Here is a 113,267-nt window from a genome sequence, read left to right as displayed (position 1 = left end):
GCGGCGCGAGCGCGACTGCGTCGTGGTGTCGGCGCGGACCGGCCGCGGCATCCCCGAGCTGATGGCGGTCATCGAGCGGGAGCTGCCCCGGCTGGACCACGAGATCCAGCTGCTGGTGCCGTACAACAGGGGAGACCTGATCTCCCGGGCCCACAAGGAGGGCGAGGTGCTCTCCGTGGAGCACGTGGAGGACGGCACGATCCTGCACGCCCGGGTGCTGCCCAGCCTGTGGCAGGAGCTCGAGCGGGTCGGCAAGCCCGTGGAGCGGGTCTTCTAACCCTCCGGTCACCCCCCGGTTCCGTCGTTGCGGCCGGGCGACTCCCACGCAGGCGGTACGGTGGGGTCGCCCGGCCGAGCACGTCCGGGCGGGACTGCCGTGACAGTCGGCGAACGATGACACCGGTCGGGCGCGACGGCGGCGTGTGGCAGGCTGGAACGTCGGCGGCGAACGTTACGTTGTGGGGTGGCCCTCGCCGCAAAGCACGCATGGCTACCCAAAAGCGGCAGTGGTCCCCGAACCCTGGGATTGCTAGAATCGGCCAGACCCTTTACGCGGTCGGGTTTCTAGGGTTGGGTCTAGGTTTCGGATGATGACTCTTGTGATCAAAGTCGTCAACGGGGGCCTTGGGGACGAGGTGGGGCTGGGTGACGGTTGGGATCAGTGGTCTTTCTTCCGAATAACCCTGTACAGCAAGCCCAGCTGTGAAATAACGTAACTGAACTGAAATCGTCGGATCATGACTCTGGCGATACGGTCACCGCACAACTCGATGCGGATGAGAGCAGGAGACCCCCCATGTCGTCCGGACCCGGAGCGGACTCAGTGGGCGCGGCACAGCCCCTGAGCTGTGCGCTGCGCCCATGCCGGTGCGCGGGCGGGGGCTCACGCAGGGCGGTGATGCGGTGACCGTTCGACTGCTGACCAACATCGGCCGCCTGTGGACCGGCAACGAGGTCCTCAGCAACGCCGCCATCCTCGTGCACAACGACCGCATCGCGTGGGTCGGACGCGCGCCAGACCTCCCGCAGAGCGTCCCCGGAGTCGTCGACGACATCGTCGACGTCGACCACGTCGAAAACCTCGGCGGCGCTCTCGTCACGCCCGGTCTCATCGACGCCCACACCCACCCCGTCTACGCCGGCAACCGCTACGCCGAGCTGGCCATCCGCACCGGCGGCTCCAGCGCCGCCTCGATCACCGCGGCGGGCGGCGGCGTGGGCTCCACGGTCACCGTGACCCGCGGCACCGACCCGTGGACCCTGTGCAACGGCGTGCGCGAGCGGCTGCGGGGCTGGCTGCTCAGCGGCACCACCACGGTCGAGGCCAAGACCGGCTACCACCTCACCCGCGACGGCGAGCTGGCCGACGTGCGGCTCCTGCGCGAGCTGGAGAAGGAGCCGATGATGCCACGGGTGCACGTCACCTTCCTGGCGGCGCACGTGGTGCCACCCGAATACTTCGGCCGTCAGCGCGAATACGTCGAGGCCGTGGGCGCCTGGTGCGCCGACGCCGCCGCGGCGGGCGCCGACAGCGTCGACGTCTACTGCGACGAGGGCCACTTCACCACCGAGGAGTCCCGCTGGGTGCTGGCCTCGGGCCGCAACGTCGGGCTCCTGCCGCGCATCCACGCCGGCATCTTCAGCCGCCGCGGCGCCGTCCAGCTGGCCGCCGAGCTCGGCTGCGCCTCCGCCGACGGGCTGCACCACATGTCGGACGAGGACATCGCGATCATGTCCCGCTACGGCGTGCCCGCCGTCGTCTGCCCGGCCACGGCCCTGCAGCGCGGTCACCTCCCGCCGGTCCGCCAGATGATCAAGCACGGCGTCCAGATCGCCCTCGGCAGCGACCACAATCCCGGCTTCTGCGGCATCACCTCGATGTCCCTGGTCATCGCCATGGCGGTGTCGGCGTTCGGGATGAGCGTCAACGACGCCCTGCGCGCGGCCACCCTCGGCGGCGCCACCGTCCTGGGCGCTCCCGACCGCGGCGTCCTGGCGCCGGGCCGGCTGGCCGACATCGTGCAGTGGGACGCCGACCACGAGGGCGCCTTCGCCTGGTCCTTCGGTCTCAAGCCGCGCCGCGTGTGGCGGGGTGGGACGCCGGTCCAGTAGTTACGCTCGGGGTTATGCCGCCCTCGGTCGCCGTGGTCACCGACTCGACCGCCTACCTGCCTGCCGTCCCGGGTGTCACGGTCGTCCCCGTCCAGGTGATCGTCGGCGGGGTCTCGTACGACGAGCCGCTGTTCACCGGCGACCTCACCACCGCCACCACCTCCCGCCCCGCCCCGGAGAGCTTCGCCTCCTGCTACGCCTCCCTGGCGGCCGCGGGCGCGACCGGAATCATCTCGATCCACGTTTCCCGCGATATGTCCGGCATCGCCGATTCCGCCCAGGCGGCCGCGTCCGATGCGCCCGTCCCCGTGGAAGTGGTCGACAGCCGCTCGATCGCCATGGGCCTCGGCTACCCGGTCCTGGCCGCCGCCCGCGCCGCCGCTCGCGGAGCCGCCCTGGAGACGGTGACGGCGGCGGCCCGCCGCTGCATGGAGACCACCCGGACGTTCTTCTACGTGGACACCCTCGACGCCTTACGACGCAGCGGCCGCATCGGCACCGCCGCCTCCCTCGTCGGCTCGGCCCTCATGATCAAGCCACTGCTCCACATCGTGGACGGCCGCATCTCGCTCCTGGAGAAGGTCCGCACGTCCTCCCGCGCCATCGCCCGCCTGGAGGACCTCGCCGTCCACGCTGCGGGCGAGGGGCCCGTGGAGGTGGCCGTACAGCATCTGGGGGCGAGCGACCGCGCCGAGGCCCTGGCCGAACGCCTGCCGAAGCGGCTGGCCGGGCTGGTGGAGCTGCGGGTGGTGGAGGTGGGGGCGGTGATCGGCGTCCACGTGGGGCCCGGCATGCTGGGCCTCACGGTCACATCCGACACCCCCTGACCTATTGCCGAAGCCGCCCGCACACCACCTTGCCTGAGGGGACTGGTACCCCCCGTCGCCCAGCAGGCCCCTCACCCCTCGAAGCCCAGCAGAACCCTCAGTCCTGCGACATCCAGCAGAACCCCTCAGCCTGCATGCCCGAGCAGAGCCTGAGCCTTCAGAGGCCGCCCAACAGCACCCTCAGCCATCAGATGCCCGGCGGTTAACTCTCCGAGGCCCAGTAGGACCCTTTACTCCGGGGCCCTGCATGGCTCTTCGGCCCTGACACCCAGCATGGCTCTCAGCCCGCGACGCCGAGCATGGCTCTCAGCCCCCAGGAACGTCCGGCACCTTCAGCCCTGCGACGCCCGGCACAGCCGTTCGGCCCTGAGGCGGCCGAGCGTACGCCTCCTGCCCGGCGACGGGCAGTACTGCAGCTTCTCAGCCCGGCGATGCAGCGGCAGAGTGGTTCGGCCCTGAGGCGGCCGAGCGTGCCCCTCCAACTCGGCGACCCCCAGCACAACAGCCCCCAGCCCTGCGACGCTCAGCATGACCCTTCAGCCTCTTGCGCAGTCCTTCAGTCCCCCCATGCCCTGCCCGCATCCTCATGAGCGCGATCCTCAACTTGCTTACGTGCACGCTCACCTTGATCACGCCGACCTGGTTGTCCACAACCTCTTCGCTCATCTCCCGCCCCATCCCCAGAACGCGGTTCGGGACCTCCCCGAGAACCGCTGAGGATCTACGTTCTCAGCCGTGCGAACCCCCGACCCCACGGCGGAGCGGACCATAGCCGAGTCCCGGCTACGGTCGATCACCGCGCCTTCCCGCCGCTCCCGCCGCTCTCTCGGTCGGCTCACAGGAGCCATGACCGATCCGGCGGCCGGGGCCCAGGCACGGACCCACGCCTCAGCACACCAACCCGGCCAGCCCTCAACCGAACCCCGTGAGAAAGAAGCTTGGGACGATGCCGCCCTCACCACCCTGCGCCAGGGAACCCGCTGGGAGGACCCTGCACCCGCAGCATCAGGCGAGGGCGAGGAAAGCCGCTGGAACGACACTCCCTCAAGAACGCCTCCAGAGGGACATGACCATGATGATGCCGTCACCTCACGCGTACCCCACCAGATCCCCAACCAACGATCAAACGCATCACCACCACCCGACCGAAAGCGCGGACCCGCCCCCGTACCACCCACCTTCCAAGCATTCCGCGCAGCCCTCACCACTCAGGCCCCAGCCCTCGACCCAGGCAAGCCCGGCCTCCGAGTCCTGCTGGTCTTGGGAGCCCTCGCCGCAGCCGTAGCAGCGTTCTTCCTCTGGCGTTCCCAGCCTTCACCGGAGCCGTTGCCGCCCCCCACCCCGATCTCACACCCACCGAGGTCGCCGTCCCCCACCGCCGTCGCCAAGGTGACCGTCCACGTCATCGGCAAGATCCGTAAACCGGGCGTCTACCTACTCCCCGCAGGCGCCCGAGTCACAGACGCGGTGGCAGCAGCCGGAGGAGTGTCCCGCGGCGCCTCCACCGGCACACTCAACCTCGCCAGACGCCTGATCGACGGCGAACAGATAGTCGTAGGCACCCCCGCCGGCCAGGCAACCCAAGCCGCACCCATCGCAGACCCGGCCACCACCGTGCTCGACCTCAACTCCGCCACCACCGACCAACTCGAACAACTCCCAGGAGTGGGCGAAGTCCTGGCAGCCCGCATAGCCCAGTTCCGAGACACCCACGGCGGCTTCACCACCGTCGAACAACTACGCGAGGTGACCGGCATAGGCCCACGAAAGTACGACGAACTCAAGCCAAAGGTCCGCGTCTGACATGGCCACCCCGCGTATCGACGACACCCGCCCAACACCCCCAAACCGAAACAACACCAACTCTCCACTCGACGGCGCCCGGTCTTCCGACGGCGCCGACACGAACACCGGAGCCACTCACCCCGATCCCGACACTGCCCAGCGTGAACACACCTGGCCCCTCATCCTCCCCGCACTGGCCGCCTGGGCAAGTGCCTTGGTCCTAATCGGCTGCTCCGCCCGCACAGCCCTGATCGTCGCCCTATCCACAGCCCTGGCCGCCGCAGCCGTAGCCTGGCCCGCCCGACCCATGCTGCGGCGCACCCGCCTCCCATCCCAGCAAGCACCCACCATCCGGACCACCCAACACAGGGACCCAGCCACCCGGTGCGAGGATTTGGCCGCCCAGCGCCTTGCGAGCCGCATCTGGCCCTGGCCCACCCACTCACCGATCTTGCTGACGAGCCTGGCCGGCAAGCTCGCCAAGCTCACGGATCGGCATCCGTGGCCCACGGTTGGACGTTCACAGTCACCCGCCAACACCGACCACCCTGCATGGGATCCACCCTCCCCACTCCTGCGGACGTGGCGAGAACCCTGCCTCCCTTCCGACCAGGCCGACCAGCATCGGAGCCCGAACCCCCAACGAGATGCACGGCGACCACCTCACCCCATCCCCTGGCGCAACATCACCATTGCCACCCTCATCTGCGCGGCCGCTGCCTCAGCGTCGATAGCCCTCAGAGTCCACGCCCTGACCACCGGCCCAACAGCCGACTTCGCCAAGAAGAACACCTCGATCAAGGCCCAGATAGCCCTAACGGACGACCCCAAGCGCAGACAAAACAGAAGCGGTCACTTCAACCAAGAGAGCTACGTGACCCCGGCCACCCTGGAGATCATCCAAACAGCCGGCAACCGCCAGGCCGTCAAGGTCCCCATCACCGTCTTCGCCAACGGACACGACTGGAGCACCCTGCTCCCCAGCCAGCACGTAGAAGTGACCGGTCGCCTGGCCAAACCAACCCCAGGCGACCTCGTCGCAGCCATCCTCCTGGTGCAAGGTCCGCCACGAGTCCTGACACCCCCGTCCCTGCTCCAAACAGCAGCGGGCAGCCTCAGATCGGGCCTACGGGCGGCCGCCGCCACCCTCCCCGCCGACCAGCAAGGCCTCCTGCCGGGTTTGGTCGTTGGCGACGTCTCACGCATGGATCCGCAAGTGTCGTCCGACCTCAAGGAGGCCGGCCTGAGCCACTTGAACGCAGTAAGCGGAGCAAACCTCGCAATCGTGGCAGGCGCCGCCCTCGCCCTCTCCCGCCTCATCGGGCTCTCCCTCCCGGTGAGGGCTGTCTTCGCTGCCATCGCGATGCTCGCATTCGCCGTGGTCGCCCGCCCCTCGCCAAGCGTTCTACGCGCCCTCCTGATGGGCCTTGCCGCCGCCATTGCACTGGGCACAGGCCGAGCAAAGGACGGCCTCGCGGCCCTGTCGGCAACGGTCCTCCTCCTGGTGCTGTTCGCCCCAGAACTAGCCCGTTCGTACGGCTTCGCCCTCTCGGTAGCAGCCACGGCCGGAATCCTCATCCTCGCCCCACGCTGGCGCGACCGCCTGTCACCCCCAAAAGCCGAGGACGACACCGACAATCAGAGCAACACAAAACACAGTAAGCACCCTGACCGTGACCCACAGGATGAGCTAGGTCTGCGGCGACAACACGCCTCCCGCCCGGACCACAGCCTGCACCAGGACGGAAGTCTGCACCCGGACCGAATCGTGGACCCCGACCCCGTCCTGCATCGGGACCACAGCCTGTGCCCCGACCGAAGCCTGCGCCCTGACCTCGGCGTGCAGCCTGATCACAGCCTGCGCCCGAATCCTGATCTCGAGTCGGAGTGTGCTCTGCCGTCGACGATTGGGAGCGGCTCCAGGGTGCCGTATCGGTGGCCGCGCTGGATGGCTGAGGCCGTTGTCGTGCCGGTGGCCGCGCAGGTGGCGGTGACGCCCATTCTGGTGCTGATGTCGGGGCAGTTGACGCCTGTCGCCGTGATCGCCAACCTGCTCGTCGCCCCGGCGGTGGCCCCTGCGACGTTGCTCGGGTTCGGTGCCGCCCTGGTGGCGCCCGTCTGGCCCGGCGGCGCGGAGCTTCTCGTCGTCCCGGCCGGATATGCAGTCGGGTGGATCATCATCGTCGCCCGCTGGGCAGTGAACCTGCCGTTCGCCACCGTGCCGTGGCCAGGCGGGCTCCCGGGATTGGGGTTGCTGCTGCTCGCGGTGGCGATCGCCGTGCCGATCCTGCGGCGCAGGGCGTGGAGGGCCGTGGCGATGACCGTGGTCGGCGCGGTCTTGGTCGCCGTCCTGGTGATCCCGCCTATCGTCGGCTCCTGGCCGCCCAAAGGGTGGTTGATGGTGATGTGCGACGTTGGGCAGGGGGACGGGCTGGTCGTGGCGGCGGGACCGGGAAGAGGGATCGTGGTCGACACCGGGCCTGACCCGATCGTCATGGATCGGTGCCTGCGCAGGATCGGCGTCGACGATGTACCCCTCCTGATCCTCACCCACCCGCACGCCGACCATGTGAACGGCCTCCCCGGCGTGCTCCGCGACCGGCGCGTCGGCGCCGTGGTCGTCAGCCCGCAGCCCACGAACGCGAAAGCCATCGCGCATCTTTCGGCCACGCTGGCACGCCGTGGGATACCGGAATGGACGGCCTCACCCGGAACTCGGTGGCGCTTCGGCCCGTCAGAGCTGACCGTGCTCGGTCCCGACCCCGCCTTGGGTGAGATGAGTGGGCAAGGGGAGGGAAGCGCGATCAACAACTCCAGTGTCGTCGTCCACGTACGCTGGCGGTCCGGATCCGTTCTGCTCAGCGGTGATCTGGAGACGGAGGCGCAGGACGAGCTGTTGCGCCGGACGGCGATACAGGCCGACATCCTCAAGACCCCGCACCATGGGTCCAATCGGCAATCCCCAGCCTTCTTGTCGGCTGTCGGCGCACGGGCGGCCTTGATCAGCGTGGGCGCCGACAACGACTACGGCCATCCCGCCTTGTCCACGCTTGCCATCCTGCGTCGGCTGGGAGCCAGCGTCTACCGGACCGACCAGTCCGGCGACCTTGCCATCGTGGAGCGGGAAGGGCGGATGGCAGTGGTTCCCCGCGGCCCGTAGTCCCCATACGCGTGGCCCCTGTGGTCCGTGGTTCCCGTTGTCCCGTGGCCCGCAGTCCCCGTCGCCCGCAGTCCCCATGGCCCGTGGCCCTGCACCCCGTGGCTCCCCAGCCCGTGCTCCCCAGCCCGTGGCCCCCCACAGCCCGTGCTCCCCAGCCCGTGGCCCCCCACAGCTCGTTCCCTTCACAGCCCGTGGCCCGCCAACCCGTGCCCCCCCACAGCTCGTTGCCTTCACAGCCCGTCCCCGCCACGGTGCCCGGAGCGGGCGGTCTCGCCTTGGATCGCGAGCCCTCAGGTGAGCGCGTCCAGAGGCACCTGGTCCGTCTGGTGGGTGCAAGGGGGTGGCGCACCTGCAGCTGCGGTCTGGTGGGTGCAGGGGGCGGCGCACCCTCAGCTGCGCCGGTGGGTGTCCGGGTGCGTATGGCCGTGAGGGCTGGAGCTGCGCGTGGTCGTTTCCGTTGTGTTCGCGACAGTGCACGCTGCGGATCGGGCCTAAGGGCTGCGGATCGGGCCTGAGGGTTGCGGGCCGAGCCTGAGGGTTGCGGATCGGGCCTAAGGGCTGCGGGCCGAGCCTGAGGGTTGCGGTGCGGGCCGGAGCTGCGAAGGGCGTCAGGGCCCGGCGGCGTGTACGGGTGTGCTCCGAGTACCGGGTTGTCGGTGACGCATGGCATGCTGCCTGACATGGCGGGAACCGATCCAGCACCTGTGACCCTGGTCCTCGGTGATGAGGAGCTGCTGGCCGAGCGGGCGGTGAGCAGCGTCGTCGCGGCGGCGCGGGCCGGCGACTCGCAGGCCGAGGTGCAAGACCTCATGGGCGGGAAGGTCGCGGTCGGTGAGTTGACGCAGCTGACCTCTCCGTCGCTCTTCGGCGATCGTTCCGTGGTGGTGATCCGGTCGGCTCAGGATCTTTCCAAGGACGTCATCGCCGAGGTCGTCACCTATGCCAAGCAGCCCTCCGACGACACCGTGCTCGTCCTGTCGCATCCGGGCGGGGTGAAGGGGAAGGCGCTGGTCGACGGGGTGAAGAAGGCCGGGGCCATGGTGGTCACGGTCAACAAGGTCACCAAGGCGGGCGAGCGGCTGGACTTCATCAAGGGGGAGTTCAAGCGGGCCGGGCGGGGCATCTCCGGGGACGCGGCTCAGGCGTTGCTCGACGCCGTGGGCAACGACCTGCGGGAGCTGGCGGCGGCGTGCAGCCAGCTGGTGTTCGACACGGAGGACAAGACGATCAGCGCGGCCGCCGTGACCCGCTATCACAAGGGCCGGGCCGAGGTCACCGGGTTCAACGTGGCCGACTCCGCTGTCGAGGGCCGATTGGCCGACGTGCTGGAGCAACTGCGGTGGGCTCTCGGCACTGGGGTCGCCCCCGTGCTGCTGGTGAGTGCGCTGGCCGGGGGCTTGCGGTCGCTGGCCAAGGTCGGCAGCGCACCCCGCAACCTCCGAGGCGGGCAGCTGGCCGGCCATGTCGGCATGCCGCCGTGGAAGGTCGATCGGGTGAAGCGGCAGCTGAACGGGTGGGGGCCTGAAGGGCTGTCCAGGGCGATCCAGGCTGTGGCGAGTGCGGATGAGCAGGTCAAGGGCGGGGGAGCGGACCCGGCGTACGCGTTGGAGCACGCGGTGCAGGTGATCGTGGCCAGCCGCACGGGGCGGTAGCCGGCGGTCGATGCTCCATCCCGGGTCTCGGTAGGTGCCAGGCCGGGCAGGCCCATACGGACTGGCTGTACCGGGCCATCGAGGTCGGGCTTGGGCGTCGGCTCGGCGTATGGGGTGGAGCGGTGAACGGGCTGGTCGGGCGTGTGGTCGGCAGCGCGTGTACGGAGGCAGCTTAGGTCGTCGGCTGAGCGTGGGCTGGGGTGCGGGAGCGGACGTTCGCAGGGCACGTCGAACGGTAACCGGGCGGGTGACAAAAGAGTGGGCGAGTGTCAGGCGATGAGGGGTCGGCCCACGCGTCACGGAACCGCTTGGGGGGTGGTGAAGGCGGGCTGGGCCAGGCGGTAGCGGGCCGGGTGCAGGGTTCCGCGTCTCTGGGCTGGCGCGGGTGCAGGGCCCCGGCCCCGGCCCTGGGCCGCTGGGGGTGGTGAAGGCGAGCTGGGCCAGGCGATGGTGCTGGGTGCTGGGTGCTGGGTGCCGGGTGCCGGGCCGCTGGGCTGGCGAAGGTCAGGGTTCCGGCCCCGGTCCTGGGCCGCTGGGCTCGCGCGGCGAGTACCGGGTGCCGGGGCTGCCGGGCTCGCGGGGGTGGCTGGGGGCGAGGGCAGACGGCTGGGTGGCTGGGGGCGAGGGCAGGCGGCCGGGTGTTGGGGGCGAGGGCAGGCGGCCGGATGCCTAGGGGCGGCTGGGGCGGGCCGTGCTGCTTGGTCAGGGGTTGTCGGGACGCGGGTCCGGGGTCAATGGGGCATGGATCTCGCGGTGGTGAGGGGCACTGAGAGCGGTGGTGAGGGGCACTGAGAGCGGTGGTGAGGGGCACTGAGAGCGGTGGTGAGGGGCACTGAGAGCGGTGGTGAGGGGCACTGAGAAGGGAGTCCTCGGGCCAGGCTCATAACCTGGAGGTATGGCTGACAACAGAGAGATTCGCGCTCGGATCCGCGATTTCCTGGTGACTCGTCGCGCCCGCGTGAGTCCCGGCGACGTCGGCATCCCCGGGCGCGACCTGCGGCGCAGGGTGAAGGGGCTGCGCCGGGAGGAGGTCGCTCTGCTGGCGGGCATCAGCGTCGAGTACTACACGCGCCTGGAGCGTGGCGACGCGGCGGGCGCGTCGCCGTCGGTCATCAATGCCGTCGCGCGCGTGCTGCGTCTCGACGACGTCGAGCGTGAGCACCTTGGCCGGCTGTTTCTGGCTTCGAGCGAGGGCGGCGCACCTGTGCGGATCGTGCGGTACGTGCGGCCGCAGGTGCAGTACCTGCTGGACGCGCTCGGTGACGTGCCGGCGTTTGCGCTGAACAAGCGCCTGGACATCGTCGCCGCCAATCTGGTGGGCCGGGCCCTGTACGCGCCGATGTACGACGGTACACGCGACCCGGTGAACGCCGCCTGGTTCCACTTCCGGAACGAGGCGGCGGCCCGCGCGCTGTGGGTCGACTGGAGTTCTGTCGCTGACAACATCGCCGCGATCCTGCGCGCGGAGCTCGGCGTGCAGCCGCACGATCACGACCTCGCCGACCTCATCGAGGACCTGCTCGACAATGACGAGTTCGCCACCCGATGGGCGTCCCAGAACGTGCATCGCCACTCGAGTGGGATCAAGCCGGTCGACCACCCGGTCGTCGGCCGCATGGACCTGCCGTACGAGAGCCTCTATCTGGCTGCCGACCCGGACCTGTCGATCCTGGTCTTCAACCCCGAGCCCGGCACGGCCGCCTACGATTCGCTGAAACTGCTGGCGCTCTGGGCGCGCGACGACGCGAACGACCAGCACGCGCGGTGGCGTACGGCCCGCAGCGCGTAAGCGGGAGTTCTGGGACCGTGGAGGCCGGGTTCCTGGCCGCCACGGTCGGCGCGATAGGCGCGCATCGCGGGCCGTCATACGCCTACCGCTACCGCGAGATCGCTACCGGCAGCCCCGGCGCACGGTGACGGCCGCCTGACCTGAGTACAGCGATGACGTCTACCGGGACCGGTGGTCCGGCGCGGGAACGGCCGGTCTCAGGAGGACGAGGCCGCAGCCGCGATGATCCGCCACGCGTTCGGTCCTGCGCTGTTAGGTTCTGCGCTGTTCGGTTCTGCAGTTCGGTCCTGCGTCATGTGGCGCTGGGTCTTGCCGCTCGCCGGTGTGACGCGCTTGGGGGTCACTGACAGTGACTCCCACCGCCGCGAACCCGCCCCTAGCGTGGACAACGCGGAAACGACACGCATGACTATTAAAGGGGAAATATGCAGGCCGCAATCATTCACGGCGACCGAGACGTTCGTCTGGAGAACGTCCCCGACCCGGTCCTGGCGACCGACGGACCGGGCTGCGGGCTGGATGCGATCGTCCGCGTCGTCGCCTCCTGCGTCTGTGGCTCGGACCTGTGGCCCTACCGCGGTATCGACAAGGTCGAGGCGCCCCGGCGCATCGGACATGAGTTCGTCGGCGTCGTCGAGGAGGTCGGCGCGAACGTCGAGAATGTTCGGACCGGCGACTTCGTGATCGCGCCGTTCCACATCTGCGACAACACCTGCATCAACTGCCGTAACGGCTGGAGCGTCCACTGCCTCCACGGCGGGTTCTGGGGCAGCGACCCCCGGACCGGGGGCTCCGCGGACGCCGGCCAGGGCGAGCGCGTAAGCGTCCCGCTCGCCGACGGCACGCTCGTCGTCGTCCCCGGACGGCCCGACCTCTCGATCATCCCGGGCCTGCTGACGCTGTCCGACGTCATGCCCACCGGCCACCACGCCGCCGTCTCGGGCGGCGTGAGCGAGGGCTCAACCGTCGCCGTGGTCGGCGACGGCGCGGTCGGACTCTGCGCCGTCATCGCGGCCAAGCGCCTCGGGGCATCGCGCATCGTCGCCATGTCACGCCACACTGACCGGCAGGAACTCGCACGCCAATTCGGCGCGACCGACATCGTCCCCGAGCGTGGCGACGCGGGTATCGCCGAACTCAAGGAGATGTTCGACGGAATCGGTCCCGACGCCGTTCTCGAATGCGTCGGCACGAAGGAGTCGATGGACCAGGCGCTGCGCTCGGCTCGGCCCGGCGGTCAAGTCGGCTTCGTCGGCGTGCCCTACGGCGGCCCCCTGGAGGTCGGCACGATGTTCAGCTCCAACGTCGGCGTGCGCGGTGGCGTCGCGCCCGTTCGCAGCTACCTCGACGAGCTCCTGCCCGACGTCCTGGACGGCACCATCCAGCCGGGACGCGTGTTCGACGCGGAGATGCCCCTGTCCGACATCACCGCCGCTTACGCCGCGATGGACGAACGCCGCGCGATCAAGGTGCTTCTCCACCCGTAGAGCCGCGCTCGACCTGACTACTTCGCGGTTGGGCGGAGAGGGCGGAAGAACGTTGTGAGCTCCTCCTGCATCAGCGCGGGCTCCTCCAGGGCCAGGAAATGGCCACCGCGGCCGGGTTCGCTCCAGTGGCGGAGGTCCGTGCAGGCGCGTTCGGCGATCGAGCGGGGGATGCCGGACAGGACCGGTTCGTGGCTGAGGGTGATGGCTGTCGGCACCGTGATGGGCGGGCGGGGGGTGTTGTGGGCCCAGTCGTAGTACTGCCTGAACGACGTGCCGATCGAGCCTGTTGCCCAGTACAGCGTCAGGATCGTGAGCAGGGTGTCGCGGTCGAAGCGGGACTCCAGGTCGCCGTGGCAGTCGCTCCAATCCCGATATTTGTCGACTATCCAGGCGGCGAGTCCGGCGGGTGAGTCGATCAGGGCGGCTGCGATGGTGTCGGGCCGGGTTCCCATGATGGCGCTGTAGCCGCCGTCGAGCTCGTCGTACGCCTCCTCGGCCGCCACGAAAGCCTGCTCCTCCGCCGATATCGGCGGGTCGTCGAACGACGCGGGGAACGGGGGATGGATCAGGTGGATGCCGATCACCTTCTCCGGGTAGAGCGCGGCCAGCCATTGGGTGGCCCCTCCGCCGATGTCGCCGCCGAAGGCGGCGTACCGGTCGTACCCCAGGGTGTCGGTCATCAGCGTGTGCAGCATTCGCGCCATCGCGGCCCGGGTGAGCGGCTCCGGCGGCAGATCGGAGTAGAGGAAGCCCGGCATGGACGGGATGACGACGTCGAACGCGTCGGCCGGGTCGCCGCCGTGGCGGGCGGGATCGGCGAGGCGGGCCGCCAGAGGGAGCATCTCCAGGAAGCTGCTCGGCCATCCGTGGCAGAGGAGGATGGGCATGGGCGCGGGGCCGACTCCGGCGATCCGGACGAAATGCAGGCCCCGCTCGCGGTGGTGCGGCAGCGCGTTGAGCTCGGCCTCCCTGGCGCGGTAGTCGAAGTCCTCCGCCCAGTACGTCACCAGTTCCCGCAGGTACGTGGGGTCGGCTCCGGCCTGCCAGGCATTGGCGCCGGTGCGGTCCGTGAACCTGGTCGCGCGCAGTCGAGCTCGCAGGTCGTCCAGCACGTCGCCGGGTACCTCGATGCGGAACGGCGAAAGAGTCACGCATATCTCCGATCAGCTGAAACGTCCCACTGGCCTACCACCGCTCGGCGGTCCGGATCAACCGGATTAGCGGCTCAGTGGAGTGAGTCAGGTGAGGGCGGGTTCGTGGATGATGCCGTCGTTGATCTCCAGGACCCGGTCGGCCAGCGTGATCAAGCTGGGGTCGTGGGTGGCGACCAGAGCCGTGACCCCCTCACTCCGTACGACCGCCCGCAGCAGCTCCATGATCTGCCGCCCGGTCTGCGAGTCCAGCTGCCCCGTGGGCTCGTCGGCCACCAGCAGCCGGGGCCGGTTCGCCAGGGACCTGGCGATGGCCACCCGCTGCCGCTGCCCCCCGGACAGCTCGTACGGCCGCTGGTTGGCGTGCTGCTCCAGCCCCACCAGCGCGAGCAGAAGGCGTATGCGGGCCTCCCGCTCCTCCGTCGGCGTCCGGAGCAGCCGCATCGGCACCCCCACGTTCTCCGCCGCGGACAGCACCGGGATCAGCCCGAACGACTGGAACACGAATCCCACCACGTCGCGGCGCAGGGCCAGCAGGTCGTCCTCGGACATGGCGGTGACCTCGTGCCCGGCGACGACCACCCGTCCGGCGTCCGGTTTGTCCAGGCCGCCGATCTGGTTGAGCAGGGTCGTCTTCCCGGACCCCGACCGCCCGCGGACCGCGACGAGCTCGCCCGGGAACACCGAGAACGACACCTCCCGCAGCGCCACGACCTCCTTGGGCCCGGTCCGGTAGACCTTGCGCAGCCCTTCCACCACGACCAGGGGCGAGTCAGTCATCAGAGGGCTCCTCCCGGGCGGGCCACACGCCGATGTGGTCGGATTCGAGCTCGAGGCGCACCCGCCGCTCCATCTCGAGCGCGTTCATGAAGTCGCGCGGCAGCTGCAGCCGCCCGACCCGGTCCAGCACGGCGTACTCCTCGGCGACGATCTGCCCCTCGGCGCCCTCGCGCCGCAGCGTCTCGCTGCTGGTACGCCCGTCGCGAATGCCCACCGTGCGGTCCACCTGCTCCGACACCAGCGGGTCGTGCGTCACGACGACCACGGTCACCCCCAGCTCCCTGTTGGCCTTGCGCAGTGCGTCGAACACCTGCTCCGACGTCTCGCTGTCCAGCTCGCCGGTGGGTTCGTCGGCGAGGATGAGCTGCGGGGAGTTGGCGAGCGCGACGGCGATGGCGACCCGCTGCTGCTCGCCGCCCGACATTTCGGGAATCTTGCGGTCTGCGCAGTACCCGACCCCCAGCAGCTCCAGCAGCTCCAGCGCGCGGCCCCCGCGGCGACCGGCCAGCTTCATCGGCAGCTCGACGTTCTCCCTGGCGGAAAGGTACGGCAGCAGGTTCCGCGCGGTCTGCTGCCAGATGAAGCCCACCACGGACCGCCGGTACCGCAGCCGGTCGCGGGCGTTCATCGACAGCAGGTCCATCCCCGCCACCCTGGCCACCCCGGCCGTCGGCACGTCCAGCCCGGACAGCACATTGAGCAGGGTCGACTTGCCCGACCCCGAGGCGCCCACGATGGCCACCAGCTCGCCCTTGTCGATCACCAGGTCGAGCCCCTGCAGCGCGACGACCTCCACGCCCTCGGTCTTGTAGATGCGTACGAGGTTGTCGCACACGATGTGCGCGTCGCCGCCGAACGCGGCCTTCTCCCGCGTGGCCCTGGCTTCCAGCTCGGACAGGGTCGGGTTCATGAGAGATCCCCCACTCGAAGGACGGCGCCGAGGTTGCGGCGGCGGCTGATGGCGGTGTGCGCGTACGCGCCGAGCACGGCGACGGCGGTGAGCCCGCCCGCCAGCAGCACAGGCACGAACAGGTCGAGCGAGTAGTCGCCGACCGGCAGGTCCCCGGCGTACGACGACAGGTCCACGCCGGCCCCGAGCGCGTACGGCAGGCCGAGACCCAGGCCGAGCCCGACCAGGGCGGTGATGAGGATCATGGGCAGGATCTCCAGCACGGTCAGCCGCTGCGCCTGCCGGTCCGACAGTCCGAGCGTGCGCAGGAACGACACCGCGCTGGCGCGCTCGGCGGCGCCGATGACGAGCGCCAGCACGACGGCGACGAGCGCGTACGAGCCGAGCGCCACCGTCACCACGACCAGCGTCCAGCGCACGGTGCTGGTGAGCGGGTCGTCCTGGATGGCGCTCAGCGTCCCCTCCTGCGACTCCACGGTCGCGGACGGGACCAGCCGCGCCAGCACGTCAGGGGAGACGTCGCCCTTGATCAGCAGGGTGTTCGGGGCGGGCCGGGTCAGCACGCTCAGCGGCACCACCATGAACTTGCCCGAGGTGAAGAAACTGGGCACCGACTCGACCACGCCCCGCGTGGCGAGCTTCACCCGCGACTGCCACCCGATCTCGAACGTCCCCCGTCCCCGCAGCTCCGGGGAGACCAGCGCGCCGTCGGACAGCGGGGGAACGCTGATCGGGGCGCCGTCGAGGATCCGGCGCCACTGCGCCACGTCCACGGCGAGCGCCTCGGCCCGCTCCGCGCCGTACCCGACCTGCACCCGCCCGGTCTGCGCGATCAGCACCTGCTCGACCCCGGGCGTCGCCCGCACGCGGTCGATCGAGGCGGCGGGGATCTCGAAGTTCGACGTCACCTTGATCGGCGCGCCCACCTGCTGCCAGGACGCCAGCCGCTGCGTGTCCGCGATCCCGCCGGAGATCACCGCGGCGAACACCGACACGCCCAGCGCGGGCAGCAGGATCAGCACGGGCAGCACGCCGGCGGAGCGCGCCCTGGCCGCCCTGGTCAGCCCCAGGAACGGCACGGCCGCCCGCCCGCGCGCGGCCAGCCGTACGAACAGCCGCAAGGGGTACGGATAGCAGCGCAAGGTGATCAACGCCGCCGCCAGCGTCAGACCGACGGGCGCCAGGAGCAGGAACGGATCCTGCGAGGCGCCACGGGCCCGCAGCAGGTACGCGCCGACCAGGGCGAGCACCACGACCAGCACCTCCAGCGTGACCCGCCGGGCGGAGGGCCGGCCGGCGGACACGTCGTCGCGGCGCTCGTGCAGCGGCGTTCGATGGACCAGGGCCAGCCGCGCCCCGGCGAACCCGACGGCCGCCACGACCACGACCAAGGGCCCCAGGTGCACGATGGGCAGCGCGGGCCCGGGCACCAGGAACGACAGCCCGTACCCGGCCAGCGCGGCGGGCAGCACCGCGACGCCGGTCAGCAGCGCCCCGGTCCCGGCCACCTGCCGCAGCGACCCGCCGCGCGCCCGCGCCAGGGACAGCGTGTGATCGAGCCGGTTGCCCAGCAGCAGCACGACCAGCGCGATCACGCCGAGCGCCACCGCCAGCAGCCCGCCGAGCACCAGGTACATCACGGTCTGCGCGGTGGCCACCTCGGCGAGGAAGTCGCCGAGCAGCTTGGAGAGCCCGGTGTCCAGGTGGTACGGGCTGCCCGTCGACTGGAGCGCGGCCACCCGCCCGAACTCGGCGACCGCCGCCTGGAGGTCGGGCGCGGCCAGCGCGCTCGCGCCACGGGCGTCGATCGGCAGGACCCAGTGGTAGGACAGGTTGCGCCCCTCGCCGCTGAGCGCGGTCAGCCCCTCCTCGGGGATCAGCGTCGTGACGTGCTTCTCGAGCTCGTCGCTGCCCGGCGTCTGCGCCTTGATGACCTGCAGGAGGTCGACGTTGTGGGACCAGTAGCGGTCACGGGGGTCCTTGGCCTTGAAGGCGCCGACGATCTTCAGGGCGGCGTAGTCGTTCTCGCCGACCATCTTGGTCTGGCCCACCTTGTAGCCCAGCTCGGGCAGGGCGTCCGCGACGATCCCCACCTCGAAGACCGGGATCGTCGCGCCCTCGTACCGCATGGTCGAGGGCTTGCCGGGAGCCCGTCCCTGGACCCAGTCCACGCGCCGGTCCGCGTCGGAGAGCCAGCCCAGGTTCATGTGGGTATGGCCGCGGGTCCCGGTCACGGGCGTCGAGGTGGTCTTGGCGCTCATGTGGCCCGCGCCGGTCGCCAGCGGGCGCAGCGCCGGCGGCAGGATCTTGCGCCAGCGGCGGTCGCGGGCGTCGAACTGGCCGCGTTCGTGCAGGTCCTCCTCGGACGAACGCGACTCCACGGACACCGTCAGGTCGGCCTGCACCGCGGGGGCGGCGACCAGTGAGCGGCGCAGCGCCTCGTCGAACGACGCCTGCATCGCCCTGGGCAGCCCCGCGACCAGCAGGCAGGCGCTCAGCGCCAGCACGAAGAGCACGGCCATCGTGCCCAGGTGCACGCGGGCGAGCAGGGCGATTCTCACCGTTCCTCCACGAGTTGCCCGTGTTGCCCGCGCAGGCGGCGGGCCAGCCCGGCCACGATGGCGATCAGCACCGCGGCCACCAGCGCCAGCATCGCCGCGGTGGCCGCCCACGGGATGTCGAGCACGACGCCGGGGGTGACGGCCGAGGCCTGCCCGGTCAGGACGATGTGCGGCACGACCAGCATGCCGACGACCACGGCGAGCCCGGTGCCCGCGACGAGCGACAGCCCGATGACGAACGCCTGCTCGACCGCCAGCACCCCGAACACCTGCCGGGAGCTCACCCCGAGCGCCCGCAGGATCGCGAACTCGCCCATGCGCTCCCGGGCCGCGACGGTCGCGTTCACCAGGAACCCGAGCGTCGCGAAGACCAGCGCCGCCGCGAACCCGAGCATCAGCGCCCCCTGCAACCCGCTGGCCAGGGGGTCGTCCCGGAGCTCGGCCGCCAGCCTGCGCTGGTCGAGCGCGGTCACGTCCCACTCGGGCCGCGTCTGGAGCGCCTTCACCGCGGGCGCGGTGTCACCGGCCGCGAGCCACCATTCGGTGGCGGGCCTGGGCAGCTGCGCCGCGGCCAGCTCGTACGTCTGCAGCGTCCCCCAGTCGGCGAGCACGGCCTTCTGCCCCGCGGGGGTGGTCGGCATGCTGTCCACGACCCCCACCACCTTCACCTGGAGCACCCTGCGGTCGATGCTGGCCGGCCCGACCTGGCCGACGGCCAGCTTGAGCGAGGCGGCCAGGTCGGCGGTGAGCACCACCGGCAGCGGTCCGGGCTTCGGCAGCGGCACGAGGCCGGCGGCCGCGGGCCGCGTCACCTTCATGGACACCGGCGGCGTCGCCACCTCGCGGCCGTCGGCGCTGAGGCCGGTCAGGGTCAGGTTCGCGGGGCTCTGGGGGGTGCCCGTGACCAGGCCGCGCAGCGACAGCGGGTACGTGATCTTCCCGGTACGCCCGGCCAGCGCCCGGAGGTCGACGTCGATCCGGTTCTCACCCTTGCGCAGCACGCCGAGCGACACGTCGCGCCACACGCCGAGCGCGTCGGAGAGCACCAGCCGCAGCGGCAGCTCGCCGTCCGCCTCCGCCCGCAGCGTGAGCGCCGACGGCTGCCCGGGAAGGTCCAGCTTGCCCGCCCGGTCGCCCACCAGCGCCCGCGACATCTCCCCGACCGGCTGCGCGGACAGGTCGGCACGCAGGTGGAACAGCTCGCCGAGCTTGCCCGCGTCCAGGCCGAGCAGCAGCGCGCTCTCGCCGCTCACCTCGGTCTGCCCGCGAAATCCCGGCGAGTACGCCGTGACCCCGGGCAGCGCGGTGAACGCCGTCCCGCGCCCGAGCGCCCCCAGCTCCGGCCCGTCAGGGGGACCGGACAGCCGCAGGTCGGCCCCGGCCTGGTGGCGGGCCTGGTCGGCCTGCGAGGCCCGCCAGGTGGACGCGGTGGCCATGGACACGATGCCGATCGCGATGGCCATGGTCAGCAGCAGCGCCGGGCCCGCGTACTTGAGCGGCCGCCTGCTCACCTGCCAGGCCCCCAGCGCCGGGGCGAGCGCCGGCCGCCTGGACGTCACCCGCTCGGCCAGCTTCGAGACGCGCGGCACCAGCCGCAGCCCCAGCATGCCGCCCGTGAGCAGGGCCAGGGCGGGCCCGGAGATGATCAGCGGGTCGATGCCGAGCCCGCCCGCGGCCGTCGCGGTCACGGGCGCGCCGTAGCGCTGGAGCTGCCAGATCGCCAGCCCGGCCACGACCAGCAGCGCCAGGTCGGCGCCCGCCCGCTCGATCAGCCCGCGCCCGCCGCCGCGCCCGCGCGCCGCCTGCTCCTCCACGTACGTGCGCCGCGCGCCCGCCAGCGCCGGCAGCACCAGCAGGACGGCCGCGGCCAGGGCCACGCCGAACGACACGAGGAACGTGCCCAGGTCCGCCGAGGGCGCCAGCCGTACCCCTGAGGCCCTGATCCAGGGCAGCAGGTTGACCAGCGCGAGCAGCGGCGGGCCCAGGAACGGCGCGACCACCGCGCACGGCACCGCCACCAGCAGCGCCTCGCCGCCCGCCAGCGCGGCCAGCCGCACCGTGCCCGCGCCGCGCGAGCGCAGCAGCGCCACCTCCATGCGGCGGTGGTCGGCGAGCAGGCGGGCGGTGAGCATCAGCGCATACGCGGCCAGCAACAGCAGCTGCAGCACCGGGATCAGCATCGTGGAGCGCGCCACCAGGGACGCGGTGTCGAGCTGGGTCAGGATCTCGGGCAGGCGGCTCGCGGCCACGCAGCTGCCGCAGCCGTCCGCCTTCAGCCGCTCGCCCAGCCGGTCGATCGCTCCGGCCAGCGGGCGCAGCTGGGCGGGCGTGAGCGTGCGCAGGTCGGGTACGGCGGTCCAGGTCGCGTTCACGCTCGTGGCGAAGCGGGCGACGAACGTCTCGCGCGGCACCATCAGCGGCCCGTACGTGGTGAACTCGCCGCGCTCCACGCCCCGGCTGAGCAGCTGTTCACCTGCCCACCGCTCGCCGAACGGGTCGTTGAGCTGGAACACGCCCACGACGCGGACCGTGACCGGGCGCGGGTCGAGGCGGCCCTTCGTGGTGAACTCCTGCCCCGCCTTGAGCCCCGTCGCCGAGGCCGCCGACAGCGAGATCGCGGCCTCCACCCGGTCCCCGCCGGCGCGCGGCCAGGAGCCGGATACGAGCCTGGCGTGCTGGTCGAGCCCGTCGTAACTGCCGAACCTGAGCAGCTCGGGCCGCTCCTGGGAGTCCTGGCCCGGCATGACGTAGGAGTCGGAGCGGAAGCTGGTGGTGACGGCGGGCGGCCGTGCGTAGGCCTTGGCGAACTCGGCGCGTACCGACCGGTCGAACTTCGGGAACGTCTCGGCCGTCACGGGGGCGCTGACGGTGGCGGCGGTCTGGCGGTACGAGGCCGTCTCCATCGTCCTGCGGACACCGGCGTCCGCGATGGAGGAGGCGTACATCGTCAGCGCGACCAGCGTGGTCGTGGCCAGGAGGATCGAGCCGAAGGCGGCCAGGAGGAGCAGCGGCTCGCTGAGCGCACGTTTGACGACCAACGGCCCCCGCATGTGTCCCCCTTCGCCCGTTTTAGTGCACCTTCGGGCAGGTTCGGGCAGCGGGGCAAGGCGATCTTTGGAACGGTGACGTACCCGATACAGGCATGTGATATCGAAACTGTGACAAAAAGGTGCGAAAACGAGAACGCCGCACCCCCAGAGGGAGTGCGGCGTTTCCTGTGCCAGGCGTTCTACCTGGCGGCCGGCCTACTTGGCGGCGGCCAGCGCCGCGGCCTGCTTGGCGATCGCGGACTTGCGGTTGGCGGCCTGGTTCCTGTGGATGACGCCCTTGCTGACGGCCTTGTCGAGCTGGCGGGCGGCGGCCCGCTGCAGCACGGCGGCCTGCTCGGTGTCGCCCTGCTCGGCGGCCTCGCGGAACTTGCGGACGGCCGTCTTCAGAGAGGACTTGACCGCCTTGTTGCGCAGGCGAGCCTTCTCGTTCTGCTTGTTGCGCTTGATCTGGGACTTGATGTTCGCCACGAAGAAGCCTCGGTGAAAGTCTGAGTGATGGATGGGGCGCGCGGGCTCGAGAGAGGGCGCGCCACACGCAGTTGAACAGGATACCAATAACTCAGGTCGGCTCTCAAATCAACGCGTACTTGAGCATCGGCGTTTCGGATGCTCGGCGCTCGCTCGGCGCGGAACCCACGTTAGCCGATCATCCACCGTGTGGCGTACTCGTGCCAGTCCTCCTCCGTGGCGGCGAAGTCCACGTAGAGGGCCAGGCCGAAGCGCTCGCGGCGGCCGTGCTCCGACAGCGCGAGCCGGGCGCCCTCGGCGGCCATGGCGACGCTCTCGGCGTTGTCCAGCCAGGGCACGCCGTGGTCGTGGTAGGCCGGGGCGCCGATGTAGAGGGCCTTGTCGGCGGGCACCAGGTCCAGGGCCAGTCCGGTCTGGCGGGCCACGTAGCCGCCGTAGAGGGACTGCAGGGGGGTGAAGGAGTCGTACGTCATGACGGCGACCTGGTCCACGCGGTCCACGACCTGCTTGAAGTAGCCCTGGGACCAGTACTTGTCGTGCGACAGCAGGGCCCTGGCGGTCAGGCGCAGGCCCGGGTACGGCTCGATCTGCGGGGTGGAGGTGGACAGCAGGCCGGTGTGCCGGCGGGTGCGCTCCAGCAACTCCAGGAACTCGGTGTCGCCGTCGCCGATCGGCTCGAAGTTGTAGTGGATGCCGTCGTAGCCCTGTTTCATGATGGCGGCGACGCCGGACAGGACGTTCTCGCGGGACTTGGGGTCGTCGAGGTCGAGGCCGTTCTTGACGGACTGGCCGAGCCAGGCGGAGATGCGGACCGCGGGGAGGCGCTCGCGAAACCACTTCACGAAATTTCCGGCGTTGGGGTATTTGTCTGGGCTTAAGGTGCCGTCCCAGTTGAAAGGGCCGGAGTGGACGTACACGTCCTTGATCCCCGTGGCGCGCAGCCGTACCGCCAGCTGCTCGACGTCGCGCTCCGTGCGGCGGCCGTCCACCCACGCGTGGCCCAGCCAGAGCGCGTCGTTGCCCGTGCTCTTCGCCCAGGCCGCCGGTGCACCGGTAAACTGGAGGCGGAGCGCGGCGGCGAGGAGGCCGACCAGCGCGAGCACGATGGCCAAGGCAAGCGTGAGCAGGCGCAGGCCGCGGCGGATGACGGTTCGGGCATTCACCCGGGCATGTCACCATGAAAGACTGCTCGACCTCAACCCTGTCGAAACGGACTTCGGTGCGCACTCAGCCTGGCCAGACCGACCCCGCGTTGATCCGCAACTTCTGCATCATCGCGCACATCGACCATGGCAAGTCAACCCTTGCCGACCGGATGCTGCAGATCACCGGCGTGGTCGACGACCGCTCCATGCGTGCCCAGTACCTCGACAGGATGGACATCGAGCGCGAACGGGGCATCACGATCAAGTCGCAGGCCGTGCGGCTGCCGTGGGACGGTCACGTGCTCAACATGATCGACACGCCCGGCCACGTCGACTTCACCTATGAGGTGTCCAGGTCGCTGCAGGCGTGCGAGGGCGCGATCCTGCTGGTCGACGCGGCCCAGGGCATCGAGGCGCAGACACTGGCCAACCTCTACCTGGCCATGAACGCCGACCTGCACATCATCCCCGTCCTCAACAAGATCGACCTGCCGGCGGCGCAGCCGGAGAAGTTCGCCGAGGAGCTGGCGGGGCTGATCGGCTGCGACCCGTCCGACGTGCTCCGGGTGTCCGGCAAGACCGGCGAGGGCGTGCGCGAGCTGCTCGACCACGTGGTCCGGGAGATCCCCGCCCCCGTGGGCAACGCCGACGCGGCGGCCCGGGCGCTGATCTTCGACTCCGTCTACGACACCTACCGCGGCGTCGTCACGTACGTGCGGGTCGTGGACGGCCACCTGAGCAAGCGCGAGCGCATCCTCATGATGTCCACCGCCGCCACCCACGAGACGCTCGAGATCGGCGTCATCTCGCCCGAGCCCAAGGCCTCCGAGCGGGGGCTGGGCGTCGGCGAGGTGGGCTACCTGATCACGGGCGTCAAGGACGTGCGCCAGTCGCGCGTGGGTGACACGGTCACCTCGTCGGTCAAGCCGGCCCGGGAGATGCTGGCGGGTTACGAGCACCCCAAGCCGATGGTGTTCTCGGGGCTCTATCCGATCGACGGCGACGAATACCCCGAGCTGCGCGAGGCCCTCGACAAGCTGCAGCTCAACGACGCGGCGCTGGTCTACGAGCCGGAGACGTCGGCGGCGCTCGGGTTCGGGTTCCGGGTCGGGTTCCTGGGGCTGCTGCACATGGAGATCGTGCGGGAGCGGCTGGAGCGCGAGTTCGGCCTGTCGCTGATCTCCACGGCGCCCAACGTGGTCTACCGCGTGGTCATGGAGGACGGCAAGGAGCTCACCGTCACCAACCCGTCGGAGTTCCCCACGGGCGGGAAGATCGCGCAGGTCTTCGAGCCGGTCACCAAGTCGACGATCCTGGCGCCGTCCGAGTTCATCGGGGCGATCATGGAGATCTGCCAGGGGCGGCGCGGCCAGCTCCTCGGCATGGACTACCTGTCGGAGGACCGGGTCGAGATCCGCTACACGCTGCCGCTGGGCGAGATCATCTTCGACTTCTTCGACCAGCTCAAGTCGCGCACCCGTGGCTACGCCTCGCTCGACTACGAGCCCGCCGGCGAGCAGGAGGCCGAGCTGGTCAAGGTGGACATCCTGCTGCAGGGTGAGCCGGTCGACGCGTTCAGCGCCATCGTCCACAAGGACAAGGCCTACACGTACGGCGTCGACATGGCGAAGAAGCTGCGCGAGCTGATCCCCAGGCAGCAGTTCGAGGTGCCGATCCAGGCCGCCATCGGGGCCCGGGTCATCGCCCGCGAGAACATCCGCGCCATCCGCAAGGACGTCCTGGCCAAGTGCTACGGCGGTGACATCTCCCGTAAGCGGAAGCTGCTGGAGAAGCAGAAGGAAGGCAAGAAGCGGATGAAGATGGTCGGCCGCGTGGAGGTGCCCCAGGAGGCCTTCGTCGCCGCGCTGTCCACCGAGTCGTCCACCGACAAGAAGAAGTAGGGCTTTCGGGGTAGGCGACTACCCTGAAAGCATGGAAGTGGTGCAAACCGCGCGCATGATCCTTTCTCGGGTCACGCTCGACGATCTGACCGCTGTCCATGAGCTTCACTCCGACCCCCGTACCAACGTGTACAACCCCGGGGGCCCCAGCATCGACCTGGTGTCCAGCCGCGCCATGCTGGACCTGTGGCTCGCCGACTGGGCCGAGCGCGGCATCGGCTACTGGGCCGCGCGGGAGATCGGCGGGTCGGAGGTGCTCGGGTTCGGGGGGCTGCGCCGCGCGATCGTCGGCGGGGACGAGGTGCTGAACCTTTACTACCGGTTCCGGCCGTCCGCCTGGGGTCACGGGTACGCGGGGGAGCTCGTGGAGGCGGCGCTGCGGGTCGGCAAGGGGCTCGGGACCGTCGTCGCGGTCATCCGGCCCGACAACCTGGCGTCGCTGAAGGTGGCGGAGCGGGCGGGCATGCGCAGGGACCGGACGATCCCGTACGGGGGCGTCGAGAGCGTCGTGTACGTGGCCTGAGCGCCCTACCCGCGGTTACGAACCACGTACCCCACCAGCACCAGAGCGCCCGCGGCGGCCTGAGCCGCCAGGAAGCCGCCCAGCGGGCCCGGCGGGGACAGCAGCGCGGCAACGGCGGGCAGGCACCCGAGCACGGCCAGGTCCACCCCGGTGAGCGCCCAGCGCAGCGGCCCGGTCGGGATCGCGCCGCCCGGGGTGTCGATGATCGGCATGGAGTGGTCGACCGGACCCCTCCTGGCCATCCGCAGCGCGGCCGCGGCCAGCGCGGGGGCCGTCAGTAGCCCGAACAGCCACCACGCCCCCGGCAGCCCGCCGGTTGCGCTCAGGGCGGCCAGCCCCAGGGTCGCCCACGCGCCGCTCAGCAGCATGGGCAGCACCGCGCGGGCCGCGAGCGCCTGGCGGCGGTCCACGCCGAGCAGCCTGGACAGGGCCGGATTGTCGCTGTCCCTGCGCGCCCCCGACACGCTCACCGCCGCCACGGCCAGCGAACCCGCCAGCACGGCCGCCCCGAGCGTCACCGGAGCGCCGCCCGCCTGCGCCAGCACGGCGGGCAACGCGGACATCGCGAACATGGTCCCCAGGCGCCCCGGCCTGCGGCCCACCCGGCGCCAGTCGTGCCAGGCCAGCGCGAGGGGCGCGGGCAGCGCCGGCCACCGCCGCGAGCTGAGCTTCCTGGCCCGCCAGTGGTTGTCCTCCGCTATCCAGGTGAGCGCATCGGGGTCGAGGCCGACGGCCGCGTTCGCGACGTGGCCCGCCCGGGTCGAGGCGGTGACGAGGGTACGGGTGGGGATCCGGTCGAGTGACGCCCACGCGTGGCGTACCAGCAGGGCGGAGGACGCCGCCGCGACCGCCGCGGCGACGGCCACCGCCGACAAGGGAGCGCTCGCGGCGACGGCGAGCACCGTGCGCAGCTGCCCGGTGACGGTCACGACGGCGGCCACCAGCAGCGCGACCGTCGCGGACGTCACCCAGACCTGCCACGGCTGGGACGCCTGACCGAGCACCGCCAGGGCCATGCCGCCCGCGGTCGCCGAGACGCCCAGCACCATGGCGCCGAGCAGGCGCCACACGAGCTGGTCGGGGACGCCCAGCACGGCGATCAGCCCCAGCCCGAGCAGCAGCCCGGCCGCCACCGCCACCGTGAACAGCACCCGGGCGGTCCGTCCGAGCAGGTGCCGCCGGTTCAGCGGCGAGGGCAGCAGCCAGGAGGCGTCGGCGGCGGACAGCATCACCGGTCCCGCCGCGCGGGCCGCGGCCAGGAAACCGGCCAGCGCCAGCGCGAGCAGGGCCGCTCCCGCGCTCACGCGGGCGGGATCGGCGGCTCCGGCCAGCCCTTGGAGCACGGTGGTGAGCGGGTGGCCGAGCACGGCGGCGAGCATCGCCAGCCCGAACCCGGCGACGTACCGATCGAGCAGGCCACCGCGGGCCGGGCCGCGCGAGCGGAGATACGCCCGCACCACCCTCACACTGCGCGTGTCCACCCCAGGCGCTACGTCGGCTCCGCTCATGCGTCCACCCCTGACGGTGAGATCTGGCGGGCGCGCCCGGCCAGGTCGTGATCATGCGTGGCCATCACCACGGTGCCTCCCTCGCCCGCGTACTCCTCGAGCAGATCGGCCAGCCGGGCGCGGAAACCGGCGTCCAGGCCGCGTTCCGGCTCGTCGAGCAGCAGCAACGTGCTCGGCCTGAGCAGCGCGGAGGCCAGGGAGAGGCGTTGGCGCTGCCCGGTGGACAGGTTGAGCGGCGGCGCGTCCGCCCGCTCCACCAGCGCGAACACCTCCAGCGCCCCCTCCACCTCCATACGGGCCTCGGCGTGCACGGCTCCCATGAGCTCCAGGTGCTCGCGGGCGGTGAGCCCCGGATACCAGGCGGGCTCGTCGCCGAGCATCGCCACCCGGCGCCAGAAGGCGGCGTCGTCGGCCGGCGGCTCCCCGAACACCCTGACCTCACCGGAGGTCGCGGGCTGGAGACCGGCCAGGCAGCGCAGGAGGGTCGACTTGCCGCTCCCGTTCGGGCCGACGACCGCCACGATCTCGCCCGGTGACACGGTCAGCTCCATGTCTCGCAGCACGGGGTTGCCGCCGAGTTCGACCGTGAGGTCGTGAACACTGATGATCGAGTCGTACACGGATTCGAGCCTAGCCAGCCGATCGCACAGGCGATCGCGACGATTTTCTGTCGGTGCCATCGCCTACCTTCTATTCCGAACACCAGTGCGACTGGAGGGTGACGTGATTGCTTCTGAGCGATTCGAGCGTGCCGCCGTGTTGGGGGTGGCTGTGGCTGAGGAGGCTCGACGGCTGCTGAGGCTCCACCTGGTTTCGGGAGAGGAGGGAGGCGACGGCACCGTGCTCGTTGACGTGCCCTATCCCGACGCGGTCGTGGTGGCGGCGCTGCTCGACGTGGCGGCGGAGTGTTTCGGCGAACGGGGTGACTCGGTCGAGGAGACCAGGCAGGCGGCGTTGGAGACGTTGTTACAACTGGCCGGGTTCGACGGCGAGTCCCAGCTCAGGCGCGCCTGACCGGCCGGGCTCACTGCGGGCGCGCCACCCCGTGCCGGAAGGCGTAGGAGACCGCCTGGGCGCGGTCCCGCAGGCCCGCCTTGGCGAAGAGGTTGTTGATGTGGGTCTTGACGGTGGCCTCCGAGATGTAGAGGCGGCCGGCGATCTCGGTGTTCGAGAGGCCGTCGGCGATGAGGGCCAGCACCTCGCCCTCGCGCGGGGTCAGCCCATCGGGGAGCCCGTCACGGACGATTTCAGGAGGAGGGATGGTTCCGGTTGTGGCCGGGGTCTGCCTCGTGGGCGCCGACATGGTGTCCAGGAGGCGGCGCTGGACGGTGGGGTCGAGTTGGGCGTCGCCGCGCTTCACCGTGGCGACGGCCCTGGCGATGTCGTCGGCGTCCGCGTCCTTGGTGAGGAAGCCGCGCGCGCCCGCTCGCAGCGCCGCGAAGACGGACTCGTCGTCGGAGTACGTGGTGAGCACCACGACCTGGGTGTCCGGAAACCCGGCGCGGATGCGGCCGGTGGCCTCCACGCCGTCCATGCGGGGCATGCGCAGGTCCATGAGCACCACGTCGGGCCGTCGCTCCTCGACCAGCCGCAGCGCCGCCTCGCCGTCGCCGGCCGAGCCGACCACCTCGATGTCCGGCAGCAGCCCGAGCAGCAGCACCAGGCCCTCGCGCACCACGGCCTGGTCGTCCACCACGATGACCCTGGTCATCCGGGCACCCCCGGTCATGCCGGCACCTTCAGGCGGACCTGGAAACCGCCGTCGTGTTCGCCTGCCGACAGCGTCCCGCCGAGCAGCTCGGCCCGTTCGCGCATGCCCACGAGGCCGTAGCCGCCCCCGGGCGAGCCCTTCTCGGGGGAGGCCGGGTTGGTGATGCGCAGCTCGCACCAGAGCCGGTCGAAGTCGAGCTCGACCGTGGCCGGGCTGCCGGGGGCGTGGCGGCGTACGTTCGTGAGGGCTTCCTGGGCGGTGCGCACCAGGGCGAGCTCCGTCTCGGGCGGCAGGCGGTGCTCGGGGCCGGAGACGCGGAGCGTGCAGGCCTGGTGGGCGGCGCTCTCGAAGTCGTCCGCCAGCGTGCGCAGCGCCACGGGGAGCGCGGGCGGGTCCTCGCGCAGCGCCTGCACCGCGCGCCTGGCCTCATCGAGCCCCGACTTGGCCAGGTCGCGGGCCCGGGTGACCCGGTCGAGCGCTTCGACCGTGCGCTCCGCGCGCAGCAGCAACTTGGCGCCCTCCAGGTGGACGAGCTGGGCCGAGAGGGAGTGGGCGAGGATGTCGTGGATCTCCCTGGCGATCCTGGCCCGTTCCGCGAGCACGGCCTCTCGCGCCTCAGCGGCCCTGGTGGCCTTGCGCTGTCTGGCCGCGTACGAGATCAGGAAGATCAGGCAGGTGCTGAGGATGAGGGGGAGATCCCGGGCCGGGTTGTCGACGATCACACCCGCCACGACCAGACCCCCGACGGCCAGCAGGCCGATGGGCAGCGCCTGGCGCAGGGTGAAGCGGGTGACGGCCAGGCTGACGGAGATGAGCAGAGCCCCGATCGCGGCGCCGCCGTCGGTCAGGGTGCTGAGCGCGATGGAGAGGACCACGGCCAGGGCGAGGGCGATCAGCGCGACAGGCACCCCGAAAACCTGCAAGGCCCGCAAATCCCCCAACCCCAGCCCTGACCCCGCCCCCAACCCTGGCTCGGCCCCCGCCTCTGCTCCCGCTCCCGCCAGGCCGCCACCCGGCATTCGCAGCCTGCTCGACGCAGGCGGCCCCGAGGGCGTCGTGCCGCCGGCCCCCGGTGACCTTGAGGACGTCGGGCTGTCGGATGCCGCCGGCCCGGATGGTGCCGGGCTGCCGGGTGCCGGTGACCTCGACGGCATCGGGCCGTCGGGTGCTGTTGGCCTCGATGGTGGCGAGCTGTCGGGTGCTGCTGGCCCTGACGGTGTCGGACTGCTTGGCGCTGGGGGTTCTGGCTTCGGTCGGTTGCCCAACGCGGGTGATGATGACTGCGGTTGGTCGCGTGGCGCCGGGGCTTCCGGTTGTGGTCGGTTGCCCGGTGCCAGTGCTCCTGGGTAGGTCGGGCTGTCTGGCGCGGACGGCTGTGGCGGGGTGCCCGGCACCGGCACTGGTGCTGGTGCTTCTGGCTGCGATGGGCTGGCTGGCGCTGACGGCTGCGCCAGCCAGCCTCCTGCCCGCTGGACCTCCCGTTGGCCTTCAGACCGGACCTCCCGTTGGCCCTCAGGCCGCGCCTCCTGCCGGGCCTCCTGCCGGGCCGCCCGTGAGACCTCCCGAAGGGCCTCCCAGTGGGTCTCCAGCGGGACGTCCTGCCGGGCTTCCGTCAGGGTCGCCCATGAGTCTTCCCGTGGGGCCTTTCGCTGGGTCTCCGGGAGGACCTCCCACTGGGCCTCCGACGGGACTTCCTGCAAGACCTTCCGTTGGGTGTCCGTTGGGACCTCCTGTCGGAACCCCCGTGGGGCTTCTCGCTGGGTCTCCAGGGGGACCTCCCGCCGGGATCCTCGTGAGGCTTTCCGTGAGGTCTCTCGGTGGGTGGGGTGGGGGTGGGTGCGGCGGTCGCGTAGTGACAGGAACAGGGTGGTAAGCAGGGTGAGGCCGAGTCCGGCGGTCAGGAGGGTGACCGCCAGTCCGATGCCGGTCAGGCCCGGCGCGGGGGTCGCTCCCATCTGGGCCGCGATCAGCAGCGCGATCACCCCGAGCTGCAGCGCGAGGGCGATTCCGTACGGCGCACGCATCACCCCACGACGGTATCCGGTCGCCTGTCCATGCTCGAAAGCGCACGCCCCCTACGGGCGACGACGTACGACTGGGCGCCGATGGTGAGGCCGACGAACAGCAGGATCCCGCCGCTGGAGAGGTCGAGGCCGAGGGCGCCTCCGGCGAAGTACAGGCCGACGCGGATGGCGACCGAGGCCAGCCACACCAGCATGGTCCAGGCCGTGGCCTTCGACCAGGAGACGCCGGAGTCGTCCAGCCACACCCGTACGGTCGTCCCCCGCCACACGCCCAGGATGACGGCGACGACGGCCTCCACCAGGGCCAGGCCGAGGCTGAGCGCGAGGTGCCGGGGATCGATGACCCCGCCTGATGCGATGCCGACGATGACCATGAAGGCGGCGGTGTAGAGGATGCCCCGCTTGGCGGTGGGACGGGTCTGCATCTGGCGGTAGACCACGAACACCACGGCGAGGGGGACGAGGAGAGAGATCAGTATGGGTTCCACGGGTTTGACCGTAGGGATCGGCAAGGCGTACCGGATCGGCCCGAGGGTTGAGTGCGCGGATCTCCACCCTGGGGTGGAGATCGAGGTGAGAGGTAATCGGGTCGCTGGGGGAGCGGGCTCTCGGTTACCGTCCAAGCATGGGCGTTATCTCCGTAAATGTGGGCCAATCGATCGAGGCTGAGTGGGCGGGGAAGCTGGGGCGTACGGCGATCGACAAGCGGGCGGTCACGCACCGGGTGGCCGTACTGGACAACGGGCTCGCGGGTGACGAGCGGGCCGACAAGAAGCACCACGGCTCGCCCGGCCAAGCCGTCTACTCGTACGCAAGAGAGGACTACGACTGGTGGGAAGGGGAGCTCGGGCGGGAGCTGCGTAACGGGCAGTTCGGCGAGAACCTCACCACGTCCGGCCTCGAAGTCACGGGGGCTGTGATCGGCGAGCGGTGGCGGGTGGGCAGCGCCTTGCTGGAGGTGAGCGGGCCCCGGATCCCGTGCGTGGTGTTCCGCAACTGGATGGACGAGCCGGGGTGGGTCAAGCGATTCACGGCGGCGGGGCGGCCCGGGGCCTACCTGCGGGTGGTCTCACTTGGGGAGCTTGGCGTCGGGGACGAGGTGGAGGTCGTCTCGCGGCCGGAGGTCGGGGTGACGGTGGGGGACTGGTTCCGGGCTCGGCACGGGGATGAGGAGGCGCTGCGCCGCATCCTGGCCGTTCCCGGGCACGACGCCGAGTGGGACCGCATGGCCGAGCGCCTTTTCAGCGGCCAACGATCTTAGACCGCCCACCCACCCGCCCGTCCGGTCGCTCGTCCGGCTCGGTCGTCCGGTTCGGTCGTCCGGTTCGGTCGTCCGACTCGATCGTGCGGTTCGGTCCTGCGGCTCGCTCGTCCGTCCCACCCGCCCGACCATCGCCTATCCCGTCCGCCTGGCCGCTGTCCAACCAACCCGCCCGCCCACCGCTCGACCACTGCCCAACCCCGACCTGCCCACCGACGAACCCACCCGCTCGCCCATCGGGCCGCCCATCCGTCCGGGCCGCTCGCTCATCGAGGCACCCGCCCGTTGGGGCAACCGCCTATTCGGGTGTCCGGCCCGCCCGCCCGTCCGGCTCGCCCGCCCGGCCCGCTCCACCGGGCCACTCGTTCGGCCCACTCGGATGGTCCACTTGGATAGGCAGCCGTCCGCGGCTGCCTACCCGCCCGTTGGGGTGGGTCAGTGGAGGATTGAGTACAGGGCTGAGGTGAGGGAGGCGTGAGCGTCGTCTTGGTCGATGGACCACATCATCGAGCCGCCCAGCCCCTTGAGCCGGATGTACGCCGCCTTCTGCAGCAGCACCGCCGGATCGTCGTACGACCAGAACTCGTTCCCGTCATACAGCCACAGCGTCCCGGTCCGCAGATCCCGGTAGCGCTTGCCGGGCTTGGTGACCAGGTCCTTGTAGTCCTCGGTCCCGGGCCCCCACTTCCCGGCGGCGGGGCCGGTGGCCGGCTTGTAGAGGCCGTCGCCGCCGCCGGTGACCCCCGTCCAGCCCTGGCCGTACGCGGGTACGCCGACCACGATCTTGCGGCCGGGTGCCCCGCGGGACAGGTAGTCGCGTACGGTCTGGTCCACGCTGTACCGCACCGGGTTCGGATCCCGCCGATCGGTGAGGAGGTTGCCGTTGTGCCCGGTCTGCGCCTCCCACGTTCCGTGCAGGTCATACCCCTGGACGGTGGCGAAGTCGAGCGCCCTGAACACCCGCCGCACCTCGAACCCGGCGTCGATCTTGGCGGCCGCGGCCGGGAGGAAGGCCGTGAGCTGCGTGCTTGAGGAGAAGGCGGTGAGCTGCGCCCGCAGTTCCTCCGCGAACAGCGTGAAGTTCCGCCGGTCCTCCGGCCGCACGACGTTCCCCTCGGCGCCGGAGGAGCCCGGCCACTCCCAGTCCAGGTCGATCCCGTCGAACACTCCGGCGCCGGTGCCCGCGGGGAGGTCCGGCAGGTTGCCGCGCAGCCACAGGTCGATGCACGAGCGGGCCAGCGCGGCCCGGGACTCGGCGGTGAGGACCGCGTCGGAGAAGTACTTGGAACCGGTCCAGCCGCCCAGCGAGATCATCACCTTGAGCCCAGGGTGCTTGGCCTTGAGCTTGCGGAGCTGGTTGAGGTTGCCGTTCAGGGCCTGGCCGGGCGCGTCGGCCACGCCGTCCACGCTCTGCTCCGCGGGCACGGGCCGCTGCCAGTCCGCCCACGGGTCGGCCGAGTAGCAGGCGCCCTCGGCGTTCACGAACCCGAACGCGTAGTTCAGGTGCGTGAGCTTGGCCGCGGCGCCCGTGGTGTCCACGTCCTTGACGTGGTAGTTGCGCCCGTAGACGCCCCACTGGATGAAGTACGCGACCCGTTTGAAGCCGGTGCGGGCCTCGGCCGGCGCGGAGATCGCCGTACAGCCGAGTAAGAGCGAGAGTGCGAGGAGGATCGTCTTCTTCACGGGGCGACTCCCGAGGGGTGCACTTATAGGAAACTTTCCTAAAAGTAGGGCGACGGCCCGCCGCCGTCAACGATCCGCGCCACCTCCTCGGGGCTCGAGATCACCGCCCACGCGTACGCCGGGTTCGCGAACAGGCCGAGGACCAGGTCCGCCACGTCCTGCCTGCTCGTGGCCGCCAGCAGCAGGGTCACGACGTGCGCGGCCGGCGGCCGCAGGAAGGCGTTGGTCCAGTCGGTGACCGGCGCCGCCGCCTCCCACATCCGCTCCGCCGTGGCGCGGCCGAAGGCGGCGTCGTACGGGCCGCCCGCCGCGATGGCGTCGGCCGCGATCCAGGCGCAGGCCGAACCCAGGTTCGCGCCCTGGCCGGTCAGCGGGTCGTTGGTGATCCAGGCGTCGCCGACGGCCAGCGCGATCCGCCCGCCGGGCAGCTCGGCCACCGCCTCGCGAACGACCGGCGTGATCGCCCCCTGCAGCAGGTCGTCCTCACCCAGCAGCTCGAAGCCCCCGTCCACCCGCTCGGCCAGTCGCGGCGCGTGCTCGGAGAGCAGCCCGGCCAGCTCCCCGGCGACCTCGGCCGCGGGCATGCGCGAGAGCGGCTCCAGCGGCCCGCCGGGAACCGCCTCGACCAGCAGGCCGGAGACCACGCCGTGCCTGGTCATCATCGGCATGCGGAGGATCTCCCCGCACCCGGGCGAGACGTTGTAGCTGAACATGGGGCCGAGGCCGAGACCGCCGTACAACCCGGCCGTCAGGACGCGCTGCGGCCGGTCGAACGGCGAGCGCGCCGGGTCGCGCGGGAACAGCTCCGTCACTGAGCGCCGCCCGGCCGTCACCACCATCAGCTCGTGCTCCCGGGACCAGCGGTCCACCCGCGCCGCGTCCGGCGGCGCGCCGGTGACGACGACCTCGCCGCCCCGGCCGGTGAAGTCGTCCAGGTACGCGGGCAGCAGCAGCCGGAAGTCGACCGCGTGGAACGGCTCGGAGATCCTGGCCAGGAACTCCAGCGGCGGATCCCCCTTGATCGAGAGCCTGGCGGATCCCATCAGGCATGCGGGATCCCGGTAGTGCTCGCTGCCCAGCTCCCGTTCCCGCGCCAGGGTGTGCCCCATCCTGGCCACCGTGTTGGGCAGCCGCCCCGAGCGCAGGGAACCGGCGTCCCGCTCGCTGTAGAGCGTGGCCTCGACGCCGAGCTGCTGCAGGCGCAGGGCGAGGGTCAGCCCCGAGATTCCCGCGCCCACGATGCCGATGCCCGCCATGTGCAGCAGTGAACCTCTCAGGGGTTGCGGTTCGATAGCACCCTCGAACAACGGGCAAACTGAAGGGGTGCCATCCACCCTGCCTGACGGCGATCCCGCGCCCACCTCGGGCGAGCTGCCCGACAGCGCCCTGACGGGCCTCGGCGAGCGTCCGTTCGGCTTCTACGTGCACGTGCCGTTCTGCGTGACCCGCTGCGGCTACTGCGACTTCAACACCTACACCGCCGCCGAGCTGGGCCCCGGCGCCTCGCACCGGGACTACGCGGACACGGTCGTCGAGGAGATCCGCCTCGCCCGCCGCGTCCTGGGCCCGGCCGAGCTGCCGGTGGAGACGGTGTTCTTCGGCGGTGGCACGCCCACGCTGCTCCCCCCGGAAGACCTGGCCAGGATCCTGGCCGCGATCGACTCGGAGTTCGGGCTGAGCGCGGGGGCCGAGGTGACCACGGAGGCCAACCCCGAGTCCGTCGACCCGGCCTACCTCGACAAGCTTCGCCAGGGCGGCTTCAACCGGATCAGCTTCGGCATGCAGAGCGTGGCCGAGCACGTGCTCCAGGTGCTCGACCGCCGGCACACTCCCGGCAGGGCGGCGGCGGCCGTCAAGGAGGCTAGGCAGGCCGGGTTCGAGCACGTCAACCTCGACCTGATCTACAGCACGCCCGGCGAGTCCGACGACGACTGGCGGGCCTCGCTGGCCGCCGCGATCGAGGCCGGGCCCGACCACGTGTCGGCGTACTCGCTGATCGTCGAGGAGGGCACCAGGCTGGCGGCCAGGATCCGGCGCGGCGAGCTGCCCATGCCCGACGACGACGTGGCCGCCGACCGCTACCTGATCGCCGACGAGCTGCTGTCCCAGGCCGGGTTCGACTGGTACGAGGTGTCCAACTGGGCCACGTCCGACCGGGCCCGCTGCCGCCACAACCTGCTCTACTGGACCGGCGGCGACTGGTGGGCCGCCGGACCCGGCGCCCACAGCCACGTCGGCGGCACCCGCTGGTGGAACGTCAAGCACCCTGCTGCCTACGCCCAGCGGCTGGCCGCGGGCACATCGCCCGCCCACGCGCGCGAGGTGCTCGGCGACGACGACCGGGCGGCCGAGCGGCTGATGCTGGAGCTGCGGCTTTCGTCCGGCTACCCGCTGGCCGAGGTGTCCCCGGACGCGCGCCCGGCCGTGGCGAGCGCGCTGGCGCGCGGCCTGCTGGAGCCCGGGCCGTTCAGGTCGGGCCTCATGGTGCTCACGCTCCAGGGGCGGCTGCTGGCCGACGCGCTGATCAGGGATCTGCTGGTCTAGGTGATCAGGCGGACGGCGAACGGGTAGCGGTACCTCTCGCCCTTGCTGGTGGCCATGGCGGCCTGGATGTGGAAGATCAGGGACAGGATCCAGACGACCGGCAGCAGGAGCAGGCCGATGAAGATGATCGTCAGGATGCCCGAGATGACGTAGCCGATGAACATCGTGATCTGGAAGTTGAGCGCCTCCGCCGCCTGATCCCTGACGTAGGGGGACTCGTCCTTCTTCATCAGGTAGATGATCATCGGGCCGACCCAGGAGACCACCAGGCCGAGCAGGTGCGAGAGCATCGCCATGGTGGTGTCGTCGGTGCCCGGGCGGGGGCCGAACCTGCCGGGGACGTACGGCTCGCCGGGCGCGCCGTAGCCGTAGCCGTAGCCGGGCGGCTGCGGCGCGGAGCCGTAACCGGGCGGGGGAGGGCCGTAACCCGGGGACTGCTGGCCATAACCGGGCTGGCCGTAGCCCGGTTGTCCGTAGCCGGGCTGGCCGTGACCAGGCTGGCCGTAGCCGGGTTGCCCGTACGCCGGTTGGCCGTAGCCGGGCTGGGATCCTGGCTGCTGGCCGTACCCCGGCTGGCCGTAATGGGGCTCGGAGCCGGGCTGCTGTCCGTAAACGCCGGGCTGTGACCCGGGCTGCTGGGGGCCGGAGCCCTGGCTGGGCGGGATGCTCGACGGGGGGACGAAGCGGGTGGCGTCGTCGTCCGGCGGCGGTTGCGGCGGGTCCTGGCTCATGATGCCTCCGTAACGAAGTCGATCAGTTCCTCGACCCGGCCGAGCAGTTCCGGCTCCAGGTCTGTGTACGTGGAGACGGCCCCGAGGATCCGCCGCCACGCCTCCGCGGGCTCCATGCGCCAGCCCAGGGCCGCGATGACGCCCTCTTTCCACGGCACTCCGCGCGGCACCGCGGGCCAGGCGGGAATGCGCAGCACGGACGGCTTGACCGCCTGCCAGATGTCGATGTACGGATGCCCCACGACGAGCACGTCCGGCGAGGTGATCTCGGCCGCGATCCTGCTCTCCTTGGAGCCCGGCACGAGGTGGTCCACCAGCACCCCCAGCCGGCGCTCCGGCTCCGGGCCGAACTCCGCCACGATGGCCGGCAGATGGTCCACGCCCTCCAGGTATTCGACCACGACCCCCTCGACCCGCAGGTCATGGCCCCAGATCTTCTCCACCAGGGCGGCGTCGTGCACGCCCTCCACGTAGATGCGACTCTCCCGGGCGACCCTCGCCCGCAGCCCCTCCACGGCGATCGAGCCCGACGCGCTGCGCCTGGGTCCCGCAGGGGCCGCCGACGGGCGTACCAGCGTCACGGGCTTGCCCTCCAGCAGGAACGCGGCGGGCGCGAGCGGGAACAGCCGGCGCTTGCCGAACCGGTCTTCGAGCGTGACGGCCTCCTTGTCACAGGCCACCACCGCGCCGCAGAAGCCGCTGTCGGCGTCCTCCACGACGAGGTCCAGCTCGGCCGCCACTTTCGGGATCTTGCCCTTGCCCGGCCGCCGCCAATTCCCCGCCAGCACATCGCCCTCGTACACACGGGGACCGTAGCAAATCACCCGCCGACCGCAAGGCGCTTGCGCGCGCCGCTGCGGCGGACCAGCACGATGATGGTGCCGGCGATGGCGATGAGCAGTCCCGCCCCGGGGATCAGGATGAGCGCCATGACCCCGCCGGCGATGCCGCCCGCGGCCGCGGTCAGCTCGCGGCCCACGCCGTACCGCACGTCGGCCTGCTCCTGGGTGGTGCAGGACAGCTGGTAGTCGCCCCTGGTGGGCGCGTTGATCACGAGGATCTGCTCCCACTTGACGGACCCGGACGTGACCGTCTGCGTGCCGGTGGTCTTGGCGAGCCTGGCTCCGTTGGTGATCTGGCACTCGTAGTGGACGGCGGTGTCGCTGGATAGGTAGACGGCGGGTTTGTTCGCCGGGTCGATCGGCACCGTCACGGTTTCGCCGGACGCGAACGTCCTGGTGGGGGCTATGTTGCTGACGCTGCTGACGATGCCCGTGGCGAACAGGACGACGCCTGCGATGGTGCAGACCACGGCGATGCCCCAGACGAGCCCGATCCACCAAAGTCGCGGTTTGATGGCTTTCGAGTCGATTCGTGCGGGGAATTGGGGTTGTTGGCCGTACTGTCCGTACTGAGGAGGTGGGCCGTATTGGGGCAGCGGGCCGTACTGAGGCGGAGGCCCGTACTGCGGCGGCGGCCCGTACTGGGGCGGTGGCTGGCCGTAGCCGGGCTGAGACCCGGGCTGAGGGCCGTAGCCGGGCTGGGACCCGGGCTGGGGGCCGTAACCCGGCTGGGAGCCGGGCTGGGGCCCATACGGCGGAGGCGGGGAGTTGTCGCTCATGTCGGCAAGTGTGGTACTTGCCCCTTGTAAGAAGCTAGGAGCCTGGTTGCGACCTTGTGTTATCGCACCTTGTGGATGAGAGCCGTACACTTGGCACTCAGGAATGCAGAGTGCTAGATGGTTGCGTTCCCTGGATGTCAGAGGCAGGAGGTGAGCACGTGCTCGACGATCGGAAGCTGGCGGTGCTCCGCGCCATTGTCGAAGACTACGTGTCCACCAACGAACCGGTGGGCTCCAAGGCGCTCGCCGAGCGCCACAACCTGAAAGTCTCCCCGGCGACGGTCAGGAACGACATGGCCGCGCTGGAGGAGGAGGGCTACATCACCCAACCCCACACCAGCGCCGGCCGCGTGCCGACCGACAAGGGCTATCGGCTGTTCGTCGACCGGCTCTCGCAGGTCAAGCCCCTGTCCGGGGCCGAGCGCAGGGCCATCGAGACGTTCCTGGCCGGTGCGGTCGACCTCGACGACGTGGTCACCCGCACGGTCCGGCTGCTCGCGCAGCTGACCAGGCAGGTGGCGGTGGTGCAATACCCGACGCTGACGCGTTCGACGGTCAGGCACGTCGAGCTGGTGCCGCTGAACGACCGGCGGGTCATGCTCGTGCTGATCACCAACACCGGCCGCGTCGAGCAGCGCGTCATCGAGCTGCCCGAGGTGGTGGAGGACACCCGCATCGCCCACCTGCGCGCGGTCCTCAACGCCTGCCTCGACGGCTGCGGCCTGAGCAACGTGCCCGAGCTGGTCGCCGACCTGCCCGAGCGGCTCCCTCTCGAAGACCGCCCGGTGGTGGCGACGATCCTGTCGGTGCTGCTGGAGACGCTGGTCGAGCGGCACGACGAGAAGATCGTGTTCGCCGGCGCGGCCAACCTCGCGGGCGCCGACTTCTCGATCGGCCTGCGCGACGTGCTCGAGGCGCTGGAGGAGCAGGTCGTGCTCATGAGGCTGCTCGGCGAGACATCCGCAGACACACCGTCCGCGCTCACCGTGCGCATCGGCTCCGAAAACCCCTATCTGCGGGGGACATCCATAGTCGCGACCGGATACGGTTCAGGCGACAACCAACTGGCCCGGCTCGGGGTGTTGGGGCCCACGAGGATGGACTACCCAGTGACGATGGGAGCCGTGCGCGCGGTGGCACGCTACGTCAGCCAGATCCTGGCTGCATCATAAGAGGTCGATAAGTGGCAAACAGCGACTATTACGCCACCCTCGGGGTGCGCCGTGACGCCAGTCAGGACGAGATCAAGAAGGCTTATCGCCGACTTGCCCGCGAGCTGCATCCCGACGTGAACCCCGATCCTGAGACCCAGGAGCGGTTCAAGGAGATCACGCAGGCCTACGAGGTGCTGTCCGACCCGAACAAGCGCCAGATGTACGACCTGGGTGGCGACCCCTTCGGCGGCGCCGGAGCAGGCGCGGGCGCCGGCGGCTTCGGAGCGGGCTTCCCCTTCAGCGACATCATGGACGCGTTCTTCGGCACCGCGGCCGGCGCCAGGGGGCCGCGCTCGCGTGCCCGCAGGGGACGCAACGCCACCATCCGGGTCGAGCTCGACCTGCGCGAGACGGCGTTCGGCACCACGCGTGAGCTGGTCGTCGACACGGCCGTGCTCTGCGAGGTCTGCCACGGGGCCGGCACGGCGGCCGGCACCCACCCCGACACCTGCGACATGTGCAACGGGCGCGGCGAGATCTCCCAGGTCACCCGCTCGTTCCTGGGCCAGGTCATGACCTCGCGGCCGTGCCCGCAGTGCGGCGGTTTCGGCACCATCATCCGCCACCCCTGCCAGGAGTGCTCCGGCGACGGCCGGGTGCGCACCCGCCGTACGATCAAGGTCCGCATCCCCGCGGGCGTCGAGGACGGCACCCACATCCAGCTCGCCGGCGAGGGTGAGGTCGGCCCCGGCGGCGGCCCGCCCGGAGACCTGTTCCTCGAGATCGTCGAGCGTGCCCACGAGATCTTCGAGCGGCGCGGCGACGACCTCCACTGCACCGTGCAGATCCCGATGACGGCGGCCGCGCTCGGCACCATCCTGGCGGTCGAGACGCTCGACGGCTCGGAGGAGGTCGACGTCCGCCCCGGCACGCAGTCGGGCCAGGTCATCACCATGTTCGGGCGGGGCGTGCAGCGGCTCAACGAGTCCGGCCGCGGCGACCTGCTGATCCACGTCAACGTCGAGACCCCGACCCGCCTCGAGCCCGCGCAGGAGGAGCTGCTGCGCGAGCTGGCCAAGCAGCGGGGCGAGGAGCGGCCGCCGGGCAAGTTCGCGCCCGGTCAGCAGGGCTTCTTCTCGCGGCTGCGCGACGCCTTCAACGGCAGGTGACGTGACCGTCCCGGTGTTCCTGTCGCAGGAGCTGGACGGCCCCGAGCTGACGCTCGGCGGCCCGGAGGGGCGCCACGCGGCCTCCGTGCGGCGCCTGCGGGCCGGTGAGCGGATCGATCTGACGGACGGCGCCGGCGCGGTCGCCGAGTGCGTCGTACGCGAGGTCCTCAAGGACGCGCTGAGGCTCGACGTCCTGCGCCGCTACGAGGTCGAGCCGCCGCGGCCGCGGCTGGTCGTCGTCCAGGGGCTGCCCAAGGGCGACCGGGGCGAGCTGGCCGTCGAGATGATGACCGAGGCGGGCGTGGACGTCATCGTGCCCTGGGCCGCCTCGCGCAGCATCACCCAGTGGAAGGGCGACAAGGTCGCCAAGGGGCTGCACAAGTGGCGCTCGACGGCTCGTGAGGCGGGCAAGCAGGCCCGCAGGTTCCACCTTCCCGAGGTGACGGAGCCCGCCACCACCGCGCAGGTCGACAAACTGCTGGCTGGCGCGGCGCTGGGGCTGGTGCTGCACGAGGAGGCGGCCGAGCCGCTGTCCGGCGTGGCGCTGCCCGCGTCGGGCGACATCGTGGTGGTCGTGGGGCCCGAAGGGGGCGTCTCGGACGACGAACTGGCCGGGTTCCGGGCGGCAGGGGCGGTGTCCGTGCTGCTGGGGCCCACGGTGCTGCGTACGTCCACGGCAGGGGTGGCGGCGGCCTCGGTGCTGCTCACGCGTACCGGACGCTGGTAGGGCCTTTCAGGGCGTCGTGTGAGAGGCGTCCACCAACGGGCTGGTCACGTCGGTCGGACTGTCGGTGATGTCGTCGGGCGGGCACTCGTCGGCCGGGCACGTCGTGGGCTGCAGGGTCTCCTCCACCGATGACGACGGCGTCGGGGTCGGCGAGACCGTGGGGCAGTCGGACGGCGGCTCGGCCTGCTCGGCCAGGGGCGACGGGCACTCGGTCGTCGTGGGAGTGGGGGTCGGCGAGGGCCTGGTGGTCGATTCGGCCCTCTTCGTGGGCCGGGGCGTCGGGCTCTTGGAGGGGATCTCGGGGATCCCCACCGGGTGCTGGTCGTGGCTGGTCGGCTGCCTGGGCGGCGGCTCCTGGGAGCGGGTGGTGGAGGAGTTGGACGGCACCTTGGAGGTCGTCTCGCTGTCCACCCACTTGGCGGGCTGGTCGATGATCTGCGAGCGCAGGCTGGGAACGGCCATCACGATCGTTCCCGCCACCAGGAGGGCGCTGGCGGCGGCCGCGCCCGCTCGCCACCAGAACAGATTGCGGACGCCGCGCCGCTCGATGCGGGTGCGGATGATCTCCAGTCCGTCCGGCGAGGGCACGACCGCGTCCGCCTCCGCGCGGAGCGCACGGCGCAGGAGATCTCCGTGCTCGTCGGGGGGCTGGGTCATGACATTTTCTCCAGAACGGATCGCAAGGCGGCCATGCCACGTGCGGTGTGGCTCTTGACCGCGCCCTTGCTGATGCCCATCGCGTGGGCTATCTCAGCTTCGGACAGATCACCGTAGTACCGCAGAACCAGTGCTTCTCTCTGTCGGGTCGGCAGGGCCCGTAACGCCTCGATGACGGCGGAGCGTTCCAGCTCGCCGATCGCGCCGTTCTCGGCGCTCGGGGCGTCCGGCAGACCCTTGGGAGCGTACTTCTCGACGACCGCGCGGTGACGCAGCACGGAACGGGACCGGTTGACGACGGATTGACGGAGGTAGGCCAGTGCCTTGTCGGGGTCGCGCAGCCTGCGCCAGGCGCCATGAATGGCGACGAACGCATCCTGCACGACTTCCTCGGCTGTTGCTATGTCTCGCACCAGCAACACGGCAAGACGCACCAACGACCGAAAATGCGCGCTGTAGAGCGCGGTCACGGCCATGTCGGCATCCCACCCGACCGGCACCGCCCCCATCGACCTGTCGGCCAGAAGGGTTTCGGTGGTCACATCAGTGGGACGCGCGGCCTTCCCAGAGGGTTTACGCTCTTCCGGTTCTTGAGGTTTCCCCGGTTCCTTAGGGTGCATTACCCAGTCGTGTCCTCGCCAGGTGGCGCTCGCCCGACCCTGAATCGTCTCTTTTTTTGCTGAAGTGTCGCACACTTACCCTAACCGTGTGGATCTTCCTGCGCACGACACAGCTGATTACCGATTCGCAACGGGTTCCGTACGTCGGGGGTCTCGATAGGGTGGCTGGGTGAGCGATTGCCTCTTCTGTCAAATCGTCGCCAAGGAGATTCCCGCCGAGATCGTTTACGAAACCGGCAGGACGCTGGCGTTCCGCGACGTCAACCCGCAGGCTCCGACCCACGTGCTGGTCATCCCGAAGCAGCACCACCGCGACGCCGCGGAGCTCGCCAAGGCCGACGACGGGCTGGCCGACGACGTGCTCAAGACCGCCCACGCCGTGGCCGTGCAGGAGGGCGTGGCCGACGGCGGCTACCGCGTGGTGTTCAACACCGGGCCCGGCGCCGGGCAGACGGTCTTCCACGTGCACGCCCACGTCCTGGGCGGGCGCGGCCTCACCTGGCCCCCCGGCTGATATTGGGGAGAGCAATCGGCCGGGTCCCGGATACCATGGGCTCAGACGAACAACGCAAGAGACCTGGAGGCATCAGGCCGCTGGCCTGCCCATGTCCGAACTACACGAATCCCGACGTACGGCACCTCCCTCGCGCACTCAAGCCAAGGTGCTGATTCCGGACGAATACCCGATGGTCAGCCTCCTGGGCTCCCGCGACGAGCTGCTACGCGTCATCGAGGGTGCCTTCAGGGCCGACATCCACGTACGGGGTAACGAGATCACCGTCACCGGCAGCCCCGACGAGAGCGGCACCGTGGTGCGGCTCTTCGAGGAGTTGGTCGAGGTCCTGCGCAGCGGCGGCGAGCTCACCCCCGACGCGGTCGAGCGGAGCATCGCCATGCTCCGCATGACCTCCGACCGTCCCGCCGAGGTGCTGTCGCTCGACATCCTCTCCTCGCGCGGGCGCACCATCAGGCCCAAGACGGTCAACCAGAAGCGCTACGTCGACGCGATCGACCAGCACACGGTCGTGTTCGGCATCGGCCCCGCCGGCACCGGCAAGACCTATCTCGCGATGGCCAAGGCCGTGCGGGCGCTGCAGGAGAAGCGGGTCAACCGGATCATCCTGACCCGCCCGGCCGTCGAGGCCGGCGAGCGGCTGGGCTTCCTGCCCGGCACCCTGTACGAGAAGATCGACCCCTACCTGCGGCCGCTCTACGACGCCCTGCACGACATGGTCGACCCCGACTCGATCCCCAAGCTGATGGCCGCGGGCACGATCGAGGTCGCGCCGCTGGCGTACATGCGCGGTAGGGCGCACCCTGTCGGCACGGGCGTGCTGACTCCGGATGGGTTCCGCTCCATCGGGGAGCTGGAAGTCGGCGACCTCGTCATAGGGTCGGACGGCGAGCCGACCCCTGTGCTGGGCGTCTATCCGCAGGGGGAGAAGAAGATCTACCGGCTCTTCAGCCAGGACGGTGCCTCGGTGCTCGCCTCTGAGGAGCATCTCTGGACAGTCCGCACCCGTGATGACGCCGATCGGGGCAAGCCGTGGCGGGTGCTGCAGACCAAGGACATGATCGGTGACCTGCGGACGGCACACCACCGGAAGTGGGAGTTGCCGCTGCTGAGCGCGCCGGTCTGCTTCCCCGAGCGCGACGTCTCATTGGATCCCTACGCGCTCGGCCTGCTGCTGGGAGACGGATGCGTCACAGGGACCACAACCCCGAGTTTCGCTACGAACGACCCGCAACTCGTCGAGGCACTCGAACGTGCTCTCCCCGGTATGCAGGCCAGGTGGAAGGGTGGGCCGGACTACGTGCTCAACCGGGTGAGGAAGCCCGGGGACAGCATGACGATCGCCAATCCGATCACCGACGTCATGCGGCAGTTGGGCCTGTCGGGCTGCCGATCGCACACGAAGTTCGTTCCTGAGGTCTATCTGCGTAACACGGCGGAGATCAGGATCGCGGTTCTCCAGGGTCTGCTCGACGCCGACGGAGGTCCTGTCGCTCAGCAGGGCCGGACGTGCAGGATCCAATACACCACAGTGTCGCCGCAGCTTCGCGACGATGTCGTCTTTCTCATCCAGTCCCTCGGGGGCGTGGTGTATTGGCGCACCCGCCCCGCGAGAGAGCGTAAGCCGGGACTGGCGAAGGGGCGACAGATCCGTCACCGCCACGACGCGTACATCCTCGACATCCGGCTTCCGGAGGGCATCGAGCCTTTCCGGTTGTCGCGGAAGGCGGAGATCTACAAGACGTCCGGGGGCGGTCGGCCGATGCGCTACGTTGATCGCATCGAGCCGCGCGGCACTGCGGAGTGCGTGTGTATCCAGGTGGCCGCCGAAGACTCGCTCTACGTCACCGAGGACTTCCTCCTGACACACAATACGCTCAACGACGCGTTCATCATCCTCGACGAGGCGCAAAACTCCTCGGCCGAGCAGATGAAGATGTTCCTCACCCGGCTCGGGTTCAACTCCAAGATCGTGGTGACCGGTGACGTGACGCAGGTCGACCTGCCCGCCGGCACGACGAGCGGGCTGCGGGTCGTCCAGGAGATCCTCGACGGCATCCCCGACATCCACTTCGCGCGCCTGTCCAGCGCCGACGTGGTCCGTCACAAGCTGGTGAGCGAGATCGTGGACGCGTACGGGCGTTACGACGCCACGCAGGCCGCGCAGGAGCCCAAGAGCATCCAGCACCGGGGGAAGCGGCGACCATGAGCATCGAGATCAACAACGAGTCCGGCGTAGAGGTCGACGAGGAGAAACTCTCCGCCCTGGCCGCTCACGTGCTCGGCGAGATGGGCATCAACCCGCTCGCCGAGCTGTCCATCGTGGTGGTCGACGAGGACGCCATGGCCGAGCTCCACGAGAAGTGGATGGGCGAGCCGGGGCCGACCGACGTGCTGGCGTTCCCGATGGACGAGCTGCGCCCCGGCGGCGGAGCGCGCGGCGACTCGGAGAGCCCGGCCGACCCGGCGCTCCTCGGCGACGTCGTGCTCTGCCCGCACGTGGCAGCCCGGCAGGCCAAGGAGGCGGGCCACAGCGCGGCCGACGAGCTGGAGCTGCTGTGCACCCACGGCATCCTCCACCTGCTCGGCTACGACCACGCCGAGCCCGAGGAGCACAAGGAGATGTTCGGCCTGCAGGCCCGGCTCCTGGAGTCGTGGCAGGAGGTGCGCAACCCGCAGTGAACGCCTGGTTGCTGTCGGCCATCGCGCTCGTGATCATCGGTGGCTTGATCGCCAGCGCGGAGACGGCACTGACGCGCATCTCAAGGGTGCGCACCGAGGAATACGTGCGTGAGGGCCGGCGGGGCGCGGTGCGCCTGCAGGCCATCGTCAACGACCCGCCCCGCTACCTCAATCTGCTCCTGCTGCTCAGGCTGAGCTGCGAGCTGGTGGCCACGGTCATCGCGACCCTGCTGTTCATCGACCTCATGCACGACCAGGGCTGGGCGTACGTCTGGGCCGCGGTCGTGATGATCGTGGTTAGCTACGTCGTGGTCGGTGTCATGCCGCGTACGCTGGGCCGCCAGCACGCCGAACCGGTCGCGCTGGCCAGCGCCCCCATCGTCTACGGCCTGACCCGCATCTTCGGCCCGCTGCCCAAGCTGCTCATCCTGCTCGGCAACGCCCTGACCCCCGGCAAGGGGTTCCGCGACGGGCCGTTCACCTCGGAGGCCGAGCTGCGCGAGCTGGTCGACCTGGCCGAGGAGCGCCGGGTGATCGAGCCGGACGAGCGCGAGATGATCCACTCGGTCTTCGAGCTGGGTGACACGCTGGTGCGCGAGGTCATGGTGCCGCGCACCGACATGGTCCACATCGAACGCGGCAAGTCGATCAGCCAGGCCCTGTCGCTGGCGCTGCGCAGCGGGTTCTCCCGCATCCCCGTCGTGGGCGAGAACGAGGACGACGTCATCGGCATCGCCTACCTCAAGGACATCGCCCGCAAGATCCACGAGTCCGGCGAGGGCGGGGGTGAGGACACGGTCGAGTCGATCATGCGGACGGCCGCGTACGTGCCCGAGAGCAAGCCCATCGACCAGCTCATGCGGGAGATGCAGGCGCGCCAGATCCACATCGCCATCGTCATCGACGAGTACGGCGGCACCGCCGGGCTGGTCACGATCGAGGACGTGCTGGAGGAGATCGTCGGCGAGATCACCGACGAGTACGACCAGGAGGCGCCCCGCGTCGAGCCCATGTCCGACGGCGGGATGCGGGTGACGGCCCGGATGCCGGTCGACGAGCTGGGCGAGCTGTTCGACACGGAGATCGAGGTCGACGACGTGGAGACCGTGGGCGGGCTGCTCGCCCACGCTCTGGGCCGGGTGCCCATCGCCGGGTCGCAGGCCGAGGTGGCCGGGCTCATGCTCACCGCCGAGAGCCTGGCGGGCCGCCGCAACCGCATCAGCACGGTGGTGGTCCGCCGCGTCAAGCCCCCGGAGGACGACACCGAACCGGTCGGCACCGAGGACTGACCTGTCTCAGGGCGGGTCCGGGCGAAGGCGGACGAAGGTCGCAAGCGTTCTACAAGTCTTCTGCAAGCCGGTCCGGGCACTCTCTAACCACGACATCCAGTGCGGTGGGTGTCAGAGGGGAAAGCATCCGAACGCCGGGTGGGGTTCGCGGCGAGAGGATGTCCCTGGGGGGAACGACGGTGTCCCGGCCGGCTGCCCAGCCGGCTGGGACGCAGGTCGGCGTAAAGGGTGTTCTCGTCCGGAAAACCGGGTGGGGGCACCCTTTTTGCGCATTGGTGGAAGCTCCGGTGGATTGCCGCATTCGTCGGTTGGGGAGGCTGCGATCCAGGGGGAATCATGAAACGCGAGATCATCGCCTGTGCCCTGCTGGCCGGCGTTCTGGGGGGTTGCGTCAGCGGGGGGACGGGGAGCGCTCTCGACGCGCAGGCCACCGCGCACCTGCGCGAGGTGCTCAGCAAGGAGCCGCCGTTGCCCGACGGCTTCACGGCCCGGCCCGAGCAGGCGTGGCGGATGCCGTTCGCGCAGGCCGACAGCAACTGCATGGCCGTGCTCGAGCCCGTCGGAGGGCTGGCGCCGCGGCAGGCGCTGACGGCCGAGGCGGCGGTCAGCTACCGCGGTGACGGGCTGGGGGAGCAGGCCGGGGTGGGGCTGGCCCGGTACGCGGACGGGGAGGCCGAGGAGCACCTCGACGCGCTGGCCGAGGCCCTGGAGTCGTGCCGGGAGGTACGCACGTCCTCCGGCACGGACCTGCGCTCGCAGGAGCTCCCGGTCGAGAACGCGGCCGACGAGACCGTGGGCGCGCGGCTGAGCGGGCGCCTGAACGGCTACCCGTACGCGATGGACGTCGTGCTGTCGCGGGTGGGCGACACGCTGGTCTCGGTCGTGCACACGGGCATGAACGACGTGGACGCGGCCCGTACCAGCGAGGTGGTCGACGCGGTCATCTCCATGACCGGGACCCACTGACAGGAAGCCTGCTGTCAGACCCGGTCGAGGCCGCGGGGGCAATCCGCTTGGCGGATTTCTCGTAGCCTTGTTCCCGTGACACTCGATCCTGAAGACAGCAAGATCATCACTCTGGCCCGGGCGGCCCGAGTGCGTAACGAGTCCGCGGAAGGGGCCGCCGTACGCGACGAGACCGGCCGTACGTACTCGGCGACCAACGTGGCGCTGGACGCGCTCGCGCTGTCGGCGGTGCAGGTGGCCGTGGCCATGGCGGTCTCCAGCGGCGCGCGGTCCCTGGAGGCCGTGGCGCTGGTGAGCGAGGGCGCGCCGAGCGCCGCCGACGAGGCCGTGGCCGCGGAGCTGGGCGTCAAGGCGCTGCTCGTGGCCGGTCCCGACGGAAAGCTGCGGGGCTGATCATGCCGATGTCGCCATTTTTGGCGAAATTGCGGGAGAAGGTTGGCACCGATCTGCTCATGCTGCCGTCGGCGGCGGGCTTCGTGTTCGACGACGCCGGCAGGCTCCTGGTGGCCCGCCACGGCGACGTCGACCTCTGGGCCGCGCCCGGCGGCGGCATCGACCCGGACGAGCGGCCCGAGGACGCCATCGTCAGGGAGCTGCACGAGGAGCTCGGCATCGACATCGAGGTACGCGGCCTGGTCGGCGTGTTCGGCGGCCCCGAGTTCCGCACCGTCTACCCGAACGGCCATCAGGTCGGCTACGTCATCGCCGCCTACGCCTGCGTGATCGCCCCGGGCTCCGCCGGGCCGGAGCCGGACGGCGTCGAGATCACCGACTACCGATGGGTGACCGAGCAGGAGTTCTCGGAGCTGCCGACGACGCCCTGGACCCCGATCGCCGCGCCCCAGGCGTTCGCCTGGTGGCGTGCGCATGCCCGCTGATAGGCCACAATGCAGAATGTGACTTCGCCAGACAACCATCGCGCCGGATTCGCCTGTTTCGTGGGGAGGCCGAACGTCGGCAAGTCCACGCTCATGAACGCCCTGGTCGGCAGCAAGGTGGCGATCACCTCGTCCAAGCCGCAGACGACCAGGCGCACCATCAGAGGCATCGTGCACCGGCCCGACGCCCAGCTCGTCATCGTCGACACGCCGGGCCTGCACCGGCCGCGCACGCTGCTCGGCGAGCGGCTCGACAGCCTGGTGCTGTCCACGCTGACCGAGGTCGACGCGATCGGCTTCTGCGTGCCCGCCAACGAGCCGATCGGCAAGGGTGACCGGTTCATCGCCGACAAGCTGGCGGCGGTGAAGAAGACGCCGGTCGTGGCGGTCGTGACCAAGTGCGACCTGGCGTCCAAGGAGCAGATCGCGGAGCAACTGCTGGCGGTGTCGCAGGTGGGGGAGTTCGCCGCGATCGTGCCGGTGTCGGCGCAGTCGGGTGAGCAGCTCGACGTGCTGGCCGACGTGCTGATCGAGCACATGCCCGAGTCGCCGCCCCTCTACGAGGACGGCCAGCTCACCGACGAGCCCGAGCAGGTGCTGGTGGGCGAGCTGATCAGGGAGGCGGCGCTGGAGGGCGTACGCGACGAGCTGCCCCACTCGATCGCCGTGGTCGTCGACGAGATGATGCCCCGGGAGGGGCGGGACGACCTGCTGGACATCTACGCGCACCTGTTCGTGGAGCGGCCCTCGCAGAAGGCGATCGTCATCGGGCACAAGGGCGAGCGGCTGCGCGAGGTGGGCACCAAGGCCCGCAAGCAGATCGAGGCCCTGCTCGGCACCCGCGTCTACCTGGACCTGCGGATCAGCGTGGCCAAGGACTGGCAGCGCGACCCCAAGCAGCTGCGGCGCCTGGGCTTCTACGACTGATCGGCTCGGGGGCGGCGGACCAGCGCCAGGACGGCCGGCTGATCAGCTCAGGGGCGGCGGACCAGCGCCAGGATGGACAGCACGACGACCGCCACCGCGCAGCCCATGGCCGCGAACCAGCCGAACTTGATCACCGGCCCGACCGACAGCACCTGCCCCAGGTCGAAGGAGAGCCGGTCGCGGACGCCGCTCCCGTCGGTCATGAAGAGCACCAGCACCGCCACCGCCGCCGCCCCCGGGACGGCGGCCAGGGCGGCGACCCTGGGGCGGGTGAGCAGCCCGGCGATGCCGCAGCCCAGCGCCGCCAGGCCCGCCACCAGCGTGTAGACGCCGAACGTGTCGTCGATGCCGCGGATGTCGTTGGCCAGCCCGCCGCCGATCAGCTCGCTGCGCACCTCGAGCCCGGACCACGGCAGGACGGCACAGAACACCAGCAACGCTCCGGCCAACACGACGGCCAGGGCATAGCCGCGGCGGGCCGCCGGTTTGGCGGGGGCGGGCTGGAGGTAATCGGCCACACGATCACTGTAAGCCGGACACCCGCCTCCCACCACCGAACGCAACGGGGTCGTCACCATCACCGCCAACCGCCGCCGGTCGCCCCGTCGTCCGTGACCGCCGTCGTCCGTGACCGCGGCCTCCAACCACCGCGGGCCGTCACCCGTCGCCACCTGCCGCTGCCCGCTGGCGGCCGGTACCGGGTGTCGTTATCGAGCCGCTGGGGCTGGGCGATACGGGGTGGTCGTGCCGCTTCCCCCTGCCACCCCTTCCTCGCCTTAACGGGTTCGCCAGGTCAGGGCTCCGGGGTGAGGGTGGTGCGTTCGCCCCATTCGAGGCGGGAGCGGAGCTGGACGGCGTCCGCGGCCAGGGCGGACACGAGCGTGCCCCGACCGGCCAGGGGTAGGACGGCGACGCCCTCGGCCACCACCGGCTCCTTGGCGGACGTCGTGAGGAACGTGGTGCCGACGCAGCGGGCAGAGCCGTAGACGGCCGGGGAGGTGTCCACGGCCGGGTCGCCCACGGTGAACTCCTGCCGGAGCACCGGGCGGCCGTCGCACGTCGCGTCGAAGCGGGCGTGGCAACGCCCCGAGACCTCGCCGTGGCGACCGAAGACGATCTCCTCGCGCCACAGCACCTCGGCGTCCGCCGCCATCTCCAGGCGTACCAGGAGCCGATGCTCGCACCCGGCGGCGAGCACCGTGGGCTCCGGCGTGAAGCGGAGTGTGGCGCCCGCCCCCACCCGGGCCGTGACCAGCATCTCGGACGTGCCGTCCCCCGGCAGGACCAGGGTGCTGGCGACCGAGCCCAGCTCCAAGGTGGTGCGCGGGGCGACGTCCAGGTCCAGGGAGAGCCGGTCGCCGCCGAGCGGGCCCGCCGCCGTGGAGATGAGATGCACGGTGTACGGCCCCGTCTGGCGCAGCGTCAGCGGGGGCGCCGAGGCCAGCCGGCGGATGAGGGTCCGGCCGTCCGGGGACGAGGCCGTCGCGACGGCGGCGCTCGCCTTCATCCCGCGGCGGCCGGGCCGGGTGCTCGCGGGCATCAGGAGACGGCGGCCGCGTGGGTGTGGGACCAGGCCGTCACCTGCTCGGACACCCAGGAAGCGACCGTGGCGGCGGTGGGCTCCTGCCTGATCGAGGTGAACAGCACCGGCCTGTCACCGCGTACGGCCGCCGCGTCGCGGTCCATCACGCCCAGGTCGGCGCCCACCATCGGGGCCAGGTCGGTCTTGTTGACGACCAGCAGGTCCGCCGTCGTCACCCCCGGACCACCTTTGCGCGGCACCTTGTCGCCACCCGACACGTCCAGGACGAAGATCTGCCTGTCCGCCAGGCCCCGGCTGAACGTGGCCGTCAGGTTGTCGCCGCCGCTCTCCACGATCACCAGGTCCAGCGGGCCGAAGCGGTGCTCCAGGGTCTCCACGGCGTCGAGGTTCGCGGCGATGTCGTCGCGGATGGCGGTGTGGGGGCAGCAACCGGTCTCGACGGCGAGGATGCGCTCGGGGTCGAGCACGCCCGCCCGGCGCAGGAAGTCGGCGTCCTCGGTGGTGTAGATGTCGTTCGTCACCACCCCGAGGGACAGCGACGGGCCCAGCGTCCTGCACAGCGCGGCCACCAGGGCCGTCTTGCCGCTCCCTACCGGGCCGCCCACCCCGAGCCGCAGCGCCCGGCCGCGGCCGTCGGGGGCGTGGTGGTGGTCGTCGTGATTGGCACCCATGTCTGGGGATCCTTCCTTAGGAGACGAACAACCTGACCTCGGCGCGCGCGTGCTGCTCGGCCAGGAGGTCAAGGGCTGGGGACGAGTACGCGGGCAGCGCCGCCAACCAGGGGAGCGGGTCTGCGGGATCCGGGGTCTGCCTCGTGGAGCCGGGATGGACGGTGGAGTCGGCGTCCGTCACGGTGGGGTGGACGGTGGAGTCGGCGTCCGTCACGTCCTGGTGAGCGGTGGAGCGGGCGTTCGTCACGGCGAGGTGGGCTTCGGTGGCGATGGCCGTGAGGTCGGGGGTGAGGTCGGCCAGGAGCCCGTGCACGGCCACCGGGTCGAGGCCCAGGAGCCGCACCGCCGCCGTGGCCGGGCCGCTGATCGCATGGTACGCCGCCGCCATGGCCGCCTCCTCGGCCGTGGCGCCCGCCGCGTACGCCACCGCTCCGAGCGCGATCGGGTGATGGGGGCTCGGTACGGCTCGCGCCAGCTCATCGAGCACCGGTGACGGCCACACGCGGCGGGCGACCCTGAGGAGGAGCCTGCCCTGGGTCCTGGACGCGTCCCGCTGGGCGGGGGCGGCGGTCCTGGCATCGACCTCGGCGTCGAGCAGCACCCACGGCGACCCGGCCGCGACCTGACCGACTTCGGCATCGGCCTCCGCCCCAGTGGTGGTGCTCGCGCTGGAGAGCGGCTGAGGCGCCGGGGTGGTGGCCTGGGTGTGGGCGGCGGCTGTGAGGGTGGCGGCGAGGGCGCCGGTGGTGTGGAGGCGGCCTCGTAGGAAACGTGCCAGCGAGGGCACGTCGGAGACCGCTCCCGACGTGATGGCCTGTTCGGTGCCGCCCGAGTGGGCGTGGCCGCCGGCCGGGAGGCGGGAGTCGGCGAGGAGGAGCAGCGCTGGGTTCATGGCATCAGAAGAGGAAGTAGCGCTGGGCCAGGGGAAGGCGGGTGGCGGGGGCCGGTTCGACGAGGTCGCCGTCGATGCGGACCTCGAACGTGTCGGGCGCCACCTCGATCCGGGGCATGGCGTCGTTGAGCGGCATCGAGGACTTGCCGCGCCGTCGTACGTCCGCCACCGGAGCCAGGCGGCGGCGTACGGACAGCCGGTCGGCGAGGCCGGACTCCAGGGCCACCGGCGCGACGAAGTGGAGCGAGGTGGCGGCGGCGGTCACCGGTGAGGCGCCGAACATGGGACGGGGCAGCACCGGCTGCGGCGTCGGGATGGAGGCGTTGGCGTCGCCCATCTGTGCCCAGGCCACCACCCCGCCCTTGAGGACGAGGTCGGGCTTGACCCCGAAGAACGCCGGGTCCCAGAGGACGAGGTCGGCGAGCTTGCCGCGTTCGACGGAGCCGATCTCGCCGTCCAGCCCGTGGGCGATAGCCGGACAAATCGTATATTTCGCGATATAGCGGCGGGCTCGCAGGTTGTCCGCGGACCCACCCAGCGACCCCCGGCGGCCTTTCATGACGTGCGCCGTCTGCCACGTACGGATGATCGTCTCCCCGATCCGCCCCATCGCCTGCGAGTCCGAGCCGATCATCGAGATCGCCCCCAGATCGTGCAGCACGTCCTCGGCGGCCATCGTCGCCGGCCGGATGCGCGACTCGGCGAAGGCCAGGTCCTCCGGGATCGACGGGTTGAGGTGGTGGCACACCATGAGCATGTCGAGGTGTTCGTCCAGCGTGTTGACGGTGTGCGGCCGGGTGGGGTTGGTGGAGGAGGGCAGGATGTTGGGGTAGGAGGCGACGCGGATGATGTCGGGAGCGTGCCCGCCGCCGGCCCCTTCGGTGTGGTACGCGTGGATCATCCGATCCCCGATGGCCTTCAGCGTCGACTCCACGAACCCCGCCTCGTTCAGGGTGTCCGTGTGCAGCGTCACCTGCACCCCCGACGCGTCCGCCACGCTCAGGCAGGCGTCGATGGCGGCCGGCGTCGAGCCCCAGTCCTCGTGCAGCTTGAAGCCGGAGGCCCCGGCCTCGAGCTGCTCCGTCAGGCCGTCGGTGGAGACCGTGTTGCCCTTGCCGAGCAGCGCGAAGTTCAGCGGGTACGCGTCCAGCGACTCCAGCATCCGGCCCAGGTACCAGGCTCCGGTGACGGTCGTCGCCTTGGTGCCCTCGACGGGTCCGGTGCCGCCGCCGACGATCGTGGTGACGCCGGACGCGATCGCCTCGTCGAGGACCTGTGGGCAGATCAGGTGGACGTGCGAGTCGACGCCCCCGGCGGTGAGGATCTTGCCGTTGCCCGCGAGCACCTCTGTGGACGGCCCGATGACCAGGTCGACGCCGTCCATCGTGTCGGGGTTGCCGGCCTTGCCGATGGCGTAGACGCGGCCGTCGCGGATGCCGACGTCGGCCTTGACCACGCCCCAGTGGTCGAGGATCACCGCGCCGGTGATGACCAGGTCGGCCGCGCCCTGTGCCCGGGTGGTCCGCGCCTGTCCCATGGACTCGCGGATGACCTTGCCGCCGCCGAACACCGCCTCGTCGCCCGGCCCGGCGGGCCCGATCGACAGGTCCTCGGTGACCTCGATGAACAGGTCGGTGTCGGCCAGCCGGATCTGGTCGCCGACCGTGGGGCCGTAGAGCGCCGCGTACCGGGCGCGCGAGATGTCAGCCATCGAGCGGCCCCGCCCACTCCGGCCGCAGCCCGGGCACGACCCGGTTGCCCGCCAGCGGCACGAGCGTCACGTCGCGCTCGACGCCCGGCTCGAACCTGACCGCCGTCCCCGCCGGCACGTCCAGCCGCATGCCCCAGGCCGCCTTCCTGTCGAACTCCAGCCCCGGGTTGGCGGCCGCGAAGTGGTAGTGCGAGCCCACCTGTACCGGCCGGTCCGCCGTGTTCACCACCCGCAGCGTGCGGCGCTCGCGCCCGGGGTTGAGGGTGTGAGCGCCCTCGGGGTGCACGTACTCGCCCGGGATCACGGGATCGGCCTGTGTACGGTGACCAGCTTCGTGCCGTCGGGGAACGTCGCCTCGATCTGCACGCTCTCCAGCATCTCCGGCACGCCTTCCATGACGTCGGCCCGGCCGAGCACCGACCGTCCGGCCTCCATCAGGTCGGCCACGGAGCGCCCGTCCCTGGCCCCCTCCATGAGGAACGACGCGATGATGGCGGTAGCCTCGGGGTGGTTCAGGCGCAGGCCCCTGGCCTGCCGCTCGCGCGCCACCCCGGCGGCGACGTGGATGAGCAGCCGTTCCTGCTCGTGTGAGGTAAGCCGCATGGCCGGACCATAGGAACCGGCGGTTTCGTGGCTGTTGCCGGGGCATGTCGTGTTGGTTTCGCACTGCGACTCAACCCCCATATTTCGGATTAAGTGCATTTGTGAACACTCGGCAAACGCGTCTTAACAACCGCGATCTACTCGGGAAACCTCGCGGAGTCACCTTTCTCCCAGTAACGGTCGGCAGGAAGGAACGGCTGTGCGCATCTCCCGTCCGATTGTCTCCGCCACCTTGGTGTTAGCCCTCGCGGCCTGCGGATCGAACGCCAAGCCCGCCGACTCCAAGGAGATCAAGGTGGGCCTCCTCCACTCGCTCAGCGGCACGATGGCGATCAGCGAGGTCACCGTCCGCGACGCCGAACTCCTGGCCATCGAAGAGATCAACAAGGCCGGCGGCGTGCTCGGCAAGCAGCTCGTCCCCGTGGTGGAGGACGGCGCCTCCGACTGGCCCACGTTCGCGGAGAAGGCCACCAAGCTGATCAGGCAGGACAAGGTCGCCACTGTCTTCGGCGGCTGGACCTCGGCCAGCAGGAAGGCCATGCTGCCGGTCTTCGAGCGCCACAAGGCCCTGCTCTGGTATCCGGTGCAGTATGAGGGCCTGGAGAGCTCGCCGTACATCTTCTACACGGGCGCCACCACCAACCAGCAGATCATCCCCGGCCTCGACTACCTGAAGGAGCAGGGCAAGAAGAAGCTGTTCCTGGTGGGCAGCGACTACGTCTTCCCGCGGACCGCGAACAAGATCATCAAGGCGTACGCGGCGGCGAACGGGATGGAGATCCTCGGCGAGGAGTACACGCCGCTCGGCCACACCGAATACTCCACGCTGGTCAACAAGGTCATGCAGGCCAAGCCGGACGCCGTCTTCAACACCCTGAACGGCGACAGCAACGTGGCCTTCTTCAAGCAGCTCAAGAGCGCGGGCTCGTCCGCCGACAGCATGCCGGTGCTGTCGGTGAGCATCGCCGAGGAGGAGGTCACCGGCATCGGCGTGGACAACATCGTGGGCCAGCCGGTCGCCTGGAACTACTACCAGACCACCGACACCCCGGCCAACGACGCGTTCGTCAAGGCGTACAAGGCCAAGTACGGGCAGAACAAGGTCACCTCCGACCCCATGGAAGCCGGCTACAACGCGGTCTACCTGTGGGCCGAGGCGGTCAAGAAGGCGGGCAGCACCGAGGTCGAGGCGGTCAAGAAGGCCGCGCCCGGCATCTCGCTCGAACGCCCCGAGGGCCTGGTCACCATCGACGGCGAGAACCAGCACATGTACAAGACCGCCCGCATCGGCATCGTCCAGCCCGACGGCCTGATCAAGCAGGTGTGGGACTCCGGCAAGCCGATCAAGCCGGACCCGTACCTCAAGGGCTACTCCTGGGCCGCCGGCCTGGCGGCGGGGCAGTGATGCCGGCCTTCCTCAACCAGCTCCCCATCGGCCTGTCCATCGGGGCGGTGCTGCTGCTCATCGCGCTCGGGCTGACGTTCACGTTCGGGCAGATGGGCGTGATCAACATGGCGCACGGCGAGTTCATCATGGCGGGCGCGTACACCGCGTTCCTGCTGCAGGACCTGGTGCTCGCGCTGCCGGCGGCGTTCCTGGTGGCGGGGCTCATGGGCCTGATCCTGGAACGGGCCGCCATCAGGCACTTCTACGGCCGCCCGCTGGACACGCTGCTGCTCACCTGGGGCGTCAGCCTGGTGCTGCAGCAGCTCGCCCGCGACCTGTTCGGCGCGCCGAACGTGCAGGTGCCCGCCCCCTCCTGGCTCGCGGGCGGGGTGGGCATCCTGCCCTACAACCGGCTGTTCATCATGGGGCTCGCGATCGCCGGCGTGGTGGCGGTCTGGGTGTACCTCAACCGCACCGGGCTCGGCCGCCGGACCCAGGCCGTCGTGCAGAACCGGCAGCTCGCCGCGACCAGCGGCATCGACACCGGCCGGGTGGACATGCTGACGTTCTTCATCGGGTCCGGGCTGGCGGGCGTGGCCGGGGTGGCGCTGACGCTGATCGGGCCCGTCGGGCCGGCGCTCGGCACGTACTACATCGTGGACGCGTTCCTCGTCGTCGTGGCGGGCGGGCTCGGGCAGCTGCGCGGCGCCGTGCTGGCCGCGATCGGGCTGGGGCTGCTGAACTCCTACGCCGAGTTCTGGTCGGACGCCTCCCTGGCGAAGGTCATCGTGTTCGCCGTGATCATCGCGTTCCTGCAGGTGCGCCCGCAGGGCATGTTCGTGCTGCGGTCGAGGGTGCTCACATGATCAAGAGAAATCTGCCTTTCGCGACCGTGGCCGTGATCGCCCTGGTGGCGGCCCCGCTGCTGCTGGAGCCGTTCCGGCTGGGGCTGCTGGCGAAATACCTCTGCTACGCGATCGTCGCGCTCGGGATCGGGCTGGCCTGGGGGCAGGGCGGCATGCTCACCCTCGGCCAGGGCGTCTTCTTCGGGCTCGGCGGCTACGCCATGGCGATGTACCTCAAGCTCACCGAGGCCGGCGGCGGGCTGCCCGACTTCATGGTGTGGAGCGGGGTGGAGCGGCTGCCCGCGCTGTGGGCGCCGTTCGCCAACCCCATATTCGCCCTCGCCATGGCCGTGCTCGGACCCGTGGCGATCGCGCTGCTGCTGGGCGCGCTGGTGTTCCGGCAGCGGGTACGGGGTGCGTACTTCGCGATCCTCACCCAGGCGCTGGCCGCCGCCCTGGTCATCCTGCTCGTCGGCCAGCAGGGCCTGACCGGCGGCACCAACGGCATGACGAACTTCTTCGAGCTGTTCGGCCAGGACCTGGCCGAGGACTCCACGCAGCGGACGCTCTACCTCGTGGTGGCGGTCGTCCTCGGAGCCCTCTACCTCGCCACCCGCCAGCTCGTGAACAGCCGCTACGGCCGGCTCCTCGTCGCCGTCAGGGACGGCGAGGACCGGGTGCGTTTCCTCGGCTACGACCCGGCCCTGGTCAAGACCGTCACCTTCGCCGCCTCGGCGGGCATGGCGGGGCTGGCGGGCGCGCTGTTCGTGCCGGTGGTCGGCATCATCTCGCCCGCGCTGCTGGGTGTCGTGCCCTCGCTGGAGCTGGTCGTCGCGGTGGCGGTCGGCGGGCGGCACGCGCTGGCCGGCGCGGTGCTCGGCGCGGTCGTCATGGGCTACGCCAAGACGGCGTTCAGCGAGCAGTTCGCCGACGGCTGGCTCTACCTGCAGGGCGCGCTGTTCATCCTGGTCATGACGCTCGCCCCGAAGGGGATCGTGGGCCTGGTGGGGAGGTGGCGGCGTGCTCGAACTACGTGACGTCCAGGTCGTGTTCGACGGGTTCCGGGCGCTCGACGGCGTGGACCTGACCGTGCCCGAGGGCGAGCTGCGCTTCCTGATCGGGCCCAACGGCGCGGGCAAGACCACGCTGATCGACGTGATCACCGGGCTCACCAGGCCGGCGGCGGGCAGCGTGCGGTTCGGCGAGCACGACCTGGTCGGCAGGAGGGAGCACCAGATCGTCCGACTGGGCGTCGGCCGCACGTTCCAGACGTCGGTCGTGTTCGAGGAGCTGACCGTGGTCGAGAACCTCGACCTCGCGGCCAGCTTCCGCAAGCCGCTCTGGTCGCTGGCCAGGCGGCGCAAGGGCGTGTCGGAGGCCGTCGAGGAGGCGCTGGCCAGGACCGGACTCGAAGATCTCGCCGAACGTTCGGCCGGTGTTCTCTCGCACGGCCAGCGCCAGTGGCTGGAGATCGGCATGCTGCTGGCGCAGCGCCCCCGGCTGCTGCTCCTGGACGAGCCGGTGGCGGGCATGTCCAGCGACGAACGGGAGCGCACGGGGGAGCTGCTCACCCAGATCGCCGCCGACCACACGGTGATCGTGGTGGAGCACGACATGGAGTTCCTTCGGCGGCACGCCTCGACGGTGACCGTGCTGCACGAGGGCAGGGTGCTCATGGAGGGGTCGGTCGACGAGGTCAGCGCCGACCCCCGCGTCCAGGAGGTCTACCTGGGGAGGAGGGCCAGCGATGCTGTCGGTGACCGGCCTTGAGTCGGGGTACGGGAGGGCACGCGTACTGTTCGGGGTCTCTCTGGAGGTCGGGCCCGGACAGCTCGTGTGCGTCATGGGACGCAACGGCGTCGGCAAGACCACGCTGCTCAACACCGTCATGGGCGTGATCCCGGCGACGGCCGGCACGGTCACGTTCGACGGCCGCGACGTCACCCGGCTGAAACCGCACGAGCGGGTCAGGCTCGGCATGGGGTACGTCCCCCAGGGCCACCAGTGCTTCCCCCAGCTCTCGGTCCTGGGCAACCTGCTGGTCACCATGGAGGCCGCCAAGGTGACCAGGGAGGCCATCGACGAGGCCCTGGACGTGTTCCCCGCGCTCAAGCCGCTGCTCAAACGGAGCGCCGGCCACCTGTCGGGCGGCCAGCAGCAGCAGCTGGCCATGGCCCGGGCCCTGGTCACCAGGCCCAGGATGCTCATACTCGACGAGCCGACCGAGGGCATCCAGCCGTCGATCATCCTGGAGATCGAGGCGGCGATCGAGCGGCTGCACGCCGCCGGGCTGGCAGTGCTGCTGGTGGAGCAGTACCTGGACATCGCGCTGCGGCTGGCCGACACGTTCGTCATCCTCGACGGCGGGCACGTCGTGCGCACCGGGGCCGCCGAGGAGCTGCACCGGGAGGACGTGCGCCGCCTGCTCGCGGTCTAACCCGGGGCCAGGAGGGCGCGGGCGTTGGCGGCGCCCTGGCGGTCGCCGGTCTGCTCGAACACCTCCAGCGCCGCCCCGGCCAGCTCCCGCGCCCGCCCCGCCGCGCCCTCGGCCCGGTTCACCCTGGCCAGGGCCAGCAGGGCGTGCGCGTCCAGCAGCCGGTCGCCGAGGCGTACGGCGATGCTCCTCGCCTGCTCGGCGGCGGCCCTGGCGTCCGATTTGGCGGCCTGCGCCAGGTGCGTCGCGGACAGGTCGAGCAGCGTGTCGGCCTGCCGGTGCCGGTCGCCCAGCTCCTCCAGGTGCTTGACGGCGGCCCGCAGGCGTTCGGCGGCCTCGTCGAGCCGCCCCGCGCGGCGCAGCACGGCGCCGAGCACGCGCTCGGCGTCGGCGGCGTCCCGCTGGTTGCCGGCGCCTTCCAGACAGGTGCGCAGGGCCCGCTCGGCGTCCTCCAGCCGCCCCTGCTCCAGGTGGACGCGGCCGAGCCGGCGCCTGGTGTGGTTCACCTCGCGGGTCCGGCCCTGCCGCAGGAACATGCCCAGCGCCAGCCGCAGCCGCCCGTGCGCGAGCTCCCACTCCCGCTCGGCCAGGTGCAGGTCGCCCTGGTCCAGCAGGACCAGCGCCTCGCCCCGGTCGTCGCCCGAGCGCCGCGCCGACTCCAGCGCCCGCGCGGCCACCGCCCGCCAGTCGTCCAGGAACCGGTGGCGCTCCAGGTAGGGAGCCAGCAGGTGCGCCAGCCGCCAGCACCCCTCGTCGAGCCCCGCCGCGTGCAGGTCGGCCACCAGGCTCACCAGGAACGCCCGCTCCGCCGCCAGCCACTCGACCGACTCCCTGATGTCCCTGGTGGCCACGGCCGTGGCCGGATCGCCCGACACCAGCGAGAACCGCGAGGCCCGCACCCTGGCCAGCACCACCTCCGACAGCCGCCCCAGCACGCCCGGCACGGGCTGCTCGCGGGCGAAGAGCCTGGTCAGGTCGTGCAGCCGGTAGCGGACCTGGCCCGCCACGTCCACGCCGTGCGTCTCCAGCAGTCCCGCGTCCACCAGCGCCTCGGCCTGCCCGCCGAGCTGCTCGGTCACCCAGTCGGCGAAGTCGGGGGCCGACAGCGCGCCGAGCCCCCGCAGCGTCAGCCGGGCGGACTCGGGCAGCCCGTCGAAGCCGATCGCGAACACACTGCGCACCGCCTGGTCACCCGCGTGCAGCCGGTCGAGCCGCTCGTGCTCGTCCTCCAGCAGGCCCACCAGGTAGTCGACGGTCCACTCCGGCCGGGCGGCCAGCCGGGAGCCGGCGATGCGCAGCGCGATCGGCAGGCCGCCGCAGAAGCGGGCCAGCCGGGTCATGGCGTCGTCGGCCGGCCGGCCCGAGCCGCTCACCAGCAGGTCGATGGCCTCGCCGGCGCCGAGCACGCCCACCGACAGCCGCCGCGCGCCCGTCAGGCCGCCGAGCGAGGACCGGCTGGTCACGATCGTCGGGCACGAGGTCAGCAGCGGCCGCACCTGCGCCTCGCCCGAGGCGTTGTCGAGCAGCACCAGCAGCCTGCGGTTGGCCGTGTAGGTGCGGAACAAGCGCTCCCGCTGCTCCGGCGACGCCGGGATCGCCTGGGCCGGGCAGCCCAGCCAGCGCAGGAAGTCCTCCAGCACGGCCGACGGCGCCGTCGTCTCGCGCAGGTCGGCGTACAGGATGCCGTCGGGGAAGCTCTCCCGCTCCCGCCAGGCCGCGTGCACGGCCAGCGCCGACTTGCCCGCGCCCGCCTGCCCGTGCACCACGACGTGGCCGCCCACCACCTCGTCGAGCAGCTCGCCCCGGCCGGTGAAGCCGGTCACGTCGGGCGGCAGCAGCACCGGCGGGCCGGCCGAGACGTGCAGCGACACGTCGTCGTGCAGCATGCGGTGGTAGAGCAGCTGCAGCTCGGAGTCGGGCTCGATCGCGAGCCCGCCGTCGAGCTGGTCACGCAGCACCGCGTACGCGGCCAGCGCGTCCACCCGGCGGCCGCTGCGGTAGAGGGCCAGCATGTACTGGCCGCGGAAGCGTTGCCACATCGGGTGCTGCCTGGTCAGCCGGCGCAGCTCGGCGAGCAGCTCGCGGTGCCTGCCAGCGTCCAGGTCGGCCTGCACCCGGCGCTCCAGCGCCAGTAATCGCAGCTCCTCCAGCTCCTCGCGCAGCCGGCGCGTCTCGACCCACCGCTCGCCCTCGGGGTCGACGTCCTCCAGGACCTCGCCTCGCCACAGACTCAGCGCCTCCTCGTAGGCCCCCTTGTCCACCAGCAGGCGGAACCGGTCGACGTCGAGCTGCCCGTCGCCCAGCGCCAGCACGTACGAGCCCGCCACGGTCGTGATCACGTCTTTCCCCACGAGCTGGCGGAGCTGGCCGACGTAGCCGCGCACCAGCGAGTCGGAGCGGTCGCCGCCCTCGCGTGGCCACAGCAGCCTGCGCAGCCGCTCGACCTTGAGCGGGCGCCCGGCGTTCAGCAGGAACATCGCCAGCAGGTCGCGGTGCTTCGGCACGGTGGGGGTGCGGTCCTGGCCGTCGCCGTCGAGCACCTCGAGCGGCCCCATGATGCGAAATTCCACGCGACCTTCCTTTGAGGAGGAGACGTCGATCAGAATGGCACAACTGATGGCTGCTCTCACTCCCACCGACCGTTCCTATGGACTGAGCCTGAGGTGCATGTGCTCAGCCGAACGCTCCGAACGGTGTTGAGCGTTCTGGTCGCCCGCATACGGGCAGGGGGCGGTGCCGTCCGTCGCCGGATCGGGTGCCCTTGGGCGCGTCTGCCGATCGCCACGGCAGCTGCGTCGTGGCGGGTGGTTGTGCGTTTGGTGGTGGTGAGGGGCTGCTGCCAGTGCTGGGCGCCCCACCGGGAGGTGTAGGCCGGGTCGGCGGCGATGATCGCGATCCCGCTCTGGTCGGCCATCGACGTCAACCGGGCCCGCAGCCTGCCGGTGGGCATGCCGGAGATCAGCCGGCGGAAGCGTTTGCGGCGACCGTGCTTCTCCCGGGTCTTCTCCGCTTCGAAGTCGAGGTCTTCGATGGCGATGGCGTTCACGCCGCAGGTGCGTGCCCAGTGCAGTAGCCGGGTCAGGGCGTGGCGGATCTGGGCGTCGCGATGCCCGGTGGTCCCGCTCAGGTCGTAGGAGAAGCGGCGGGGGTTGCCGATCGGGTTGCCGTAGGTGTCCAGGCACCAGGCGGCCAGGTGGATGCGGTAGGCCACGGCCCGGTTGGCCTCGATGCGATCGGCCCACTCGGTGCCGCGGTGGGCGAAGGCCACCCGGCAGGACAGGACGTAGCGGCCGTGCGGCGCGTTCGCGTGGTGTGCCAGCGGCGCGGGCAGCCGGATCGACACCTGGCCGTCGGAGGTGATGCGGATGGTCTCGTTGCCGTAGCGTTTGCCGGACTCGCCATCAGCGGCCAGGAACCACCGCTCGGCCTCCCACTGCTGCCGCCACTCGGCCTCGGTGAGCCCGGCAGTGTCCAGGTGGTGCCGGGCGCGGGCGAGGCGTTTGCCGCCCCGCACCACGCGCACCCGCCCGGCCTGCTGGTCCTTCTTCCCGACGGGCAGGGACAGTCGGCGGGTGATCGTGGCGATGGCGGCCTGGAGGCCGCGGATGTGTTCGGCCTGGCCGCGGCGGGCCAGCGCCCACTGGTCGTGCGACGCTTTGGTGATGGCCCCGGCCCAGCGCGCCGACGACTGCACGGTCAGCTCACGTTTGCGGTCCGCCCAGGTGTCGGCGCAGTGCTCCAGTCCGTCGGCGGACCGGGTTTTCAGGTCCGCGGAGGCCAGCGCGCCCAGATGCGCGCCGACCAGGCGCAGCAGTTCCTCGTCTGTTGGGATGAGATGTTGGAGCCGGTCGCGGACGGCGACGCCAGACGGGCCGGGTGAGACAAAGGCGGGAGCGATCGGACGCAGCTCAGCCATGTTCGCCCGCCTTCGCCGTGATGCCGACGTGGCCCATGGCCGACCGGCGAGGGCGACACACGAAAGGCGCCTGCGGATCACGGTCGAACGGGCACGTCGACATGACTGGCGCTCGCCCTTCCCCGGTTTTCACGTTGCGTGGCCGTCACAATGCCAAGGGTTGAATCTGCCGGGTAGAACATGTGCACGACAATTCTCGGGAGATGCACAACGCGGCCCCACTGGCCAAAACGGAATCTGAGCAGAGCGGCTCCGGTGCCGACAGTGGTATGCCGGGCGGCTTGGCGCCGACAGGCGCATGCTCGCGCGTACGAGGGGGGCGACCGCGTCCGCCTGTGGGACGTGCCGCACAACCACCCGCTGGGCATGATCTTCGACGGCCTCCAGTCGTTCCAGGCGGTCGGGAGCGGCCGGCCGGCGTTCTCACCGGACGGCAAAAGGGTCTACAGCGTCACGCCGGACGGCACGCTGCGCACCCACGAGCTCGACGGGGAGCGGGTGGCCGGCGCCGTCTGCCGGCGCGCCGGACGTACCCTCACCGCCCAGGAGTGGGCCCGCCACCTGCCCGGCGTCGAGCCCTTCACCCTCTGCCGCTAGGCGGTCCAGGCGCGGGCCGACCTGATGATCTCCTCCAGGTGGTCGCTGTGCGCGCCGCGCCAGTAGACCTGGCCGCACTCGCCGCACCGCCCGTACGCGTCGTAGTTGCGCTCCGTGCCCGCCTCCAGCAGCGGCGCGATCTCCTGCTTGGCGACCGGCCGCAGCTCGCCGTTGCACGCCGTGCACCGCGTCCACGGGCGCAGCGGCGGCGTGAAGCGTTCGAGCAGGTCGCGGAGCTGGTCGGCGGGGCGGGAGCCGCGTACGTACGCGCCCAGCCACAGCGCGCGGCGGCGCAGCAGGCCGCGGTCCTGCGTGAGCAGCACCCGGTGCTCCTCGTTGGCCTGCACCACCAGCGAGGGGTCGTCCATGTCGTTGTGGTAGGCCGTGTCGATGCCGAGCAGCCGCAGCCGCCGCGCCAGCGTGCCCAGGTGCACGTCCAGCAGGAACCGCGGCTCCGCCGGCAGCGGCTGCGGGCGCGGCACCGGCTGGACCTCCACCACGTCACCGGCCACGAGCTGGTACGACGGCGGCACCCCGCGGCCGTCGGCGACCATCGGCCCCACCTCGGTCAGCGGGATGCCGAGCGACTCGACGTGGTGACCCAGCGTCGAGGTGCCGTCCGGCGTCACCCGCTGCCATTCCTGGCGCCGGCTCACCGGCAGGAACATCGTCAGCTCTGAGGCGATGAGTAGGCGTGCGTCCCGTTCGCTCACATGTCCATTCTGGTGGACCGGATAACGTAATTTCATGCCGATATCTCGCCGCGCCTTCCTGGGGCTCGCCACGCTGGCGGCCGGGTGCTCGGCCACCGATGGCAGGCGGGCCGAGTTGCGGCTGGCGACGGGCGTGACGGGCGGGATCTACGAGCAGCTCGGCGACGGGCTCGCGCGGGAGCTGCGGCAGGACGGGCTCACGGTACGGGTGATGAAGACCGCGGCCAGTGTGCAGAACCTGACGATGATGACCGACGGGCGGGCCGACGTGGCGTTCGCGCTGGCCGACAGCGCCGACGACGCCGTCAGGGTGCGTCACCAGCCGGTCTCCGCGCTGGCCAGGGTGTACATGAACTACGTCCACCTGGTGGTGCGGCGGGGCTCCGGCATCGTGGCGGTCAAGGATCTGGCGGGGCGGGCGGTCTCCATCGGGCTGGAGGGCTCGGGCACCGCGGTGACCGCCACCCGCGTGCTGGCCGTGGCCGACCTGGCCGAGCCCGCCGAGGTCAGCAGGCTGGGGCTGGACGAGTCGGTCCAGGCGTTGCGCGACGGCGCGATCGAGGCGTTCTTCTGGTCGGGCGGGGTGCCCACGCCGGTCCTGACCGCGCTGAAGGACATCGAGCTCGTGCCGCTGGAGCCGCTGGTGACGGTCCTGCGCCGCCGGTTCGGCCCGCTCTACGAGCACGGGCTGGTGCCCGCCGGCGTGTACGGCGTCGGCCGGCCGGTGCCGACCATCGGCACCCCCAGCTACCTGATGTGCCGGGCCACGCTCCCGGACGATCTGGCCTACTCGATCACCGAGACCCTCTTCGGCGCCCGCGACCGCCTCCAGGCCCCGTCGGCGCCGGGCGGGCGGCTCGACGTGCGCTACGCCATCGGCACCGGCGTCGTCCCCCTCCACCCGGGCGCCGCCCGCTATTACCGCTCGGCCTACGGCTGAGCCTTCAGGCGCAGCTCCACGACCAGACCGTGCGGTACGGCGGGCAGCAGCGCCAGCGTGGCCCCGCACGCCCTGGCCAGCTCGGCGGCGATGGCCAGGCCCAGGCCGCTGCCCACCACGTTCGCGTGGGCCCCGGACCGCCAGAACCGTCCCAGCGCCTCCGCCCGCTCCTCCTCGCCGAGCCCGGGCCCGTCGTCCGCGATCCGCAGCACCCCGTCCTCCAGGGTGACCGTGACGGTGCCGCCCTCGGGCACGAACTTCTGGGCGTTGTCGAGCGCGATGTCCGCGACCCTGGCCGCCGCCTCGGGAACCACCGCCATTTCCGAAATTTCGGTTATGAGGTGGATGCCCTTGGCCGCGTACACCTCCCGCCACGTCCCCAGCCGGGGCGCCAGCGGGATCTCCTTGCCCTCGACGCCCGCGCCCGCCTCCACCTTCGCCAGCGCCAGCAGGTCCTCCACCAGCAGCGCCAGCCGGTCCAGCTCCGCCATCGCCTCCTCGAACTCGGCCGTGCCCTCGCCCCTCAGATGCGGCTCCAGGTTCTCCAGCCGCAGCCCCAGCACCGTGAGCGGGGTGCGCAGCTCGTGGGAGGCGTCCGCCACGAACGCCCGCTGCCGCTCCATCGCGTTGGAGACCGCGTCGGCCATGGCGTTGAAGCGCTCCTCCAGCCGCCGCAGCTCGGAGGGCCCGGCGCCGGGATGCGCCCGCGCGTCGAGCCTGCCCTGCGCGATGGCCCGCGTGGTCCGGTCGAGCTCGGTGACAGGCCGCAGGATCCAGCGGGCCAGCCGCCTGGCCACCAGCGCCGAGTAGCCCAGCGCCACCAGCGCGCCGACCAGCAGCGCGCCCCACACCAGCGACACGTCCTGCCTGGCCCGGTCGGTCGGGGCCTCCAGCAGCACCACGCCGGACAACTGTGCGTCCCGGCCCGCGGGCTCGGCCAGCAGCACCGTGGCCGGTCCGAACGGGCTGATCGTGGGCAGGTCCTCGGTCGTGCGGCCGGACAGCGCCAGGCGGGTGGCCTCCCGGTCGTCGGCCTCGAAGCGGCCCGCGGTGGCCAGGACGGAGCCGTCGCGGTCGCGTACGCGTACCGCCGCCCCGTAGAGCTCGGCGTAGCGGTCGATCTCGGCGATCAGCCCCGAGCGGTCGTCCTCCCTGGCCGCCTGGTCGGCCAGCTCCGCGAAGCGGGTGGCGTCGGCGCGGCGGTCGAGGAGCAGGCGGTTCGTGCGGTGGGAGGCGTAGGCGAGGCCCAGCGGCACGGCCAGCGCCGCGATCAGGAAGACGATCAGCGTGGTGAACGTGACCACCAGGCGGGAGTTCACGCGGTCGAGCCCAGCCGGTAGCCGGTGCCGCGCAGCGTCTCCACCAGCCCCGGACGGCCGGTCTTGGACCGCAGGTTGGCCACGTGCACGTCGAGCGAGCGGGACGCCGACAGCAGCGGGTCGCCCCAGACCTCGTCGAGGATCTCCTCCCGGCCGCGCACCACGCCCGGCTCGCGCGCCAGCAATGCCAGCACGTCGAACTCCCGCCGCGTCAGCGTCACCGGCTCACCGGCCACCATGACCTGCCTGGACTCCAGGTCGATGCGGACGTCGCCGACGCTCACCACGTCGTCGCGGGCCGGCATCGGTCTGGTGCCGCGCCGCACCACCGCCTCCATGCGGGCCATCAGCTCCACCGTGCGGAACGGCTTGACCAGGTAGTCGTCGGCCCCGGACCGCAGCCCGCGCAGCACCTCGCGCTCCTCCGTGCGGGCCGTGACCACGATGAGCGGCACCGCCGACACCCGGCGCAGGCGGCGTAGCACGTCGAGCCCGTCCATGTCGGGCAGGCCCAGGTCGAGCAGGACGAAATCGACGCCCCCCGCCAGGCGGAGGGCGTCGACGGCCAGCCCGGCACGGGTGACCTGATGGCCGTGCCGGGCGAGGGCCGTGGTGAGCGCGGACGCGAGCCGATCGTCGTCCTCGACCAGGAGAACTCGCATACGGTCAGGTTAGACGCGGGCCGCGACCACATCCTCCGAAGCCTGCTCGGCGCGGGAGAGGGCGGCGTCCCTGGTCTCGCGCATGGTGAGGTAGACCACGAGCGACACGGCGGCGCAGGCGGAGACGTACCAGAAGTAGCCGGACTCGATCTTGTTGTTCTTGAACCACAGCGCCACGTACTCGGCGGTGCCGCCGAACAGGGCGTTCGCGATGGCGTAGGGGAGTGCGACGCCGAGCGCGCGGATGTTCGTCGGGAACAGCTCGGCCTTCACCACCGCGTTGATCGAGGTGTAGCCGGTGACGATGACCAGGCCGATCAGCGAGAGCGTGAGCCCGCCGGCGAACCCCGTGACCCCGCCGAGCGCCGTCATCAGCGGCACCGTGCCCAGCATCGACCCGACCCCGAACGTGATCAGCAGCGGCCGCCGCCCGATCCGGTCCGACAGCCCGCCAGCCAGCGGCTGCAGGCACATGAAGATGAACAGCGCGCAGAAGCTCACCAGCGTGGCCGTCTCCTTGGGCAGGCCGGCGGTGATGGAGAGGTATTTGGTGAGGTACGTGGTGTAGGTGTAGTACGCGACCGTGCCGCCCATGGTCAGGGCGATGACCAGCAGCGCCTCCTTCTTGTGGGCGAGCAGCTGCTTGATCGTGCCGCGGCCCTGGTGCTCGACCTCGCGCTCCTCCTCGTCGTACGCCTCCGTCTCCAGGAGGTTGCGGCGCAGGTAGAACACGACCGCGGCGCCCAGCGCGCCGATCACGAACGGGATGCGCCAGCCGTAGGAGTTGAGGGCCTCCGTGGACATCGTGTTCTGCAGGATGATCTGCAGGCCGAGGCCGACGAGCTGGCCGGCGGTCATGGAGACGTACTGGAAGCTCGAGGCGAAGCCGCGCCGGCCGCGCGGGGTGGCCTCGGTGAGGTACGTGGCGCTGGCCGCGTACTCGCCGCCGACCGACAGCCCCTGCAGCAGGCGGGCCACCACCAGCACCACGGCGCCGAAGTAGCCGACCATCTCGTACGTCGGGGCGATGGCGATCAGCAGGGCGCTGGCCGACATGAGGGTGACGGTGAGCGTGAGCGCCGCCTTGCGGCCCTTCCTGTCGGCGTAGCGGCCGAGCAGCCAGCCGCCGAGCGGGCGCATGAAGAAGCCGACGGCGAAGATGGCCGCGGTGTTGAGCAGTTTCGCCGTGTTGTCGCCCTCAGGGAAGAAGGACGCGGCGAAATAGACGGCGAAGCTGGTGTAGACGAACCAGTCGTACCACTCGACCAGATTGCCGACGGAGCCGCCGATCACTGCCTTCCACGGCACGCGTGCTTTGCTCACGGGGACCTCCTGTGTGGAGCCTGGGGGGAGTAGGTGCAGGCCAGAGCCTCTCCGCAGAAGGATGTTCGGACAAGGGTAGGCGGCTGAGATCTAACGTCCGCTTAACATGGGCGCAACCTCGGGCTTGCCCCGGCCCGTCACAATGGCGGGTTGGCCTTCTCGGCCCTCTCCAGCGCCAGATCCGGCCACCACTCGCCGGCCTCCGGGGACACGACGCCGCGCTCGGGGTCCTTCTCCCCGCCCTCCCCGCGCCTGCACCGGCCGCTGGACGAGCCCGCCCGCGCGATCCACAGGTAGGCGTCCACCAGCTCCTCACCCGTGTCGGTCGTGGGCCGGTCGCCGACGCCCCGGCCCGGCGGGTTGCACCACGTCTGCGGGTCGGGGTACTTCTTCGGCGGCGGGGCCCACGAGCCCTGGCCGTTCCTGGCGGTGTCGACCACGAAGTGGGGCATCGTCGCCGGGTCCACCTTTCCGCCCGACGGGCAGTCCTTGGCGCCCGTGGCCCGCTGGACGCTGACGCAGGCCGACAGCGCCTTGCCGTACGCGACGCTCTTCTCCGTGGGCTGGTAGGCCGCCGTGTTGAGGAAGAAGCCGTCCGCCCGGTCGATGCCCGCCCTGATCAGCCTCTCGGCCATGATCGCGGTGCCCGGGTAGTAGTCCTGGCTGCCGTCGAGGTAGACGGCCGTGTTCGGGTTGGCCTTGAGGGTCTGGACGGCCTGGCGGAGGGCGTCGTAGCGCTGGTCCACCGAGCCCTGCGGGTCGCAGTCCTTGACCCCGGGGACCTTGACCGTGGCGCCCGGCTCGAGGATCACCGCCGCCTCGGCCTGGCCTATCGTGCCCGCAATGCCCTTGATCCACTCCTGGTACGTCGCCAGTTCGGCGGCGGCGGCCGGGCGGCACTCGCCGCCGGGCAGGGAGTTGATCAGGAACACCGGGATGCCGCCCGCCTGCCGGGCCGCGGTGACGGTGGCGTCGACCTCCGGCCTGGCCTCGGGCTGGTTGAGGCGGATGGCATGGGGGACGGCGGCCAGCCTGCTCATGAGCTCGGCGTCCTCAGGGCGGTCCTTCTTCCACTGCTCGGCCTGGCGGGTGGCGGCCGGCTCCGGCGGGGAGTAGAACGTGATCTTGCCTGGGGCGGTGAGCGGGTTCTGGGGCTTGGCCTGGTTGTCGGAGTGGGCGGCTTGGGCGGTGGTGGTCGTCTGGGTGGGGGTGCGGGCGCTCGACGAGGTGCCCAGGGTGCGCCAGGCGACGGCCACGGACGCGCCTCCCACGGCCACGGCGACGGCCGCCGCCGCGGCGAGCACCCTCCTCCGGTTCCCCGCCACCCCGGGACTGGGAATCAAGGGGCTGTCGGGCGGCGCCGTCGCCGCGCCGGGCGGTCGCGGGCCGTCAGACGGCGCCGTTGTCACGTCGGCGTGCGCCGGGTGACCGGTCGCGCTCGTGTGCCTGCCAGTGGTACCAGTGAATGCCGGAGTATCGCTTGCGTCCGCCTCCGCGCTGGGGAGTGGAGCGCCGCCGGGGTCCGCCACGCTGAGGTGGTCCATCAGGTCCTGGGCCGTGGGGCGCTCGCGCGGGTTCTTCGTCAGCGAGGCGAGCACCAGGTCGCGCAGCGGGCCCGAGAGGCCGTGCAGCTCCGGGGCGTCGTTGACGATGCGCAGGAGGATCGTGGGGACCGAGCCCGAGCCGAACGGCGGCTTGCCGCTCGCCGCGTAGGCGACCGTGCAGCCCCACGAGAAGATGTCCGAGGCCGGGCCGATGGTGGCGCCCGACACCTGCTCGGGCGACATGTACGACGGCGTCCCCACGATCGCGCTGCTCATCTCCGCGTCCATGAGCTGCGCGATGCCGAAGTCGATGACCTTGGGCCCCACCTGGGAGAGCAGTACGTTCGATGGCTTGAGATCGCGGTGCACGACCCCTGCCCCGTGGATGGCGCGCAGGGCCATGGCCATCGCGGCGGCCAGGCCGTCCAGCGCCGAGCCCTTCAGCGGCCCCGACTCCCGGACGGCGTCCCCCAGGCTGGGCCCCTCGACGTACTCGGTGACCAGGTACGCCACGTCCCCCTCGACGTCGGCGTCCAGGACGGGAGCGGTGCAGAAGCGGGCGACCCGCTGGGCGGCGGCCACCTCACGGGCGAAGCGCCGTCTGAAGTCCGCTTGCGCGTCCATCCTGGCGTGGATGAGCTTGACCGCCACCCGCGTGCCGTCCGGCGCCTGGCCCAGGTAGACGACGCCCATGCCGCCCTCGCCCAGCCGAACCAGGAGCGTGTACGGCCCCACCTGGCGCGGATCCCCGTCCCTCAACGCCTCCAAGGTCATAAAGGATCACGTTAGCCCCCTGCCTCCGAACGGCCTACAGCTCCAATCGCCATTCGTTCCATTCGTCGAAGAGCTCGAAGCCCATGGCCTCGTTGATGGCCAGCATGTGGGCGTTGGAGGTGGCGTTCCAGGTGATGATCCGCTCCAGGTGGGGCTCGTGCTCGCGGAGCCAGAACAGGTTGGCGAGCTTGAGCAGCAGTCCGAGGCGGTGGCCCCGGTGCCCGGCCAGCACGGTCGTGTCCGCCTGGTGTCCCCAGCCGTCCGAGCGGTCGGCGGTGAGGTAGACGCGCGTGTATCCGGCGGGGGCTCCGTCGGAGTCGCGGCGGGCGATCATCGAATAGCTGGTGAGGCCGCGCTCCTTGATGCCCTCCTCGCGGTCGCGGATGCGCTCGGAGCTGAAGTCGAAGTCCTCGATGCCGGCGTCGCGCGGGGCGTCGTTCATGCCGTTCATCAGGGTCGAGAGGTCGGGGATCAGGCCGGGGTCCGCCGGGCCGGTCCAGCGTTCGAGATGGTAGCCCTCGACGGTGGGGAGCATGCGTTCCAGGGCGTCCCAGCCGGTCTTGCGGAGATCCAGTACGCGGCGGGCCTCGGCGATCGCGACCGTCATGCCGTGGGCGAGCGCGAAGCGGGCGCCCACGCCGGTGGCCGGCGTCTCCGTGAGGACCAGGCTTCTGCCGTGGTGGCGCAACCTCTCCCGCGCATGCTCGAACAGCGCCGAGCCCAGCCCACGGCCGCGCCGCTCGGGGCGGACGACGAGGGGGAAGAGCCAGCCCATGTGCGTGTTGTCGAGCTGGGAGAGCGACAGGGCGTAGCCGCCGACGACCTCGCCGCCCTCGACGACGGCCCACAGCTCGGCCCGGTCGCCCGGCGAGTGCCTGGCGATGCCGTGGCGGAAGTTGGCGAGCGACATCAGAGGGCCAGGGTCGTCGGAGCAGGCCGCCGTGTACGCCTCATGCAGGCCCGTGACCAGGTCGCCCGGCCGGTCGAGATCGATGGGCTGGATCCACATGTGCCCAGCAAATCGCACGGACGACGGCCGGGGCGAGCGAATTTATCGAAGGTCCGAGGTAAGTCTCGGCCTTCAGTGGACGAGAAGGTGGACGCGGAGACCGCGTGTCTGCCACGTCGGTATTCCGCTCCCTGATCAAGGACGGGGCGATAATATGTTCGAAACACTGCTGTGAACTGAGTGACTGTTGGGGAAGGTGGTGTTTTGTGCATGCTGGCGGCCCGGAAGTATCGGCTGGACTTCGATCTCGGTCAGCGCCTGTTCGCCGAGCGGCTGGGCGGGATCTGCCGCAGCGTCTGGAACACCGGCTTGGAGCAGCGCCGCGCCTATCGGCGCCGGGGCGCGTTCATCGGCTATGCCGAGCAATGCCGCCAGCTCGCCGGCATGCCGGGCGCGTATCTTTCCAACGGACGCGCAGCCAAGGCCGGGCTGAATAAGTCGATCTTGGATAAGGGCTGGTACGGGTTGGAGACCGCGTTGCGGGCCAAGGCCCGTTACACCGGGACCGATATCCGCCTCGTGGATCCCAGGTACACGTCGCAGACCTGCTCGAACCCGGCCTGTGGGACGGTGGATCGCCAGTCGCGCGAGAGTCAAGCGGACTTTCGATGCACCAGTTGCGGGCATGTCGAGCACGCTGATGTGAACGCTGCGAAGAACATCAAAGCCAGAGGGCACGCGGCCGGGCTGGTCGTGTCAGGGCGTGGAGACCCTCCCGGGTCGGTGAAGCGTCAAGCACCCTGTACCACAGTTCGCGGCGCGGGTGACGCGCCGCGAACTGCCGCCTGAGCGGCACGGGAATCCCCGGATTCAGGCCGGGGAGCAAGTCACTGGCTGTAGTTCTCGACCTCGTTGGCGGGGCGGGCGGCGGCGTTGTCGGGGTCCTCGCCCGCGCTCCGCCTGGCCCGGCGCTGCCTGAGCAGGTCCCAGCACTGGTCGAGCGCCGTCTCCAACTGCTTGATGCGCTCGTGCTCCTCGTCCGTGGTCACCTCGCCCGTGGACAGCCGGTTGCGCAGCTCGTGCTCCTCGTCGACCAGGGCACTGATCTTGGTGAGAATTTCGTCGTCCCGCATGCCTGAACTCTAGTCACCGTCCCCACCTTCCGCCCCGGGGGCCCGTTCCCCCCGCCGCACTTCGGCCGAGGTCCTTAGGGGAGGGGAAGCCGCGCCTCCGGTGGCGGGGTCCCTCGGTGGGGTGCGGTGGCGGGGAGGTCCGATGGCGGGGTTTGGGGGGAATTTGGGGTGATGCGTGATAGAAAACGGCCATGCCCGGCCTTGCGCTCGTCAGGAAACCCGGCCCCCGGATCGCCGAGGGCATCGTCACCCACATCCAGCGCGAGCCGGTGGACCCGGAGCGGGCGCGTCACCAGCACGACGCCTACGTGGGCGCGCTGGCCGCCGCAGGGTGGCGGGTCACGTACGCGCCCGATGCCGACGAGCTGCCCGACGCGCCGTTCGTGGAGGACGCGGTGGTGGTGTCGGGGCGGCTCGCCGTACTGACCAGGCAGGGGGCGCCGGAGCGGCGGCCCGAGGTGGAGTCCGTGGCCGCGGCCGTGCGGGAGCTGGGGCTCAAGGCGGTCAGGATCGTGCCGCCCGGCACGCTCGACGGGGGCGACGTGCTGCAGGTCGGGCCCACCGTGTACGTCGGGAGGTCGGCGCGCACCAACGGCGAGGGGATCGCGCAGCTCGCGGGCCTGCTGCCGGAGCGCGACGTCGTGCCCGTGGACCTGACCGGCGTGCTGCACCTGAAGTCGGCGGTGACCGCGCTGCCCGACGGGACGCTCATCGGAGATCCGCGCCACGTGGACCTGCCGGGGCTGCTCGCGCCGCCGGAGGAGTCGGGCGCGCACGTGGTGCTGCTGGGCGGGGAGCGCGTGCTGATGGCCGCCTCGGCGCCCCAAACCGCCGCAATGCTCGAAAAACGCGGATTTATCGTGACGAAGGTAGATATTTCGGAGTTCGAGCGGCTGGAAGGATGCGTGACCTGCCTCAGCGTCCTGGTCCCGGACTGAGGGCGACGCGCCGCCTTCTCAGGATCTGAGATCCGGGGCAGCGCATCGCGAGACGTCTGGTAACGTGCATGGCATGCTGCGTGGGCTGCTTCTTAGCTGCCGCGGCGGGGGCCACTGAGGCCGGCTCCCTCGCCGCGGAGCCAGTCATGCGCGTCGGCCGCTTTCTTTAGACCGACGAGGAGCCAGCAGACATGACCACTCAGCAGCCCAGCCCCATGCCGACCCATCGCTATCAGGCGTTCGAGCCCATCCGCCTGACCGACCGCACCTGGCCCGACAAGGTCATCACCAAGGCGCCCCGCTGGTGCGCGGTGGACCTGCGGGACGGCAACCAGGCCCTGATCGACCCGATGGACTCCCATCGCAAGCTGCAGATGTTCGAGCTGCTGGTACGCATGGGCTACAAGGAGATCGAGGTCGGCTTCCCGGCCGCCTCGCAGACCGACTTCGACTTCATCCGCCAGATCATCGAAGAGGGCCGCGTCCCCGACGACGTGGTCATCCAGGTGCTGACCCAGGCCAGGCCGGAGCTGATCGAGCGCACCTTCGAGTCCATCGAGGGCGCCAAGCAGGCCATCGTCCACCTGTACAACTCGACCTCCACCCTCCAGCGCCGCGTCGTGTTCGGCCTGGACAAGGACGGCATCACCGCCATCGCCGTCGAGGGCGCCAAGCTGGTCAAGAAGCTCGCCGACGCGAGCGACGTCGACGTCTACTTCCAGTACTCTCCCGAGTCGTTCACCGGCACCGAGCTCGAATACGCCGTCGAGGTGTGCGACGCGGTCAACGACGTGTGGCAGCCCACCCCCGACCGCAAGGTCATCATCAACCTGCCGGCCACGGTCGAGATGGCCACCCCCAACATCTACGCCGACCAGATCGAGTGGATGCACCGCAACCTCAAGCACCGCGACTCGATCGTCCTGTCGCTGCACCCGCACAACGACCGCGGCAGCGCCGTGGCCGCCGCCGAGCTGGGCTACATGGCGGGCGCCGACCGCATCGAGGGCTGCCTGTTCGGCAACGGGGAGCGCACCGGCAACGTCTGCCTGGTCACCCTGGGCATGAACCTGTTCTCCCAGGGCGTCGACCCCGAGATCGACTTCAGTGACATCGACGAGATCCGCCGCGTCACCGAATACTGCAACCAGCTGCCCGTGCACCCGCGCCACCCGTGGGGCGGCGAGCTGGTCTACACCGCCTTCTCCGGCTCCCACCAGGACGCCATCAAGAAGGGCTTCGAGCACCTCGAGCGCGACGCGGCCGCGGCGGGCGTGCCGGTCGACGCGTTCACCTGGGCGGTGCCGTACCTGCCGATCGACCCGAAGGACATCGGCCGCACCTACGAGGCCGTCATCCGCGTCAACAGCCAGTCGGGCAAGGGCGGCGTCGCGTTCATCATGAAGGCCGACCACCAGCTCGACCTGCCGCGCCGGCTGCAGATCGAGTTCTCGAAGGTGGTGCAGGCCCGCACCGACAGCGAGGGCGGCGAGATCAGCCCCACCGCGATGTACGAGATCTTCCGCGACGAATACCTGCCCAACCCGGCCAACCGCTGGGGCCGCCTCAGCCTGATGGCCCACCGCCACGAGTCCACGGTGGACGACAAGGACCGCATCGGCGCCGACGTCCGGGTCGACGGGGAGATCCGCGAGATCGCGGGTGCGGGCAACGGCCCGATCTCGGCCTTCATCGACGCCCTGGCGGGGGTCGGCATCCAGGTGCGCGTGCTCGACTACGTGGAGCACGCGATGAGCGCCGGCTCCGACGCCAAGGCCGCCTCCTACCTGGAGTGCGAGGTCGACGGCCAGGTGCTGTGGGGCGTCGGCGTCGACGCCAACACCACGACGGCCTCGCTCAAGGCCATCATCTCCGCGGTCAACCGCGCCTCGCGCTGACCGCACCGCATCCCATCCACTCGGTACGCCGTCCAAGGGGCTGTCCGTCACTTGGGCGGCGGGCCGAGCAGTGAGACCAGCAGCCCGGTGAACTCCGTCACCGACCAGGGCAGCCGGCGGCCCAGGGCGGTCTGCACCTGGGCCTCCCGCTGGCGGAACACCGGGTGGTCCAGCCGTACGTAGGCGACCCCTTCGCCCGAGCCCTCCCGGTGCAGGTCGCCGAGATCTCCGACGAGCGCGATGCCACCCCTGCAGCGGACGAACTCGTGCAGCGGGCCGAGCCCGTCACAGACCAGCACCGGGCGGACCGTCAGCCCCTCGATCTGCGTGCCGATGTCGAAGAGCTCGCGCTGGCTGGCCCCGGCGGAGGCGAGGGCCAGCGGGTGCTCGCACAGCTCCGCCAGCCCGACCTGATCGCGTCCGGCCAGCTCGTGCCCGAGCGGGACGATCGCGACCACCGGGATCACGACGGCGCACTCCACCCGCACATCGTGCTGCGGCCCCATCGCGTAGGTGACGGCGACGTCGGCGATCCCCTCGATCACCCGGCGGGTGGCCTCCTGCCGGGGGACGACGTCGAGCTGGAACGTCACGTCGGGGTGCTCGCGCCGGAAGGCCGCCATCGCCCGCGGGACGATCCGCCGTCCGAACCCCTCAGAACAGGCCACCGTGACGTTGCGGACATCGGCTCCGCCCCCGGTCCGCAACTCGTTCACCAGGGCGGACGCCTCGGCCTCGCTGCGGCGGACGTGGGCGAGGAGCCGGGACCCGGCCTCGGTCAGCGCCATCCCGCGCGGATGCCGGACGAACAGGGGCACCCCGCATCCGGACTCCAGCTTGGCGATCTGCCTGCTGATCGCCGAAGGCGCGACCGTCAGCGTACGGGCCGCCTCGGTCACCGACCCCGTCCGGGCCACCTCGAGGAAGTACGAGAGGCCCACCGGCAGGAGTTGCATCGGGACCTCCTGGTAAATGCTTCGGGCACACAGGTTTGCCAATAGTAGAACGCTCGTTGCGGCAAACGGCAATGGTCCCCGCCCGTGAACCGTCCTACGCTGCTGACCAGCACAGCCCCCGCGATCCCCCGGAGGAACCTCTCGTGATCCCAGCAGACCTCATCGAACAGGCGGAGGAGTACGTCGATTCCGGCGCGTTCTTCACCGACCTCGCCGCGATGGTCTCCTACCCCACCGAGAGCACCAAGCCGGGAGCCAGCGTTGCCGTCAAGGCATACCTCGACGAGATCCTGGCACCCGCGCTGACCGGCCTGGGATGCTCCGTGACCGAGCACCCCAACCCCGACCCCGCTGGGGGCCCGTTCCTGGTCGGCACCCTGATCGAGTCCCCCTCGCTGCCGACGCTCCTCTGCTACGGCCACGCCGACGTGGTGGACGGCCACGCCGGCCGGTGGAGCGGCGGCCGGGACCCGTGGACGCTGACCGCCGACGGCGACCGCTGGTACGGCCGCGGCTCGGCCGACAACAAGGGTCAGCACCTGATCAACCTCGCCGCGCTGCGCCTGCTGCTTGCCCGGCAGGGGATGCTCGGGTTCAACCTGATCTTCCTGTTCGAGTCCGGTGAGGAGATCGGCTCGCCGGGACTGGCCGAGTTCGCCGCGGCACACCGCGAGGAGCTGCGGGCGGACGTCCTGATCGCCTCGGACGGCCCGCGCCTGGACGCGGCGACGCCAACGCTGTTCCTCGGGTCGCGCGGCGGTGTCGACATCGCGCTCGACGTCGATCTGCGCCCCAACACCTACCACTCCGGCAACTGGGGCGGCGTCCTGCGCAACCCCGCCACCACCCTGGCCGGCGCGATCGCGAGCTGCGTCGACGGGCACGGGCGCATCCGGGTGCCCGCCCTGCTGCCGCCGGACCTCCCGGACGCGGTCCGCGAGGTGCTGGCCGGCGTCACCGTCGCGAACAGCCCCGGCGACCCGGCCCCGGACGAGGGCTGGGGCGACACCGGCCTGACCGCCGCCGAGCGGCTGTACGGCTGGAACACCCTGGAGGTCCTGGCGATGGGGTCGGCCGACATCGACAACCCCGTCAACGCGATCCCCGGCCGGGCCCGCGCGATCCTGCAGCTGCGGTACGTGGCCGGGACCGACGTGAGCGGCGTGGAGCGGGCCGTCGCCGAGCACCTCGCCGCCCACGGCTACCCGATGGTCGGCGTCAGCGTCCTGGGCCACTTCCCCGCCAGCCGTACGGCGCTCGACGACCCGTGGGTGCGGTGGGCCAGGGGATCGCTGGAGCAGATGACCGGCAGGCCCGTCGCACTGCTGCCGAACATCGGCGGCTCCCTGCCCAACTTCGTCTTCACCGACGTCCTCGGCCTGCCGACCCTCTGGCTGCCGCACTCGTACCCGGGCTGCCTCCAGCACGCGCCCGACGAGCACCTGCTCGCCGGGATCGCCCGCGAGGGCGTCGTGCTGGCCGCCGCGCTGTTCCACGCTCTCGGCAACCCGTCGGCCGACCACCCTCTCCCCGCCCCCCGCCCGGTCTGACGGACGTCAGCCCCCCACCGGAAGGACCTTCGATGGCCGTCGCCTCCCCAGACTCGACCCAGCCCGCGACACGCGGCTCCGCCGGCCGCGCGATCGCGGCGGCGACCATCGGCAACGCGCTCGAGTGGTTCGACCTCGCCGTGTACGCGCTGATGGCGGCCTACATCGGACAGGTGTTCTTCCCCGCCGACGCGCCCGGCGTCCAGCTGGTGCAGGCGTACGCGGTGTTCGGCGTGACGTACCTGATCCGCCCGCTCGGCGGGCTGGTCATCGGCGCGTACGCCGACCGGCACGGGCGCAAGAAGGCCCTGGTGCTGACGATCTGGCTGATGGCCCTCGGCACCCTGCTGATCGTGGTCATGCCCGGCTACGCCACGCTCGGGCTCCTCGCGCCGCTGGGGATCGTGGTCGCGCGGCTGATCCAGGGATTCGCGGCCGGTGGCGAGTTCGGCGCCGCCACCTCGTTCCTGGTCGAGCAGGACGACAGCCGCAAGGGTTTCCTCGGCAGCTTCCAGTTCGCCAGCCAGGGGCTTGCGACCCTGATGTCCTCCGGGTTCGCCGCGGGCCTGACCGCCGTGCTGTCCAAGGAGCAGATGGCGGCCTGGGGCTGGCGGGTGCCGTTCGTGTTCGGGCTGCTCGTCCTTCCGGTCGGCCTCTACATCCGCCGGTACGTCCTGGAGTCGCCGGAGATCACGCCGGAGGCGACGGGGAAGCGTCCCTCGCCGATCCGGTCGGTCTTCCGCGACCACTGGGGCGGCCTGCTGATCGCCGGTGGCGCGCTGGTCATCTCGACCGCGCTCAACTTCATCCTGCAGTACATGCCGACCTTCGGGATCGAGGAGCTGGGCCTGAACGATTCGCTGTCGTTCGTCGCGCTGCTCATCACCGGGGTCACCCTGACCGTCGCGACGCCTTTCGTCGGCCTGCTGGCCGACCGGTTCGGCCGGCTGAAGATCATGATCCCGGCCGCGGTGCTGATCGGCGGGAGCGTCGTCCCGCTGTTCCTCTGGCTCACCGCGTCGCCGTCGTTCCTGACCCTGACGCTCTGCATGACGATCCTCGGCCTGCTGAAGGCCGCCTACTTCGGCGCGCTGCCGTCGGTGATGGCCGACGCGTTCCCGGTGCAGGCGCGCGCGACCGGCCTGTCGTTCAGCTACAACGCGGCGGTCGCGGTCTTCGGCGGGTTCACCCCCGCCATCGCCGCGGCGCTCGTCTCGGGGACCGGCTCGCAGGTGTCGCCGGCGTACTACCTGCTGGCCGTCTCCTTCCTGAGCATCGCCGCCCTGGCCTCCGCGCTCCGGACCCGCGGCATCCGCTGAGGCCCGATTAGTGAACGTTGCGTTTCTTCGAGTTGAATCCTATGCTCCTTAGAGAACGAGTCGTTCTCTAAGGAGAGGCGTCATGGGTGTCGTGCTGTCCGGGTTGATGCTGGCGATGCTGCTGGGCGCGCTCGATCAGACGATCATGGCGCCCGCGCTGCCGGCGGTGGCGGGCAGCCTGGGCGGGCTGGACCAGATGCCCGCCGTCGTCAGCGCCTACCTCGCCGCCGCCACCGTGGTCATGCCCGTCTACGGCAAGCTCGGCGACCGGTACGGCCGCAAGCCCACCATGCAGGTCGCCATCGTCGTGTTCGTGACCGGGGCCGTGCTGTGCGCGGTGGCCACGTCGATGCCGCAGTTCATCGCCTTCCGGGCCGTGCAGGGGCTGGGCGGCGGCGGGCTGATGATCGGGGCGCAGGCGATCATCGGCGAGGTGGTGAGCCCGCGCGAGCGGGGCCGCTACCTCGGGCTCATCGGGGCCATGTACGTGGTGGCCGCCGTGGGCGGGCCGCTGATCGGGGGGTTCTTCGTCGACCGGCTGAGCTGGCGGTGGATCTTCGCGATCTACCCGCCGCTCGGGGTGCTGGCGCTGGTCGTGCTGAGCGCCACCCTGCGGCTGCCGAGGCCGCGCGGGCAGGCGGGCCGGGCGCCGCTCGACGTCGCCGGGGCCGTCACGCTGGCCGTCGCCGTGGTCGGGGTGGTCCTGCTGGGGCAGACCGGGAACCCCGTCTATCTCGGTGTGGCGATCGCCGGGGCGCTGGCGTGGCTGGTCAGCGCCCGGTTCGCCAGGGACCCGATCCTGCCGCTGCGGCTGTTCCGGGACCGGGCGTTCGCGGTGCCGGTGTCGATCAGCCTGCTCATCGGGTTCGCGTTGTTCGGGACGATCACGTACATGCCGGCCTACCTGCAGATCGCGCTGCGCTCCAGCGCGACGGGGGCGGGGCTGCTGGTGACGGCGCTGATGGCGGGCGTGCTCGCCACGACCGTCGTGTCCGGGCGGCTGATCACGCGGACCGGGAGGTACCGGCCGTACCCGATCGCGGGCACGGCCGTGGCCGCCGCCGGGCTCGGGCTGATCGGCCTGGCGGGCCGCGACCCGCTCGCGCTGGCCGGCGCGATGCTGGTGACCGGGCTGGGGGTCGGGCTCGTCATGCAGACCATGGTGCTGGCCGCCCAGAACGCCGTGGAGTACGCCGACCTGGGCACCGCCACCTCGTCGGTGACCTTCCTGCGCCAGGTCGGCGCGTCCGCCGGGGTCGCGCTGGTGGGCGCGCTGATCACGCTGAGGTCCGGGATCTCCGCCACGAACCCGTCCAACGTCCCCGACAGCATGCGGGACGCCTTCGCCGCGGCCGTGCCGCCGGTTTTCGCCGCCATGGCGCCATTGCTGGCCGTGGCGTTCTTCCTCGCGCTGGCGCTGCCGGCGCGTCCGCTCCGCACCACCGCCTACGCCGAGGAGAGATCGTGAAACTCGTCGCACCGCTGGCCGCCTTCGGCCGGGACGACCTGGCCATGGCCGGGGGCAAGGGCGCCAACCTGGGCGAGCTCGTCAGGAACGGCTTCCCCGTCCCGGGCGGCTTCGTCGTCACCACCCACGCCTACGACGTGATCGCCCAGGGGCACGGCACGCGGGCGTACTTCGAGCAGGTCGAGCTGCCCGACGGGCTGCGGGAGGCCGTCGGCGGCGCGTACGCCGCGCTCGGCGGCGGGCCCGTGGCCGTGCGTTCCAGCGCCACCGCCGAGGACCTGCCGGGGGCCGCGTTCGCCGGCCAGCAGGACACGTACCTGAACGTCGTGGGCGAGCGGGCCGTGCTCGACGCCGTACGCCGCTGCTGGGGATCGCTCTGGACCGACCGCGCCGTCGCCTACCGCGCCCGGCTCGGCATCGACGACTCCGAGGTGCGGATCGCGGTCGTGGTGCAGAGCATGGTCGAGGCGGACCTGGCGGGCGTCATGTTCACCGCGAACCCGGTCACCGGCGACCGCGCCCAGCTCGTCGTCGACGCCGGCAGCGGGCTCGGCGAGGCCGTCGTGTCCGGCCTGGTCACGCCCGACCACTACGTGATCTCCGACGCCGGCACGGCCTTCACGCCGGGGCGTCGCGAGGTCGTCATCAGGGCCGCGGCGGGCGGGGGAGTCACGCGCGAGACGGGCTCGGCCACTCAGGAGCGACTGCCCGACGCGGCGCTCGGGGAGCTGGTCGGGCTGGGGAAGGAGGTCGCCGCGCACTTCGGGCGGCCCCAGGACATCGAGTGGGCGTACGCGGGCGGTCGCGTCCACCTGCTGCAGGCCCGGCCCATGACCGCGCTGCCGCCGCCCCCGGTGGGGAGGCTCAACCCGGCCCAGCGCCGTATCGCCACCATTCTGATGGAGTACCTCCCGGAACGGCCCTATCCGATCGACATGACGACCTGGATCCCGTACGGCCCCGTCGGGCTGATGGCCAGGGTGGCGGCCGGCTTCGGCATAGCCGGGGTGTTCGAGGGGTTCCTGCGGGAGGAGGACGGCGTCGTCTACCAGCTCGTTCCGCGGAGCCCGCGCCCCACCCGGAAGCTGCCGGCCGTCCCGTTCAGCCTCCTGGCCAGGGCCAGGAGGTTCGACCCCGCCCGCTGGACCGAGGACCCGCGCTTGCACGCCTACCTCGCCGCGGTCAGGGAGCTGGCCGCCCGCGACCCGGCGGAGCTGCCGTGGGCGGAGCTCGTCCGCGTGCCCCGGCAGGCCCTGGACCTGGTGGACCCGGTGGCCGGCCTGCGCGCGGACTACCTGCCCGGCACCGGGCTGGCGCTGCTGCGGCTGCTGGTGGCGGTCAAGCTGCTCGGGCGCGGCCGGCTCTTCGGCGACCTGCTGCACGGGGCGCGTACCCGCACCACCGACGCCAACCAGGCGCTGGAACGGCTGGCCGAGCTGGCCAGGCGGACGGGCGCGCTCGACGGGGGCCCGAGGCCGGCCGAGTTCGAGGAGGGGCTGCGGGCGTTCCTGGCCGAGTACGGCCACCGCGAGACCTCGAGCCCGATCCTCGTCACCACGCCCACCTGGTCCGACGCCCCCGAGACCGTCATCGACCTGATCAAGGTGCTGGCCGCCGCGCCGCCCACGCGCAAGGACGGCGACGACGCTCTCGGCCGCCTGCTCCGCCACCCGTGGCTGACAGCCGGAGGCCGCGCCCGGATGCGGCGGCGGGTGGAGGCCGCCCGCGCGGGCGTCGCGTTCCGCGAGGACAGCCACTTCTTCTTCATGATGCCGCAGCCCATCCTGCGCAGATCACTCATGGAGATCGGCCGCCGCCTGCGCGGGCAGGGCGTGCTCGACCGGCCGGAGGACGTCTTCCACCTGCGGCTGCCGGAGCTGGAGGCCATCCGCGACGCCACCGCCATGGCCGGCGCCGACCGGGAACGGCTGCGCGAGGCGGCCCGGGCGCGGGCGGCCAAGCGGGAGGAGCTGTCGGGCGTGCGGCTGATCGACCCCGCGGCCGTCTTCCCGGTCCGCGAGACGGGGGACGCGCTGGTCACCGGCTCCCCGGCCAGCGGAGGGGTGACGACCGGGCCGGTGAAGGTGATCAGGGAGCCGGCCGAGTTCGCCAGGCTGGAGAGCGGCGACGTGCTCGTCTGCCCGTACACGAACCCGTCGTGGACGCCCCTGTTCCAGCTGGCGTCGGCCGTGGTCGTGGACGCCGGCGGCGCGGCCTCGCACGCCGCGATCGTGGCCAGGGAGTACGGGATCCCGGCCGTCATGGGCACCGGCAGGGCCACCTCCGTGCTGGCGGACGGCCAGCCGGTGACCGTGAACGGCGACACCGGTCGCGTCACCCGCGCTCTCTAAGATGCCATGGTGACCGACCACCGCAAGCTGCCGCGACGCCGGGGCGAGACGCTGAACGCCGCGATCTTCCAGGCGACGCTCGACGAGCTGGCCGAGGCCGGCTACGCCGGGCTGACCATGGAGCGCGTCGCCGAGCGGGCCAAGGCCAGCAAGGCGTCGCTCTACCGGCGCTGGCCCACCCGCATCGAGCTGGTGATGGACGCGGTCTACAACTCGCTGCCCACCCCCGGGGCCGCGCCCGACACCGGCAACCTGCGCGACGACCTGGTGGCCATGCTCGGGATGACGTCGAAGGCGCTGGCGGGCCCGGCGGGCGAGGCCATGCGCGGGCTGCTCGGTGAGGCGCTGAGCAGCGGGTCCCCGCTGCGTGCCCTGCGCAAGGACTCCCAGAGCACCTCCAGGAGGCTGATGACGGAGGTCGTCGGCCGGGCGGTCGAGCGCGGCGAGGTCGCCCCCGAGGCCGTCACCCCCCGCCGCCTCGACGCCGGTCACGCGCTGCTGCGCCACCACTTCCTCTTCGAGGGCTCGCCCGTCCCCGACGAGCTCGTCGTCGCGATCGTGGACGAGGTGCTGGTGCCGCTGTTCACGCGGGGCTGAGCTGGCCCATCACGGTCCTGCCACGCCTGATCGCGCTCCTCGTCACCACTATGGTCATCCACACGCTCACCAGCGCGCCCGTCGCCACCATCGCCACGAACGACCAGGACGCCTTCTCCAGGCCCAGCGTCAGCAGGGTCGCGACGGCGCCCCAGGCGAGCGCGTTGCAGAGGGCCGCCGACGCGAGGATCTGGCCGGTGCCGCGCACGTCGGAACCCAGCGATGGCGCGCCCGCCGCCGTCATGGGCAGCGGCAGGACCAGCGCCATGATGAGCGGCACGTAGAAGCCCCCTGCCATCGCTTCGCCCAGCGGCCCGACGGGATAGCCGGCGTGCAGGAAGGCGAGGCTCACGAAGGTCAGACCGACCAGCCCGACGGGGACCACGAGCAACCAGGCCGTCATGACAACCCGTCGCGCGGTCATCCGCGTGAGCGGCCCGTGCACGGAACCGCGCATCGCGGCGAGACAGGTGTTGAGCAGCGGCGCCACCGAGAGCACGGATATGACGCCCGCCATGCCGAACAGACTCTGCGCCATGCCCTGCACGTTCCTGGCGATCGGCCCGGCCTCGGCCCACACGCCACGCAGGCTGGCCACGTCGGTCGCGTCGCGCAGGCCCGGGTTCCACATGAGCAGGAGCGCCGCCCCCATGCAGGTCAGGACCGCCGCGAGCGGAACGGTCAAGGTCCGGGCCCCCGGAACGCGCCGGTGATGCAGCCACGCGTCGGCGGCGCCCGAGACCAGGTCGAGCACCGTGCGCACGCGGGCCGGTCGCGACGCGATCAGGTCGGCGACCTCCTCGCCGTAACGCTCCCGCCACGCCTTCGGGTAGAGGCTGAGCACCGCCGACGCCACCGCGCGCATCATGCGAGCCCCCAAGCCGCTCCCGCGCGCCTGGCGCCTGCCTGCTCGATGCGGCGCAGGGTGGCGAGCTGCTCGCCGAGCGCCGAGCGCCCGCTCTCGGTGATCCGGTACGGCTTGCGCCGCTCGGCCGACTCGACCGGCTCGATCCAGCCGCGCTCCTCCAGCCGCATCAGCGCCCCGTAGAGCGTGCCGGGCTCCAGCGAAGTCCCCGAGAACTCCTCGATGTCGTTGATCATGCGATAGCCGTGTTTCTGCCCCTCGGCCAGGCTGATGAGCACCAGCAGCGCCACATCCGTGAAGCGGCCGAGCTCCTTTGGTCTCCGTGCCATATATTCAGTAAAACTTAGTAAGTCTTACTGAGCAAGCCCGATCGCCGAAGCCGCCAGCCGCATCGAGTGCTCGAACGCCGCGCGCCTGTTCTCGATCGTGTTGTTGAACTGGCCGAACACCTCGAAGTTGACCCATCCGTACAGCGTGGTCCACGAGGACAGGCCGCGCCAGAGCACCTCGTCGGGCACGCCGGGCATGAGCCCGCGGATCGCCTCCGCCTCCGGCGCCAGCTCGCGCGGGGCCTCGCCGGGAAGGGTCTGGACCGCGCCCGCGGTCCAGGCGTCGGAGACGATCCGGCCCAGTACGGTGACGTCGCGGATCCGGGCCGGGACCGTGTCCTGCGGAGCCTGGTAGCCGGGCACAGGGGAGCCGTAGAGCAGTGCGTACTCGTGCGGGTGCGCCAGCGCCCAGTCGCGTACGGCGTGGCAGGCCGTCATCCACCGGCGCAGGTAGTCGTCCTGCCGGCACTCGGCGTCGGCGCGCTCCACGCTCTCGCCGAGCGCGTTGTAGCCGTCGATGATCAACGCGGTCAGCAGGTCGTCGCGGCTCGGGAAATAGCGGTAGATGGCCGAGGAGACCATGCCCATCTCCCGGGCGACCGCCCGCAGCGACAGGCCGCCGGCGCCGTCGGTCGCGAGCTGGCGACGCGCGATGTCGGTGATCTCCCTGGTGAGCTCGGCCCTGACGCGTTCTCTGGCGGTACGGCTGGCTGTCATGGATGCAGGCTATCAGAGCGGTGCAAAAAAACGAGAGCACTGCTCTTGACGATCCCTGCTCTTTTGAGAGAGCATTGCTCTCGTAAGCGAATGGCAGTTCACGGAGGACCGAAATGCTCGGCATAGCCAAAGGCGCCAACGCCGCCCTGATGTTCTTCCTGGAGCTCGGCGTGCTGGCCTCCGTGGGATACTGGGGTTTCACCCTGAGCGCCGCCTGGTGGATCCGGCTGCTGGCCGGGGTGGGCGCGCCGGCGCTGTTCATCGCCGCGTGGGCGCTGTTCGGGGCCGGCGGGGGCGCCAACGCCACGTTCCCCCTCACCGGTCTGGCCCGCGCCGCGCTGGAGATCCTCTGGTTCGGCGGCGGCGCCGTCGCGCTCTACGCCTCCGGCCTGGTGACCCCCGCCGTCGTCTTCTTCGCTGTGTTCGTCGTCAACGCGGTTCTCCGCATCATCTGGAAGCAGGTCTGATCATGGGTAAGCACGTCGTCGTGGGCTCCGGCCAGGTCGGCACGCATGTGGCGAACAAGCTGCTCGCACAGGGACACGAGGTCTCCGTCGTGACCCGCTCGGGCAGCGGTCCCGAGGGGGCCGTCAAGGTGGCCGCCGACATCTCCGACAAGGCCGGGCTGATCGAGGCGACCAAGGGTGCCGACATCCTCTACAACTGCGTCAACCCCAAGTACCACCGCTGGCTCACCGACTGGCCGCCGATGGCCGAGTCGTTCCTGGCCGCCGCCGAGGCGAGCGGCGCCGTGTACGTGATGCTCGGCAACCTCTACCCGTACGGGCCCGTGAACGGCCCCATGACCGAGGACCTGCCGCTCGCCTCCGACAACCCCAAGTTCCGGGTGCGGGCGAAGATGTGGCGGGACGCGCTGGCCGCGCACGAGGCGGGCCGGATCAGGACGACCGAGGTGCGCGGCTCCGACTTCTTCGGCCCGGGCGCCAGCGACCAGTCCTACCTGGGCGGCCGGTTCCTCGTGCCGCTCAGGGCGGGCAAGACCATCCAGCTGGTCTACCCCCCGGACATGCCGCACAGCTGGACCTACCTGCCCGACGTGGCGGACGCGCTGATCGTGGCCGGCGGCGACGAGCGGGCCTGGGGCCGGCCGTGGCACGTGCCCACCGGCGACCCGCTGAGCTTCCGCGAGATGGGGGAGCGGATGGCCGCGCTGCTCGGGCGGCCCGCGCCGAAGTTCGCGCAGCTCCCGTGGCCGCTGGTCAGGGTGGCCGGCCTGTTCTCGCCCATGATCGGGGAGCTCGGCCACGTCAGGTACCAGTTCACGCAGCCGTTCGTGCTCGACTCCTCGGCCTTCCAGACCACGTTCGGTGTCGAGCCTACGCCGATCGAAGTGAGCCTCAAGGCTACGCTCGAGGCGTGAAGATAGCCGTGATCGGCCTGGGTGACATCGCGGAGAAGGCGTACCTTCCCGTGCTCGCCGCCCAGCCCTCCCTCGACCTGCACCTCTGCACGCGCAACCAGGCCCGCCTGGACCGGCTCGGCGACACCTACCGGATCGCCGGGCGGTCCACGAGCGTGGACGAGGTGATCAAGGCGGGGGCCGACGCGGCGTTCGTCCACGCGGCCACCGAGGCGCACCCGCAGATCGTGGAGCCCCTGCTCAAAGCCGGGATCCACGTCTACGTCGACAAGCCAATCGCCTACACGCTCCAGGACTCCGAGCGGCTCGTACGGCTCGCGGAGACCGAGGGGAGGTCACTGATGGTCGGCTTCAACCGCCGGTACGCGCCCGGATACGCCGGGCTCGCCGCCCATCCCCGGCACCTCGTCCTCATGGAGAAGAACCGCGACAACCAGCCCGACGAGCCGCGCCGGGTGATCTTCGACGACTTCATCCACGTGGTGGACACCCTCAGGTTCCTCGCCCCCGGCCCGGTGACCGGCACCAGGAGCCGGACCCGCGTCAAGGACGGCCTCCTCGAGCACGTCGTCCTGGAGCTGACCGGCGACGGCTTCACCGCCATCGGCGTCATGAACCGGACGAGCGGGGCGAGCGAGGAGACCTGCGAGGCCATGGGCGACGGCGCCAAGCGCCGCGTGGCCAACCTCGGCGACGTCGTCGACTACCGGGGCGGCGAGACGCTCGCCCGTCGCCCCGACTGGGTGCCGGTGGCCAGGCAGCGCGGCATCGAGCAGATCTGCCTCGACTTCCTCGCCGCCGTGCGCGAGGGCCGCCGGATCGCCGCCGACGACGCCCTGGCCACCCACGCGCTCTGCGAGGAGATCGTCAGCCGGGCAGCTTGAGCATCTCCTTGTCGGCCTTGGCGAGCATCCGCCCGAACACGGACTCGCCCAGCCTGGTCAGCACGGTGTACCCCTGGGTGTCGCTCATCGGGCTGGACGACGACACGACGCCGGCCAGCGCGTCGCCGTACAGGGCGGGACCGCCGCTCCCGCCGGCGGCGGCGTGGCAGTTGCGCGTGATCATCAGCCCGGGCCCCTCGGAGAGGCCCTCGCTCGCGTCGCCCACGCACCGGTACATCTTCGTGCCCGGATAGCCCTTGCCCGCCGGATAGCCGAGCAGTTCGAGCCCGCGCAGCTTCGTGCCCCTGGTGGTGGGCATCGGCCGCACGCCCTTGCCGGTGACGGCCTCCAGCGGGCGCTCGCGGCGCGCCACACCGACCAGGCCGACGTCGTACGGCAGCAGATTCGCCGAGTACGGCTCGGTGCGCCACCTGTCGGGCACCCACACGCGCACGGCCTGCCAGACCCCCAGCTTCGGCTGCCCCAGGTCGTAGCCGGGCAGGAAGGTCACCTGCTGGAGCGAGCGGCCGTTCTGGTAGAGGCAGTGCGCGGCGGTGACCACCAGGCTGCGACTGCGCGAGCCGATCACCGTGCCCCCGCACAGCACGTTCGTCCGCGTCACGGGGTCGCGGCCGAGCAGGACGCCCGTGAGACGCCGCGCCCCCGTGTAGGGGCGCGGGACCGGCGCATAGCCCAGGCGGTCGCCGTCAGGGGTCAGGACGCGGGGTACGGGGACGTTACGTTGCGACACCTCGGCGACGGCGGTGGGGTCGAGCAGGACCAGAGACAGCACCAACCTGAGCACACTCCCACCTTAAGGTGACGATGATCAGTGCTCTGACCTGCAACATCAATCTTTACCTCAACTTGTGTACTGAGAGCCCAGCGCGCGCAGCCGGGCGTGCGCCGACTCGTAGGCGGCCGGGCGGCCCAGATACTCCTTGGGCAGTTTCGCGACCATCGTGTAGTTGGTGTCGCACACGTTGCCGACCGGCGCCTGCCCGGCCTGGCTGACGAGCTGGTAGGCGTCCAGCGTGTCCAGCCCGGTCAGCTCCGACGTCCAGGTGACCAGGTCGTGCTGGCTGATCCGGTACGCGTCCTCCAGCGGTCTGGCCGAACCCGTGGACATCAGGTGCAGGTCGTCCTCCAGCCGCGGCCACGGCGTCGCCACCCCCTTGACCAGCTCGACCGCGACCACGGTGTTCATGGCCGACTCCACGGCGGTGCCGCAGACCTCACCGTGCCCCTGCAACCCGTGGCCGTCGCCGATCGAGAACATCCCGCCCTCGACGTTGACGCCCAGGTAGACGGTGACGCCCGCGCGCAGCTCCGGGGTGTCCATGTTGCCGCCGTGCGCGTCCGGGGTGATCGTCATGCGCGCCTCGTTCGCGGCGGGGGCCACGCCGACCGTGCCGTGCATCGGGTCGAGCGGCAGCGCCACGCTGAAGTCGCTGTTGCGGGCGTGGTAGACGGCCACGCCCCGGTCGAGGTCGATGTCGTACCGCCAGACCCGCTCCTCCAGCGGCGGCTGCAGCATGGCCGTGGTGTGGGTGCCGGTCAGCGCGCCGAAGTGGGGGAACGTCGTCGACACCGCCCAGTCCCTGGCCGGTGTGATCTTCACGAAGTGCAGGGCCAGCGTGTCGCCGGGCTCGGCGCCCTCGACGTGGAAGGGGCCCGTCACCGGGTTCAGGTAGGGGAACTCGCACACCCGCGACGGCAGGTCGTCCACGGTCCGCACACGGCCGCCGAAGCAGTCCTCGGTGTACAGCTCCAGGATCGTGCCCGGCCGTACCTTGCCGACGGCCGAGCGGCCCCCGAAGGTGTAGCTCAGGTCCTCCGGGGAGGGACGGTAGGAGACGACGTTCATTGGACCTCCGAGGGGAGTACGGGCCGGCGGCCGCGGGCGTACGAGATGCCGAGGACGACGAGGCCGACGGCCAGCCAGATGCCGCCGGCCCACTGTGCGTAGACGCTCTGGTTGAAGACGACGGCCACCAGGACGACGATGCCGACCACGGGCACGACCAGGTGCGCGAGCCAGTTGCGGCTGCGCTGCCTGATGACGTAGTGGACGACGACGGAGACGTGCAGCAGCAGGAACGCGGCCATGGCGCCGAAGTTGACCAGGGAGCTCAGCTCGCCGATGCCGGTCGGCCGCGTGCTCATGTAGACGCCGATGATCAGGGAGAGCGCGGCCACCACGAGGGTCGCGTTGACCGGCACCTTGTGCTTGGGGTCCACCTTCGCGAGGAACGAGGGGAGCTGGCGGTCGCGGCCCATCGCGAACAGCAGGCGCGAGGTGGCCGCCTGCGCGACCAGCGAGTTGGCGAACCCCCACGCGACGGCGGTGGCCACGGCCGTCAGCACCGACAGCCAGTGCCCGCCGGCGAACTCCGCGGTGGTGTAGAACGCGCTGCCCGCCGGGTCGTCGTTCGCGATCAGAGCGTCGCGGCCGGGGGTGAGCAGCGCGGCGACCCAGGTCTGCGCCACGAACAGCACCGCGGCCAGCCCCAGCGCGGCCACCATGGAGCGGCCGAGCCGGCGGGCGTCCTCGCGGTTCTCCTCCGCCAGCGTGGAGATGCCGTCGAAGCCGAGGAACGACAGCACGGCCACCGACGCGGCGGCCAGGACCACGCTCCAGCTGAATCCGGCGGAGTCGAAGAACGGCGTCAACGCGCCGGTCTGCGCCTTGCCCTGGGCCAGCGCGATACCGCCGACCACCAGGAAGATCGCCAGCACCGCGAGCTCGGCCACCAGCATGATCCGGGTGATCCTGGCGGTCATCTGGATGCCGAGGTAGTTCACGACCGTGTTGAGCACGATGAACGCCACCAGCCACAGCCAGACGGGCACCGCGGGCACGAACGAGTTCATGGCCACGCCGGCGACCAGATAGAGCAGCGAGGGCACGAGCACGTAGTCGAGCAGGATCGCCCATCCGGCGATGAACCCGACGGGGGCGGCGATTCCCCGGCCCGCGTACGTGTAGACCGAGCCGGCCATGGGGAAGGCGCGGGCCATCTGCGCGTACGACAGTGCCGTGAACGCCATCGCCACCAGGCCGATGACATAGGCGAGCGCCACCATCCCGTGGGAGACGGCGAAGACGTGGCCGAAGATGCCGAACGGGGCGATCGGCACCATGAAGATCAAGCCATAGATCATCAGGTCGGCGAAGCCTAAGGAACGCTGGAGTTCCTGGCGGTAGCCGAACTGCTCGACTGTGCTCATGTACGGCTCCTAGCTGCGTGGGGGGCGATTCGCACCCTAGAGCCAAAGCTTTCTACTGAAAAGGTTTCTCTAGAAAGAATCCCAGGCCGTCCGCCCTGCCCAGGTGCACGGGATGGCGTACCTGGCGGTCGAGCAGCGTGAGCGTGCCCCGGGCGCTGGTGATCTCGGTGCCGTCGGCGACCGCGTCGAGCGCGGGCACGGCCAGCGACCCCGCCCGCGCCGCCAGCGCGGCCAGCATCGCCACGGCCTCGTAGCAGCCGTGGCCGTGGGCGTTGAGCATGGGGGCGTCCTCGCCGAACCTGGCCGCGTACCGCTCGGCGAAGTCGAGACCGGCGTCGGTGGACAGGTCGCGGAAGTAGCCCATGGACGCGTACAGCTCGCCGGTGACGTCCCCGCCGACGCCCAGCAGGCCGTGCTCCTCCAGCGCCCCGCACAGCCGGGCCGCGCCGAGCCCGGCGGCCGCGTACGCCCGGTTGAACGCCATGAGGTCGCTGCCGATCAGCGTCAGCAGGATGGCGTCGGGCCGCGCGTCCGCCACCCGGTCGAGCCGGCTGACGGCCTCGCCGTACGGGACGAAGCTCTCGCCCACCACGCTCGCGCCCCGGGCGCGCAGCCGCTCGCGGGCGCTGGCGTGCACCAGGCGCGGCCAGACGTAGTCGTTGCCCAGCAGATACCAGCGGCGCGCCTTGCGCGCGCCGGCCAGCCACTCGATGCCCGGCGCGAGCTGCCTGCCCGGGGTCTCGCCGAGGAAGTAGACGCCCGGCGCGTGGCCGCCGCCCTCGTACGGCGGCGCGTACACGAATGGCACCCGCCCGGCGATCGCGGCCACGACCTCCACCCGCACGTCGCTCGCGTGGGCGCCCGCGACGGCCTGCACCGTCTCCGAGCCGACCAGCCCGGCCACCTCGGCCGCCACCTGGCGCGCGGGTCGGCCGCCGTCGATGAGCACCAGCTCGACCGGCCTGCCCAGCACGCCGCCGCCGGCGTTGACCTCCTCGGCGGCCAGCACCGCGCAGTTGATCGCGCACGGGCCCATCAGGCCGAGCACCCCTGACACGGGCACGACCAGGCCGATCCTGATCGACTCCGACGGTATGAGCCGCGCTTCCAACGGATCGACGGTCGCCGCCACGCCGACGAGTATCCTCCGTTCTAGCTCTCCGATGAAAGGACCTTTCTCCATGACCACCTCTGGGCTCGGGTCCTCACTCGCCTACCTGCTGAGCCGCGCGGAGCGCAGCGTCAATCGCGGGCTGGCCGCGGTGCTGGCCGGCGAGGACGTCACGGTCGAGCAGTGGCGCATCATGCGGGCGCTGGCCGACGGGCACGGCGACTCGATGGGCGAGCTGGCGGAGGCGGTGCTGATGCCGCACCCGACGCTGACCAAGGCGATCGACCGGCTGATCGACCGGGCGCTGGTCTATCGGGGACCGTCCAAGGGTGACCGGCGGCGGGTGGCGGTGTTCGTCTCGGACCGGGGGGCGGAGCTGCTCGCGCGGGTGGACGGGGCGGTGGCCGAGCATCACGGGCTGATCGCGGGGGCGTTCGGGCGGGAGCGCACGGAGCAGCTCATGCGTGACCTGGAGAGGCTGATGGAGGCCCTCGACTACGCGGAGCTCCGCGTCTGACGCCCGGTCCCACCGGGGTCCTTGGAGAGGGCGGGTGCGGTGGGTCGCCGCCGCCGTTGTCGTGGTGGGTTCAGCGTGTGAGCGTTTTCGCGAACAGGGCGGCGTGGGCCTTGATGCGGTCGCGGGCGCGCTCGCGCTGGGCCTCCGTGGCGTTCCCGTGCAGCCACAGCAGCCGGGCATGGGCGATCGGGGCCAGCAGGGCGTAGGCGAGGTCGTCGGGAGTGCCCAGGTCCGTACGGATGCGCCCCTCCGACTGCCACCGCGCGAACACCTCGGCGAGATGGCCCAGTACGTTCTCGATGCCCACGGAGAGGGTGTCGTCGTGGATCAGGCCGTCACGTGAGACCAGGCTCATGACCTGCCTGGACTGCGGGGTGTCCCACGCGGCCAGCAGCCGGGCCGCGAACGACTCGACGAAGGCCGCCGGCTCGTCCGGGGCCTGGTCGAGCGCCACGTCGGCCGCCTGCGGGCCGGCCAGGGACATGGCCGCGTCGTAGATCGCCTGCTTGCTGGCGAAGTGCGCGTAAAGGACGCTCTCGCTCAACCCCACCTCTCTGGCGATGGCCCTGATCGAGGTCCCCGCGTACCCCTTCTGCGCGAACAGGCGCAGTGCGGCGTCCAGGAGTGCGGCCTTGGTGTCGCCTGCCTCGGCCTTGGAAGGACGGCCCGGACGGCGGCCGCTGGTGATGCTGCTCACGAGGACATCCAATCACCTTGATAAATAATCGCTCGTTCGATTAGTTTAGAGACACGGAGAGAGATGGGAGCGGAAATGTTCACTTCGCGGATTCCCGAGCGTGAGATCGCCGAGCGGCCGGCCGGTTACGGCGGGCCGAACCTGTCGCCGGTGGGCCTGGAGCTGGCGCCGCACGCGTTCACCGAGGGTGTGTACGCGTTGATGGCGAGCCTCCCGCCGAAGGACAACAACGGGGTGGTGGCCGGGCGGGACGCGGCGCTGGTCGTCGACGCCGGGATCACACCCGAAATTTCGGCAAAAATCCAGGTGATCGCCGCCGACCTGACCGACCGGCCCCTCCGCTACCTGGTCAACACCACGTACCACGGCGATCACAGCTTCGGCAACGCCGCGTTCCCCGACGAGGTCGTCGTCGTCTCGTCCCGGGCGAACCGCGACAACATGTCCGACCTCGCGTACGAGAAGCAGACCAGGTCGGCGAACATGTACGGCGACGACGCCCTGCTCGACGCGGTCACCACGTGGCGCCGGCCCGACCTCGTGTTCGACGCGTACGCGGAGATCGACCTCGGCGGGCGCGTGGTCCAGCTGCACCACTTCGGCCCCGGCAACGGCCCGGGCGACACCGTCGTGTACGTGCCCGACACCCGCACCGCGTGGACCGGCAACTTCGTCTGTCACGCGGGTACGGCCCACATGCTGCTCCAGGGTGGTCCTGAGCCGTACCTGGGGTCGTTGCGCAGGATGCGCGAGGCTCTGCCCGAGCTGGAGACGATCGTCCCGGGCCACGGGCCGATGGGCGACGGGCCGGCGGCGGTGGACGCGCTCATCGGCTATCTGGAGCGGCTGCACGATGAGGTGCTGGCCAGTGTGCGGGCGGGGCGCAGCCTGGAGGAGACGTACGCGGCCTGCGTCGATCCGTGGGCGGAGGCGCTCGATCCCGGCCTGGCGGCGGCCCTGGCCCGTTATCCGGTGCCGCGGGAACTGGCCGAGCAGGGGATGCTCGCGCTCTGCCGGGACCTCCACCGGCTCAACGTCCTGGCCACCTACCGCCTCTACGAGCACCAGTAGGCGGATGCGGAGGGTGCCGCGCCGACGTGGGCTCGCGTCCTTCGAGGGAGAGGACCGGTGATGGCTTGGGGTCCCACGGGCGGTGGCGGTGGGTTCCTTGCGCAGGGAGGGTGGGCGCGGTGGTGGCGCGCCCACCCTCGGTTCAGTCGGTGGGACTGAGGTGTGGTTACGGGTAGAGGCCGCGGAGCTGGTGGGCCTCGACGACGCGGCCCACGCCGATGACGTGTGCCGCCTGCCGGAGCGTCAGGCCGCGTTCGGCCGCCACCGACTTCACCTCGGCGAAGGCCTCCAGCATGAGCTCGCGCAGCTTGCGCTCGACCTCCTCGGCGCTCCACGAGTAGGCCTGCAGGTTCTGCACCCACTCGAGGTAGGACACGATCACCCCGCCCGCGTTGGCGAGGATGTCGGGCACCACCGTGGTGCCGTTGGCCGTCAGGATCTCGTCGGCCTCGGGCGTGGTGGGGCCGTTGGCGCCCTCCACGATCAGCCGGGCGCGGATCCGGGGCGCGTTGGCCTCGGTGATCGCGCCTTCGAGGGCCGCCGGGACGAGGATGTCCACGTCCAGCTCCAGCAGCTCGTCATGGGTCAGCGCGTCGGCCTCGCGGAAGCCGCGCACGCCCCCGGCCTCGGCCGCGTACGCGACCAGGGCGGGGATGTCGAGGCCGCCGCGTGCGTACACGGCTCCCGTGGCGTCGGAGACGGCCACCACCTTGCAACCCGCGTCGGCCAGGAACTGCGCGGCCGGCCCGCCCACCTTGCCGAAGCCCTGCACGGCGACCGTGCTGCCGGCGGGCGAGCGGCCGAGCGCGGCCAGCGCCGCGATCTGCACGCCGCGCGAGGTGGCGGACATGCGTCCGTGCGAGCCGCCCAGCGTCTTCGGCTTGCCGGTGACGACGCCGGGCACCGGGAAGCCGGTGTGGACGCTGTAGGTGTCCATGATCCAGGCCATGGTCTGCGCGTCGGTGCCGACGTCCGGAGCCGGGATGTCCTGCTCAGGGCCGATCAGCGGCATGACCTCGTTGACGTAGCGGCGGGTCATGCGCTCCCGCTCGCGCTCGGTGAGTGTGGACGGATCCACGGCCACGCCGCCCTTGGCGCCGCCGTACGGGATGCCGACCAGTGCGCACTTCCACGTCATCCACATCGCGAGCGCGGTGACCTCGTGGATGTCGGTGTCCGGATGAAAACGGAGCCCGCCCTTGGCGGGTCCTCGCGAGACGTTGTGCTGGACGCGGAAGCCCTGCACGACGTCCAGGCGGCCGTTCTCACGCCGGACCGGGACCGAGACGGTCAGCGACCGCCGGGGCGTGGCCAGCATCGTGCGGAGCCCGTCGTCGAGTCCGAGCTGCTCGGCGGCCTGGTCGAGTTGGTGGAGTGCGGAGTCGAGGGCCTGACGGCCCGGGGTGATCAGGGCCGGCGTCTTTGACGGCACCATGATGCTCATGGAAGAGAATCCTCCTGCTATGACGCCCTTTTTAAGAGAGAAGCGCCTTTGCCTCCCACTTTGGGCGTGCTTGTCTCGATCATCCTAAGGCGGAGGGTTTGACCTTGCCTAGCGGTCGATGAAATCCCGAGGTGCTGTGGCCGTGCCACTCTGGCAGGCTTGCGTCCGGTCAGTGTGCTGAATCGTGAATATCTCGGGGAGTGAGATGCCCGCACTCGTGATGGGGCCGATGTTGCGATACGTGGACTCCGTCAGCGCCTCGATCTGGGTGGAGACCGCCGAACCCTGCACGGTCACCATCGAGGCGGACGGCAGGTCTTACCGGTCGCCTACCTTCACCGTGCACGGTCACCACTACGCGATCGTGGATCTCGTTGAACTCTCCCAGGATATCGGGTCGTATTCGGTGAGGCTCGACGGGGAGCAGGTATGGCCTCTGGCGGGTCGCCCGCCGAGCCGGATCCGGCTGCTGCCCGCCGATGGGCTGCGCAAGCTGGCGTTCGGCTCGTGCCGCACCAGCGTCCCGCATGACGCCACGTACGTCCTCACCCACGGCGACGACGTCCTGCGCGCCTATGGCGAGCACCTCCCCACCGCGGACGACGAGGAGTGGCCGGACCTGCTGGTGCTCCTCGGCGACCAGGTCTACGCCGACAACCCCTCGCCCGCGATGCTCGAATACATCCGCTCCCGCAGGAGCACGGAGCCGCAGGGGGAGATCGCCGACTTCGAGGAGTACGCCGAGCTCTACCGCCTGGCCTGGACCGACGAGGAGATCCGCTGGCTGCTGTCCACCGTCCCGTCCGCGATGATCTTCGACGACCACGACCTGCGTGACGACTGGAACACCTCGCAGCCCTGGCGCGAGCAGATGGCCGCCGTGCCGTGGTGGCCGCGCCGCGTCGTCGCGGGGCTGGGGGCGTACTGGATCTATCAGCACCTCGGCAACCTCTCGCCGGCCGAGCGCGCGGAGGACCCGCTGCTGCGCAAGCTGATGGACGGCGACGGCGGCGCGGCCCTGGACTCGTTCGCGGAGAAGGCCGACGCCGAGCCGAGCAGCAACCGCTGGAGCTACGCCCGCGACCTCGGCAACGCCCGCCTGATCATGGTGGACACCAGATGCGCCAGGCAGCTCACGCCCGGCGACCGCCGCATGCTCGACCCGGGGGAGTGGGCCTGGCTGGAGGAGCAGGTCGCCGCCCCGGCCGAGCGGCTGATCATCGGCTCGTCGATCCCGTTCCTCCTTCCCGAGGGCGTCCACGGCGTGCAGAACTGGAACGAGGCCCTGTGCGACGGCAAGTGGGGCGGGCTGGCCCGGCGGTGGTCGGAGAAGTTCCGGCAGCGCATCGACCTGGAGCACTGGGCGGCGTTCCGGCGCTCGTTCGAGGACCTGTCCCGGCTGCTGGTGAAGGCCGGCAGGCCCGTGCTGATCCTCTCGGGCGACGTCCACTACTCCTACCTGGCCAAGGCCGGTGCCGGGCAGATCTACCAGATCGTCTGCTCGCCGATCCGCAACCCGCTCGGCCGCCTGCTCCGCTGGGCCAACGTGTTCACCCAGTTCTCCATCGCCACGCTGGTCGGCGGCCTGCTGGCGCGGCTGGCGGGCATCCCGAAGCCGCCGTTCAGATGGCGGGTGACGAAGGGGCCCTGGTTCCAGAACGCGGTGGCCACGCTGACCCTGCCCGACGAGGTCACCTGGTACGAGTCCGTCGGCGATGCGGTCAGGCCGATCGACTCCGTCCGCCTACGCTGAAGCGCATGCACAAGGATGATTACGCCGCCGCCGTGCCGTTCTACGACCTCTGGCACGAGGACGGGCATGTCCCGATGGTGCGGGAGCTGCTTCCCCTGCTGCTGAAGGGGGTGCGGCGGAGCGTGCTCGAGATCGGCGCGGGCACCGGCCTGATCACCGAGCTGATCGCCAGGGAGACGCCGGCCGAGATCTACGCGCTGGAGCCGTCGCTGGGCATGCGCTCGGTCCTGGTCTCCCGCCTGGCGTCCGACCCCGCGACGCTGCGGCGGGTGACCGTGCTGCCTTATGCGGCGCTCGACGTGGAGGTGGACGAACCGGTCGAGGCGGTCGTGATGATCTCCGTCCTGCAGAGCTTCGACGCGGAGGAGCGGGCCACGCTGTGGCAGGTGCTGGCCAGGCAGCTGGAGCCGGGCGGGCGGCTGGTGTTCAACTGGCGGGAGCGGTCCGCGCCGGTGCCGGGCGATCTGGAGGTCATGGGGTCGTACCAGGTCGGCAGGCACGCGTACGAGGTGGCCGGGCAGGTGCTGGAGGCCGAGGGGGAGAGCGTCACCACGCGCTTCGTCTACCGGATCAGGCAGCACGGCGTGGCCATCAGCGAGGACGAGGTGGTCCTCACGAACCACTGGCCCGCCCGGGAACGGCTGGTCGCGGAGCTGGAGAGCGCGGGCTTCACCCCGGAGCCGGCTCCGGAAGGGATGGAGGTGTGGCGCCTCCCCTAGCCGCAAGAAAAGTGGAACCGCCCTCCGGCGTGCGGCCAACAACAGGGTGACCGCATGAGAGAGGACCGGCAGAGTGGTGGGTGTTCAGGATGTGCCTGAGACGCTGGATGACTCGACGCTGATCGGGCATTCGCTGGCCGACCCGGAGAGCTTCGCGGCGCTGTTCGACCGGCACGCCGACGAGATCCACAGGTACGCGGCCCGGCGCCTCGGGACCGAGCTGGCCGACGACGTGACGGGGGAGGTGTTCCTCGTCGCGTTCCGCCGGCGGGCGCGTTACGACCGCTCGTGGCCCGATGCCAGGCCATGGTTGTACGGCATCGCGACCAATGTCGTCGCCCAGCACCGCAGGGCCGAACGGCGGCGCACCGCCGCCATGGCCAAGGTGAACGTGGAGCGCCCCGGCACCTTCGACGACCGCAGCGCGGATCGGGTGACCGCCGAGCAGCTCCAGCCCAAACTGGCCAGGGCGCTCACCCGGCTCAGCGCGGGCGAGCGCGACCTGCTGCTGCTCGTGGCGTGGGCGGACCTGACATACGAGGACGCGGCGCTCGCGCTCGGCGTGCCCGTCGGCACCGTCAGGTCCAGGCTCCACAGGCTCCGCGTCAAGGTACGCAGGGCTCTCGGCGGCACCGATCCCTTCGCAGCAGAGGAGCCCCAGCATGGATGAGGACGAGATCCGCATGTTCGCCGACGGCCGGCCCGCCGTGCCGCCGTACGGCACCGAGGCGAGGGCCACGGCGCGGGAACGGCTGCTGGCGGAGGCGCGTGGCGGGGGCCGCTTTCGCCTGCCCGGATTCGGCTGGCAGGCCGCGGCCGCGTTCGGGGTCACGGTCGCGCTGGTCGGCGGGGTGGCCGTGGCCCTGACGAACCAGGGCCACGGGAGCACCGGCCCCGCCACGGGGGTGACCCAGTCGGCCGCCGTGTCGTCGTCCGGCGAACTGGCTCCCCGCACCGGCCAGTTCATCCTGATCGAGTCCGACACCATGTACAGGTCGATGTCGGCCGGACAGAGCGGCGAGACCACCCGCCACCTCTACCGGACCCACAGGAAGATCTGGCAGTCGGTGGACGGGAGCGCGAACGGCCTGCTGCTGATCGAGGGCCGCGAGCCCCGGCCGTGGCCGGGCGAGCAGCTGCCGGCGGACGCCAAGGACTGGCAGGGCTCCGACTGGCACGTGCTGCCGGCCTGCCCCTCCCAGCTGGGCGAGAACCGCACCGACTACACCTACCTGAGCACGCTGCCGGCGGACGTCGCCGGGATGCGGGCGCGCCTCTACAAGATGCCCGCCGCGGCGGTCGAGGCCAAGGGCGACGAGAACGACCGGGCCGCCTTCGACCACCTGACGGACCTGGTCAGGGAGACGTACCTGCCGAAGGCGCAGCGCGACGCGCTCTTCGAGGCGGCCAAGTCGATCCCCGGCGTGCAGGTGGCCGAGGGGGTGGAGGACTCGTCGGGACGCAAGGGGGTGGCGCTCGGGCGGGTCGATCCCCAGGGGATCCTCAGGCAGGCCATCTTCGACCCGGCCACGCACGTGTTCATGGGGGAGCGGGAGACGGTCGTGGACGACCGGCTCGCCCGGGCTCCCAAGGGGAGCGTGCTGGCGCTGACCGCCCAGCTCAAGACGTCGGTGGTGGACGTGCTGCCGCAGGCGACGCCGTCGGACAAGGGGCAGGCGGCGGCCTGCGCCCCGTCCAGCGCCGAGCCCGCCCCGGGCGAGACGAGCTCGGCCGTGCCGTCGGCGTTGCCGAGCGACGAGGCCGTCACGGAGCCGGTGCCGACCATGACGGCCTCGCTGGAGGCGACGGACGGCCCCGCGCTGCCGGAGCCGGCGATCAGCGCGGAGCCGTCGGACGGGCCCGTCGCGCCGCCGACGGTCACCGAGGGGCCGTCGGACGAGCCGGCGCCGGCGACCGCGAAGGCGTCCCCGGCCGGCAAATGACCACCCAGACGGGTGACCGGGCGCCGTAACGGCGCCCGGCCCCGTGAACCGGAGAAGCGTCTCCCTGGACAGGGCCCGGCCACGCGCGGTGGCTGGGCCCTCCCGTGCTCCGCCGTAAAACCCTGCGAAGCCCGGCTGCGAACGGCGGGTCAGGCCTTCGACAGGCCCGGCCCCGAACGGCGGGTCGGCTTTCTGAAACCGGGTCAGGCGGTGTTGAGCTCGTAGAGCGCGTCGGCGAGCTGGTTGACGGCCCAGATCAGGTCCTCCTCGGAGACCACGATGGGCGGGGCGAGGCGGATCGTGGAGCCGTGGGTGTCCTTGGCGAGGACGCTCCGCGCCATCAGCGCCTTCGACACCTCGCGCCCCGTCGCGAGCTCCGGGTCGATGTCCACGCCGGCCCACAGGCCGCGCCCGCGCACCTCCAGGACCCCCTTGCCGATCAGCTCGCGCAGCCGGGCGTGCAGCACCTCGCCGAGCTTGGCGGCCCTGGCCTGGAACTCGCCGGTGTTCAGCAGCTCGATGACCGCGATGCCCACCGCGCAGGCCAGCGGGTTGCCGCCGAACGTGGACCCGTGCTGGCCGGGCTGGATGACCCCGAGCACGTCGCGGTTCGCGGCGATGGCCGAGACCGGTACGACGCCGCCGCCGAGCGCCTTGCCCAGGACGTAGACGTCGGGCACGACCCCTTCGTAGTCGCACGCGAACGTCTGCCCGGTGCGCCCCAGCCCTGACTGCACCTCGTCGGCGATCATCAGGATCCCCTGCGCGGTGCAGAGCTCCCGGATCTCGCTCAGGTACCCGTCCGGCGGCACGAGCACCCCGGCCTCGCCCTGGATCGGCTCGACCAGCACCGCGACCGTGTTCGGGTCGACGGCCTGCCTGATCGCCTCGGTGGAGCCGTACGGCACGAGCCGGAAGCCCGGCGTGTAGGGCCCGAAGTTGTCGTGTGCCTCCGGATCGGTGGAGAAGCTCACGATCGTGGTGGTGCGGCCGTGGAAGTTGCCTTCCATCACGATGATGTTCGCCTGGTCGGGCTCGACGCCCTTGACCTCGTAGCCCCATTTGCGGGCCACCTTGATGGCGGTCTCGACGGCCTCGGCGCCGGTGTTCATGGGCAGGATCAGGTCCTTGCCCGTGAGGTCGCCGAGCCCGGCGCAGAACTGCGCGAACTGGTCGTGATAGAACGCGCGGCTGGTCAGGGTCAGGTTGTCGAGCTGGTCGCGGGCGGCCTCGATGATCTTCGGGTGGCCGTGGCCGAAGTTGAGCGAGGAATAGCCGGACAGGCAGTCCAGATATCGTTTGCCCTCCACGTCGGTGACCCAGGCGCCGTGCGCCTCGTGGATCACGACGGGAAGCGGATGGTAGTTGTGCGCGCTACGGCGCTCGCTCATCTCGATGAGCTCTGCGCTGGTGGTCATGGTCAGTTCTCCCCCCTGATCTCCAGTGTGCAGCACTTGGGTCCGCCACCTGCTTTACGCAGCTCCGACAGGTCGACGGGGATGACCTCGTAGCCGCGTCGCTTGAGCTCCAGCTGCAGGTTCGAGGCCTCGGCGTTGATGACGACGTTCCTGCCGTCGCTGACGGCGTTCAAACCGAGCACCTCGGCGTCATCGGCGGTCGCGATCACGGCGTCCGGGAACAGCTTGCGCAGCACCTTCCTGCTGCCCTCGGAGAACGCCTCCGGGTAGTACGCGACATTGCGCCCGTCGAGCGGGAACAGCGCCGTGTCCAGGTGGTAGAAGCGCGGGTCCACCAGCGTCAGGGAGATCACCGGGCGGCCCAGGAACTCCTGTGCCTCCTGGTGCGCCACCACGTCCGTGCGGAAGCCGGTGCCGGCCAGGATGACGTCGTCGAGCGTGAGGAAGTCGCCCTCGCCCTCGTTGACGTGCAGCGGCTCGCGCGCCGGGTAGCCGCGCTCGGTGAACCACCGCAGGTAGGCGGGGCCCTCGGGGCCGCGCTCGGCGTGGGCGAACCGGGCGCCGTAGACGAGGCCGTCCACGACCAGCGCGCCGTTGGCGGCGAAGACCATGTCGGGCAGCCCGTCGATCGGGTCGATCAGGCTGACCCGGTGTCCGAGCTCCTCGTACGCCGCCTTCAGGCCCTCCCACTGCCGGACCGCCAGGTCGCGGTCCGCACCGGCCTCGGGGTCCATCCACGGGTTGATCGCGTACTCGACCGTGAAGTAGTCCGGACGGCACATCAGGAAGTGTTTGGGCATGCAGGTCTCCGTCGAGGTTTATGGGTGGATGTCCTTTTCGAAGGGACGGAGACAGCCTAAGAATGCATGTTTATGCAGGCCAAGTGTTTGGCATTGCGTGTTCGCGCGGGTCTGTTGCGTCTTTCAGAGCTGGGCGGGCGATCCGTTGCGCGGCTCCGGAACGGAGGTGCCGGGAGGTGCGTCCACGAGCCGCGAGAGCACGATGGAGCTCTTGGTCCGCACCACGAACGACTGCGCCGCGATGCGCTCGATCACCCGCTCCACGTGGCGCACGTCCGTGGCCCTGATGTGCAGCAGCGCGTCCGCCTCGCCCGTGATCGTGGCCGCCCCCACCACCTCGGGGAACTTCGCCACGGCCAGCGCGATGTCCGACGGCTTGGTCTTGCCCTGGCAGAACAGCTCCACGTACGCCTCGGTCGTCCAGCCGAGCGCCTGCGGCGCCACCCTCGCGCTGAACCCGGTGATCGCCCCCGTCTCGCGCAGCCGGTCCACCCGGCGCTTGACCGCCGACGCGCTCAGCCCCACCTGGTGTCCGATGTCCGCGAAGGTCGCGCGGGCGTCCTCGACGAGCGCCGCGATGATGTCACGATCGAGCCGATCCAGTTCCACGCGCTCTGTATACCGCCTGGCCAGGCTGGCGCGCGACGAGCGGCACGCGGGAGACTAAGCGGGCAAACAGTCATCGGAGGGTTCCGCCAAAATGAGCACCGCAAGCTTCCCCGAGGGTTTCGTGTGGGGAGTCTCTACCTCGGCCTTTCAAATCGAGGGCGCCACGTCCGCCGGCGGCCGGGGACCGTCCATCTGGGACGTCTTTTCCGCCGACCGCGCCGAGGCCTGCGACCATTACCACCGTTATCCCGAAGACGTGCGGTTGATGAAAGACCTGGGAATGGCCGCCTACCGGTTCTCGGTGAGCTGGCCGCGGGTTTTCCCCGACGCCTCGGGCAAGGTGAACGAGGCCGGCCTCGACTTTTACGACCGGCTGCTCGACGCGCTTCTCGCGGTCGGCATCACGCCTTATGCGACCCTTTATCACTGGGATCTGCCGCAGGCGGTGGAGGAGCTCGGCGGCTGGCCGTCCCGCGACACCGCCCGCCGTTTCGCGGATTACGCCGCCGCCGTGCACGGCCGGCTCGGTGACCGGGTCGACACCTGGTTCACGCTGAACGAGCCCTGGGTGGCGGCCTTCCTGGGATACGGCGACGGAAGTCACGCGCCGGGCCGGAAATCGGCCGCCGAGGCGTTCAGGAGCGCCCACCACATGATGCTCGCGCACGGGCTGGCCACGCAGGCCCTGCGCTCCGGCGGGGCGGCCCGGGTCGGGACGGTGCTCAACATCTCGCCCGTCCTGACGCCCGCCCAGGTCAGCGACTTCGGCAGGCGGCTGTCGGAGGAGGACGCCGAGGCCGTGGCCAGGATCGACGCCCTGGCCAACCGGCAGTTCCTGGAGCCGATGCTGCGCGGCTCGTACCCCGCCGAGATCCTGCCCATCATCGAGCGCAACGGCGGCCTCGACCACATTCGCGACGGCGACCTCGACATCATCGCCCAGCCCCTCGACCTGCTCGGCATCAATTACTACTCGCCTTCCGTGGTGCAGGCCCAGCCCAGCGAGCCCGCCGCCTCCGCCTATCCGGGAAGCGAGGGCGTGCTGTTCTGCACGATTCCGACGGCGGTCACCGCGATGGGCTGGCCGATCGTGCCCAATTGCCTTTCGCTGGTGCTGCGGCGCCTTTCCGCGGAATATCCGGAGCTCGACCTGATGGTCACCGAGAACGGCGCCGACTTCGTCGACGTGGTGACCGGCGACGGCATTCACGACGTCGAACGCATCAGTTTCGTCGAGGAGCATCTGCGGGCCCTGCTGTCGGCCGTCGAGGACGGCGCCCGCGTTCGCGGATATCTCGTCTGGACCCTGCTCGACAACTTCGAATGGACCGAGGGCTACCAGCGGAAGTTCGGCCTCGTGCACGTCGATTTCGCCACCCAGAAACGGCGGCCGAAAGACAGCGCGCTGTGGTACCGCGACGTCATCCGGCGCAACGGCCTCACCGAGACCAGGCCCAAGCGGCCCACTCTGGAGACCGTGGCCGCCCGCTCCGGCGTCTCCCGCGCCACCGTCTCGCGCGTGGTCAACGGCGAGGCGTCGGTGAGCCCCGAGGTCCGCACGGCGGTGATGCGGGCCGTCAAGGAGCTCGGCTACGTGCCCAACGCCGCCGCCCGCAGCCTGGTCACCCGGCGGACCAACGCCATCGCCCTCGTCCTGTCCGTCCCCAGGCAGGGGGACGCGCTGACGGCCGCCGTCGTGCAGTACGTCACCAGCATGCTGGAGGGCGCCGGCAAGCAGATCACGCTCATGCTGGCCGACACGGCCGAGAGCCACCGGCGCATCGTCCAGCAGGCGGAGGCCCGGTTGGTGGACGGCGTCGTGCTGCTGCCGCCCGACCGGGGCGACACGCTGGCCGAGCGGCTCTCGCGTACGGACGTGCCGATCGTGCTCCTCGGCAAGCCGGCCGTCGCCTCGCTGGTGCCGTACGTGGACGTGGACAACGCCGGCGGCGCGGCCGCCGCCACCGAGCACCTCCTCGCGAGCGGGCGCCGCCGCATCGGCATGATCTGCGGCCCGATGGACCTGGTCGCCGTCCAGGACCGCCTGGCCGGGCACCGGGCGGCGCTGCAGCGGGCGGGCGCGCAGCCGTTACTGGCCCTCGCCGACCTCACCCGCGCCTCGGGCGCGGCGGCGGCCCGGCAGCTCCTCGGCGACGAGCCGGCGCTGGACGCCGTGTTCGCCGCCACCGACCAGCTCGCCGTCGGGGCGCTGCAGGCCGCGCGGGAGCTGGGCCGCCGGGTGCCCGAGGACCTGGCGATCGTGGGCTTCGACGACATCGACGCCGCCTCGGCCACCACGCCGGGGCTGACCACCGTGCGGGTTCCGCTGGCGGAGCAGGCGCTGGCCGTCGCGCGGCTGCTGCTGTCGCGGCTGGAGGGCCGCCACACCACCTCCGTCGTGCTGCCGACCCGGCTCGTGGTCAGGGAGTCGAGCTGAGCCCTCGTACCGGTACGGGAGCCAGGAGCGGGTGCGGCGGTGGAGGACGATGCGTTCGGCCCAGCCGGCCGCCTCCGGGTCCTTGAGGCCCTCCACCACGCCACCCAGGTACGCCGTGGCCAGGCTGTCGAAGCCGCTGTCGAGCCGGCGCAGCCGGCCGGCCCTGCGCCGGTCCACCGCCTGGAGGTATTGGGCGGTGCTCTCGGCGTACCCGGCGTCCCGCTGGTAGGCGGCCTGGGCGGCGGCGCAGGCGCGGGCCTCGGCGTCACGCTTGGCCCGCAGCTCCCGTAACCGCTGGTCGTTGGGGTTGTGCATGCGCCGCCCCAGGTCGGCGGCGATCAGGGCGGTGGCGATCAGGAGGGCCAGGAGCAGGATCATGGTGGGCAGCCGGCTGACCCCCTCCGAGGTCGGCCCGATGTCCTGGCCGTCCACGACCAGTGGCTTGACCAGGGCGTCCCGGCGCAGGACGGCCACGGCGACGATGAGGCCGAGCCAGACGAGCGCCACCCCGGCCAGCAGCCACCGCGGTCAGCAGCCACCGCCCCTTCGCCGGGCTGCCGTGCTCCTGCCACGACCGTGGTAGAGGTCGCCGTCGTACGCCACGGCAGGCGTGATGCGGGTGACCTGGCCAGGCTCGACGTCGTCGTCCTGTTTCCGGCGAATGAAGCGCATCAGGCCTCCTACCGCGGGCCCTGCTTTCGATTGTGCGTCACTGGGACCCGGGAGCGGGCGGATGTCAAAATGACGGTGTGAGCGAATTGCCGGTGATCGACGTCTCGCCCCTGCTCGCCACCGACCCCGACCTCACCGCCGCCGCCGGCCCCGCCAAGCGTGCCGTGGCGGAGGCGATCGGCGAGGCGTGCCGGGACAGCGGCTTCTTCTACGTCTCCGGCCACGGCGTACCGCCGGAGCTCCCGCGCCGGCTCGACGCCGCGAGCAGGCGCTTCTTCGCCCTGCCCGAAGAGGTGAAGGCCGAGATCTCCATGGAACGGGGAGGCAAGGCCTGGCGCGGCTTCTTCCCGGTCGGCGGCGAGCTGACCTCGGGGCGGCCCGACCTGAAGGAGGGCATCTACTTCGGCGCCGAGGAGCCGCCGGGCCCGCTGCCGCTGCACGGCCCGAACCTGTTCCCCGCCCAGGTGCCCGAGCTCCGCGACGCCGTGCTCGACCATCTCGGCTCGATGACCGCGCTCGCCCAGGCCGTCATGTCGGGGATCGCCCTGAGCCTCGGCCTGGACGAGGACTACTTCCGTTCCGGCTACACCGCCCAGCCGACCGTGCTTTTCCGGATATTTCATTATCCGCCCGCCCCGCCGGACGACCCCGACACCTGGGGCGTCGGCGAGCACACCGACTACGGCCTGCTGACCCTCCTCCTCCAGGACGCCAACGGCGGCCTCCAGGTACGCACCCCGCGCGGCTGGATCGAGGCCCCGCCCCTGGAGAACACCTTCGTCTGCAACATCGGCGACATGCTCGACAAGCTCACCGGCGGCCACTACCGCTCGACCCCGCACCGGGTGCGCAACCGCAGCGGCAACGAGCGCCTGAGCTTCCCGTTCTTCTTCGACCCAGGCTGGGACAGCGAGGTACCGCCGCTGCCGTACGCCCCCGGCCATCGCTGGGACGGCCAGGTCGACTTCACCGGCACCTACGGCGAGTACCTGCTGTCCAAGGTCTCCAAGGTCTTCCCGCGCCTCTTCGAGCGGCTCTGAAGGCCTCAGCTGGTCGAGAACGTGAACCAGTTGACGTTGACGAAGTCCGCGGGCTGACCGCTGCTGAAGGTTAGATACACGGTGTGCGTGCCGGTCACGCCCGAGATGTTGGCCGGCACCGTACGCCAGCTCTGCCACCCGCCCGTGTTGGCGAGGGCGAAGTCCCCGATGGGAGCGGCAGTGGGGCTGTCCAGCCGGACCTGCACCAGCCCGCTCACCCCGGCCGCGGCCCCGGACGCCACCCTGGCCCTGAACTGGCGGGCGGCCTCCGTCCCGAAGTTCACGCCGTCGAACCGGAGCCAGTCGCCGTTGGCGATCGCCCCGACGTTCTGGCCGCCGCCGGTGTCCGTGGTGGTCTCGACGATGGTGCCCGACTGCGCCTGGTACTGCTCGGCCTGGATCGTCGAACGGGCGTCCACGCCTCCGGGCGGGTTCGTCGGCGGGGTGCCGCTGCCGCTCTGCCACACCGCCACGTAGTCGACCAGCATCGGCCGCCCCGGCACGGTCGCCGCCGTGGGCGTCGGGCCGGCGAGCGCGTCGGGGAAAGCCCCGCCCATGGCCACGTTGAGCAGCAGGAAGTAGCCCGCGTGTCCCGTCATGTTGGACCAGGTCGCCGCGTCGAACTGCGACTGGCTCACGCTGTGGAACTGCTGCCCGTCCACGTACCACCGCAGCTGGTTGGGGCTCACGCTGCGGTCCCACTCGAAGCGGTAGCTGTGGAAGGCCGCCTGGCACGTCGAGCCGGGGCAGGCGCGGTTGGCGCCGAGGCCGGTCGTCTCCTGGCACGGCCCGCCCGGGTTGACGCCGCAGTGGAGCACGCCCCAGACGGCGTTGATGCCGTTGACGTTCTCCATGATGTCGAACTCGCCGATGCCCGGCCAGTTCCAGTAATTGCCCCGGTACGGCGCTCCGAGCGCCCAGAACGCCGGCCAGTAGCCCAGCGCGGCGTCGCCGGTCACGTTCGGCATCTGGATGCGGCCCTCGATGCGCAGGATCCGGCCGTCGGCGGGCTTGAAGTCGGCCCGCCTGGTCTCGATGCGCGCCGAGGTCCACTCGCCCGAGCCGCTGCGCTGCGGCGTGATGCGGAGGTTGCCCCCGCCGTCGAGGCTGAGGTTGGAGGTGCTGGACGTGTAGTTCTGGATCTCTCCGGTGCCCCAGTTGGCCGGGCCGCCGGGGTAGGCGTGTCCCGTGTCGATGATCCAGTTGGTAGACGAGGGCAGCGTGTTGGCGGCGCCGTCGAAGTCGTCCGACCAGACGAGCGACCAGCCGGACGGGGTGGGCGGGACGGCGGCCGAGGCGCTGACGGCCACGTTGACGAGCAGGCCGCTGAGCGCCGCGATCGCCACGGCCACCGCCGCCAGTCGGCGCCGGTGCCGGAGGGCTGTTGTCATCGTTGCTCCATGGGGGGTGGGGGCCTTGTCAAAGAGAGCGCTCTCTTGGCCGATGTCAACACAGCATTTACCTGCTGTCAACGTTGCGCACCCGGAGGGAGCGCGCTCTCCTAGAGCAGATCCGCCGTGCTCGCGCCGGAGGCCTCGAAGGCCTCTCTCCAGAAGCCTTCGAGCAGCGGGAAGCGGTCGGGGCTCGACGTCTTCTCCCGCAGGAAGCCGTGCACGACCACCGAGTACCCGGTCAGGTCGGGCAGCAGCCGCGCGTCCCGCAGCTCCATGCGGTGGCATCCATCGCGATGACCTCGCCCTTCCACGGAGACGGTATCCCAACGACCTGGTCGCGGCCGATGGCCGACGCTGTCCACAGAATCCGGTTCAAGGCGAGGGCAACTCGGCATGCGGGCCATGATGGCCCCGGTCGCGATCGGGAAGGGGCGCCGTGTCTGAATACTTCACGCTGGCTGAGCTGCGCGAGCGCGGCTGGAGTGCGGCGATGGTCCGGAAGATGCTGGATCCCCCCGACCTGACGCGTCCCAATCCCGTCTTCCGATCGGCATCGCCGATGAAGCTGTACGAAGGGGAACGGGTGAAAGCGGCCGAGCAGTCGGAGTCATTCGCCGTACTGCGGGCCAGAGCCGCGCGCCGGTCGGAAGCGGCGAAGGCGGCTGCCGAGCGCAGGCGCGGAGAGACCCTTGTCGGCGTCGAGCTTCTGCGGATCGTGATACCGGCCCTGGAGTGGGATGCTCTGACGCGAAGAGCGGTGGCGCATCGAAACCGCCGGGACGCTGAACGAGCCAGAGACCGATTTGACCATATTCCAACCCCCGCCCGGCTCGAGACTGTGGACGGCCCAACGCTGGGCCGTTGGGTGGTCAACTATCTTCGCCATAGCCTGACCAGCTATGATGCCGAGCTTGAAGAGCTGTTCGGGAAGGTCGGCCGGGCAGCGGGGACGTCGCTGCTTCAACGGCGGATCTACGCGGCCATCGCAGAGGCCTACCCGGTGCTTGCGGAGGAGTGCCAGCGGCAACTCCATGAGCGGCAAAGGGATGCTGCGAACGGCTGAAGACTTGTCGTTCTAGACGGTCGCTCATCCCGGTAACCCGGCTCGGTTGAGTTCGGCGCCGGGATGGAGGCGAACTATCCCACGGTTGGGTCGGGGAGCTCGTCACTCCGCGCGGCGAAGCGCTTCGCCGGTGATCCCATCACCCTTGTCGTCGCGCGCAGCCGTGCGGGCGCGGGTGGCCAGCTCGCCCGAGAGCCCGGAGCGCTCGATGCACCACTCGACCCACTCCGGGAGCAGGTCCAGGGCCGCCTTGGCGTGTTCCTTCAGGTACATGTCCCTGACCAGGACGACCGTGTGCTCGATCCGGTGAGGCGAGCACGCGTACGAGAACGGGCTGAGGACGCCGGACCAGCTATCGGCCAGGATGCCGATGTCATCCCTGGCCGGTCGGCTGCCCTTGCGCGCGGCAAACCACGCGGCGAAGTCGTCGACGACAGCGTCGAGGTCGAGCGGCGTCTGGCCCTCGTCTGGGAACTTGGCCAGCAAAGCCATGGCCCGCTGGCGCATCCGGAACTGCTCGACGATGAGCTCGCGCGACTCGAAACCCGTCAGCAGATTCCCGAAGAAGCCGGTGTGGGCCAAGGGCGACAGGAGGTTTCGGACCGTGGCCCCGTCGCAGGTGACCAGCTCAGCTCCTGCCGCCGCCGAGCCGACGGCCGTCCGCCACTCCGCGAGTGCCTCCTCCGATGACGCGAACACCCCGGCTGCGACGATCGTGTCCGTGCCGCACCGGTCCACGTCCCAGCGGTACCAATGCTGGTCGATCTTCCGCCAACTGAACGGCGCGAGCAGCGCGAAGCGGGAACCGTACCCGTCAACCGCCATCAGTGGATCGCCCGCCGGCTCCGCCCGTGCGACATCGGTTGGCCAGGGCGCCGTCGCACCGGCCGCCGTGATCGAGTTCGCCGCCGACCTGATCGCCTCCCGGCCCGCCCCATCCGGGTCCCGCATCAGTGACTGCCGGGCTCCGGGCGGGACCATCACCGCGAGCCCGTGCAGGAACCGCCACAGCCCGCGCCACTCCTCGCCGGTCCTCAGCGCGACCTGCAGCTCGTCCCCGGCCAGGTCGGCGAGGGCGGCAAGCCATGCATCCCCGTGGAAGCCGCCCTTCTCCGACTGGAACCGCGCCCAGTATTCGGCGCCGACGATCCCAGCGGCCCGGGTTTCGAGCTCCAGTGGCGAGCCTGTGGGGGCCAGGTCCATGGCTTGCTCGACGATCGTGGTGTGGGACGCTGGCCACCACCTGGGCAGCGTGTCCACGTCGCGCCCCGCCGACCGCGACGTAGCAGTCAGTTGCTCCGCCCGGCGCGCCGGATTCCCGCTCATCCCGCGCCGGTAGGTCCCTGCTTTGCCCTTCCGTTTCTTCGCCACGCCATCAGATCGTAGGGTCCGAACGGCGACTCAGGGGCGATTACTTCAGTGTCAGCGTAATCAGATTGCCCAGGGTCCCCGGGGGACGCCTATCCCGGCATCCCAGCGGGTGCCAAGGCGGAGATCTGGTTCGTCGTGCTCGTCTCGGTCGCGCTCGCCCTGCCGAGCGCGACGTCGACCTGATCGCCGCGCCAGTCGCTGCCGGTTTTCCAGTTCACCGAGACGGAGGGACCATCGGATCCGACCACGACCGAATCCCTGCTCGGCACCTCCGCATGCGTGGCTCCCAAGCAGGTCAGCACGCCCAAGAACGTCGTCGCGGCGATGGATGTCCATGCCCTTGGACCGACGACGCGCAAGGCCAACCGCGATGACGAACGGGTGCTCACCGAGCGCCGCAGGTCACTTGACGGTCCTTTCGATGGTCGGCCTGTCCCCGGGAGCACGGTGGGCGACGTCGATCTGGCGCTCTTTCGCTCCACGTATCTGCCGTCAGTGGTCGCGCCGGAGGTCATCGAGGAGAACGGGAGACCGGAGTCACAGCAACTCAACAGCCTGCGGATGACCGATGGAACGCTCACCCCCACCGTGCTGGGCCTGCTGGTCCTCGGCTTTGACCCAAGCGCCTTCGTTCCCGGGGCCTATTTGCAGTTCGTCAGGTACGACGACACCGACGTGGACGCCGCGATCATCGACGAGCAGGAATTGCGGCACAATGTCGTCGATCTCGCCGAGCGCCTGGAGGTGCTGCTCACGGGGCATCTCCACACTCGGGTAGTGGAGGAAACGGGCTTCAGGGAG

104 protein-coding genes and 3 pseudogenes (2 of these 107 only partly in view) are annotated in these 113,267 nt (G+C 71.0%); 54 read left to right on the top strand and 53 right to left on the bottom strand.

The features are described from left to right. The 8 genes from hflX to AB0L65_RS04050 form a co-directional block, all read left to right on the top strand. A protein-coding gene (hflX, locus tag AB0L65_RS04085; RefSeq protein WP_364240086.1) for a GTPase HflX crosses the window boundary here: on the top strand, positions 1–277 show its 3' portion. It extends 1,151 nt beyond the left edge of the window; the window shows 277 of its 1,428 coding nt (coding positions 1,152–1,428); the start codon falls outside the window, past its left edge; it ends in the stop codon at positions 275–277. 626 nt (positions 278–903) lie between these two features. Further along, positions 904–2,112, top strand: coding sequence for an imidazolonepropionase (gene hutI, locus AB0L65_RS04080; protein ID WP_350724877.1), 1,209 nt, complete (start codon positions 904–906; stop codon positions 2,110–2,112). A 14-nt stretch (positions 2,113–2,126) separates the two neighbouring features. Then, on the top strand, positions 2,127–2,939 hold the full coding sequence (locus AB0L65_RS04075; RefSeq protein WP_364240084.1) for a DegV family protein: 813 nt from the start codon (positions 2,127–2,129) through the stop codon (positions 2,937–2,939). A gap of 1,389 nt (positions 2,940–4,328) precedes the next feature. Continuing rightward, positions 4,329–4,742 carry a ComEA family DNA-binding protein gene (locus AB0L65_RS04070; protein ID WP_364240083.1) on the top strand — a complete coding sequence of 138 codons (414 nt, stop codon included), beginning with the start codon at positions 4,329–4,331 and terminating at the stop codon, positions 4,740–4,742. An 856-nt stretch (positions 4,743–5,598) separates the two neighbouring features. Further along, positions 5,599–7,884 (top strand): ComEC/Rec2 family competence protein, encoded by a 2,286-nt coding sequence (locus AB0L65_RS04065; RefSeq protein WP_364240081.1) that lies wholly within the window; start codon positions 5,599–5,601, stop codon positions 7,882–7,884. A 680-nt stretch (positions 7,885–8,564) separates the two neighbouring features. After that, positions 8,565–9,536, top strand: coding sequence for a DNA polymerase III subunit delta (holA, locus tag AB0L65_RS04060; protein WP_364240079.1), 972 nt, complete (start codon positions 8,565–8,567; stop codon positions 9,534–9,536). Between the two features lie 895 nt (positions 9,537–10,431). Further along, on the top strand, positions 10,432–11,325 hold the full coding sequence (locus tag AB0L65_RS04055; RefSeq protein WP_364240078.1) for a helix-turn-helix transcriptional regulator: 894 nt from the start codon (positions 10,432–10,434) through the stop codon (positions 11,323–11,325). Positions 11,326–11,750: 425 nt separating this feature from the next. After that, positions 11,751–12,812 (top strand): zinc-dependent alcohol dehydrogenase family protein, encoded by a 1,062-nt coding sequence (locus tag AB0L65_RS04050; protein ID WP_364240077.1) that lies wholly within the window; start codon positions 11,751–11,753, stop codon positions 12,810–12,812. Between the two features lie 17 nt (positions 12,813–12,829). Here the strand turns inward: AB0L65_RS04050 and AB0L65_RS04045 are convergent, their stop codons facing one another. The 7 genes from AB0L65_RS04045 to AB0L65_RS04015 all read right to left on the bottom strand — a co-directional run bounded on the left by AB0L65_RS04045 (position 12,830) and on the right by AB0L65_RS04015 (position 22,895). Further along, a complete protein-coding gene (locus AB0L65_RS04045) occupies positions 12,830–13,963 on the bottom strand; it encodes an epoxide hydrolase family protein (protein WP_364240076.1) in 1,134 nt (377 codons plus the stop codon). Positions 13,964–14,050: 87 nt separating this feature from the next. Further along, positions 14,051–14,743 (bottom strand): ABC transporter ATP-binding protein, encoded by a 693-nt coding sequence (locus AB0L65_RS04040; RefSeq protein ID WP_364240074.1) that lies wholly within the window; start codon positions 14,741–14,743, stop codon positions 14,051–14,053. Beyond that, positions 14,736–15,653, bottom strand: a complete 918-nt coding sequence (locus AB0L65_RS04035) for an ABC transporter ATP-binding protein (protein ID WP_192791084.1) — start codon at positions 15,651–15,653, stop codon at positions 14,736–14,738. The genes AB0L65_RS04040 and AB0L65_RS04035 overlap by 8 nt, the downstream gene beginning before the upstream one ends. Beyond that, on the bottom strand, positions 15,650–18,214 hold the full coding sequence (locus tag AB0L65_RS04030) for an FtsX-like permease family protein (RefSeq protein WP_364240073.1): 2,565 nt from the start codon (positions 18,212–18,214) through the stop codon (positions 15,650–15,652). Before AB0L65_RS04030 ends, AB0L65_RS04035 begins: the two co-directional genes overlap by 4 nt. Further along, on the bottom strand, positions 18,211–21,264 hold the full coding sequence (locus AB0L65_RS04025; protein ID WP_364240071.1) for an ABC transporter permease: 3,054 nt from the start codon (positions 21,262–21,264) through the stop codon (positions 18,211–18,213). Before AB0L65_RS04025 ends, AB0L65_RS04030 begins: the two co-directional genes overlap by 4 nt. Before the next feature lie 195 nt (positions 21,265–21,459). Beyond that, the gene (gene rpsT / locus AB0L65_RS04020; RefSeq protein WP_364240069.1) at positions 21,460–21,732 is read right to left on the bottom strand and encodes a 30S ribosomal protein S20; all 273 of its coding nucleotides are present in this window, start codon (positions 21,730–21,732) and stop codon (positions 21,460–21,462) included. Positions 21,733–21,902: 170 nt separating this feature from the next. Then, on the bottom strand, positions 21,903–22,895 hold the full coding sequence (locus AB0L65_RS04015; RefSeq protein ID WP_364240067.1) for a hypothetical protein: 993 nt from the start codon (positions 22,893–22,895) through the stop codon (positions 21,903–21,905). A gap of 56 nt (positions 22,896–22,951) precedes the next feature. Between AB0L65_RS04015 and lepA the strand changes: the two genes are divergently transcribed. Beyond that, entirely contained in the window at positions 22,952–24,778 is a 1,827-nt protein-coding gene (lepA, locus tag AB0L65_RS04010) for a translation elongation factor 4 (RefSeq protein ID WP_364240065.1), read from the top strand. A 31-nt stretch (positions 24,779–24,809) separates the two neighbouring features. Continuing rightward, positions 24,810–25,301, top strand: coding sequence for a GNAT family N-acetyltransferase (locus AB0L65_RS04005; protein ID WP_364240063.1), 492 nt, complete (start codon positions 24,810–24,812; stop codon positions 25,299–25,301). A 5-nt stretch (positions 25,302–25,306) separates the two neighbouring features. Here AB0L65_RS04005 and AB0L65_RS04000 read toward each other — a convergent pair whose 3' ends face one another. Together AB0L65_RS04000 and ccmA are read right to left on the bottom strand one after the other, a co-directional pair. Further along, entirely contained in the window at positions 25,307–26,758 is a 1,452-nt protein-coding gene (locus AB0L65_RS04000) for a DUF6297 family protein (RefSeq protein WP_364240061.1), read from the bottom strand. Positions 26,759–26,805: 47 nt separating this feature from the next. After that, positions 26,806–27,429 carry a heme ABC exporter ATP-binding protein CcmA gene (gene ccmA / locus AB0L65_RS03995; RefSeq protein WP_364240059.1) on the bottom strand — a complete coding sequence of 208 codons (624 nt, stop codon included), beginning with the start codon at positions 27,427–27,429 and terminating at the stop codon, positions 26,806–26,808. Between the two features lie 220 nt (positions 27,430–27,649). Here ccmA and AB0L65_RS03990 point away from each other — a divergent pair, with 220 nt between their 5' ends. Further along, on the top strand, positions 27,650–27,823 hold the full coding sequence (locus AB0L65_RS03990; protein ID WP_364240057.1) for a hypothetical protein: 174 nt from the start codon (positions 27,650–27,652) through the stop codon (positions 27,821–27,823). Positions 27,824–27,833: 10 nt separating this feature from the next. Here the strand turns inward: AB0L65_RS03990 and AB0L65_RS03985 are convergent, their stop codons facing one another. The 3 genes from AB0L65_RS03985 to AB0L65_RS03975 all read right to left on the bottom strand — a co-directional run bounded on the left by AB0L65_RS03985 (position 27,834) and on the right by AB0L65_RS03975 (position 31,032). Beyond that, complete coding sequence (locus tag AB0L65_RS03985; protein WP_364240055.1) at positions 27,834–28,538, bottom strand: response regulator transcription factor; 705 nt, start codon at positions 28,536–28,538, stop codon at positions 27,834–27,836. Continuing rightward, complete coding sequence (locus AB0L65_RS03980; protein WP_364240053.1) at positions 28,535–29,428, bottom strand: histidine kinase; 894 nt, start codon at positions 29,426–29,428, stop codon at positions 28,535–28,537. The genes AB0L65_RS03985 and AB0L65_RS03980 overlap by 4 nt, the downstream gene beginning before the upstream one ends. Positions 29,429–30,543: 1,115 nt before the next feature. Beyond that, entirely contained in the window at positions 30,544–31,032 is a 489-nt protein-coding gene (locus AB0L65_RS03975; RefSeq protein ID WP_364240051.1) for a hypothetical protein, read from the bottom strand. Between the two features lie 137 nt (positions 31,033–31,169). Between AB0L65_RS03975 and AB0L65_RS03970 the strand changes: the two genes are divergently transcribed. Next, complete coding sequence (locus AB0L65_RS03970) at positions 31,170–31,805, top strand: MOSC domain-containing protein (RefSeq protein WP_364240049.1); 636 nt, start codon at positions 31,170–31,172, stop codon at positions 31,803–31,805. Between the two features lie 435 nt (positions 31,806–32,240). On the opposite strand, the gene AB0L65_RS03965 is transcribed toward AB0L65_RS03970, so the two are convergent. Together AB0L65_RS03965 and AB0L65_RS03960 are read right to left on the bottom strand one after the other, a co-directional pair. Continuing rightward, positions 32,241–33,488 carry a glycoside hydrolase family 18 protein gene (locus tag AB0L65_RS03965; RefSeq protein ID WP_364240047.1) on the bottom strand — a complete coding sequence of 416 codons (1,248 nt, stop codon included), beginning with the start codon at positions 33,486–33,488 and terminating at the stop codon, positions 32,241–32,243. Between the two features lie 38 nt (positions 33,489–33,526). Then, entirely contained in the window at positions 33,527–34,744 is a 1,218-nt protein-coding gene (locus AB0L65_RS03960; RefSeq protein WP_364240045.1) for a styrene monooxygenase/indole monooxygenase family protein, read from the bottom strand. A gap of 67 nt (positions 34,745–34,811) precedes the next feature. Here AB0L65_RS03960 and hemW point away from each other — a divergent pair, with 67 nt between their 5' ends. Continuing rightward, positions 34,812–36,032: a radical SAM family heme chaperone HemW gene (hemW, locus tag AB0L65_RS03955; protein ID WP_364240044.1), complete on the top strand. Its 1,221-nt coding sequence runs from the start codon at positions 34,812–34,814 to the stop codon at positions 36,030–36,032. On the opposite strand, the gene AB0L65_RS03950 is transcribed toward hemW, so the two are convergent. The 3 genes from AB0L65_RS03950 to AB0L65_RS03940 are packed head-to-tail and all read right to left on the bottom strand — an operon-like array spanning position 36,029 to position 38,384. Beyond that, complete coding sequence (locus AB0L65_RS03950; protein WP_364240042.1) at positions 36,029–36,763, bottom strand: DUF4870 domain-containing protein; 735 nt, start codon at positions 36,761–36,763, stop codon at positions 36,029–36,031. The two genes, hemW and AB0L65_RS03950, sit on opposite strands and share 4 nt — an antisense overlap. Then, complete coding sequence (locus AB0L65_RS03945) at positions 36,760–37,566, bottom strand: DUF3097 domain-containing protein (protein WP_364240040.1); 807 nt, start codon at positions 37,564–37,566, stop codon at positions 36,760–36,762. The genes AB0L65_RS03950 and AB0L65_RS03945 overlap by 4 nt, the downstream gene beginning before the upstream one ends. Before the next feature lie 17 nt (positions 37,567–37,583). Next, positions 37,584–38,384, bottom strand: coding sequence for a hypothetical protein (locus AB0L65_RS03940; RefSeq protein WP_364240038.1), 801 nt, complete (start codon positions 38,382–38,384; stop codon positions 37,584–37,586). Between the two features lie 158 nt (positions 38,385–38,542). Between AB0L65_RS03940 and hrcA the strand changes: the two genes are divergently transcribed. From hrcA to AB0L65_RS03925, 3 genes are read left to right on the top strand one after another with little or no spacing between them, the layout of a single operon-like run. Then, positions 38,543–39,556 carry a heat-inducible transcriptional repressor HrcA gene (gene hrcA, locus AB0L65_RS03935; protein WP_350724927.1) on the top strand — a complete coding sequence of 338 codons (1,014 nt, stop codon included), beginning with the start codon at positions 38,543–38,545 and terminating at the stop codon, positions 39,554–39,556. Between the two features lie 11 nt (positions 39,557–39,567). Next, positions 39,568–40,707: a molecular chaperone DnaJ gene (gene dnaJ / locus AB0L65_RS03930; protein WP_364240036.1), complete on the top strand. Its 1,140-nt coding sequence runs from the start codon at positions 39,568–39,570 to the stop codon at positions 40,705–40,707. 1 nt (position 40,708) lies between these two features. Beyond that, entirely contained in the window at positions 40,709–41,434 is a 726-nt protein-coding gene (locus tag AB0L65_RS03925) for a 16S rRNA (uracil(1498)-N(3))-methyltransferase (protein ID WP_355201842.1), read from the top strand. A gap of 6 nt (positions 41,435–41,440) precedes the next feature. On the opposite strand, the gene AB0L65_RS03920 is transcribed toward AB0L65_RS03925, so the two are convergent. Further along, positions 41,441–42,091 (bottom strand): hypothetical protein, encoded by a 651-nt coding sequence (locus tag AB0L65_RS03920; RefSeq protein ID WP_364240034.1) that lies wholly within the window; start codon positions 42,089–42,091, stop codon positions 41,441–41,443. After that, the gene (locus tag AB0L65_RS03915; protein ID WP_080047132.1) at positions 42,088–42,600 is read right to left on the bottom strand and encodes a SigE family RNA polymerase sigma factor; all 513 of its coding nucleotides are present in this window, start codon (positions 42,598–42,600) and stop codon (positions 42,088–42,090) included. Before AB0L65_RS03915 ends, AB0L65_RS03920 begins: the two co-directional genes overlap by 4 nt. A 280-nt stretch (positions 42,601–42,880) precedes the next feature. Between AB0L65_RS03915 and AB0L65_RS03910 the strand changes: the two genes are divergently transcribed. The 10 genes and pseudogenes from AB0L65_RS03910 to era all read left to right on the top strand — a co-directional run bounded on the left by AB0L65_RS03910 (position 42,881) and on the right by era (position 49,967). Continuing rightward, positions 42,881–43,225, top strand: coding sequence for a histidine triad nucleotide-binding protein (locus AB0L65_RS03910; protein ID WP_350724934.1), 345 nt, complete (start codon positions 42,881–42,883; stop codon positions 43,223–43,225). Between the two features lie 91 nt (positions 43,226–43,316). Continuing rightward, positions 43,317–44,021: pseudogene (locus tag AB0L65_RS03905) on the top strand (PhoH family protein); the annotation flags it as partial. Further along, positions 44,010–44,837 (top strand): annotated as a pseudogene (locus AB0L65_RS03900) (LAGLIDADG family homing endonuclease); the annotation flags it as partial. The pseudogenes AB0L65_RS03905 and AB0L65_RS03900, both read left to right, overlap by 12 nt. Positions 44,838–45,098: 261 nt before the next feature. Continuing rightward, a pseudogene (locus AB0L65_RS03895) lies at positions 45,099–45,434 on the top strand (PhoH family protein); the annotation flags it as partial. Further along, a complete protein-coding gene (ybeY, locus tag AB0L65_RS03890) occupies positions 45,431–45,907 on the top strand; it encodes an rRNA maturation RNase YbeY (RefSeq protein ID WP_350724937.1) in 477 nt (158 codons plus the stop codon). The pseudogene AB0L65_RS03895 and the gene ybeY, both read left to right, overlap by 4 nt. After that, the gene (locus AB0L65_RS03885) at positions 45,904–47,196 is read left to right on the top strand and encodes a hemolysin family protein (protein ID WP_364240031.1); all 1,293 of its coding nucleotides are present in this window, start codon (positions 45,904–45,906) and stop codon (positions 47,194–47,196) included. Before ybeY ends, AB0L65_RS03885 begins: the two co-directional genes overlap by 4 nt. Positions 47,197–47,532: 336 nt before the next feature. After that, positions 47,533–48,162 carry a hypothetical protein gene (locus tag AB0L65_RS03880; RefSeq protein WP_364240029.1) on the top strand — a complete coding sequence of 210 codons (630 nt, stop codon included), beginning with the start codon at positions 47,533–47,535 and terminating at the stop codon, positions 48,160–48,162. A 75-nt stretch (positions 48,163–48,237) separates the two neighbouring features. Continuing rightward, on the top strand, positions 48,238–48,555 hold the full coding sequence (locus AB0L65_RS03875; RefSeq protein WP_364240027.1) for a cytidine deaminase: 318 nt from the start codon (positions 48,238–48,240) through the stop codon (positions 48,553–48,555). A 29-nt stretch (positions 48,556–48,584) separates the two neighbouring features. Then, complete coding sequence (locus tag AB0L65_RS03870; RefSeq protein ID WP_364240025.1) at positions 48,585–49,040, top strand: NUDIX domain-containing protein; 456 nt, start codon at positions 48,585–48,587, stop codon at positions 49,038–49,040. Positions 49,041–49,049: 9 nt separating this feature from the next. Beyond that, positions 49,050–49,967, top strand: coding sequence for a GTPase Era (gene era / locus AB0L65_RS03865; protein WP_350724946.1), 918 nt, complete (start codon positions 49,050–49,052; stop codon positions 49,965–49,967). Positions 49,968–50,014: 47 nt separating this feature from the next. Here the strand turns inward: era and AB0L65_RS03860 are convergent, their stop codons facing one another. The 7 genes from AB0L65_RS03860 to AB0L65_RS03830 all read right to left on the bottom strand — a co-directional run bounded on the left by AB0L65_RS03860 (position 50,015) and on the right by AB0L65_RS03830 (position 55,387). Next, positions 50,015–50,485, bottom strand: coding sequence for a hypothetical protein (locus AB0L65_RS03860; RefSeq protein WP_364240024.1), 471 nt, complete (start codon positions 50,483–50,485; stop codon positions 50,015–50,017). A 275-nt stretch (positions 50,486–50,760) separates the two neighbouring features. After that, positions 50,761–51,507, bottom strand: coding sequence for an urease accessory protein UreD (locus tag AB0L65_RS03855; RefSeq protein WP_364240022.1), 747 nt, complete (start codon positions 51,505–51,507; stop codon positions 50,761–50,763). Continuing rightward, a complete protein-coding gene (gene ureG, locus AB0L65_RS03850) occupies positions 51,507–52,181 on the bottom strand; it encodes an urease accessory protein UreG (protein WP_363967450.1) in 675 nt (224 codons plus the stop codon). The genes AB0L65_RS03855 and ureG overlap by 1 nt, the downstream gene beginning before the upstream one ends. A gap of 16 nt (positions 52,182–52,197) precedes the next feature. Further along, on the bottom strand, positions 52,198–53,073 hold the full coding sequence (locus AB0L65_RS03845; protein ID WP_364240020.1) for an urease accessory UreF family protein: 876 nt from the start codon (positions 53,071–53,073) through the stop codon (positions 52,198–52,200). A gap of 4 nt (positions 53,074–53,077) precedes the next feature. Then, entirely contained in the window at positions 53,078–54,784 is a 1,707-nt protein-coding gene (locus AB0L65_RS03840) for an urease subunit alpha (RefSeq protein WP_364240018.1), read from the bottom strand. Further along, positions 54,777–55,088: an urease subunit beta gene (locus AB0L65_RS03835; RefSeq protein WP_350724958.1), complete on the bottom strand. Its 312-nt coding sequence runs from the start codon at positions 55,086–55,088 to the stop codon at positions 54,777–54,779. Before AB0L65_RS03835 ends, AB0L65_RS03840 begins: the two co-directional genes overlap by 8 nt. Then, entirely contained in the window at positions 55,085–55,387 is a 303-nt protein-coding gene (locus AB0L65_RS03830) for an urease subunit gamma (protein ID WP_080041930.1), read from the bottom strand. Before AB0L65_RS03830 ends, AB0L65_RS03835 begins: the two co-directional genes overlap by 4 nt. A 235-nt stretch (positions 55,388–55,622) precedes the next feature. On the opposite strand from AB0L65_RS03830, the gene urtA reads away from it, so the two are divergent. The 5 genes from urtA to urtE are packed head-to-tail and all read left to right on the top strand — an operon-like array spanning position 55,623 to position 60,056. Further along, positions 55,623–56,792 (top strand): urea ABC transporter substrate-binding protein, encoded by a 1,170-nt coding sequence (gene urtA, locus AB0L65_RS03825; RefSeq protein ID WP_364240562.1) that lies wholly within the window; start codon positions 55,623–55,625, stop codon positions 56,790–56,792. Next, positions 56,792–57,640 (top strand): urea ABC transporter permease subunit UrtB, encoded by an 849-nt coding sequence (gene urtB, locus AB0L65_RS03820; RefSeq protein WP_364240017.1) that lies wholly within the window; start codon positions 56,792–56,794, stop codon positions 57,638–57,640. The genes urtA and urtB overlap by 1 nt, the downstream gene beginning before the upstream one ends. Beyond that, positions 57,637–58,656, top strand: coding sequence for an urea ABC transporter permease subunit UrtC (gene urtC / locus AB0L65_RS03815; RefSeq protein WP_364240015.1), 1,020 nt, complete (start codon positions 57,637–57,639; stop codon positions 58,654–58,656). The genes urtB and urtC overlap by 4 nt, the downstream gene beginning before the upstream one ends. Beyond that, complete coding sequence (gene urtD, locus AB0L65_RS03810; RefSeq protein ID WP_364240013.1) at positions 58,640–59,389, top strand: urea ABC transporter ATP-binding protein UrtD; 750 nt, start codon at positions 58,640–58,642, stop codon at positions 59,387–59,389. Before urtC ends, urtD begins: the two co-directional genes overlap by 17 nt. Next, complete coding sequence (gene urtE, locus AB0L65_RS03805; protein ID WP_364240011.1) at positions 59,367–60,056, top strand: urea ABC transporter ATP-binding subunit UrtE; 690 nt, start codon at positions 59,367–59,369, stop codon at positions 60,054–60,056. The genes urtD and urtE overlap by 23 nt, the downstream gene beginning before the upstream one ends. Here urtE and AB0L65_RS03800 read toward each other — a convergent pair. Both AB0L65_RS03800 and AB0L65_RS03795 read right to left on the bottom strand, forming a co-directional pair. Beyond that, positions 60,053–62,623 (bottom strand): BTAD domain-containing putative transcriptional regulator, encoded by a 2,571-nt coding sequence (locus AB0L65_RS03800; protein ID WP_364240009.1) that lies wholly within the window; start codon positions 62,621–62,623, stop codon positions 60,053–60,055. The two genes, urtE and AB0L65_RS03800, sit on opposite strands and share 4 nt — an antisense overlap. 56 nt (positions 62,624–62,679) lie before the next feature. After that, entirely contained in the window at positions 62,680–63,969 is a 1,290-nt protein-coding gene (locus AB0L65_RS03795) for an IS200/IS605 family accessory protein TnpB-related protein (protein ID WP_364240007.1), read from the bottom strand. A gap of 255 nt (positions 63,970–64,224) precedes the next feature. Between AB0L65_RS03795 and AB0L65_RS03790 the strand changes: the two genes are divergently transcribed. After that, complete coding sequence (locus AB0L65_RS03790; RefSeq protein ID WP_364240005.1) at positions 64,225–64,566, top strand: hypothetical protein; 342 nt, start codon at positions 64,225–64,227, stop codon at positions 64,564–64,566. Here the strand turns inward: AB0L65_RS03790 and AB0L65_RS03785 are convergent. Then, positions 64,563–65,279, bottom strand: coding sequence for a Mut7-C RNAse domain-containing protein (locus AB0L65_RS03785; RefSeq protein WP_364240003.1), 717 nt, complete (start codon positions 65,277–65,279; stop codon positions 64,563–64,565). The genes AB0L65_RS03790 and AB0L65_RS03785 overlap by 4 nt on opposite strands. A 34-nt stretch (positions 65,280–65,313) precedes the next feature. Here AB0L65_RS03785 and AB0L65_RS03780 point away from each other — a divergent pair, with 34 nt between their 5' ends. After that, positions 65,314–66,219 carry a TAXI family TRAP transporter solute-binding subunit gene (locus AB0L65_RS03780; RefSeq protein WP_364240001.1) on the top strand — a complete coding sequence of 302 codons (906 nt, stop codon included), beginning with the start codon at positions 65,314–65,316 and terminating at the stop codon, positions 66,217–66,219. On the opposite strand, the gene AB0L65_RS03775 is transcribed toward AB0L65_RS03780, so the two are convergent. The 5 genes from AB0L65_RS03775 to AB0L65_RS03755 all read right to left on the bottom strand — a co-directional run bounded on the left by AB0L65_RS03775 (position 66,210) and on the right by AB0L65_RS03755 (position 72,850). Next, positions 66,210–67,538, bottom strand: a complete 1,329-nt coding sequence (locus AB0L65_RS03775) for a HAMP domain-containing sensor histidine kinase (protein ID WP_364240000.1) — start codon at positions 67,536–67,538, stop codon at positions 66,210–66,212. The two genes, AB0L65_RS03780 and AB0L65_RS03775, sit on opposite strands and share 10 nt — an antisense overlap. Beyond that, complete coding sequence (locus AB0L65_RS03770) at positions 67,535–68,200, bottom strand: response regulator transcription factor (protein WP_364239998.1); 666 nt, start codon at positions 68,198–68,200, stop codon at positions 67,535–67,537. Before AB0L65_RS03770 ends, AB0L65_RS03775 begins: the two co-directional genes overlap by 4 nt. 9 nt (positions 68,201–68,209) lie before the next feature. Continuing rightward, positions 68,210–69,523, bottom strand: a complete 1,314-nt coding sequence (locus tag AB0L65_RS03765) for an MFS transporter (protein ID WP_364239996.1) — start codon at positions 69,521–69,523, stop codon at positions 68,210–68,212. Between the two features lie 137 nt (positions 69,524–69,660). Next, on the bottom strand, positions 69,661–71,841 hold the full coding sequence (locus tag AB0L65_RS03760) for a glycoside hydrolase family 6 protein (protein ID WP_364239994.1): 2,181 nt from the start codon (positions 71,839–71,841) through the stop codon (positions 69,661–69,663). A 34-nt stretch (positions 71,842–71,875) separates the two neighbouring features. Then, positions 71,876–72,850, bottom strand: coding sequence for a GNAT family N-acetyltransferase (locus AB0L65_RS03755; RefSeq protein WP_364239993.1), 975 nt, complete (start codon positions 72,848–72,850; stop codon positions 71,876–71,878). Between the two features lie 210 nt (positions 72,851–73,060). On the opposite strand from AB0L65_RS03755, the gene AB0L65_RS03750 reads away from it, so the two are divergent. After that, entirely contained in the window at positions 73,061–73,639 is a 579-nt protein-coding gene (locus AB0L65_RS03750) for a zinc ribbon domain-containing protein (RefSeq protein ID WP_364239991.1), read from the top strand. A gap of 38 nt (positions 73,640–73,677) precedes the next feature. Here AB0L65_RS03750 and AB0L65_RS03745 read toward each other — a convergent pair whose 3' ends face one another. Beyond that, positions 73,678–73,923 (bottom strand): DUF2630 family protein, encoded by a 246-nt coding sequence (locus AB0L65_RS03745; RefSeq protein WP_357733942.1) that lies wholly within the window; start codon positions 73,921–73,923, stop codon positions 73,678–73,680. A 191-nt stretch (positions 73,924–74,114) separates the two neighbouring features. Between AB0L65_RS03745 and ddaH (AB0L65_RS03740) the strand changes: the two genes are divergently transcribed. Together ddaH (AB0L65_RS03740) and leuA are read left to right on the top strand one after the other, a co-directional pair. Beyond that, a complete protein-coding gene (gene ddaH / locus AB0L65_RS03740) occupies positions 74,115–74,861 on the top strand; it encodes a dimethylargininase (RefSeq protein ID WP_364239989.1) in 747 nt (248 codons plus the stop codon). 191 nt (positions 74,862–75,052) lie between these two features. Beyond that, positions 75,053–76,759: a 2-isopropylmalate synthase gene (leuA, locus tag AB0L65_RS03735; protein ID WP_364239987.1), complete on the top strand. Its 1,707-nt coding sequence runs from the start codon at positions 75,053–75,055 to the stop codon at positions 76,757–76,759. Positions 76,760–76,806: 47 nt separating this feature from the next. On the opposite strand, the gene AB0L65_RS03730 is transcribed toward leuA, so the two are convergent. Then, positions 76,807–77,715 (bottom strand): LysR family transcriptional regulator, encoded by a 909-nt coding sequence (locus AB0L65_RS03730; RefSeq protein ID WP_364239985.1) that lies wholly within the window; start codon positions 77,713–77,715, stop codon positions 76,807–76,809. A 143-nt stretch (positions 77,716–77,858) separates the two neighbouring features. Here AB0L65_RS03730 and AB0L65_RS03725 point away from each other — a divergent pair, with 143 nt between their 5' ends. From AB0L65_RS03725 to AB0L65_RS03705, 5 genes are all read left to right on the top strand, one after another. Further along, the gene (locus AB0L65_RS03725) at positions 77,859–79,265 is read left to right on the top strand and encodes a M20 family metallopeptidase (RefSeq protein WP_364239984.1); all 1,407 of its coding nucleotides are present in this window, start codon (positions 77,859–77,861) and stop codon (positions 79,263–79,265) included. 32 nt (positions 79,266–79,297) lie between these two features. Beyond that, positions 79,298–80,584, top strand: a complete 1,287-nt coding sequence (locus tag AB0L65_RS03720; protein WP_364239983.1) for an MFS transporter — start codon at positions 79,298–79,300, stop codon at positions 80,582–80,584. 82 nt (positions 80,585–80,666) lie between these two features. Beyond that, the gene (locus AB0L65_RS03715) at positions 80,667–82,052 is read left to right on the top strand and encodes an MFS transporter (protein WP_364239981.1); all 1,386 of its coding nucleotides are present in this window, start codon (positions 80,667–80,669) and stop codon (positions 82,050–82,052) included. Next, positions 82,049–84,403, top strand: coding sequence for a PEP/pyruvate-binding domain-containing protein (locus AB0L65_RS03710; RefSeq protein ID WP_364239979.1), 2,355 nt, complete (start codon positions 82,049–82,051; stop codon positions 84,401–84,403). Before AB0L65_RS03715 ends, AB0L65_RS03710 begins: the two co-directional genes overlap by 4 nt. A gap of 6 nt (positions 84,404–84,409) precedes the next feature. After that, positions 84,410–85,000 carry a TetR/AcrR family transcriptional regulator gene (locus AB0L65_RS03705; RefSeq protein WP_364239977.1) on the top strand — a complete coding sequence of 197 codons (591 nt, stop codon included), beginning with the start codon at positions 84,410–84,412 and terminating at the stop codon, positions 84,998–85,000. Here the strand turns inward: AB0L65_RS03705 and AB0L65_RS03700 are convergent. From AB0L65_RS03700 to AB0L65_RS03690, 3 genes are read right to left on the bottom strand one after another with little or no spacing between them, the layout of a single operon-like run. Next, positions 84,987–85,868 carry a hypothetical protein gene (locus AB0L65_RS03700; RefSeq protein WP_364239975.1) on the bottom strand — a complete coding sequence of 294 codons (882 nt, stop codon included), beginning with the start codon at positions 85,866–85,868 and terminating at the stop codon, positions 84,987–84,989. The two genes, AB0L65_RS03705 and AB0L65_RS03700, sit on opposite strands and share 14 nt — an antisense overlap. Next, positions 85,865–86,194, bottom strand: coding sequence for a helix-turn-helix transcriptional regulator (locus AB0L65_RS03695; protein WP_364239973.1), 330 nt, complete (start codon positions 86,192–86,194; stop codon positions 85,865–85,867). The genes AB0L65_RS03700 and AB0L65_RS03695 overlap by 4 nt, the downstream gene beginning before the upstream one ends. A 24-nt stretch (positions 86,195–86,218) precedes the next feature. Next, positions 86,219–86,911, bottom strand: a complete 693-nt coding sequence (locus AB0L65_RS03690; protein ID WP_364239971.1) for a TetR/AcrR family transcriptional regulator — start codon at positions 86,909–86,911, stop codon at positions 86,219–86,221. A gap of 113 nt (positions 86,912–87,024) precedes the next feature. Here AB0L65_RS03690 and AB0L65_RS03685 point away from each other — a divergent pair, with 113 nt between their 5' ends. From AB0L65_RS03685 to AB0L65_RS03675, 3 genes are read left to right on the top strand one after another with little or no spacing between them, the layout of a single operon-like run. After that, on the top strand, positions 87,025–87,378 hold the full coding sequence (locus tag AB0L65_RS03685) for a YrdB family protein (RefSeq protein ID WP_364239969.1): 354 nt from the start codon (positions 87,025–87,027) through the stop codon (positions 87,376–87,378). A gap of 2 nt (positions 87,379–87,380) precedes the next feature. Next, entirely contained in the window at positions 87,381–88,292 is a 912-nt protein-coding gene (locus AB0L65_RS03680) for an NAD-dependent epimerase/dehydratase family protein (RefSeq protein WP_364239967.1), read from the top strand. Beyond that, positions 88,289–89,176, top strand: a complete 888-nt coding sequence (locus tag AB0L65_RS03675; RefSeq protein WP_364239965.1) for a Gfo/Idh/MocA family oxidoreductase — start codon at positions 88,289–88,291, stop codon at positions 89,174–89,176. The genes AB0L65_RS03680 and AB0L65_RS03675 overlap by 4 nt, the downstream gene beginning before the upstream one ends. Here AB0L65_RS03675 and AB0L65_RS03670 read toward each other — a convergent pair. From AB0L65_RS03670 to AB0L65_RS03655, 4 genes are read right to left on the bottom strand one after another with little or no spacing between them, the layout of a single operon-like run. Then, complete coding sequence (locus AB0L65_RS03670) at positions 89,160–89,981, bottom strand: trypsin-like serine protease (RefSeq protein WP_364239963.1); 822 nt, start codon at positions 89,979–89,981, stop codon at positions 89,160–89,162. The two genes, AB0L65_RS03675 and AB0L65_RS03670, sit on opposite strands and share 17 nt — an antisense overlap. Positions 89,982–90,038: 57 nt before the next feature. Beyond that, positions 90,039–91,043: an acetamidase/formamidase family protein gene (locus tag AB0L65_RS03665; protein ID WP_364239961.1), complete on the bottom strand. Its 1,005-nt coding sequence runs from the start codon at positions 91,041–91,043 to the stop codon at positions 90,039–90,041. Then, positions 91,040–92,407, bottom strand: coding sequence for an APC family permease (locus tag AB0L65_RS03660; protein WP_364239959.1), 1,368 nt, complete (start codon positions 92,405–92,407; stop codon positions 91,040–91,042). The genes AB0L65_RS03665 and AB0L65_RS03660 overlap by 4 nt, the downstream gene beginning before the upstream one ends. Before the next feature lie 52 nt (positions 92,408–92,459). Further along, a complete protein-coding gene (locus AB0L65_RS03655) occupies positions 92,460–93,539 on the bottom strand; it encodes a substrate-binding domain-containing protein (protein ID WP_364239958.1) in 1,080 nt (359 codons plus the stop codon). A gap of 49 nt (positions 93,540–93,588) precedes the next feature. Here AB0L65_RS03655 and AB0L65_RS03650 point away from each other — a divergent pair, with 49 nt between their 5' ends. Next, positions 93,589–94,035 (top strand): MarR family transcriptional regulator, encoded by a 447-nt coding sequence (locus AB0L65_RS03650; RefSeq protein ID WP_350725011.1) that lies wholly within the window; start codon positions 93,589–93,591, stop codon positions 94,033–94,035. Positions 94,036–94,105: 70 nt separating this feature from the next. On the opposite strand, the gene AB0L65_RS03645 is transcribed toward AB0L65_RS03650, so the two are convergent. Continuing rightward, positions 94,106–94,732, bottom strand: coding sequence for a TetR/AcrR family transcriptional regulator (locus AB0L65_RS03645; protein WP_364239956.1), 627 nt, complete (start codon positions 94,730–94,732; stop codon positions 94,106–94,108). Between the two features lie 75 nt (positions 94,733–94,807). On the opposite strand from AB0L65_RS03645, the gene AB0L65_RS03640 reads away from it, so the two are divergent. Next, the gene (locus tag AB0L65_RS03640) at positions 94,808–95,803 is read left to right on the top strand and encodes an MBL fold metallo-hydrolase (RefSeq protein ID WP_364239954.1); all 996 of its coding nucleotides are present in this window, start codon (positions 94,808–94,810) and stop codon (positions 95,801–95,803) included. A 166-nt stretch (positions 95,804–95,969) separates the two neighbouring features. Here the strand turns inward: AB0L65_RS03640 and AB0L65_RS03635 are convergent, their stop codons facing one another. After that, positions 95,970–97,247 (bottom strand): Glu/Leu/Phe/Val dehydrogenase, encoded by a 1,278-nt coding sequence (locus tag AB0L65_RS03635; RefSeq protein WP_350725016.1) that lies wholly within the window; start codon positions 97,245–97,247, stop codon positions 95,970–95,972. A gap of 205 nt (positions 97,248–97,452) precedes the next feature. On the opposite strand from AB0L65_RS03635, the gene AB0L65_RS03630 reads away from it, so the two are divergent. From AB0L65_RS03630 to AB0L65_RS03615, 4 genes are all read left to right on the top strand, one after another. After that, positions 97,453–99,000, top strand: coding sequence for an alkaline phosphatase D family protein (locus tag AB0L65_RS03630; RefSeq protein WP_364239952.1), 1,548 nt, complete (start codon positions 97,453–97,455; stop codon positions 98,998–99,000). A 5-nt stretch (positions 99,001–99,005) separates the two neighbouring features. After that, complete coding sequence (locus AB0L65_RS03625) at positions 99,006–99,719, top strand: class I SAM-dependent methyltransferase (protein ID WP_364239950.1); 714 nt, start codon at positions 99,006–99,008, stop codon at positions 99,717–99,719. A gap of 91 nt (positions 99,720–99,810) precedes the next feature. Beyond that, positions 99,811–100,389 (top strand): RNA polymerase sigma factor, encoded by a 579-nt coding sequence (locus tag AB0L65_RS03620; protein WP_364239948.1) that lies wholly within the window; start codon positions 99,811–99,813, stop codon positions 100,387–100,389. Then, positions 100,382–101,662 (top strand): CU044_5270 family protein, encoded by a 1,281-nt coding sequence (locus AB0L65_RS03615; RefSeq protein WP_364239946.1) that lies wholly within the window; start codon positions 100,382–100,384, stop codon positions 101,660–101,662. Before AB0L65_RS03620 ends, AB0L65_RS03615 begins: the two co-directional genes overlap by 8 nt. Before the next feature lie 203 nt (positions 101,663–101,865). On the opposite strand, the gene rocD is transcribed toward AB0L65_RS03615, so the two are convergent. The 3 genes from rocD to AB0L65_RS03600 form a co-directional block, all read right to left on the bottom strand. Beyond that, complete coding sequence (rocD, locus tag AB0L65_RS03610; protein ID WP_364239944.1) at positions 101,866–103,080, bottom strand: ornithine--oxo-acid transaminase; 1,215 nt, start codon at positions 103,078–103,080, stop codon at positions 101,866–101,868. A gap of 2 nt (positions 103,081–103,082) precedes the next feature. Continuing rightward, entirely contained in the window at positions 103,083–103,880 is a 798-nt protein-coding gene (gene ddaH, locus AB0L65_RS03605) for a dimethylargininase (RefSeq protein ID WP_364239943.1), read from the bottom strand. A 123-nt stretch (positions 103,881–104,003) separates the two neighbouring features. Further along, complete coding sequence (locus AB0L65_RS03600; RefSeq protein WP_355201945.1) at positions 104,004–104,489, bottom strand: Lrp/AsnC family transcriptional regulator; 486 nt, start codon at positions 104,487–104,489, stop codon at positions 104,004–104,006. A 91-nt stretch (positions 104,490–104,580) separates the two neighbouring features. On the opposite strand from AB0L65_RS03600, the gene AB0L65_RS03595 reads away from it, so the two are divergent. Beyond that, positions 104,581–106,926 carry a GH1 family beta-glucosidase gene (locus tag AB0L65_RS03595; protein WP_364239941.1) on the top strand — a complete coding sequence of 782 codons (2,346 nt, stop codon included), beginning with the start codon at positions 104,581–104,583 and terminating at the stop codon, positions 106,924–106,926. A gap of 528 nt (positions 106,927–107,454) precedes the next feature. Here the strand turns inward: AB0L65_RS03595 and AB0L65_RS03590 are convergent. Next, complete coding sequence (locus AB0L65_RS03590; protein ID WP_364239939.1) at positions 107,455–107,598, bottom strand: hypothetical protein; 144 nt, start codon at positions 107,596–107,598, stop codon at positions 107,455–107,457. A 77-nt stretch (positions 107,599–107,675) separates the two neighbouring features. Here AB0L65_RS03590 and AB0L65_RS03585 point away from each other — a divergent pair, with 77 nt between their 5' ends. After that, complete coding sequence (locus AB0L65_RS03585; RefSeq protein ID WP_364239937.1) at positions 107,676–108,638, top strand: 2-oxoglutarate and iron-dependent oxygenase domain-containing protein; 963 nt, start codon at positions 107,676–107,678, stop codon at positions 108,636–108,638. Positions 108,639–108,643: 5 nt separating this feature from the next. Here AB0L65_RS03585 and AB0L65_RS03580 read toward each other — a convergent pair whose 3' ends face one another. Then, a complete protein-coding gene (locus tag AB0L65_RS03580) occupies positions 108,644–110,029 on the bottom strand; it encodes a glycoside hydrolase family 16 protein (RefSeq protein ID WP_364239935.1) in 1,386 nt (461 codons plus the stop codon). Between the two features lie 110 nt (positions 110,030–110,139). Then, positions 110,140–110,307 carry a hypothetical protein gene (locus AB0L65_RS03575; protein WP_364239934.1) on the bottom strand — a complete coding sequence of 56 codons (168 nt, stop codon included), beginning with the start codon at positions 110,305–110,307 and terminating at the stop codon, positions 110,140–110,142. A 161-nt stretch (positions 110,308–110,468) separates the two neighbouring features. Here AB0L65_RS03575 and AB0L65_RS03570 point away from each other — a divergent pair, with 161 nt between their 5' ends. Further along, complete coding sequence (locus AB0L65_RS03570) at positions 110,469–111,095, top strand: hypothetical protein (RefSeq protein ID WP_364239933.1); 627 nt, start codon at positions 110,469–110,471, stop codon at positions 111,093–111,095. A gap of 102 nt (positions 111,096–111,197) precedes the next feature. On the opposite strand, the gene AB0L65_RS03565 is transcribed toward AB0L65_RS03570, so the two are convergent. Continuing rightward, positions 111,198–112,466, bottom strand: coding sequence for a hypothetical protein (locus tag AB0L65_RS03565; protein ID WP_364239932.1), 1,269 nt, complete (start codon positions 112,464–112,466; stop codon positions 111,198–111,200). 89 nt (positions 112,467–112,555) lie between these two features. Further along, a complete protein-coding gene (locus AB0L65_RS03560; RefSeq protein WP_364239930.1) occupies positions 112,556–112,714 on the bottom strand; it encodes a hypothetical protein in 159 nt (52 codons plus the stop codon). A gap of 31 nt (positions 112,715–112,745) precedes the next feature. Between AB0L65_RS03560 and AB0L65_RS03555 the strand changes: the two genes are divergently transcribed. After that, positions 112,746–113,267, top strand: partial view of a hypothetical protein gene (locus tag AB0L65_RS03555; protein ID WP_364239928.1) — the 5' portion only. Its footprint extends 501 nt past the window's final position; the window shows 522 of its 1,023 coding nt (coding positions 1–522); its start codon is at positions 112,746–112,748; its stop codon lies off the right edge, out of view.

The organism is Nonomuraea sp. NPDC052116, from assembly GCF_040680035.1.
Taxonomy (GTDB): domain Bacteria; phylum Actinomycetota; class Actinomycetes; order Streptosporangiales; family Streptosporangiaceae; genus Nonomuraea; species Nonomuraea angiospora_A.
The sequence above is the reverse complement of the archived record's forward strand: the minus strand, read 5'-3'. Positions and strand labels throughout refer to the sequence as shown.

Bases quoted from the DNA above. Each gene is read 5' to 3' on its own strand.
- AB0L65_RS03595 (WP_364239941.1), top strand. From the start codon at position 104,581: ATGAGCACCGCAAGCTTCCCCGAGGGTTTCGTGTGGGGAGTCTCTACC.
- AB0L65_RS04050 (WP_364240077.1), top strand. From the start codon at position 11,751: ATGCAGGCCGCAATCATTCACGGCGACCGAGACGTTCGTCTGGAGAAC.
- AB0L65_RS03700 (WP_364239975.1), bottom strand. From the start codon at position 85,868: ATGATGCGCGCGGTGGCGTCGGCGGTGCTCAGCCTCTACCCGAAGGCG.
- AB0L65_RS03770 (WP_364239998.1), bottom strand. From the start codon at position 68,200: ATGCGAGTTCTCCTGGTCGAGGACGACGATCGGCTCGCGTCCGCGCTC.
- AB0L65_RS03830 (WP_080041930.1), bottom strand. From the start codon at position 55,387: ATGCGGCTTACCTCACACGAGCAGGAACGGCTGCTCATCCACGTCGCC.
- AB0L65_RS03940 (WP_364240038.1), bottom strand. From the start codon at position 38,384: ATGAGCGACAACTCCCCGCCTCCGCCGTATGGGCCCCAGCCCGGCTCC.
- AB0L65_RS04040 (WP_364240074.1), bottom strand. From the start codon at position 14,743: ATGACTGACTCGCCCCTGGTCGTGGTGGAAGGGCTGCGCAAGGTCTAC.
- AB0L65_RS03650 (WP_350725011.1), top strand. From the start codon at position 93,589: ATGACCACCTCTGGGCTCGGGTCCTCACTCGCCTACCTGCTGAGCCGC.
- rocD (WP_364239944.1), bottom strand. From the start codon at position 103,080: ATGACCACCAGCGCAGAGCTCATCGAGATGAGCGAGCGCCGTAGCGCG.
- AB0L65_RS03950 (WP_364240042.1), bottom strand. From the start codon at position 36,763: ATGAGCCAGGACCCGCCGCAACCGCCGCCGGACGACGACGCCACCCGC.
- leuA (WP_364239987.1), top strand. From the start codon at position 75,053: ATGACCACTCAGCAGCCCAGCCCCATGCCGACCCATCGCTATCAGGCG.
- AB0L65_RS03580 (WP_364239935.1), bottom strand. From the start codon at position 110,029: ATGACAACAGCCCTCCGGCACCGGCGCCGACTGGCGGCGGTGGCCGTG.
- AB0L65_RS03660 (WP_364239959.1), bottom strand. From the start codon at position 92,407: ATGAGCACAGTCGAGCAGTTCGGCTACCGCCAGGAACTCCAGCGTTCC.
- AB0L65_RS03760 (WP_364239994.1), bottom strand. From the start codon at position 71,841: ATGACCTTGGAGGCGTTGAGGGACGGGGATCCGCGCCAGGTGGGGCCG.
- ybeY (WP_350724937.1), top strand. From the start codon at position 45,431: ATGAGCATCGAGATCAACAACGAGTCCGGCGTAGAGGTCGACGAGGAG.
- AB0L65_RS03685 (WP_364239969.1), top strand. From the start codon at position 87,025: ATGCTCGGCATAGCCAAAGGCGCCAACGCCGCCCTGATGTTCTTCCTG.
- AB0L65_RS03590 (WP_364239939.1), bottom strand. From the start codon at position 107,598: ATGCGCTTCATTCGCCGGAAACAGGACGACGACGTCGAGCCTGGCCAG.
- AB0L65_RS03855 (WP_364240022.1), bottom strand. From the start codon at position 51,507: ATGCCCGCGAGCACCCGGCCCGGCCGCCGCGGGATGAAGGCGAGCGCC.
- AB0L65_RS03970 (WP_364240049.1), top strand. From the start codon at position 31,170: ATGGGCGTTATCTCCGTAAATGTGGGCCAATCGATCGAGGCTGAGTGG.
- AB0L65_RS03985 (WP_364240055.1), bottom strand. From the start codon at position 28,538: ATGACCGGGGGTGCCCGGATGACCAGGGTCATCGTGGTGGACGACCAG.
- AB0L65_RS03915 (WP_080047132.1), bottom strand. From the start codon at position 42,600: ATGGGGGCGGTGCCGGTCGGGTGGGATGCCGACATGGCCGTGACCGCG.
- AB0L65_RS04025 (WP_364240071.1), bottom strand. From the start codon at position 21,264: ATGCGGGGGCCGTTGGTCGTCAAACGTGCGCTCAGCGAGCCGCTGCTC.
- AB0L65_RS04005 (WP_364240063.1), top strand. From the start codon at position 24,810: ATGGAAGTGGTGCAAACCGCGCGCATGATCCTTTCTCGGGTCACGCTC.
- AB0L65_RS03625 (WP_364239950.1), top strand. From the start codon at position 99,006: ATGCACAAGGATGATTACGCCGCCGCCGTGCCGTTCTACGACCTCTGG.
- ddaH (WP_364239989.1), top strand. From the start codon at position 74,115: ATGCCCGGCCTTGCGCTCGTCAGGAAACCCGGCCCCCGGATCGCCGAG.
- AB0L65_RS04055 (WP_364240078.1), top strand. From the start codon at position 10,432: ATGGCTGACAACAGAGAGATTCGCGCTCGGATCCGCGATTTCCTGGTG.
- AB0L65_RS03720 (WP_364239983.1), top strand. From the start codon at position 79,298: ATGGCCGTCGCCTCCCCAGACTCGACCCAGCCCGCGACACGCGGCTCC.
- AB0L65_RS03840 (WP_364240018.1), bottom strand. From the start codon at position 54,784: ATGGCTGACATCTCGCGCGCCCGGTACGCGGCGCTCTACGGCCCCACG.
- AB0L65_RS03575 (WP_364239934.1), bottom strand. From the start codon at position 110,307: ATGGAGCTGCGGGACGCGCGGCTGCTGCCCGACCTGACCGGGTACTCG.
- urtC (WP_364240015.1), top strand. From the start codon at position 57,637: ATGATCAAGAGAAATCTGCCTTTCGCGACCGTGGCCGTGATCGCCCTG.
- AB0L65_RS03615 (WP_364239946.1), top strand. From the start codon at position 100,382: ATGGATGAGGACGAGATCCGCATGTTCGCCGACGGCCGGCCCGCCGTG.
- AB0L65_RS03630 (WP_364239952.1), top strand. From the start codon at position 97,453: ATGCCCGCACTCGTGATGGGGCCGATGTTGCGATACGTGGACTCCGTC.
- era (WP_350724946.1), top strand. From the start codon at position 49,050: ATGCAGAATGTGACTTCGCCAGACAACCATCGCGCCGGATTCGCCTGT.
- AB0L65_RS03780 (WP_364240001.1), top strand. From the start codon at position 65,314: ATGCCGATATCTCGCCGCGCCTTCCTGGGGCTCGCCACGCTGGCGGCC.
- AB0L65_RS03880 (WP_364240029.1), top strand. From the start codon at position 47,533: ATGAAACGCGAGATCATCGCCTGTGCCCTGCTGGCCGGCGTTCTGGGG.
- AB0L65_RS03845 (WP_364240020.1), bottom strand. From the start codon at position 53,073: ATGAACCCAGCGCTGCTCCTCCTCGCCGACTCCCGCCTCCCGGCCGGC.
- AB0L65_RS03695 (WP_364239973.1), bottom strand. From the start codon at position 86,194: ATGGCACGGAGACCAAAGGAGCTCGGCCGCTTCACGGATGTGGCGCTG.
- AB0L65_RS03640 (WP_364239954.1), top strand. From the start codon at position 94,808: ATGTTCACTTCGCGGATTCCCGAGCGTGAGATCGCCGAGCGGCCGGCC.
- AB0L65_RS04075 (WP_364240084.1), top strand. From the start codon at position 2,127: ATGCCGCCCTCGGTCGCCGTGGTCACCGACTCGACCGCCTACCTGCCT.
- urtE (WP_364240011.1), top strand. From the start codon at position 59,367: ATGCTGTCGGTGACCGGCCTTGAGTCGGGGTACGGGAGGGCACGCGTA.
- AB0L65_RS03960 (WP_364240045.1), bottom strand. From the start codon at position 34,744: ATGGCGGGCATCGGCATCGTGGGCGCGGGAATCTCGGGGCTGACCCTC.
- AB0L65_RS03680 (WP_364239967.1), top strand. From the start codon at position 87,381: ATGGGTAAGCACGTCGTCGTGGGCTCCGGCCAGGTCGGCACGCATGTG.
- holA (WP_364240079.1), top strand. From the start codon at position 8,565: ATGGCGGGAACCGATCCAGCACCTGTGACCCTGGTCCTCGGTGATGAG.
- AB0L65_RS03690 (WP_364239971.1), bottom strand. From the start codon at position 86,911: ATGACAGCCAGCCGTACCGCCAGAGAACGCGTCAGGGCCGAGCTCACC.
- ureG (WP_363967450.1), bottom strand. From the start codon at position 52,181: ATGGGTGCCAATCACGACGACCACCACCACGCCCCCGACGGCCGCGGC.
- urtB (WP_364240017.1), top strand. From the start codon at position 56,792: ATGCCGGCCTTCCTCAACCAGCTCCCCATCGGCCTGTCCATCGGGGCG.
- AB0L65_RS03920 (WP_364240034.1), bottom strand. From the start codon at position 42,091: ATGACCCAGCCCCCCGACGAGCACGGAGATCTCCTGCGCCGTGCGCTC.
- ddaH (WP_364239943.1), bottom strand. From the start codon at position 103,880: ATGCCCAAACACTTCCTGATGTGCCGTCCGGACTACTTCACGGTCGAG.
- AB0L65_RS03745 (WP_357733942.1), bottom strand. From the start codon at position 73,923: ATGCGGGACGACGAAATTCTCACCAAGATCAGTGCCCTGGTCGACGAG.
- AB0L65_RS03705 (WP_364239977.1), top strand. From the start codon at position 84,410: ATGGTGACCGACCACCGCAAGCTGCCGCGACGCCGGGGCGAGACGCTG.
- AB0L65_RS03795 (WP_364240007.1), bottom strand. From the start codon at position 63,969: ATGGCTGAGCTGCGTCCGATCGCTCCCGCCTTTGTCTCACCCGGCCCG.
- AB0L65_RS03730 (WP_364239985.1), bottom strand. From the start codon at position 77,715: ATGCAACTCCTGCCGGTGGGCCTCTCGTACTTCCTCGAGGTGGCCCGG.
- AB0L65_RS03665 (WP_364239961.1), bottom strand. From the start codon at position 91,043: ATGAACGTCGTCTCCTACCGTCCCTCCCCGGAGGACCTGAGCTACACC.
- AB0L65_RS03755 (WP_364239993.1), bottom strand. From the start codon at position 72,850: ATGTGGATCCAGCCCATCGATCTCGACCGGCCGGGCGACCTGGTCACG.
- AB0L65_RS03715 (WP_364239981.1), top strand. From the start codon at position 80,667: ATGGGTGTCGTGCTGTCCGGGTTGATGCTGGCGATGCTGCTGGGCGCG.
- AB0L65_RS03635 (WP_350725016.1), bottom strand. From the start codon at position 97,247: ATGAGCATCATGGTGCCGTCAAAGACGCCGGCCCTGATCACCCCGGGC.
- AB0L65_RS04035 (WP_192791084.1), bottom strand. From the start codon at position 15,653: ATGAACCCGACCCTGTCCGAGCTGGAAGCCAGGGCCACGCGGGAGAAG.
- AB0L65_RS03750 (WP_364239991.1), top strand. From the start codon at position 73,061: ATGCTGGCGGCCCGGAAGTATCGGCTGGACTTCGATCTCGGTCAGCGC.